We start from the raw sequence: 115,343 nt of genomic DNA, 5'->3' as shown, positions 1-115,343 counted from the left end.
GGGTAAAGGTGCTGGTACGGTTAAACACTTTGGCTTACAAGATAAAATTGATTTCCAAATTGGTACATTATCTAAAGCAATTGGTGTTGTTGGAGGTTATGTTGCAGGAACTAAAGAATTAATTGACTGGTTAAAAGCACAATCTCGTCCATTCTTATTCTCTACATCATTAGCGCCTGGAGATACAAAAGCTATTACAGAAGCAGTTAAAAAATTAATGGCTTCAACTGAATTGCATGATCAATTATGGGAAAATGCTCAATATCTTAAAGATGGTTTAGCAAAACTAGGATTTGATACAGGTGAATCAGAAACACCAATTACACCAGTTATTATTGGTGATGAAAAAGATACGCAAGCATTCAGTAAACGATTAAAAGAAGAAGGTATATATGTTAAGTCAATCGTATTCCCTACAGTGCCAAAAGGTACAGGTAGAGTAAGAAATATGCCTACAGCAGCACATACTAAAGAAATGTTGGATAAAGCTTTAGCTGCTTACGAAAAAGTAGGAAAAGAACTTAACATTATTTAATATAAGAATAATAAATAAAGCACTCATTAACTGTGAGTGCTTTTTTAATATCTTGAGGTGAACATTATGGATGTTGTAGATGAATTACGCCAACTTGATTATAAAGATGAACAATTATTCCTACAATATATTAATGAGTGGTACGAACATAATGAGAAGATTGTACCTGGTAATACAGATTTAAAGAAGTATACTAGTTTCAAAGACATGGTGGATTATATTAATCAACCTAAACCTAGGGAAGATTGGGTTGAAACCAGTACATTTTTTTATTTTAAAAATGGAAAAATTGTAGGAGCAGTTAATATTAGATATCAACTTAACGAACAATTAACTCGTATTGGCGGTCATGTAGGGTATGGTGTAGCAAAATCACAACGTGGTAAAGGCTATGCGACTGTTATGTTAGGAAAAGCGATAGATATTTTAAAACCGTTTCAAATAAAAAATGTGCTAATGACGTGTAATCCTAAAAATTTTGCATCACAAAAAGTTATAAAATCATATGGAGGATACGAAATAGAACCATATATCAAAAAGAATGGATTACCAGTTAAAAGATATCATATACCTATTAATAACTAAAAAAAGCCAAAAAAAAATCATTCTCCAGTGTAGGAGAATGAATGTCGTCAAAAGTTAAATTAAATAGTTTTGTTTAGTTAAACAAAATCGCAGAGATGGTTAAGACACAATAATGTCCAACTGTCTCTTTATTTATGTTCTTAAGAATAGCATGAATACAGTTTGAGAACAATATAAACTTTAATTTGCCAACATTTTTTTATAAAATATCGGGTATTAGGTATATAAATGAATAATTAAATTTTATGGAGGAAAAGGAATGCTATATTTAAATGAAAAAGATCAACAACAATTATTAAATATGCGTGAAGTAATAGATGAAGTAGGAGAATCCTTGAAAGCTTTTTCAGAAGGTAAGACTGAAACACCATTACGATATTCAATTCCTTTTAATGATGAAAATAGATATTTAGTTATGCCTGCGTTATCTGATGCCTTAAAAATTGTGGGATTAAAAACAGTTACATTTGCACCTAAAAATCCTGAAAAAGGTAAATCAACTATCAGTGGATCAGTAATTTTGAGTGATTATGAGACAGGTGAAACGTTATCAGTCCTAGATGGAGGCTATTTAACTAAAATTAGAACAGGTGCAATTTCTGGTGTAGCAACAAAATATTTAGCTAGGGAAGATGCACGTACTTTATGTGTAATTGGTGCAGGAGAACAAGCAGAAGGATTAATTGAAGCTGTTTTAGCTGTTAGAGATATTGATACTATTCATTTTGCAAGTAGAACGACGGAAAAAGCTGAGCGTTTAGCAAAACAGTCACAAACAACATATGATGTTAACGTAAAAATATTTGAAAATGCTGATGAAGCAATAGAAGGTGCAGATATTGTTGTGACAGCTACTAATTCTTCACATCCTGTGTTTAGTCGAACTTTAGAAGCGGGTGTACATCTCAATGCTGTAGGTTCTTTTAAACCAGATATGCAAGAATTACCTTCTGAATCAATGAAAGTAGCAGATAAAATTATTGTTGAATCTACAGAAGCTGCAATGGAAGAAACAGGAGATTTAAAAATTCCTGAACAAGAAGGCATATTATCTCAAGAATCACTTTATGCAGAACTTGGTGACATTGTTGCTGGGAATAAACAAGGACGTATTAATGATAACGAAATCACTTTATTTAAATCAGTAGGCTTAGCAATTGTAGACATTGTAGTTGCCAATTATTTTTATAAAAAAGCTCAACAATAAAAATAAAGTGAGGTGGAAAATGTACAATTTCTACCTCACTTCTTTATTTTTGTATGCGATAGTAAAATTTTTGCTTTATTGATAATCACTTGGATTAATGGAGATCACATTAGGAATTGTTTTTTTGTATTCTTGTAAATCTTCATGATTATCGGTAATCAACGTAGTAATTTTGTTAGTTGGACAAACTTGATAAAATGCTACTTTATTTAACTTTGAACTATCTGTTAACATGTAAACCTCTTTAGACTGATAAACCATTTGGCGTTTAGCATCTACGAATTCTTCGCTGTAGTGCGTCACGCCTTTTAATGCATCCATAGCAGGTGTAGCTAAAAATGCTTTCATAGAATTAAATGATTGCAAGGTTTGAGTAGTAATTAATCCATTTAATACATAATTGTTGTGATAAAGTGTACCACCAGTGACAATCACTTTATGGTTAGAAGAGCGAAGAATAGAAGCAATATGAATGTCATTAGTGATAATAGTTAAATTTTGCTTTTGTAAAATAGCTTTTGCAAATAATAGAGTGGTAGAACCTGAATCAATAATTAATGTATCTCCATCATCTACAAATTCAGCAGCTTTGTATCCTATACCTAATTTTTCATAATAGTAAGAAGTTTGTCTATCATCGAAATTTAATTCACTATAAACATTTTCATTATTTAGTACGACACCACCATGGGTACGTCTGATTTGGTTGTATTGTTCAAGTTTTACTAAGTCACGACGAATCGTTGCATCGTGTACGTTAAATTCTGTTGCTAATGTATGAACAGTAGCAGTTTTATATTTAGTTAAATAAGCAATGATTTTTTGTTCTCTTTCAGCAGGTAACATATAAAACGTCTCCATTCAGTAATTTTGATAATAAAAATGATAAGATTAAGTCGATTTTAATTATAGTATATCAAATACATAATAAAGGCTGTAGATGAAAGTATGACAATGAAATGATCATCATATATTCAGTCTACAGCCTATAAATTATTTAACGTTATTCCGTTTCACCATATTGTTGACTCTTCGGCATTTTAATGAAGAATGTTAGGATTGTACTAATAAAGTATATAATTCCTAAAATCCAAATTACACCTAAATCTCCAAGTGGCTCTAAGAAAATTCTAACTATCATTGGTCCTATGAATACTGGTAAACCAGCACCTAAGTTTAAGATTGAAAGTGTTGCGCCTTTATCTTTTTTAACAAGTGAAGGAATTAATGCAGTTAATGGTACATAAGCTGCAATAAAGATTCCCCAAGCAACGCCAACAATTGTTAATAAAATAATGTTACCGTGTGACCATATTGGGACATAACCCATTAATAGACAAGAAACACCACTACCGATACCACCAAAGATCATTACAGTATTACGCCAACCAATTTTATCTCCAATAATACCCCAAATAAGGTTGAATACGATATTACCGAAGAAGATAGCAGACCAAACAGCTAACCATTTTGAAGTTGGTATTCCGTATGATTCTAGATATAAAGGTAAGAAAATAGGGAATGCAAATTGTGCAGTAGTGTTAATAACACGCACAATATCACCTAATAATACTTTTGGTTCTTCAACTACAATAGTGAAACCTTTCATCATTTCTTTTAATTTAGCTTTAGCATTACTTTTATCTGTAGGTAATTTATCTCTATTTAAGACAATAGCTAAAAAGCCACCTAAAATTACCCAGAATAATGAACTCCATAATGTTCCAATATGACCTAAGTATTTAATCGCATAGATAGAATAAAACGCACCTAATACGTTTAGTCCACCAGTAAATACTAGCCAAAACCAACCAACAGCTGCACCCAATGTGCGTTGTTCTGAACGGTATGAAATCCATACTAAGAATGAATATGCAAATAATGGATAACCTAAACCGCGTAGTGCATAAGCTGGATACATAATTGCTAAGTTTTCAGATGGTAATGCAATACCAACGAAACAAATAGTTCCTATAATGTATAAAATCAAGCCGATAAACATTGTACGTTTACCACCGAATGCTTCAGCAAATACGCCACTAAACCAACTTGCAATTGCGACTGTGATACCATAACAACCAAATAGCCAACTCACTTCATTAGAGCTGAAACCATTATGTTGTAAATAAGGACTTAACCAACCAATTTCTAGGCCGTCTCCCATCATAAATATTAAAATCCCTATGTAACCCCAAACAATTTGTTTGGGCATACCTAAAAATGTTGTCTTATTCATCATTTGTTATCTCCCCTTAGATACAATGGTTTATGACCAGTGATATCTTAAATAAGTTTTTTTCCAACCTTTGTGAGCAGCAGTATCATCCATTGCTTTTTTCAAATCCTCTGTACTATGGATATCATAGTAATCATCAGGGATTAATTTTTTAAGTGCTTGTTGATAGTCTTTATTTTCGAATGAAGCAATTAATTGTTCGAATTCATGTTTAGTACTTCTTGAACTACCTGAAAGTGTTAAACCTTTTTCTAATACGTCACGTGTATTAATACCTACTAAATCTTCTGTTACACCCATTAACACGATTTGACCTTGTCTATCGATTAAGTCAATTGCTTGGTTAATAGCAGATTCAGAGAATTTTCCACCGCAACATTCAAATACAGTATGAACACCTTTATGACTATTGAAATCATAATCATTAACTAGATGTGTAGTTGCAAAGTTTTCAAATGATTTTAATTTTTCTTCAATAGCACCGAAGACAATTAAGTTTTCTTGTTCAATACCATAGATATAATGTAAAGCTGTTGCAGCTAAATATCCAACTGGTCCGTCACCAAATACAGCTACTTGTGGAGAAGATTTAGTTGTGATTTCTTTTAATTGATTGATTGGGAATAATGATACTGAACAAAGTTCAGCTAATAACGCAACATCTTCATCTAATGTATCTGGAATTTTAACGATGTTGTCACCAGGTACTACCATTCTATCTTGGCAAATACCATCATAACCGCTACCCATAAATACGGCATTTTCATCATAGTTATCAAGTAAATCTGTTTCTTCAAAATCACCAGCTCTTAAACGAGAAGGAATATTAGGAACGATAACTACTTTATCTCCTTTTTGATAATCAGGATGTTTAGAATCTTCAATAGTACCGATACCTTCGTGGAATAATGCCATTGGTAATTTTTTATCTAGTGCTTCTTTACGTCTATTACCTGTGTAATATCTTAAGTCAGCGTGACAGACACTTGCTTTTTCTGGATTAACAATAACATCACCATCTCTAAACTCATGATTTATTGTTGTATATTCAAATTCGCCTGGTTGAATAAGACGATATGCTTTTGATTCAATGCTCATTTCTGTTCATCTACCTTTAATTTCTGTTCATTTTTATTTATGTAAATAATGGTAAACGCTTACAGTCATTTGTGTCAATGGTTTTTGCACAAAAATGTTTGTTTTGATGCTTTTTTATGTTTTTTTATTGATTTATTGTTCATTTGTGCGTATCATCTAAAGAAAACGCTTACTTAAACAGAGATGCAGACAAAGTATGGGGGTATTAGTAATGAGTTATAGTATTGGAGTAGATTATGGAACAGGCTCAGGTAGAGCTTTTTTAGTTGATACTACAAATGGAAAAATTATAGATAAATATATAAAGCCATATACACATGGCACAATCGAAAAAGATTTAAATGGGGTAAAATTGCCACATAGTTTTTCACTTCAAAATGGTAACGATTATATGGAAGTTTTAGAAGAAGGCGTACCTTATTTAATTCAATCTTCAGGTGTGAAACCAGAAGAAATAGTAGGAATAGGAATAGATTTTACTTCATCAACAGTTATGTTTACTGACGAAAATTTAGAACCTATTCATAATTTACCTGGTTTTGAAAATAATCCACATGCATACGTTAAGTTATGGAAACATCATGGTGCTCAAGCTGAAGCGGACCAATTATTCCAAACTGCTTTAGATAATAAGAGTAGATGGTTAGGTTATTATGGATTTAATGTAAGTAGTGAGTGGATGATTCCCAAGATTATGGAAGTTATGAACAAAGCACCAGAAGTGTTAGATAAAACAGCTAATATAATGGAAGCTGGTGACTGGATTGTTAATAAGTTAACAGGAGAAAATGTACGTTCTAACTGTGGTTTAGGATTTAAATCATTCTGGGAAGAAAATGAAGGATTCCATTATGATTTATTTGATAAAGTGAGTGATCAATTATCAGATGTTGTTCGTGATAAAGTGGATGCACCAATAGTTAAAATTGGCGAAACAGTAGGACAATTATCAGAAGAAATGGCTGAAAAACTTGGTCTTTCTACACAGACTAAAGTAAGTCCATTTATTATAGATGCACATTCAAGTCTATTAGGAATTGGTTCACAACAAGACAAACAAATGACTATGGTTATAGGAACGAGTACATGTCATTTAATGTTAAATGAACAGCAACATCAAGTACCAGGTATCTCTGGTTCTGTTAAAGGAGCTATTATTCCTGAATTATATGCTTATGAAGCGGGGCAATCTGCAGTCGGTGATTTATTTGAATATATTGCTAAACAATCACCAAAAGAGTACGTAGATGAAGCAAATGAAAGAGGTATTTCAATTTTTGAATTATTGAATGAAAAAGTAAAAGATCAAATGCCAGGTGAAAGTGGTCTTGTCGTTTTAGATTGGCATAATGGTAACCGAAGTGTATTAAGTGATAGTAATCTAAAAGGATGCGTATTCGGTATGTCACTACAAACAACACATGAAGAATTATATCGTGCATATTTAGAAGCTACTGCATTTGGTACTAAAATGATTATGCAACAATATCAAAGTTGGAATATGGATGTCGAAGATGTATTTGCTTGCGGCGGAATACCTAAGAAAAATCCTTTAATGATGGATATCTATGCAAACGTGCTTAATAAAAAAGTAACTATTATTGATAGTGAATATGCTCCAGCAATTGGTGCAGCAATTCTTGGTTCTGTTTGTGGTGGTGCTCACCAAAGTTTAAATGAAGCAATTGAATCAATGAAAGAACCTGTATTATATGAAGTGACACCTGATCCAGAAAAAGTAAAACGTTATAAAAAATTATTTAGTGCGTATAAAGAGTTACATGATCTTCATGGTTATAAAAAAGCAAGAATTATGCGCAATGTCGGTAAGTTAATGGAAGCATAAAATGATATATATTTAGCAATGGACACTTAGTGAATTGACAATAGTTAATTTACTAAGTGTTTATTTATGATAAAGAAACATCGAATATATTAAAATATATTGGAAAAGGGAGATGAATAAAATGAAGGTCATGTTAACAGGTGCAACAGGTAATTTGGGGACACATATTACTAATCAAGCTATAGAACATAAAATGAAAGAATTTTATATAGGTGTAAGAAATTTAGATAAGGTACCAACAGATTGGAAAGAACATGTTACAGTAAGACACTTAGATTATTTCAATAAAGAAAGTATGGTTAGTGCTTTTCATGATATTGATACAGTTATTTTTATTCCAAGTATTATACACCCCTCTATAAAACGTATTCCAGAAGTAGAGAATCTTGTTGATGCAGCTAAAGAAAGCAGAGTAAAGCATATTATATATATTGGATATTATGCAGATCAACACGACAATCCATTTCATATGAGTCCATACTTTGGATATGCAGAACGGTTATTAGCTACAAGTGGTATTGATTTTACGTACGTTAGAATGGCAATGTATATGGATCCTTTAAAACCCTATCTTCCAGAATTGATGAATATGCATAAATTGATTTATCCGGTGGGGGATGGTCGAATTAATTATATTTCAAGACATGATATTGCAAGAGGAATTATCGCTATATTAAATAATCCCAATTCATGGGGGAAACGCTACTTATTATCCGGATACAGTTATGATATGTACGAACTTGCAAATATACTTTCGGAAGTATCGGGAACTAAAATTGAATATGATCCGGTTTCTTTAGAGACATTTGCTAAAATGTATGATGAACCAAAAGGATTTGGTGATTTATTAGCATCAATGTATGAAGCTGGAGCAAGAGGACTTTTAGATCAACAGTCTAATGATTTTGAAATGCTAGTAAATGATAAACCGCAGACATTTAAATCATTTTTAATGAAGTAATTGATAGATAGTGATGATGTTAATATAAAAACATCGTCACTTATTTTTATATTAACCATTTTTGTGTGTTTAATATGTGTGTTTAATAAATGAATACTGGAAGTACTCAAAAATAAAAGTAATGTTATTCAAATTATTTTAAAATATTAACTTTGTACTCACTATATATACAAGAAAGCGCTTTTATATTACAATATAGATGTAAATAGAATGTTTGTACATACAAGAAAGACAATGAATTTTCTATAAACACAAGGGGAGATTTTATAATGAAGAAAATTATGATTACAGGCGCTTTAGGCCAAATAGGTACTGAATTAGTTGTAAAATGTAGAAAAATTTATGGTACAGATAATGTACTTGCAACAGATATTAGAGAACCAGAAGCGGATTCTCCAGTTCAAGATGGTCCATTTGAAATTTTAGACGTGACTGATCGAGATAAAATGTTTGAATTAGTTGAGAATTTTGGAGCAGATACATTAATGCATATGGCTGCTTTATTATCAGCAACTGCTGAGAAGAACCCAATGTTCGCTTGGGATTTAAATATGGGTGGATTAATGAATGCTCTAGAAGCAGCACGAACATATGACTTACATTTCTTCACACCAAGTTCTATTGGTGTATTTGGTGATTCAACACCTAAAGTTAATACACCACAAGTAACCATTCAACAACCTACAACTATGTATGGTGTTAATAAAGTTGCTGGTGAATTGTTATGCCAATATTACTTCACAAAATTTGGCGTAGATACACGTAGCGTGAGATTTCCTGGCTTAATTTCACATGTTAAAGAACCAGGTGGCGGTACTACAGATTATGCTGTTGAAATCTATTTCAAAGCAGTGAGAGAAAATCATTACACAAGCTATATTGATAAAGGTACATTCATGGATATGATGTATATGGATGATGCAATCGATGCTATTATTCAGTTAATGGAAGCGGATGGAGCAAAATTAGAAACTAGAAATGGCTATAACTTAAGTGCGATGAGTATTGATCCAGAAATGGTTAAAGAAGCCATTCAACAATATTATCCAGATTTCACATTAGACTATGATGTAGATCCTGTCAGAGAGAATATCGCTAAGAGTTGGCCTGATAGCATTGATACGAGTTGTTCACGTGGTGAATGGGGATTCGATCCTAAATATGATTTAGAAAGCATGACTAAATTAATGTTAGAAGCTATTGAAAAGAAAGAAAAAGCTACAAAATAACCCGTTCAATATATATAACGATATAAATACTATTTTTACTCCTTCTAATTATTTTTACATTAGAAGGAGTGTTTTTTATGCTTAATCAGTAAGATAACTTGTAAGATGTAGATGATAGTGTTTAACTTAAGATATATTGTATACATAAGTATTTATTTTGAATTTTCGGAAAACTTATTGAATAGTATTATTTCGATTGCTATAATCTAGTATACATATTTATATTGGTAGCAATATTAGGAGGCCGTTATCATGACAGAACAAGTCAATTTTGAAAAAAGAGAAACATTAAAAGAAAAACCAGATAGTTCTAACTTAGGATTTGGTCAATACTTTACAGATTATATGTTGAGTTATGATTATGATGCTGATAAAGGTTGGCATGATTTGAAAATAGTACCATACGCACCTTTTGAAATTTCACCAGCAGCTCAAGGTTTACATTATGGGCAAGCTGTTTTCGAAGGATTAAAAGCATATAAATATAATGGAGAAGTAGTTTTATTCCGTCCAGACCAAAACTTTAAACGTATTAACAATTCTTTAGCTCGTTTAGAAATGCCTGAAGTAGATGAAGATGTATTATTGGAAGGTTTAAAACAATTAGTAGATGTAGAACGTGATTGGATTCCTGAAGGAGAAGGTCAATCATTATACATTCGTCCATTTGTATTTGCGACAGAAGGTATCTTAGGAGTGAGAGCGTCACAAGCATATAAATTATTAATTATTTTATCACCTTCAGGCGCTTATTATGGTGGAGATACATTAAAATCAACTAAAATTTACGTTGAAGATGAATATGTTCGTGCAGTAAGAGGCGGAGTTGGTTTTGCTAAAGTAGCAGGTAACTATGCAGCAAGTCTATTAGCACAAACGAACGCTAATAAATTAGGTTATGACCAAGTGCTTTGGTTAGATGGTGTTGAACAAAAATATGTAGAAGAAGTAGGAAGTATGAATATCTTCTTCGTTGAAAATGGTAAAGTTGTTACACCAGCATTAAATGGTAGTATTTTACCAGGTATTACACGTAAATCAATTATTGAATTAGCTCAAGATTTAGGATATGAAGTAGAAGAACGTCGTGTATCAATTGATGAGTTATTTGAATCATACGATAAAGGTGAATTAACTGAAGTATTCGGTACAGGTACAGCAGCAGTTATCTCACCAGTTGGTACTTTACGTTATGAAGACCGTGAAATCGTGATTAACAATAATGAACCAGGTGAAGTTACTCAAAAACTATATAATGAATATACTGGTATTCAAAACGGAACACTTGAAGATCGCCATGGTTGGAGATTTGTAGTTCCAAGATATTAAAATATATAGAGTATGAGCTAGAAGCCTTATAATTTAAAGGTTTCTAGCTTTTTTACATGTGAGAAAGTAATATAAATTTTTATATTCTTCAAATTCATATGAAGTAGAAAAAAGTATATATACGCATGTGTTGTATATAAGTGACTTTTCTATTTTTTTAAGTAAGGTTGTACTACAATGGTATATGTTGAAAGAAAATATAAACATGGAGTGTAGAGATATCAATGGAATGGATACTATTCGATAAAGATGGCACGTTAATAGAATTTGATAAAAGTTGGGAAAAGATTGGTATACGTCTTGTCGATAAATTACTAGATACATTTCCTGTACATGATAAAGAAGTTGCACATCGTCAACTTGGTATAATGGATGACAAAATTGTACCTGATTCAGTTATGGGTTCGGGTTCATTAGGCGAAATGATTAAATCATTTGATAATATTACTGGACAAGATACTTCTGAATGGGCAAGAAATACAAGTCAAGAATTAGTAGATTCAAGGGAACCAGAAAATAATTGGATTGAAGGCGTGTATGACACAATTGTAGAATTACGAGAAAAAGGTTATAAAATAGGAATCGTTACAAGTGATACAAATAAAGGAGCAACTCAATTTTTAGAAGCAACACAATCTACTAGTTTATTTGACTTAGTTATTTCTACAGAAACACATGCTGAAGAAAAGCCTAATCCTAAAGTATTGGATCCATTATTTGACGCTTATAATGTTAAACCTGAACAAGTTGCTATCGTCGGCGATACAGCAAATGATATGAAGACTGCGATAAATGCCCACCTAGGATTAAGTATTGGTGTTTTAACAGGTATTGCTAAAGAAGAAGAACTCCATGAGGCAGATGTTATAGTAGAAAGTGCTAAAGAAGTTAAAAATGTCATTGATCAATTTTCACAAAAATAATTAAAAAGCGCCAATATAGACGTCTTTATCAAAAAGATATCTATATTGGCGTTAAATTTTATATTCCTTTTTTATCTAGGGTCAGTTTCTCTATATGTTTTAATAACATGAGCAATTTTTTCAATAATAGGGTTTAATGAATCTGGGTCATTATGCACATCATAGTCGTTAATGTTAACGCGGACAACAGGACAAGCGTTAAAACTATTGATCCAATTATCATAACGTTTAAATAGTTTTTGCCAGTATTCAGGGTCAGTATTAATTTCAATATCACGACCACGTTCTTTAATTCTCTCTATGACTTCATCATAGTTACATTCCAAATAAATAAGCACATCAGGCTTTGGAAAATAAGGTGTCATAACCATAGCGTTAAATAGTTCAGAGTATGTTTGAAAATCAGCTTCACTCATTGTACCTTGTTCTTCATGCATTTTCGCAAATATATCAACATCTTCATATATTGAACGATCTTGTACAAAACCGCCTCCATATTCAAACATTCGTTTTTGTTCTTTAAAACGTTCTGCTAAAAAATAAATTTGTAGATGAAAACTCCAGCGCTCAAAGTCATTATAGAATTTATCCAAGTAAGGATTGTGTTCTACGTTCTCAAATGAAGTTTTAAAATTTAATTTATCTGCCAAAGCTTGAGTGAGTGTTGATTTACCTACTCCAACTGTACCTGCAATTGTAATAATAGCATTTTGTGGTATGTCAAACGAATTCATTTTATATATCTCCAATCATTGATTTTACTTGTTTTAAAATACCTTGGTAATCATCTTCATTATTAACAAAGTCTAGTTTAGTCGTATCAATGAATAATGTATTTACGTTTGTATTTTGTAAAGACTCATAAAAATTATGATAGTCATGTTTCAAAGCTAATAAGTAATCATCTTCAATTTGGTGCTCAAAACTACGATTACGTTTAGCTATTCTCGCCTTAAGCGTTTCTAATTCTGCATCTAAAAATATAACAGTATCAGGCATCGACAAATCTTCGGTGAGTATGTCATATATACGTGTGAATTTATTAAATTCTTCAGGTTGTAGTGTATTTTTCGCAAAAATTTTATTTTTATAAATATGTGCGTCACTAACAATACCTTTATGTTTAAAGTTGATATCTTGAAATTGTTTATATCTATTACATAAAAAGAACATTTCAGTTTGGAAACTCCATTTTGAAATATCTTCATAAAAATCTGATAAAAAAGGATTTTCATCAACAATTTCTTTTTCTTCATAAAAATCTAATGATTGACTTAATTTGTGTGCAAGGGAAGATTTACCAACACCTATTGGACCTTCAATTGCGATAAATGGTTTATTCATATTCACTTCTCCAAATGTTAAGATAGACAGTGAGTATTGTAACACAAGTGAGGTGTCTGGACACGAATGGAAACTGATGAATATTATATGAAAATTGCAATAGAAGAAGCCCAAAAAGCTGAACAGTTAGGTGAAGTGCCTATCGGTGCTGTTATAGTTAAAAATCATCAAATTATAGCTCGTGCACATAATCTAAGAGAAACTATGCAACAACCCACTGCACACGCTGAACATTTAGCCATTGAGCGTGCCGCTGAAGTTTTAGGAAGTTGGCGTCTTGAAGATTGTACTTTATTTGTAACACTTGAACCATGTGTTATGTGTGCGGGCACTATAGTAATGAGTCGCATTCCTTCTATTAAATATGGTGCTGCAGATCCTAAAGGTGGTTGTTCGGGTAGTTTAATGAATTTATTGAATCAACCGAATTTTAATCACAGAGCACAAGTAGAAAGCGGATTGTTAGAAGCAGAGTGTGGTAATCTACTGAGAAAATTTTTTAAAAATTTAAGAGAAAAGAAAAAATCAGACAAACGGGCTATTCAATAGATACAAAAGAATTTGTTAAAATAGAATAGTAAAGCAAGTGTTTGATTGTAAATAAATTATCTAGATAATAAATAATAGAATGGAACGAGGTTAACGAATGATTAAGTTAATAGCAACAGATATGGATGGTACGTTATTAAATGCATCTCATGAAATTTCTCCAGAGAATCAACAAGCAATTCGATATGCTCAAGAACAAGGTATTACTGTAGTCATCGCAACTGGTAGAGCTTTTTATGAAGCAAATACACCAGTAGCTGATACAGACTTGAAAGTGCCGTATATTTGTTTGAACGGGGCGGAAGTTCGCGATGAAACATTTAATATTATGAGTACCTCTCATCTCAATCATGAATTAGTTAATAAAGTGACTTCAAAATTAAAAGATGAAGGTATATACTACCAAATTTACACTAATAGAGGTATTTATACTGAAAATCCTCAAAAAGACTTAGATATTTATATAGATATTGCTGAACGTGCTGGTCAACAAGCAGATGTTGAAAAGATAAAAGCAGGAATTCAAAAACGTATTGATAATGGAACTTTAAAAGTCGTCGAAAGTTATGATGATATAGAGGATATTCCAGGTGAATTAATCATGAAAGTATTAGCTTTTAATCCAGATTTAGAAAAGATGGACCGTATTGGACAAGAACTTGCGGCATCACCAAACCTTGCTATTTCATCTTCTTCAAGAGGAAATTTAGAAATTACTCATTCAGATGCACAAAAAGGTATTGCATTAGAAACAATTGCTGAACGATTAGGAGTCAAAATGGAAAACGTAATGGCAATTGGCGATAACTTAAACGACGTTTCTATGTTAGAACGAGTGGGATATCCTGTTGCTATGGACAATGCAGCACCAGAAGTAAAAGCTATCGCAAAGTATACAACTGACACTAATGAAAATAGTGGTGTAGGGAAAGCAATCATGAAACTGATTAATGACAATCAATAATATAGCTAAAAAGGAGTTAACAAGATAATGAAAGGACTAGCAATAATAGGAAGTGCACAATTGGGGTCTCATACAAGTGCCTTAGCCCAATATTTACAAGGACAATTTGAAGAACATGATGTCGAATTGGAAATTTTTGATTTAGTTAAAAATCCAATCCATCAATTGGACTTTGCAGGTACAACACAAGCAACTGATGAAATTAAACGAAACGTGGATATGTTACAAAGCAAAGCTATGGAATCAGATTTCTTTATACTAGGAACACCTAATTATCATGGCTCATTTTCAGGTATTTTAAAAAATGCATTAGATCATTTAAATATGGATTATTTTAAAATGAAACCTGTTGGTCTAATTGGTAATAGTGGAGGAATAGTAAGCTCAGAACCACTTTCACAATTACGGATTATCGTTAGAAGCTTATTAGGAATAGCAGTTCCAACACAAATTGCTACACATGATAGCGATTATGCTAAATTGGATGATGGTACTTTATACTTAGAAGATGACGAATTTCAATTACGTGCAAGATTATTTGTCGACCAAATTGTTTCATTCGCTAATAATAGCCCATATGATCATTTGAAATAAACAATTATATAAATTACTAACTTAACTCAAACAAATATTTGATAAGGGTTTGAATTATTCAGAACTCTATCATTATTGTTTGAGTTTTATTATGTTTAAAAAGTAATTTGTTTGTAAATTCTATACATTTTTAGAATTAAGTTATTTAATTTTATAGAATTTTTATGATTGATATTCTTTTAAAAAGATTATACAATAATGTTGTTAAATCATTGGAAGTCATTTCTTGGCTTGCAATATCTAATGAAACGCTACAATTAAATATTAAAAGTACAATTGTAATTAAGCATATAGTATACATATAACGATAATCCTTTTAATTGTTAAATTTTGTGTCCAATTTTTTAGAGAGAAACGATTGAACTTGTAATCACTAACTCTAACTAGACATTGAACAATTGAGAGGATAATTTTTTTTGTAATTATTTTGTAAATTAAGTTTACTAAAATTTGAAGTGTTTTTAAATTTTAGTAAATAAAAATAAGAACAATTAAACATAACGAATATATTTGTTTATATACAAAAATAAATAAGCGTTGAAAAACAATATTGTTTATATTATATTTGAGATGACAACGATATGTATAAATATATGGTTGTTACATATAATTTTTAAAAGTAGCTAGGAGGAAAATATGAAAAAAAGACTAGATTTTTTACCTAACAAATTGAACAAATATTCTATCAGAAAATTCACAGTAGGAACCGCATCAATATTAGTAGGAGCTACATTAGTATTTGGTGTTGGAAACCAAGAAGCTAAAGCAGCTGAAAATACTACTGAAGAGTCGTCAGCACAAACAAGTGAAGATACGTCCTCACAAGATGATGCTGTGAAACAAAAAGATGTTGTTCAAACAAACGAACAAACTACAAATAACAATGATCGTCCCGAACAAACAGATCTAACTAAAGAAAATAACGTAACAGAAGAACAATCTACACAAGAAGATTCAAAAGCAAATTCTTCTGAAGAACAAGTAACAAAAGAAGATGCTGCTAAAGAATCTACAACACAAGCAAACACTAAAGAAGAATCAACAACAGAAAGACCAAAAGTAGAAACAACTAAAGAGGAATCAACGACAGAAGACACAAAAGCAGATGCTATTAAAGAAGAACCGACAAAAGAGGCAACAAAAGCAGAAACAACTAAAGAAGAATCAACAACAGAAGACACACAATCAAACACTACTAAAGAACAACCAACACAAGAAGCGCCAAAAGCTGAGACTACTACAGAACAAACCCCAGAATCAAATCAAACTGATTCAAAAGAAACTACTTCAGAAGAAACATCTCAAACAAAAACTCAATCTCAAAATTCACAAAAAACAAATAATTCACAAGATGTTGACACTGTAGTTAACGATGTTCAAAATGCTACAACAACACAAGATAAACAAGATGCTTTAACTAATTATATTGCTGATGCAAATAACACAAGTAAAGCAGATGCTAAAGCACAAGTTGAAAACTTAGATTTAGACTTTAATAATATTGATAAAAATACATTATTAAATGCATTAGCTAAAGATTATTCAAATAAGAAAGAATCAGAAACAACTTATGCTACTGAACGCTCTATAACTTCTACACCAAAAACTGTAAGTCGTTTAGCTGTAAGAAAATTAGCTGCTGCAAAACAAGGTACGAATGTAAATAATAAAGTACATTTTTCTAATATTGATATAGCTATTGATAAAGGTCATACAAATACTCAAACAGGCAATAAAGAATTTTGGGCAACATCAAGTGATGTATTAAAAGTAAAAGCTGATTACACAATAGATGATGATGTACATGAAGGCTATCAAATGACCTTTAAATACGGTCAATATATCCGTCCAGGTTCAGTGACTTTACCTACTACAGAACAAAATTTATATGATGAAAATGGAAGATTAGTTGCTAAGGGAGTTTATGATAGCGCGTCTAATTTGACAACGTATACGTTTACTAACTATGTAGATCAATATAATAATATTAAAGGTAGTTTTGAAAAAGTTGCTTTTGCCAAAAAAGAAAGTGCAACTACAGATAAAACATCTTATCCTATGCAAGTGACATTAGGAAGTGACTCATATTCAAAAATGTAATTGTAGACTATGGTAATAAAAATGTTCCGATTATTTCTAGTACTAATTATAAAGAAAATGATACATTAGCACGTCATATGACTGCATATATTAACCAACCTAAAAGTACATTTACTACTGAGAAATTCACAACTAATTTAACTGGATTTAAGTTTGATCCTAGTAAAAATAATTTCAAAATTTATGAAGTAACTAATCAAAATCAGTTTGTTGATAGTTTTGCACCTAATACTGCAAACCTTAAAGATGTAACTAGTAATTTTAAAATAAATTATAGTAATAATAATCAAACTGCGACGATTGACTTATTAAATGGAGCTAAAAGTAGTAATAAGCAATATATTATTCAACAAGTAGCTTACCCTCAAGATAGTTCTACAGACACTAATGGTAAAATTGATTATAAATTAGAAACAAATGAAAAATCTTATGGATGGTCAAATTCATATGCTGCTGTAGCAGGTTCTTCTACTGCAACTGGAGATGCCAAAAAATATTCACTAGGCGACTATGTATGGGAAGATACAAATAAAGATGGTAAACAAGATGATACAGAAAAAGGTATTGAAGGTGTATATGTAATTCTTAAAGATAGTAAAGGTCAGGAAATTGACCGTACTACTACAGATGCTTCTGGTAAATATCAATTTGATAACTTACAAAATGGCACATATACAGTTGAGTTTACAACTCCAGATGGTTATACGCCAACAACTGCAAACGCTGGTAACGATGATACCGTGGATTCAGATGGATTAACTGTTACAGGCGTTATTAAAGATGCTAATAACTGGACATTAGATAGTGGTTTCTATAAAACACCTAAATATAGTTTAGGTGATTATGTATGGAAAGATACAAATAAAGATGGCAAACAAGATGATACAGAAAAAGGTATTCCAGGCGTAACTGTAACATTAAAAGATAAAGACGGTAATGTACTTAAAACAACAACTACAGATGAAAATGGTAAATATCGTTTTGATGATTTAGATAGTGGAGATTATATTGTTCATTTTGATAAACCTGAAGGACTTACTCAAACAACTACTAATTCTGGTGAAGACGATAAAGACGCTGATGGTGAAGATGTCCATGTAACTATTACTGATCATGATGATATGACTATAGATAATGGTTACTATGATGATGACTCAGATTCAGACTCCGATGCAGACAGTGATGCGGACTCAGACTCAGATGCGGACAGCGATGCAGACTCAGACTCCGACGCGGATAGCGATGCAGACTCAGATGCAGATAGCGATGCGGACTCCGACTCCGATGCAGATAGCGACGCAGATTCAGATTCAGACGCAGACAGCGATGCAGATTCAGACTCCGACGCAGATAGTGATGCGGACTCAGACTCCGATGCAGACAGTGATGCGGACTCAGACTCAGATGCGGACAGCGATGCAGACTCAGACTCCGACGCGGATAGCGATGCAGACTCAGATGCAGATAGCGATGCCGATTCAGATTCAGATGCCGACAGTGATGCGGACTCAGATTCAGATGCCGACAGCGATGCCGATTCAGATGCAGATAGCGATGCGGACTCCGACTCCGATGCAGATAGCGACGCAGATTCAGATTCCGACGCAGACAGCGATGCTGATTCAGATTCCGATGCCGACAGCGATGCAGACTCAGATTCAGATGCCGACAGCGATGCAGACTCAGACTCAGATGCCGACAGTGATGCGGACTCAGATTCAGATGCCGACAGTGATGCGGATTCAGACTCAGATGCAGATAGCGACGCAGACTCAGACTCAGATGCAGATAGCGATGCAGACTCAGATTCAGATGCAGATAGCGATGCAGACTCAGATTCAGATGCGGATAGCGACGCTGATTCAGACTCAGATGCCGACAGTGATGCAGACTCGGACGGTTTTATAGAATACGAAGGAGATAGTGATGCCGATGGTGATGCAGATTATGAGTCAGATTCAGATGCAGACTCAGACAATGATAAAGCATTACCAGAAACTGGTGAAGAATCAAATTCAAATAATGCAACATTATTCGGATCTTTATTTGCTGGTTTAGGCTCGCTATTCTTATTCGGTAGACGCCGTAAAAAAGATGCAGAAAACAAGTAATAATTAAATATTATTCAAATATTAAGTATGATAAGGAGCCAGGTCAATGAGACCTGGCTTTATTTAAAATAAAAAACAAAATTACATAAAATTAACTAATATTGTTATAATTAAAAGCATAAAGAGTTTAAAGTACGGAGGGTAATATGAATATAGAAAGTAAAATTAAGTATTTAGTAGAATTTATAAAAAATAAAGAAATTATTAAAAAGTATGTTTTTTTGAGTTTGGGGAAACCAAATGTTAAAGCTCAAGTGAAAATTATAAAAAGAACTAATTATTTAGAAAGAGAAATAATTAAAATATGTCAAAAATATAAGAAACAAGCAGGCGAGTTTCCAACTTGGATTAAACTAGATATTGTTACTAATTATGAAACTGTTCTTTTTAAAGACTTAAAAAAAGAAATGATTAATACGAGACGAAATTATATCGATTTTGGAATATCATTAGATAAAAATTGGAATGTTACATTCTTACCTGAAGAAATTAATGTCAATGCATTTGTTAGACCGTCTAAAAAGACAAAGGAGTTTTATTTGTCAGAAGATAATATTAATAACTATATTAGAAAATACACTAATTATAAACGACCATATTCACATGAATTGTATGAATCTAAAGAAGTTATTAAATTTTATACAAAGTCTTATTTTTTGGATGATGATCAAGTATATGAGCTAGAATCAAAGGGTTATAAGAAAGGTCTAAGAAAGATTGATAATTTAAACGATGAAATCGATCAATTAATAAATAGTAGTGCTCATTTTTTAGAAAATATGTTAGAAGATAATGGTAAATTTAAATATGGATATTTTCCACATTTCGATAAAGAGATAGGATTTTATAATATTTTACGACATTCATCATCAACTTATGCATTAATTGAAGGTTTAAATTATATGAATGAATCTCTTGAATCAACAGAAAAAGCTATAGAGTATATTATTGAAAATCATATTTATGAAGTTAATGGAAATGCTTATGTATTTGATAATACTAAAAACGCAAATGAAATTAAACTAGGTCAAAATGCGTCGTTTATTTTTGCTGTTTGTGAATACTTAAAAAAACAACAAAATCCATATTATCTAGAAGCTGCTCAAAAAGTAGCTAAAGGAATTCTGTCTATGATTGATGAAAATACTTGGGATACTACCCATGTTTTAAACTATCCAGATTTATCAGTTAAAGAAAAATTTAGGATCGTTTATTATGATGGAGAAGCAGCATTGGCTTTAATGCGTTTATATCAACAAGATCATAATGAAAAATGGTTGAATACTGTTAAGAGTTTAGTGGATCAATTTATTTCTAAAGATTACTGGAAATATCATGACCATTGGTTAGGTTATTGTACGAATGAACTTGTCCAAATCAGTCCAGAACAAAAATATTTTGAATTTGGTATTAAGAATGTAAGTACACATTTAGATTATATTAAAAATAGAGAGACAACTTTTCCAACATTTCTAGAAATGCTAATGGCTACATATAAATTAGTTCAAAAAGCTAAGGCAGAGGGATATGAAGATTTAGTTAATTCACTCATTGATGAACAAAAATTGATAGATATTATCCACGTAAGAGCTAATTATCAAAGAACTGGATTCTTTTATCCAGAATTAGCAATGTATTTTAAAAATCCTTCAAGAATATTGGGTAGTTTCTTTATCAAACACCATGGTTATAGAGTGAGGATCGATGACATTGAACACTATCTTTCAGGATATGTTCAGTATCAAAATGTTTTTAAATAAAGACCAAGGAGTATAAGTTATGGATAATAAAGAGAACGAAAAAAATATTAATAATGATGATGAAAAATCTGAATTAGATAAAGAAATTGAAGCTGAATTAATTGAATATATGAATAGTGATAAAAAAGAAGAAAAAGAAGAAAAAAAGAAATATAAAACAGCTGGATTTATTGTTGCATTAGTCATTGCAATCTTATATATGGTTAAATTCGCTAAGCATTTTATGTATATTGATTTGCATTCACTAATACATTAAAATGGCTTAGTTATTAAATATATGATTGTACTTATAGTGTTACAAAGAATTAACAAAAATGAGCACTAAGACGGTTTTTTATAAAAACCATCTTAGTGCTTTTTGATTGTTATTATTAATTATATTTGGTTTGGAAATATTTAACTATTGGTACTTGTCATATTTTCCCAAAAATAAATTTTCAATGAATGTAATAGACTTTTCTGAAATGAATGGATTACGTAATAATTTAATTAATGTTTTTTTTGTATGTTTAAATAATCTCATTGGAGCATATTGACCTCGTTGAATCATGTCAACATAACGGTTTAAAAATATAGTAAGCAAATCTTGCTTTCTTTGTTGAGAAATATTATTTTGGTTCACTATAAAATCATACACAGCAGAATATATTTTCACTGCATCTCGAGGAGGCGTAGATGAATTTGACAATGCAACATCATCTTGAGCTTCATAAAAATAATAATCTTTTTCATAGCCTAAAATGGTTATATAATTAACTACACTGTATACTTGCATTAAAAACCAATTATCTTCACGTACTTTTATATCTTTTGGAAAGCGAATATTATAATCCTCGATAATAGATCTTTTAATAAATTTACCTATAACATTTAAACTATTATAAAGTTTAGTATTTTCAAATATTAAATCAGATTTTGTATATTTGCATGAAAAGGCGGATCGACTTATAGGTCTATTGCTATTTATTGCTCTGAAATAAGGCATGCATATCATATCATTATTAGTTGTATTTGCAATTTCCATTGCATCGCTTATAGAATAAGGTGTAATGTAATCATCTGAATCAATAAATAATACCCATTCTCCGTTAGCGTTATCCAGTGCTTTATTACGAGGAACTGAAGCGCCACCTGAGTTCATATTACTTTCTAAAATAATTAGATTAGGTATTAATGATTTAAATTGTTCAACTACTTTTAAAGAGTTATCTGTAGATTTATCATCAGAAATAATAACTTCAATTTTATCTAAATTATAATCTTGTTCAGCAATTTTAGTTAACAGTCTGGCGATTGTGCTTTCTCTATTATATAAAGGAACAATTATGGAAACATCTATTTTATTATTCATTTTACATCTCCTGTATAGTGAAATAATATTTCTTTCGCTTCATTTTCATTTGCAAATGATGTGAAAATGATTGTTTTATTATCTCCACGAATAAATCCACTTTTATATTTTAAACCTATTAAGAAGTAATTGTTGAATTTAAATAAACTATATTTATAATTTTTGTAAATATTGAATAAGTCTCCAACAGTAAAGCTTTGTCTCTCTTTAACTCTGAATCTACCTGTTAAATTGATAGCGATAGAATTACTTAAATTAAATTTATTAATTGCAAAATTTGTATATTTCTTTCTATTTGCAAAATTTTCAAATAAATAATCTACAAGTTCATATGTTTCTGACGGATGTGGCCCTTTAGTCATTGAAGATAGCAAACTAAATACATTTACTTTTTTTCCTTTGAAAAATGTTGAGTTATTAGTTACCCATTCTTGTAACTCTAATTCTTCGTTTTGAGCATTTTCATCAATTGCATTCATGTAATAAAGCAGTGGACCCATGCCTTCAACTGTCATAGAATTTTCTGTATTATATTCGTGTTCGATTTTACTAGTTACATTATCGACAATAATATAACTTTTTCCTGCTTTACTTATTGAAGAAAATAACTCTTCTTCATTTTGTAAATTCATTCTTTTTAATATATGTGGAAGAGTTTTAGCGATTTCAGGAAACTCAGTACCACCACTTGAAGATTTTAATAATGTAATTGAATCTGAATTACATAAATATTTTAAATCATTAATCATTAATTCTTTGTTTGGGTACCATGTAATATTTTTATTATTAATTTTATTAACTACAGGTCTTAAATCATCATCTAAACAAAGAATATGATCAGCATTTGAATTAGTTAAATATGGTATTAATTCCTAATGGATTTCTTTAGACTTATGCCCTAAATCATTAATTTTCCCTATTGCAATAATTTTATTGCCACTAAAGAATTGAGTCTGACTATCAAAAGCTTTTATTGCATTTATCATGGCAGGAAGTGAAGCATTATGAGTATCATCAATTAATGTTAACTGATGAGATTTTGTTATAACTTTTTTCATTTTTAATATTTTAGAGAATGGTTTAAAATCATAAAGATGTTTAGGTTTAATAGGCACATTTAAATTTTTCATGATGAGTAATGCACCTAATGTATTTGAAATCATACCATCACTTATTGTATTGATTTGATACTCATTAATATCATGATTATTTTCAATACCAATTTGAATAGCACCTTTTAAATAATTTATATATGATGGTGCTAGATCAGAAGGTTTAGTATTATCTATTGAATAAGTCTGTACATTTTCTGTGAATTGTGAAGCTTGTTGCTTTAAATAATCTAAGAACATTGTGTCGCCATTAATAATAGCTATGCCGTTTTTATTGAGACCTGCAAAAATTCGAGCTTTTAGCTCAGCGATTTCATGAATACTTTTGAATGTTGAATAATGTGCAGCACCAATTCCAGTAATAACGGCAATATCTGGTTTGAGATATAATGCTGTGTTTTCCCTATGATTGATAGCATTAAGAGAAGTTTCAATTACGGCAAAGTCAGGATTTTTAATCAATTTTAGCATATTAGCATAAATAGCGGCTCTAATATTATTATTCCCTCTATTTTCAAGAACATTATAATCTTGCAGTAAAGAAGAAGTTAGCATTCTAGTTGAACTTTTCCCCATCGATCCTGTAATAGCTATAACTGGATTTTTATATTGGTTTCTTATGTAAGTTGCAAGTTTTTTAATGGCTTTAACAGAATCATGAACGATAAGTTGAGGAATTTTATGTTCCATATTTTCAACGTATTTTTCAGTAATTATTAAGCCAATATTTTCGTTAGATTTATCAATTAAATCATTTCCATCTGGAGCGTTTTTACTTCTCCCAAGTTCTTTCCACCAAGTTTCTTTGTTTGGAGAAAAGTAAGCAGTATTTTTAGATTTGACAAAGCTATAAATAGTTTCAAAATCGTTAATTTCTTTATTTAATTCATTTGGTTCAACATCATACAAAGAGCCTTCTATAATAGTTGATATATCTTTAATTGTTAACATAATAATCCCCTTAAACTCCCTACACTTTTTAATAGCATTTTTATTTAAAAATATTAATAAAAATAGGATAACTTAAATTTTAAAATAAATCTTCAATAATTATATCATGATATTGTGTGTGATTTAAGTGATTTATATAATTTAAGGATAATTGTTTTAAAATTCTAACTATTTGTGGTAGCGCTTACAAATAAATGTGTGATAAACTACATACAAGTGTAAATGTTCATGAAGGGGTGGGGCTTAATGAAACGTTATCGTTATTTTATTATTACTATGATTGTGCTTATGACAATGATTAATTACATTGACAGGGGAGCCATTTCATACGCGCAAGAAGATATTATTAAAGAATTTGGATTTGACACGATTGCTTGGGGAACTATTCTTGGCTATTTCGGTTATGGTTATATGTTTGGTTCCCTATTAGGTGGAATTACAGCGGATAAAAAAGGGCCAAAATTTGTTTGGATTGTAGCAGGAACAGCTTGGTCATTAGTTGAAATTGGAATGGCATTTGCTGGGGAACTAGGTATAGCAGTGTTTGGTGGTTCAGCTTTAGCTGGTTTTGGTATGCTACGCGTTATGTTTGGTATAGCTGAAGGTCCAATATTTTCAACAATCAGTAAAACAAATGCGAACTGGGCAGCACCAAAAGAAAGAGGCTTACTTTCTGCCTTAGGATTAATTGGAGTCCCTCTAGGCGCAGTAATTACAGCTCCAATAGTTTCAGGCTTTTTAACTATTTCAAATTGGCGTCTATTATTTATTTTACTAGGTTTATTAGGTCTTGTTTGGGTAGTTATTTGGGCGAAGGTATTTACAGATTACCCTGAAGATAATAAAAGAATTTCTGAAGAAGAACTTAAATCAATACGTTCTACAGAGGATAGTTTAAATGTTGAAAAGACAGTTGATACTGAAAAATCTAAAGAAAAATGGTATCACTTTTTCACAAGTACAACACTTATTTGTAATATGTTAGGTTATTTTGGTTTCCAATATGTGAACTTCTTGATATTAACTTGGACTCCTAAATACTTACAAGATGAATATCACTTTGAAATACACTCTTTATGGTATTTAGGTATGATTCCTTGGATAGGTGCGGTGTTCACAGCATACTTTGGTGGTCAACTTTCAGATTGGCTTAGAAAGAAAACGGGAAGTTTAAGAATTGCACGATCAGGTTTATCAATAGCTGGTATGATTTGTGCTGGAACATGTTTCGTGATTATTCCATTTACGCATAGTATTGTCGCAGTGATGATATTGATGATGATAGGAAATGCATTTATTTTCTTACCAAACGCAGTTTATTGGGCAGTTATCATTGATACTACACCAAATAATACTGGTACATTTGGTGGTATCACACATTTCTTTGTTAATACAGCGACAGTTATTGCACCAACATTAACAGGTTACTTAGTAGCATCATATGGTTATTCTTCAATGTTCGTTTCCGCAGTAGTAGCATCATTGATTAGTATTGTTGCAATGTGCTTTGTTAAACCAGGTGAAAAGAAAATGCATATTTCAAAATAAAAATAACCTGAGACTTACTTATAAGTCTCAGGTTAACAAATAAATGATATATTGGCAGTCCATCCGTTATAGAAATATCGGATGGACTGTTTTTTTATTTTCTATATTTTAAACGAGCAAATGCATCATGTTGGTGTATCGATTCTTCATTTCTGCATTCAATGTCAAATCCCTCAATCCAATCGAATTCAACTAAATCTGCAGCAATCAAACGAATTAAGTCTTCAACAAAACGTGGATTTTCATAAGCACGTTCAGTAACACTTTTTTCGTCTGGGCGTTTCAATATAGGGTATAATATTGAGCTAGCGTTAGCTTCCATAGCATCTAAAATTTTATCTTTGTAATCATCTATAACTATGTCATCTTTGTTTAGATATGCTTTAACTGTAACAATCCCACGTTGGTTATGCGCAGAGTATTCGCTGATTTCTTTAGAGCAAGGACATAAAGTAGTAACAGCTGCTTGAATAGTTACTTCTTTACGCGTAACTTTAGTACCTTCAATTGCAATACCATAAGTGACATCAGCATTTCCAATCGCTTTGATATTAGTTACAGGGCTAAAACGATCAAAGAACCATTTACCACTAACATCAACACCGGCAGCATTTTGGTTCATTTTTTCTTGCAATGTTCGTAAAACATGGTATAACGTATTAAATTCCAATTCAATACCCTTATTGTAATGTTTTTCAACACTTTCTAAAATGCGGCTCATATTTATGCCTTTTTCATCTTTATTTAAACTTGTTGAAAAACTAAATGTACCTGCTGTTTGAAATTGATCAATTAATACAGGATAAGTTAAGTTTTTAATACCAACTTCTTCGATTTCAAATAAGAAGTTTTTGTGCGTACTTTGCAAATCAGTCATTTCATTTTTAGTTGTGGGTTTCGTACCTTCGATAGGGTCAACAGAACCAAAATGTTTCCATCGGCCTTCACGTGTAGATAAATCAAATTCTGTCATTGTTAACCTCCATTAAGATTCGAAATGATAAGTCCAGAATGGTTCAATTTCTAAAAAGCTATGAACTTCTCCACCAACTTGTGGACTTGCTAATTCTTTTAAAAATGGTCCAGTTTGTGAAGCATGTGCTTCAAAGGCTTTAATTTTAATATCCTTATATTTAGAAATATCATTTTGGATGTCAGGTTCACCTAATATATCGGGTGCATCATTACTAAACGCAACTAATGTTAATCTTGGACGTTCATTCTCTGGCATACGACCAACAGTTCTTACTACTGCTTCACCAGTTGCTTCGTGGTCTGGATGAACTGCAAATTTCGGATAAAAAGAAATAATTAATGAAGGATTAGTTTCATCAATCAAATTTTTAACCATATCATCCATTTGATCATGTGGTTCGAATTCAACAGTTTTATCTCTGAGTCCCATTTTTCTTAAATCAGTAATGCCAATCGCTTTAGCGGCATTTTCCAATTCTTTTTCACGAATATCTGGTAATGATTCTCTAGTAGCAAATGGAGGATTACCCAAATTCCTGCCCATTTGGCCTAAAGTTAAACAAGCGTATGTTACCGGAACACCTGCCTCGATATAACTTGCGATTGTTCCCGCAGATGAGAAGGTTTCATCATCTGGATGAGGGAATATAACGAGTACATGTCTTTCATCTGTCATGAATCTTACCTCCTCTATATTGTAAATGGCTTATCGCTAATTTCTAATGTAGCAGCCAATTGTCCTTCATAATTAAATCCAGCTATGAGACATTCATTATTTTGGTTAACTTCATAATGTGTTAGTCCCTGAACATAAATCCAACCTCCGTCGCGAAGTTTTAATCCGATACGGTATGGATCTTTATCTCCACCTTTAAGTTGTGCATGTTCAAATGTTACTTGAATATTTCTCAAAAAAGTACCAGCATTAAATACACGTTCATCAAAATGGTTAGCATAAGCACCATTTGTTGTTTCAACATGTAGGTAAACGGGTTTGTTTTCATAAGAAGTTAATAAATCCATCACTTCTTCATATTTAATAGGTTCCAACACGTTCACTCCTTACACCATTCAATGTGTTTATCAGTCTATTTTACTAAAAACAACTCAATAAATGTACATCTCTGCTCAATTTATTTAATTAATTTTGTAATTATTTCCATATATTAACATTTTCATGAAGGGATATCACTTTATTACGGAAAAATATTGTGTCGTGTTATAATCCAAAATGTAATTAAGGGGTTGGTTATTATATTGTTTGGTAGTAATTATTTGAGGTGATTTATTATGAAAATTATTAATTTAGGCACTAAAGAATTAGCATCATTTTATGTTGCTTGCGAATTATTTAAACAAATGGATGAATATCCAAATAGTAATTTAGGTTTAGCGACTGGTGGAACTATGACAAATGTTTATGAACATTTAGTTTCGTTATTAAAGAAAAATCAATTAGATGTATCAAACATAACAACATTTAATTTAGATGAATATGTTGGTTTAGAGCCTGAACACAATCAAAGTTATCATTATTATATGAATCAAATTTTATTTAATCAGTATCCGTATTTCAATCGTCAAAATATTCATATACCAAATGGAGATGTCTCCAACTTAGATGAAGAAGTGAAACGATATAATCAAATCATTGAATCAGAGGGGCCTATCGACGTTCAATTGCTAGGTATTGGAGAAAATGGGCATATAGGATTTAACGAGCCTGGAACAGATTTTGATAGTGAAACTCACGTAGTTGATTTAACTGAAAGTACGATTAAAGCGAATAGTAGATACTTTAATCATGAGTCTGAAGTGCCTAAACAGGCAGTATCTATGGGACTTCAATCCATCATTAAAGCTGAAAGAATTATATTATTGGCATTTGGCGAGAAAAAAAGACAAGCCATAAAGAATTTATTAACTCAACCTATATCAGAAGATATTCCATCTACCATTTTAAAAACACATGCTAATGTAGAAATATATGTAGATGATGCAGCTGCACCGGATGTCGATTAGCTTATAAATATACGCTTCGTTTAAAGTAAAAGTTTAAAGGGTAATTCATTCAATGTGAGAGAAAAAACAGTTTAAACTGAAAGGATGAATTATAATGGAATTACAATTAGCAATTGACTTATTAAATAAAGAAGAAGCAGCAGAATTAGCGAAAAAAGTAGAAGAATATGTTGATATTGTTGAAATTGGTACTCCAATCGTTATTAATGAAGGTTTACCTGCAGTACAACATTTAAATGAAAATATTAACAATGCAAAAGTTTTAGCTGACTTAAAAATCATGGACGCAGCGGACTATGAAGTTAGCCAAGCAGTTAAATTTGGTGCAGATGTTGTAACAATTTTAGGTGTAGCTGAAGATGCTTCAATTAAAGCGGCAGTAGAAGAAGCACACAAAAATGATAAACAATTATTAGTAGATATGATTGCAGTGCAAGATTTAGAAAAACGCGCAAAAGAATTAGACGAAATGGGTGCTGACTACATTGCAGTCCATACTGGTTATGATTTACAAGCAGAAGGACAATCTCCATTAGATAGCTTACGTAAAGTTAAATCAGTAATTAAAAATTCTAAAGTAGCTGTAGCTGGCGGTATTAAACCAGATACTATTAAAGATATTGTTGCAGAAGATCCTGACTTAGTTATTGTTGGTGGCGGTATTGCTAACGCTGACGATCCTGTAGAAGCTGCTAAACAATGTCGTGACGCTATTGAAGGTAAGTAATTATGACTAAATTTAATAATTATCAACTCATTTTAGATGAGTTAAAAGGAACTTTATCTCACGTAAAGGATGAAGAATTCGACGGATTTGCTTCTGAAGTAACAGAAGCTTCACGAATCTTCGTTGCAGGTAAGGGTCGTTCTGGATTTGTTGCAAATAGCTTTGCAATGAGATTGAATCAATTAGGCAAGCAAGCATTTGTCATTGGTGAGTCAACGACGCCATCTATACAAAAAGGCGATTTATTCATTGTCATTTCTGGTTCAGGTTCTACAGAACATTTACGCTTATTAGCTGATAAAGCAAAATCAGTGGAAGCAGAAGTTGTACTATTAACTACTAAACTTGATTCTGCAATTGGTGAAATTGCAGACACGGTTGTTGAATTGCCAGCAGGTACTAAACATGATGCTGAAGGTTCAAATCAACCATTAGGTAGTTTATTCGAACAATCGTCTCAAATCTTTTTAGATAGTATTGTGATTGGTTTAATGAACCAACTTAATGTTGACGAAACGACAATGCAAAATAATCATGCAAACTTAGAATAAATAATCAATTTAGGCTGGGACATAGAAAGATGTCTCAGCTTTTATTATGGCATAATATATGTTAATTTTGTTATATAATAAAAAGATAAACCTTAATTTGATATTTTAGAGGTGAATAATTTGAATTTTGATAATTATATTTTTGATTTTGACGGGACATTAGCAGACTCGAAGCAATGCTCAATTGAGGCAACTAAAGAAGCTTTTGCACAATTTGGATTAACAGAACCAAGTGATTCAGAAATTATTCATTATATGGGAATACCAATTGAAAAGTCATTTATGGAGATGAGTGATCGTTTTTTATCTGAAGAAGCGTTAGATCAACTGATACAACTTTTTAGAGAACATTACCAACAATTCGAGGCGAGGTATTTATGTTCATACTCAGGAATAGCAGAAACACTAGATCAATTAAGTAGACAAAATAAGCAAATGTTTGTTGTATCTAGTAAAAAAACGAATGTATTACAAAGGAATTTAGAACATTTAGGTTTGAGTCGATTTATTAAAGAAGCTATTGGTTCTGATAAAGTGAAAAATTATAAACCCGACCCAGACGGATTACAGTACATTCTTCAAAATCATAACCTTAATCCAGCGAATAGTATATATATCGGGGATGCTATATTTGATATTCAAATGGCTAAAGCAGCTGGAATTAAATCTTGTGCAGTAACTTGGGGTTCACATTCATCAAAAGATTTAATCAGTGAAAATCCAGATTATGTATTAAGTGAAGTGGACGAGATAATTAGAGTTTTATAACTTACAAACATGATAAATAAATAATATATCAATTAAAGTTAGAGTATTAAGTCATTAAAATGACAGTTAAAAATGCTCTAACTTTTTTATTTATCAATGAAACAAATTAAATGTTAATATAATATACAAATAAGTTAACATTTGTAGGTGGGAATATGTCAGAATTACTTCGACAATTACAACAATATGCTATAACAAAATCAGATCAACCAGCTGTGATTATTGATGATGAAACAGTTACGTACCATGAAATATGTTTATTGATAAACCAAAACAAAAAAACAATGACTTCTATCCCAAAAGGCGTCAGGGTAGCATTATGCCATCATAATGCATTAAAAAATATTATCGACTATTTGACTTTATTGTCTTTAGATTGTGTACCGTGTTTATTGGATAGCAAATGGAGTTTGAAAATGATTAGAGAGCTTATGAATACTTATCATATACCATTTCATAATATGGAAAATGAAATATCGAAAGTCTCAGCAGTTAAACTGACATCAATAAAAGATAATCCAACTAATATCTTACATATTGGTTTTACTTCAGGTACAACTGGTTTACCTAAAGCTTACTATCGTAACGAACCGTCATGGATTGTTTCGTTCGAACAAAATGAAATGCTTATGCAAAGACAAGAAAAAATATTTGTAGCACCTGGCCCTTTATCACACTCATTGTCACTATATGCTTGTATATACGCTCTTTATACTGGTCGCACGTTTATTGGACAAAATCATTTTAATTCGATACAACTCATTGACAAATTGAACACCATTCAACTTCCTACTGCGATGTTTTTAGTGCCAACCATGTTACATCAACTATTGTCCAATCATGATATGCCAACATGTTTGTCTAGTATTTTTAGTAGTGGTGCTAAATTAAATAAGCATATGTTCTATAAATTAAAAGAACAGTTATCTCATGTAAATTTAATAGAATTTTTTGGGACATCGGAAGCTAGTTTTATAAGTTATAACTTAAACCAAAGCGCACCCGAATCATCAGTTGGTAAATTATTTTCAAATGTTGATTACCAAATAAAGAACAAAGATGAAGAAGGTATAGGTCGATTATATGTCAGAAGTAATATGACGTTTAGTGGTTATGTGAATGATGAGAACGAATTACATGATTATCAATGGATTAGTACAGGTGATTATGCACATATTGATGAGAAGCAATGTTTGTATTTAAGAGGAAGAGTTGGGTCAAGATTGATTATAGGCGGTAAAAACGTTTATCCAGCTAAAATAGAAAGCGAAGTTACTAAAATCCATGGAATTAATGAAGCTATTGTTATAGGACAGCAACATGATAAATTTGGGGAAATTGCTGTTTTACTATATACAGGCGATATTGAATTAGATTATAGAAAATTGAAAACGTATTTAATGAATAAAATAGATAGGTACGAAATTCCTTCTAAGATAAAGAAGGTAACTAAAATGTCGTATACACGAAGCGGCAAAATATCTCGATTTGAAATGGAAAAAAGATGGAATACAGGAGAACTAAAATAATGAAACAACCCGTTATTGTTGCAGCTAAAAGGACAGCATTTGGCAAATATGGAGGTAAATTAAAACATCTAGAACCAGAGGAATTATTAAAATCATTATTTAACTATTATCAAGATAATTATTCAGAAGTGATTGCTAATTTAGATGAAGTTATTTTAGGAAATACAGTAGGAAATGGTGGCAATATTGCACGGAAATCTTTATTAGAGGCTGGCATTGATGATGCGATACCAGGATTAACGATAGATAGACAATGTGGTTCGGGGTTAGAAAGTATCATTTATGCTTGTCGAATGATACAAAGTGAAGCTGGAAAAATTTATCTTGCTGGAGGAGTAGAAAGTACAAGTCGAGCACCATGGAAAATACTACGACCTCAATCTGTATATGAACAACATTTCCCTCAATTTTATGAGAAAACTTCATTTGCACCAAAGGGACAGGATCCAACTATGATTGAAGCAGCTGAAAACGTTGCTAGAAAATACAACGTATCACGGGAAGACCAAGATCAATTTGCATATCAAAGTCATCAGCGCACAAGATTGAATTATGAAAATGGAAATATAAACCAAGAAATAGTCCCTTTAATAGTAAAAGGTGAAAAATTTGAAGACGATGAAAGTATAAAACCTAATTTAAATTTAAAAACATTATCGCGATTTAAGCCACAATTACCTAATGGTACAGTGACAGTAGGAAATAGTTGTATGAAGAATGATGGAGCTGTATTGGTTTTAATTATGGAACTTGAAACAGCGAAATATTATGGATTTAACAATGGTCTATATTTTAAGGGTGCCATGACAAAAGGTGTAGACCCTAACATACTGGGGATTGGTCCGGTACCTGCTGTACAGAATTTACTTAATTGTTATGAATTAACCATTCATGATATTGATGCAATAGAACTGAATGAGGCATTTAGCGCACAAGTTTTAGCCTCACAAAAATTATTAAATATACCAGATTATAAATTAAATCAATGGGGTGGTGCTTTAGCGTCTGGACATCCATATGGAGCAAGTGGTGCAGCCTTAGTGACACGATTGTTTTATATGAAAGATAATTTTAGAACAATAGCTACTATGGGTATAGGAGGTGGCCTCGGTAATGCAGCTTTATTCGAACGATGGGACACAAAGTGAAATAAGAGAAATTCGATTTAATGAAGAGGAGGTAATGAGATATTGTCAAATTATTGGTGTGGAATATAAGGGTTATGTTCCTGAATTATTTTGTGCCAAGTTATGGCCAGAATTCACATTGTTCCAGGAATTTATAAATGAAAAAATCTATTTGAAAGAAACAAAAGTATACCAAACCAATAAATTAGTTACATGTACAAATTATAAAGCAGAATTACGCAAAAAAGAGGTACTTAAAATCAAAAATTTCATCAAATACACCTACACTTTGAAAATTAATAAAGATAATAATAATTGTATTTATATAGAACAAATATTTATAAAGGTAAATCAAATATGAAGATAAATGAGCAACTAATAAAACACTATTTGGCACGTGTAAACGATAAAAATGAAATCCATGATGATATTGTTCCAGGACAATTAGTTTGTGATATTGTGATGAATAAACTCGATATAACATGGTCTTCTTATAAAATAAAATACTTTAGAACCATTGGTATTAATGAAGATATTGATTATTCAATGAAAAATAAGGATACGATAACGGTTTGGAATAAAGAAGATGGGGTAAAGTTAATTGTTGTAAAAATTAGATAAAATAGAATTTGTTTTAAATAATTTTTCTTAATGGATGATTTGATTGAATAGATTTTTTTATTTTAACTAATTTTCTGTAAAATGAATAAATTTGTATTTTTGAATTTAAATAAAATTGAATCAATTTGACAACATTAACTATCATAGTATAATTATGTAACATACAAAGGAGTGTTAAATTACATGGATTTCGAAAAAGAAAATATTAACATGGTCGACGCTCAAAAAGCGAAAAAAACCGTTGTCGCAACCGGTATTGGTAATGCCATGGAATGGTTTGACTTTGGTGTTTATGCTTATACGACAGCTTACATAGGAGCGAACTTTTTCTCTCCAGTCGACAATCCTCAAATTCAGCAAATATTTACATTTGCTGCATTAGCGATTGCATTCTTACTTAGACCTATAGGTGGTATCGTATTTGGTATTGTGGGAGACAAATACGGTCGTAAAGTTGTATTAACTACAACAATTATATTAATGGCACTGTCTACATTAACAATTGGTTTACTACCAAATTATGACACGATTGGTATATGGGCACCTATTCTCTTGTTATTAGCGCGTATTTTACAAGGTTTCTCTACTGGTGGGGAATATGCAGGTGCAATGACATATGTTGCAGAGTCTTCACCAGATAAAAAGCGTAATAGCTTAGGTAGTGGATTAGAAATTGGTACATTATCTGGTTATATTGCAGCTTCAATTATGATTGCATTATTAAGTTTCTTCTTAACTCATGATCAAATGCAAGCATGGGGTTGGAGAATTCCATTTATTTTAGGTTTATTCTTAGGTTTATTTGGATTATACTTACGTAGAAAATTGGAAGAATCACCTGTATTTGAAAATGATGTTGCAGAAACTCCGAAAAGAGATACGATTAATTTCTTTGGTATCATTCGTTATTACTACAAAGATATCATCGTTTGTTTCGTAGCAGTAGTATTCTTTAACGTTACGAACTATATGGTGACAGCATACTTACCTACATATTTAGGTCAAGTTGCAAAAGTAGATCAAACGACAACTAGTGTCATCATTACTTGTATCATGGCAATTATGATTCCATTAGCTTTAGGATTCGGTAAATTGGCAGATAAAATAGGTGAAAAGAAAGTATTCTTAATCGGTACTGGTGGATTAACGTTATTAAGTATTGTTGCATTTTCATTATTAGCAACAAAATCATTACCGTTCATTATCATTGGTGTCTTAATTCTAGGATTCTTCTTATCAACTTATGAAGCAACAATGCCAGGATCACTTCCAACGATATTCTATACACATATTAGATATCGTACATTATCAGTAACATTTAACGTATCTGTATCATTATTTGGTGGTACAACACCATTAATTGCTTCATGGTTAGTTGAAGCTACAGGTAATGTATTAGCACCAGCTTATTACTTAACAGCAATTAGTGTTATTGGATTCTTAGTTATTACATTATTACATGCAGCTACAGCAGGTAAGTCACTTAAAGGTTCTTACCCTAACGTAGATAATGAAAAAGATAAAGCTTATTATGAAGCTCACCCTGAAAAAGCATTATGGTGGGTAAAAGAACGACAAGAAAAAGAAGACTTTTAATTAATATGTGAGTCTTGTGGTAATTGTTAAATACAATTGTCATAAGACTCTTTTTTTAATAGAAAAGTGCTAATGTTAAGAAGGTTCAAAGTTTCTCTCTGAACCACCAAAGGGGACAACTTTGGTTAACATTAGCACTTTTTATCGTTATTAAGATGAGTATTTTAGGGATGATGGCATTTAAAGTGTCTGTAGTTAGGGGACAAGAAACTTTAAAACCATTGTTTGAACGTTTGAAACATGGATCTTTTACCTTTTAAACTTTAAATCTGTAGATTCTTGATGCTGAAAATAACAATCATGCGTGACTGAAATGCATTCTGTCGACGTCATTTTCAAGTAGAGAGAGTAATCGATAGATATCATTTTTATTAAAGGTTTCATCAAACTTAACAGTGATTGATTTGAATTTTTTAGTAATGATTTCGTATTTAGGAATACCGTCTTGGATATCTTGTTTATGAATAATCATGTTGTTATACCTCCTTTATCTCTCTACACTTTATATCATACACGTTCATCAACCATTAGACATGAGGCTTTGGTATCAACTTTAACTCAGTCTATCATTGGATAATCAACTACGACTATATATGTAGGTAGAAGTTAGGTGATTAATAGAATGAAAAAGGCTTACACTATACAAAACATGCGATAGTGTAAGCCTAGTCTATTTAATAAAATCTATGATTATATTTAAACTTCAGATACTTGAACGTCAATTTGTTCTATACGACGGTTAGCACCATGGTCAACAGGGCCAACAAAGTCGTTCATTTTCCAACCATTTTTAATAGCTGAAGCAACGAATGCTTTTGCTGCAATGACTGCTTCTTTAGGTGATTTACCATTTGCAAGATAAGCTGTTGTCGCAGCCGCAAATGTGCATCCAGCACCATGATTGTAGCTTTGTTGGAACATATCTGTAGTTAATTGATAGAATGTTTTACCATCAAAGTACAAGTCATATGATTTATCTTGATCTAAAGCTTTACCGCCTTTAATAATAACGTGTTGAGCACCTTTGTCATAAATGATTTGAGCTGCTTTTTTCATTTCATCAATAGAAGTTAGTTTACCTAATCCTGATAATTGACCAGCTTCGAATAAATTAGGGGTAACTACTGTTGCTTTAGGTAATAAATATTGAATCATTGCATCAGTATTTCCCGGGTTAAGTACTTCATCTTCACCTTTACAAACCATAACAGGATCGACAACGAAATAGTTAGCGCCAGATTGTTCATAAACTTCACCAGCACGTTTAATGATTTCTTCTGTACCTAGCATACCAGTTTTAATAGCATCTGGACCAATAGAAATAGCAGTTTCAAGTTGTTTTTCAAATACATCCATAGGTAATGGTGTTACATCATGAGACCATGTTTCTTTATCCATAGTTACGATAGAAGTTAAAGCTACCATACCGTATACGTCTAATTCTTGAAAAGTTTTTAAATCAGCTTGCATACCAGCACCTGCACTAGTATCTGAACCAGCAATTGTTAATACTTTTTTTAATGCCATTTGAATTCACTCCCAATGTTTTCTAATACTGTTACCATCATATCACGATTCACATAGTAGCAAAATAAAATAGTGTCATATTATAAAGTTTATTTGTCATGTTATCTAATTATTTAAGATGAGTTATTTTTAACTGATGATCAATATCGATAAATGTCATATCATTTTTTGATAGTAAGTCTTCATTTAATTGAATTTTAAATATTTGGTTTGTGAAATAAGGTTTTAAAAAATAAGTACTATTTTTACTATCCATTACTAATTGATATTGCGTGTAGTGTGTTTCCCCAGCATCAATGACGGCGCCTTGAGGAATGCTTACAGAATCTAATATTTTAAAACAATTAATCAAATTTTGTTCTTCATCGTTTGATTGTGGTAGTTGATGTCTTAAATAACTTGCCCTTACGAAACGTTCAGGAGAAGTATATCCACCTGGTAATCCATTTGTACCTGCTTCAGCACCCATAGATTTTACTAATAATTTGCCTACTAAATGATTAGTAGACTTTTCAGGCGATAAAAAAGCATAATTTCTTAAATTTTGTATGTGCCATTCTAAATTGGGTGAATTAGTAAGCACATTTATATGATTGTCTTTAACAATAAGCAAACCATTATGTGGTTCTACTGACACAGTATGACCTTCACGGTCAGTTATAATGAAGTGAAGCGGTGGTACAATGTTCAACGTTTCATTCTTCTCATGCATAATATTGACCTTTTTGACTTTTTGCTTTAAGTCTTGAATATTTTTAGTGAAGCCAAGCACCCATATGATAAATTCTTCAGGAGCTAAATTAAAATAACCATAACGTTTATGTTTGCTATAAGATGCTTCGCCAGTAAAATAATGATTTGAAATAGCGATGCCGCATTCATTAACACCATCTCCAAAACGATATCGACCTACCTTTAAATTAGTGCCGACAAAACCGTAAGTGAGTTTCATAGATGGTTCTAAATCAAATTGATAATCAAAATTTCTAGGTACTACAGTTGGTATGCCGTTAAATTCAAAAGCAAAGTCCATAGTTCTAGCTAAATAATGATGTTGCTGTTTTGTGTAAAATGAAAATCCTGTACACATATACGTCTCTCCAAACTTTTAATTCATCTTATTATGAACTATATATAATTCAAGATAATTTGTAAACTTATTTTAAATAAAAGTTTACATTAAACCTAATTATAATTTGAAGGTAGAGATATGTTAAAATATCTTTGAGGTGAAAAAGGATGGAATGGTCTGAAGTTTTTCATAATATTACGTCTAAACATGATTTCAAGGCAATGCATGACTTTCTTGAAAAAGAATATACAACACAAATTGTTTATCCAGAAAGAGAAAATATTTATCAAGCCTTTGATTTAACACCGTTTGAAGACATTAAAGTTGTCATATTAGGGCAAGATCCTTATCATGGCCCTAATCAAGCGCACGGTTTAGCTTTTTCAGTTCAACCTAATGCTAAGTTTCCACCTTCATTAAGAAATATGTACCAAGAATTAGAAGAAGACATAGGTTGTAGACGTCAGTCACCACATTTACAGGATTGGGCAAGAGAAGGCGTATTACTTCTTAATACAGTATTAACTGTAAGACAAGGTGAGGCCCACTCACATAAAGATATCGGCTGGGAAATATTTACAGATGAAGTGATTCGTACCATTTCAGAAGAAAGAGAAGATGTTGTGTTTATTTTATGGGGAAAACCCGCCCAACAAAAAATAAAATTAATCGATACATCTAAGCATCATATAATAAAGTCACCACATCCAAGTCCATTATCGGCGTATAGAGGGTTCTTCGGCTCTAAACCTTATTCCAAAGCAAATTCATTTTTAGAATCAAAAGGTAAAACGCCTATTCATTGGTGTGAAAGAGAGGATAATAGTCATGGATAAAGACAAAGTGATTCAATTAATAGAACGAGAACTCGTTCAAGCTGACGAATCAACTTCACAACAAGATTTTGAGAAACATATGTATGCGATACATACCATTACAGCACTTTATACATCTTCGGCTACAGACAAAGTGAGTATGGGAAAATCTAAAGGTAATGATTTTACGCATACAGAGGTAAGTACAGCGAATAAACCAATGAGTGATAATTATAGTAAATCTGGCTATGATAATGTGACAGTTGAAGAAATTAGAGCAATGGGTGGAAAAGTTTCTAATACGGAAAGTGCAAAATCTCAACCAACCAATACGAATTCAATCTCTAATTCTAATTTAATGACGACTGATGATGAAATAGGCAACGGTGAGTCTATATTTGATTTTTAAACATAAAGGAGAACATAAATTATGATGAAATTATTTATTATATTAGGAGCCTTAAATACAATGATGGCTGTTGGAACTGGTGCATTCGGTGCACATGGTTTAGAAGGTAAGCTATCAGAAAAGTACATGTCTGTTTGGGAAAAAGCGACAATGTATCAAATGTACCATGGACTAGCATTATTAATTATTGGTGTGATTGGCGGAACAACATCAATCAACATTAATTGGGCTGGATGGTTAATATTCTTTGGTATTGTATTCTTTAGTGGTTCATTATATGTATTAGCTTTAACACAAGTTCGCATATTAGGTGCTATTACACCAATTGGTGGCGTATTATTTATTGTCGGCTGGTTAATGTTAATTATTGCAACGTTTAAGTTTTCAGGTTAATAAAACCGTTAGTTCAGCTTTTGAAATAAAATTAATAATAATTCGATATTTAAGTTACATGACTCACCTTTTCGGGTATACACATACATCGAGGTGAGTTTTTAATTATGGAAAATAACGAAAATAAAAAGGTAGATAGAGGCGACCTCAAAAAGAACTTATCAGAAAAGTTTGTTTGGGCGATTGCATATGGTTCATGTATTGGTTGGGGCGCATTTATACTACCAGGGGATTGGATTGGGCAAGCAGGTCCTGTAGCTGCGTCCATTGGTATTGTCATTGGCGCTATACTTATGATTTTAATCGCAGTAAGTTATGGTGCTTTAGTAGAAAAATTCCCCGTTTCTGGTGGGGCATTTGCATTTAGTTTCTTAAGTTTTGGTAGATATGTAAGTTTCTTCTCTTCATGGTTCTTAACCTTTGGTTATGTCTGTGTTGTAGCATTGAATGCCACCGCTTTTAGTTTATTGATTAAATTTTTATTACCAAGTGTACTCAATAACGGAAAAATGTATTCAGTTGCAGGTTGGGATGTCTACATAACTGAAATTATTATTGCAACAGTATTATTACTTGTCTTTATGTTTATAGCTATTAGAGGCGCAAGTGTATCTGGGTCATTACAATATTATTTCTGTGTAGCTATGGTTATTGTAGTATTATTAATGTTCTTTGGTTCATTCTTTGGTAATAACTTTGCCTTAGATAACTTAAAACCATTATCAAATCCACATGAAGGTTGGTTCATGTCTATTATCACTATAGTAGCAATTGCGCCATGGGCTTATGTAGGATTCGATAATATACCACAAACAGCCGAAGAATTTAACTTTGCACCAAACAAAACATTTAAATTAATTGTGTATAGTTTACTTGCAGCATCTATGACATATGTTGTAATGATTTTATATACAGGATGGTTAAGTACAGATCAAAAAAGTTTAAATGGCCAGTTATGGTTAACAGGTGCAGAAACACAAACAGCATTTGGTTATATTGGTTTAGCTGTATTAGCTATTGCTATTATGATGGGTATCTTTACTGGATTAAATGGATTCTTGATGAGTGCCAGCAGACTACTATTCTCTATGGGACGTTCAGGAATTATGCCAAGAGTATTTAGCCGCATTCATAGTAAATACAAGACACCTTATGTAGCAATTATTTTCTTAGTTGCGGTATCTTTAATAGCACCATGGTTAGGACGTACTGCGTTAACATGGATTGTTGATATGTCTTCAACAGGTGTTTCTGTAGCATACTTTGTGACTTGTTTATCTGCTACTAAGTTATTCAGTTACAATAAACAAAGTAATACGTATGCACCAATTTATAAAACATTCGGTATTATTGGTTCAGTCGTATCATTCATTTTCTTATGTTTATTATTAATTCCTGGTACACCAGCATCACTTTCATTACCATCTTATATTGCATTAGGTGTATGGTTAGTATTAGGATTGATTTTCTTTGTCATTCGCTATCCTAAATTGAAAAAAATTGATAACGATGAATTAAGTAGATTAATTTTAAATAGAAGTGAAGATGAAGTAGAAAACATGGTTGATGAACCAGTCAAAAATAAATAATAATTAAAAAGTCATGATGAGAAAAGAGATAACCTCTTAAATACTCATCATGACTTTTTTATATTTATAGTTTTTTTCTAGTTATAGCGAACCCAGAAATAATGATTTTTGAAATTTGATCTGCAAACAGTAAACCTAAAGCAATAGCGCCTGCAATTAATGTCACTTCAAGCATGGTGTTGATTGCTTTATTAAAGTGTAATAAAACTAAGCTTTTAGTAGCATCGTAAGCAAGACCGCCAGGAACTAAAGGTATAATTCCAGTTACCATAAAAATAATAGCGGGTTCTTTTTTATATCTAGCCATATAGTGACTTAATAGACCTAATGCAAGACTACCGAAGAAGCTGGAATATATTGTATGAGCTTCTAATCCATTATAGAACAGTGTGTAAACCATCCAACCACAAGCCCCAACAAATCCACAAGATAGATATAATTTTCTAGGAGCATCGAATATGACACAAAAGAACAGAGATGCTAAAAAACTAAATATAAAATTTAATATCCAAAACATATAACAACTCTCCTAGATTAATATTAATATTGAACTTACACCTGCACCTATACCAAATGAAGTGACAAGTGCTTCTAAAGATTTCGTTGTAAACATAAGCATATGGCCACCAAATAAATCTTGAATCGCATTTGTTATCAATACACCAGGAACAATAGGCATGACTGAAGCGATAATAATGGTCGCAAGATTACCTTGAGGTACTAAAGTATGACCAGTTACAGCAATCAAAGCTATAACAACAGAGCCTATAAATTCAGGTATGAACTGAGCATGTAACTTTCTATCTAGTATTTCAACAACCAGATAACCTAAACTACCTGCAAGTAGAGCAGTAATAATATCTACTAGGGAACCACCTTGTAAATATAAAAAACTAACTGCAATGATTGCTGCGGCAAATCCTTTAAAAGGAAGGCTGCTATCTCTTTTAGCGACATAAATTTTTTCTAATTTTTCTTTAGCTTCTTCAAGACCCATCGTCCCTTTAGTAATTAAACGAGAAATTTCATTTGCTTGTGAAATCTTAATTAAATTAGTGTCTCTTGTTTTTATTCTAAACATACGTGGGGTTGCTTCATTATGTAAATGAAATTGAATAACGGTATTTGTAACGAAGCTATTACTTTCTTGATAACCTAATTTTTTAGCGATGCGATTCATTGTATCTTCTACCCGTGTACCTTCAGCACCAGATTCAAGTAAAACACGTGCGGCTAACATAACCACATCTTTGATGAGACGTTCATGCTCGTTTTCATTTACTACTTTTGTCATTTAATCACCAGTTTTTAAAATTTTTAAATTTAGATATATTAATTATAGAGTATGAAAAGAGAAAAAACCATTATATAGCGATAAAGAAAGGCTGTAAAACATTTCAGTTTTAATAACTATATAGAAAAAAGAAGTGAATGACAAAATTGATAAGCAATTTAATTCATGATTTTTCGATAAAATTTAGAAAAATAAAAGGAAAATGTATAAATTGATACTTATATAAACTTATTGCATTTTATATATAACTCAACACTAAAATAATGTTTCAAATATTTCAAAAAGGTTAAATTAATATTAGTTAACTATTACAAAATATATTGGGTAGCGACAATATATTTAATTTAGTTAACTTATACGTAGTAGTGATTAAAGTTCTCCCAAGGATACTACACGTCAGAAGTACACTTTGCTTGCAAAGTGTACTTTTTTAATTGGTTTATAGATATGAAAAGAGAATCCCTATTCATATAAAAATAGGAATTCTCTGATAATCAACTGTTAAATTTTGAAAAATTGATTGAAGTTTTCAGGTTTTAAAATATGACCTATATAGAAACTTCCGAAGTCTCCATAACGTGCAGTAGTTTCATCAAAACGCATTTCATAAACAATTTTTTTGAATTGTAAGACGTCATCTGAGAATAAAGTAACACCCCATTCAAAGTCATCAAAGCCGACAGAACCAGTGATAAATTGTTTGATTTTACCAGCATATTTACGTCCAATCATTCCGTGGTTATACATTAATGATTTTCTTTCTTCCATTGGTAACATATACCAGTTATATGTTTCATTTCTACGTTTATCCATAGGATAGAAACAAATATAATCAGAATGTGGTAGTTCAGGATATAATCTAGCTTTTACATGAGGGTTTTCATATGGATCCTCATCAGATTTACCTGCTAAGTAATTACTTAATTCAATGACTGACACATAAGAGTATGTCGGAATAAAGAAATCAGCTATACGTAATTTGTTAAGTTCATTTTCAATTAAATTAAGGTCTTTCATTTCAGGACGTAAGAACCATAATAATAAATCGGCTTTTTGTCCTGTAATATTATAAATAGCTTGGTCTCCTGTATGAGAGCTTCTAGCTTCAGATTTATCGTTCACGAAACTTTCGAATTCAGCAATCATTGATTCGCGTTCTTCTTGAGGGACTAATCTAAAAGTAGCCCAATCAACTGCATAAAATAAATGTAAACTATACCAACCATCTAATGTTTCGGCTGCTTCACTCATGTTTATCGCTCCTTTAATTCTATAATATCAATTCACATTAAATTTTATCATAAATAAATAGTCAGCTCCTAAGTAAATGATTACAAAAAAGTGAAATGGAATTCTATTTTAAAATAACGTATAATTAGTTTTGTAAACGTTATTATGAAAAAGAAATTCAAGGAGGACATTATGGCTAATCTATTAAATGTATTAGAAAACAAATTATCAGGAAAAAATGTAAATATTGTGTTACCTGAAGGGGAAGACGAACGTGTGTTAACTGCGGCTACACAATTACAAACTACAGATTATGTAACACCAATCGTTTTAGGTAATAAAGAAAAAATTCAATCCTTAGCAGAAGACAAAGGTTTGGATATTGCTAATATAGAAGTCATCGATCCTTCAACAAGTGAATTGAAATCAGAATTAGTAGACGCATTTGTTGAACGCCGTAAAGGCAAAGCAACACAAGAACAAGCTGAAGAATTATTAGAAAACGTTAATTACTTTGGAACAATGCTTGTAAACACTGGTAAAGCAGCAGGCTTAGTAAGTGGAGCAGCGCATTCAACTGGTGATACTGTTCGTCCAGCATTACAAGTTATCAAGACTAAACCTGGCGTATCTAAAACATCTGGTATCTTCTTTATGATGAAAGGCGAAGAACAATATATCTTTGGCGATTGTGCAATTAACCCTGAATTAGATGCACAAGGTCTTGCTGAAATTGCTGTTGAAAGTGCTAAATCTGCACAAAGTTTTGGTATGGAACCTAAAGTGGCTATGTTAAGCTTTTCAACTAAAGGATCTGCTAAATCAGATGACGTGACTAAAGTTCAAGATGCATTGAAATTAGCACAAGATAAAGTAGCAGAAGAACAATTAGACAATGTTGTTATTGATGGCGAATTCCAATTTGATGCAGCAATCGTACCAAGTGTAGCTGAGAAAAAAGCGCCAGGTGCTAAAATTCAAGGAGATGCAAATGTTTTCATTTTCCCTAGTTTAGAAGCAGGTAATATTGGTTACAAAATAGCTCAAAGATTAGGTGGATATGATGCAGTTGGTCCAGTTTTACAAGGCTTGAATTCTCCTGTAAATGACTTATCTCGTGGATGTTCAATTGAAGATGTCTATAACTTATCAATTATTACTGCTGCACAATCATTACAATAATGGACTTAGCAAATAAATATTTTAATGACATAGAATGGCGATACATTGACCATTCCAGTGGTTTGGAACCTATGCAATCATTTGCTTTTGATGACACGTTTAGCGAAAGTGTAGGTAAAGATTTATCACCTAACGTAGTGAGAACTTGGATTCATCAACATACTGTTATTCTTGGTATTCATGACTCTCGATTACCATTCTTAAAGGATGGTATTGCCTATCTAACAGATGAAATGGGCTATAACGCGATTGTACGTAATTCGGGAGGTCTTGGGGTTGTCTTAGATCAAGGAATATTAAATATTTCATTAATGTTCAAAGGGCAGTCAGAAACGACAATTGATGAAGCATTTACTGTTATGTATTTGCTTGTTGCCAAAATGTTCGAAGACGAAGATGTAGAGATAGATACTCTTGAAATTACACATTCTTATTGCCCGGGAAAATTCGATTTAAGTATTAATGGTAAGAAGTTTGCAGGCATTTCACAAAGACGTGTAAGAGGCGGTATTGCAGTTCAAGTCTATCTATGTGTTGAAGGTTCGGGTTCAGAACGTGCATTAATGATGAAACATTTTTATGACCGTGCTTTAAAAGGTGAAACAACTAAGTTTATTTATCCTGATATTGAACCACAATGCATGGCATCCCTTGAAACGCTTTTAAATAAAAAGATTACTGTACAAGATACCATGTTTTTATTACTATATGCCATCAAAGATTTAGGTGGACGCTTAAATATGGACCCAATCACTGACGATGAGTGGCAACGCTATGAAGGTTATTTTGATAAAATGATAGACCGTAATGCAAAAATGATAACTAAAATGAACGAAAAGTAGTATAAATTAGATAATAATGACAATTTAAAATAATTAGCCGTCTTATTTAATATGACTTAGTACCACAATATAATCGATATTGAGGTTTAATGTCTTTAAAATAAGACGGTTTTTTATAGTTTTTGCAGTGATAACGTAGTTTAATAAACTATAAAAATGATGTATTGAGTACATTAAATTTCTTATATTATATATAAATCTGTGTATTCCAAGAATTATTTGTAGTATTATAGTTTAGGTGGAAAAATTTATATAAAAATAGCAGACTTAAGTTTATAAAATGTAAAAATGTTTACAAAACCTTAGTTAAAGGTAAATATATTCAAGATTTTGTATATAGGTATAAAATATATAGTTTGTTATTTAAAATCGTAATAATATCATTACAAATGATACTCGTTAAAATATTAGTCTGTAAAAAACTATATATACAAACATAAACACGTAAAGACAATGAAGAATCAGATTAGTGAAGGTATAATAAAAGGTGATAATAACATGACAAAAAAAGGATACGGGGAGTCTACCGGTAAAATTATTTTGATAGGCGAGCACGCAGTAACTTTTGGCCAACCTGCTATAGCTATTCCATTTAACGCCGGTAAAATTAAAGTGTTAATAGAAAGCCTTGAAAAGGGAAATTATTCAGCCATCGAAAGTGATGTTTATGATGGTCTTCTTTATGATGCGCCAGAGCATTTAAAATCAATCGTGACACGTTTTATCGACAAAACGGGTGTAGAAGAGCCATTATTAATTAAAATTCAAACTAATTTACCACCTTCAAGAGGGTTAGGATCAAGTGCAGCAATAGCTGTTGCTTTTACTAGAGCAAGTTATGATTTTCTAGGAGAAACTTTAAGTGATAAAGAACTAATTGAAGAGGCTAACTGGGCAGAAAAAATTGCTCACGGTAAACCAAGTGGTATTGATACACAAACGATAGTTTCTAATAAACCAGTATGGTTTCAAAATGGTCATGCTGAAACTTTAAAAACACTTCAATTAAACGGCTATATGGTTGTTATTGACACTGGCGTAAAAGGTTCAACAAAACAAGCAGTTGAAGATGTTCACAATTTATGTGAATCACAAGAATACATGAAACATATTGAAAATATTGGGGACTTAGTATACCAAGCAAGTCAGGCAATCGAATATCATAATTTCAAACAATTAGCCAATATTTTTAATGAATGTCAGCAAGATTTAAGAAATTTAACAGTAAGTCATGATAAAATAGAAGGGTTGTTAGAAATAGGAAAATCCCATGGTGCAATTGCAGGTAAATTGACTGGTGGTGGACGTGGCGGAAGCATGTTGTTACTAGCTGAAGATTTACATACTGCAGAAAAAATTGTAGCGGCAGTTGAAAAAGCAGGAGCTGCACATACATGGATTGAGTATTTAGGAGGTTAACCCATTGGCAAAAAGTGGCAAAGCGCGTGCACATACAAATATTGCATTGATTAAATATTGGGGAAAAGCTGACGAAAAGTTAATTATCCCTATGAATAATAGTCTATCTGTATCATTGGAAAAGTTTTATACCGAAACTGAAGTAACGTTTGACAGTGACTATCAAAATGATCAATTTATTTTAAATGGTGAAGAAGCCAATGAAAAAGAAACTAAAAAAATTCAATCTTATATGGATATTGTTAGAGAAGTAGCAGGTACAAATTTACATGCTCGTATTGATAGTCATAATTTTGTGCCGACAGCTGCTGGTTTAGCATCATCTGCAAGTGCATACGCAGCGCTCGCAGCAGCTTGTAATGAAGCTTTACAACTTCGATTAACAGATAAAGATTTATCTCGTTTAGCACGTCGTGGGTCTGGTTCGGCATCTCGAAGCATTTTCGGTGGTTTTGCTGAATGGGAAAAGGGTCATGATGACCAAACATCATATGCTCATCCAGTCGATGCAAATCATTGGGAAGATGATTTGTCTATGATATTTGTCGTTATCAATAATCAATCTAAAAAAGTATCCAGTCGTTCAGGTATGTCATTGACACGTGATACATCTCGCTTTTATCAATATTGGTTAGATCACGTAGATGAGGATATAGCTGAAGTTAAGCGCGCGATGTCATCTAAAGACTTTAAACATCTTGGAGAAGTGATTGAGGCAAATGGTTTACGTATGCATGCTACAAACCTTGGTGCTCAACCGCCATTTACATATTTAGTACAAGAAAGCTATGATGCAATGGCTATTGTTCACAAATGTAGGGAAATGGGATTACCTTGTTATTTCACAATGGATGCTGGTCCAAATGTGAAAGTCCTTGTTGAAAAGAAAAATAAACAAGCAGTGATTGAACAATTTAAAAAACAATTTGATGATTCAAAAATAATTGCAAGTGATATTATCGCTACAGGCGTTGAAATAATTAAGTAAGGAATTGATAGAATGATTCAGGTCAAAGCACCCGGTAAACTTTATATAGCTGGTGAATATGCAGTTACAGAACCAGGATATAAATCTGTGTTAATTGCATTAAATCGCTTTGTTACAGCAACAATCGAACCTTCAAATCAAGTTGAAGGTACAATTCATTCAAAGACATTACATCACGAACCTGTAACATTTTATAGAGATGAAGATAGCATCGTCATTTCTGATCCACAGGCAGCTAAACAATTAAATTATGTTGTTACAGCCATAGAAGTGTTTGAACAGTATGCTAAGAGTTGTGATATCCCTCTAAAACATTTTCATTTAACAATTGATAGTAACTTAGATGATGCTAATGGTAATAAGTATGGTCTTGGTTCAAGTGCCGCTGTGTTAGTCTCAGTTGTTAAAGTACTTAACGAATTTTATGAATTAGAATTATCTAATCTTTATATTTATAAATTAGCAGTTATTTCGAATATGAAATTACAAAGTTTAAGTTCTTGTGGCGACATTGCCGTAAGTGTTTATAGTGGCTGGTTAGCATATAGTACATTCGATCATGACTGGGTTAAGCAGCAAATCGAAACGACTTCAGTAAATACGGTATTAGACAAGAATTGGCCTGGTCTTCATATCGAACCATTACAAGCGCCAGAAAATATGGAAGTATTAATAGGATGGACTGGTTCACCAGCATCTTCACCACACCTAGTTAGCGAAGTTAAAAGACTTAAATCTGATCCCGCTTTTTATGGCGAATTTTTAGATAGTTCACATCAATGTGTTGAAAATTTAATCCATGCATTTAAAACTAACAATATTAAAGGTGTACAAAAGATGATTCGTCAAAATCGTCTTATCATTCGTCAAATGGATAATCAAGCATCAGTAGATATTGAAACAGAGAAATTAAAACATTTGTGTGACATCGCTGAGCAACATGGCGGTGCTGCTAAAACTTCAGGAGCTGGCGGTGGAGATTGTGGTATTGCCATCATTCACCAAAATGCTGACAAACAAAAGATATATGAAGAATGGACGTCTAATGGTATTAAACCTTTACTATTTAAAATATATCATGGGCAATAATGATATGAACCTTTTAAAATGATTGATTTTATCGTCGTTATAACAAATAACTTGATGATAAATATCTAATCTATTTTAGAAGGCTTTTTTATGAACAAAACGTTACATAGTTAAAAAGTAACTTGAATTTTTTGGTAAAAAGAGTAAAATAATTAAAGTTATATATAGATTAGGAAGCACAATTATAAAAATAGATAACTATTAAAAAGTAATAATACAAAAATATAGAAAGGTGGGCGATGACAATATGAAAAATAAATTTTTAATATGCGATGAATGTCAGGCAGTTAACGTTAAAACTTTGCAAAAGAAATTAGAAAAGTTAGACCCTGAAGCTGAAATAGAAATAGGTTGTCAGTCATATTGTGGTCCGGGTAGACGTAAGACTTTTGCATTCGTAAATAATCGTCCACTAGCTGCTTTAACTGAAGAGGAATTAATTGAAAAGGTTACTAAACAACTGAAAAAACCTCGAGATCCTGAAGAAGAAGAACGTTTAAGAAAACGTAATGAAGAACGTAAAAGACGTAAAGAAGAACAAGATAGAAAATTAAAAGAAAAACTTGAAAAGAAAAAAGCATTGAAATAATAGTAGAGAAGCCATCATATTAACGAATGATGGCTTCTTTCTTTATATGTTAAACAAATCGTTGAATGATTCTGTCATTGTTGGATGTGTGTAGATATTATCTCTTAAAACTTGATATGGAATGTTTTGATCCATTGCTAACTTAATTAGGTTAATCATTTCTTCTGATTCTTTACCATATAATGATGCACCTAAAATTTGATGATTTTCTTTATTAATGACTACTTTAAATAATCCTCGACTGTCATTATTAATTTTATGTCTAGGAATTTGATTGACGGGAAGTAGCTTGTCTATATAATTATAATTTGCTAATTTAGCTTGATCGCTAGTCATTCCAACTCGAGATAATGGTGGATCTATAAACATAGTATAAGGTATGAAACCTCTATTTTCTGTTGTACGATTTCCACCTCCATAAAGATGAGATTGTATAATACGATAATCATCTAATGATATATAAGTAAATTGCATGCCACCTTTAATATCACCAGCTGCATAAATATGTGCTACTGATGTTTGTAGATGTTCGTTCACTGCTATTGAACCATCTTTAGTTAATTGGATATCAGTATTTTCCAATCCTAAATCGACATTTGGTCTACGTCCTGTCGCAAGTAATACAGCATCAGATTCAAAGTCTCCTTGAGTGGTTTTAATAATGGTTTTGTCGACATCATCAATCAATTCAGTCGTATTAACATTAGTTAAAATAGTAACATCCTTATTCTCTAAGTCATTAATAATTGCATTAACGATGTCACTGTCTTCTCTAGGCATTAATTTTGAACCATGTTCTAAGATGGTTACTTTAGTATTTAAATTAGCGAACATAGAGGCAAATTCTAAAGCGATATAACCCCCACCAATGATTACTAAATGTTTAGGTTGATAAGATATATTTAATAAACCAGTGGAATCAAATAGATGTTTAGCATTATTGATACCTTTAATATTAGGAATATTTGCTTTAGCTCCAGTATTAATAATGATACGTGGGGCTGTAATAGTGTTAATGATGTCGTTGTTTTTATCTAATAAATGAACTTCAGTATTTGATTTAAATTGCGCTTTATAATTCAATACGCTTATATTTTCGTCGTTTGCTAAAAGTTGATAGTTTTTTTGATTTAATGCTTGTACAACTTCTTGTTTTCTTGAAAATGCATCATCAAATTTTGTACCTGCAATCCCGTCATGAACAAGTACTTTTGATGGGATACACCCTATATTGATACAGGTGCCACCATACATAGATTTTGATTGCTCTATCATTGCGACTTGTTGTCCTTGTGCTGCTGCGAATTTTGCTAATGTCTTCCCGGCTTTACCAAATCCAATAATAATTAGATCATATTTGTTCATTGATGTTGTCCTCCTGTTGTATTTGATGAACTATATCTTGGATAGTTATAGAACTATAGTAGTTTAATATATGATTTGCTTCTTGGTTTTGATGGTATGTCATTGTATCGGCAATATGTCTTGCTATGGTGCAATGACTTGATTGCTTCCCTGTAAAAATACGTTTTTGATTAGGTTGTTTATCTAACACAAAGTATTGATATAAGTCAGACAGTTTAACATGTTTTGTCATATCATTAGCCTGGTAGCCACCACTTTTTCCACGAATGGTGACAATATAATCGTGATAGGTAAGAAGCGTTGCAACTCGTCGTAATTGAACAGGGTTAATGCAAGTAAGTTCTGCTAATGCTGTACTGTGATATCTTTGATGATTATGTTTTGTTAAGAAAGCGAGCACATGAATCGCAATATTAAACTCTAAGTTCATAACATCCTCCAAAATGTAACTGTTATAGTTACATTAAATAAAAAAATTAATTAATAGTCAATGGGTATAAATTTGAAGAGATTAAAAGTACGATTTTTAATTAATCTTATGATTGCGTTATGAAATCTAATAATTTAAACATGACTTCTTTATTTTCCTCAGGTACATCATAGTTAATAATCTCTTGAGGCGTTTGATTTAATACAGAATCAACTGCATAAGTATAGTCATTAATAACGATTTCTTTAACGTCGTAAGGCCCTGGTTCAAAATGGAATTGTAATCCAATTACATTTTGATTTAGTAGAAAGCCTTGATTGTTTAAATGCTCACTTGAAAATAATAGCTCGGCATTTTTAGGTATTTGAAACATTTCTTCATGCCAATGTAAAGCCATTAATTCTTTTGGTAAGTATGGAATAGTATCAGTTTCTAGGTAAACTTTATCCCAACCAACTTCTTTCACTGGTGATTTACTTACTGTGTAGCCAATCGCTTTTGTAATTTGTTGTGCACCATAACAAGCTCCAAACATTGGCTTATTCACTTTTAATAAGTCTCTTATAAGTTCTCTTTCTTTATAAATCCATTCATCTGTATCATTAGGACTCATAGGCCCACCTAAGATAATAAGTAAATCTGTTTCGTCTGCAGTTGGTAATACACCGTTATAAAAATAGGGATGATAGATATATAAGTCATGGTTATTTTCTTTTGCCCAATCACCAATAGCTCCTACACCTTCATTTGGTGTATGTTGTAAAACATTAATTCTCATTTAATCAACTCCTTCTCATAGTTACTTTATAATATCAAATATTACTATATGAATGATACGTTTAATTTTAGGGTAAACATAAAGCATTAAAATACAATTCGCGGAAGGAGAGATGAATAGAATGGCTCAAGAAGTAACATTAGGTAAATCAGATGTTAAAGTATTTCCAATTGCACTAGGTACTAATGCAGTAGGTGGACATAATCTTTATCCAAATTTAGATGAAGAACAAGGTAAAGAAGTTGTTAGACAAGCGATTAATAATGGAATTACCTTACTAGATACAGCATTTATTTATGGTCCTGAACGTTCTGAAGAATTAGTTGGAGAAGTTGTGAAAGAATATCCAAGAGAACAAATCAAAATTGCTACGAAAGGTTCTCATTACTTCGATGAAAACAATGATGTACATCAAAATAATGATCCAGAGTTTATTAAACAACAAGTTGAAAACAGTTTAAAACGTCTTCAAACAGATTATATTGATTTATTTTATATTCATTTTCCAGATGATAATACGCCAAAAGATAAAGCAGTTGCAGCATTACAAGAATTAAAAGAAGAAGGAAAAATTAAAGCAATCGGTGTATCTAACTTCACATTAGATCAATTAAAAGAAGCAAATAAAGATGGTTTAGTAGATGTTGTTCAATTAGAATATAATTTATTGCATAGAGAAAATGAAGAAGTGATGGCATACGCTGCTGATAATCAAATTACATTCGTGCCATATTTCCCATTAGCGTCTGGAATTCTAGCGGGTAAATATGATGAAGATACAACATTTGAAGATCATCGTGCGACAAGAAGAGACTTTAAACCTGAGGTATTTAAAGATAATGTACGTCGAGTAAAACAGCTTACAGATATTGCTGAAGCTCATGATACAACTATAGCTAATGTAGTGTTAGCATTTTATCTTACTCGTCCAGCGTTAGATGTTGTTATTCCAGGTGCGAAACGTGCTGAACAAGTGGTAGAAAATATTGAAGCGGCTAACGTAAAATTATCACAAGACGAAATTGATAAAATCGATTCTTTATTTCCAATTAACAAATAAATAAACCAACCTTTTTTAAAATTAATCCCGTAAATAAGCTAAATATTGGCGATTTACGGGATATTTTAAATTTATATAATTCCAATTGATTAGATATAATAGTTAAAATTTTTTCATTCTCTGATACATATTTTTAACTTTAACGGGTAAAAAAACATATTGAATAGTTGAGCAACTTACTTAAAGAATAATAGATAAGGAGGAAAGGGTAATGATTACAGTTTTATTCGGTGGCAGTCGTCCAGAAGGAAACACAGCGCAATTAACGCAATACGCATTAGAAAATGTTGAACACCAATGGATAGACGTTACACAATATCAATTAAATCCAGTAAGAGATGTACGTCATAATGATAAGAAGATAGATTCATATCCAGATGATTATGAACAATTAATTAAAACTGTGCTAGAAAGTGATGTTGTCATTTTTGCGTCGCCAATTTATTGGTATAGTTTATCAGCATCATTAAAAGCGTTTATTGATCATTGGTCAGAAACAATGGTAGATGAAAGATATTCAGATTTTAAAGAAATAATGTCTAAAAAAGACTTTAGATTAATATTAGTAGGTGGAGACTGTCCAAAAGTGAAGTCTAAACCTTGTGTTGATCAAATGAAATATACATTAGAATTTATTGGCGGAGAACTCGCTGGTTACATTATTGGTACAGCTGAAAGACCTGGCGATATCATGAAAGACAATTACGCATTAGAAAGAGCGAGAGAATGGAATCATTTATTCAAACAATAGAATTAATGTAAATAACTTGTAGTACAATATAAGACCCTTCGCTTATGTATTAGTGAAGGGCTTTGTTATGTTTATAGTACTTCTTACAATACGAAGAATACAAAATATGAATTTTTATGAGTTGTTTTCATAGATAATTTTAAAAAATATATAAGTATATAAAATTAAATACGCTGCGTTAAATGAATACGATACATATATGATATAATGCATTTATTAATAACTTGTAATTGTTAGGGGAGACAAAAATGCATAGAGTCAGAGAAGCAACAAGTACAGATGCGATAGCGATTAGAGATGTAGCAACAAAAGCTTGGTATAATACGTATTTAAATATTTATGCTGCTAGCACAATCAATGAATTATTAGCAGCGTCATATAACGAAGAACATTTAAAGAAAAGAATGCAAGAGCAATTATTTTTAGTTGCAGAAGAAGATGAAGAAATTGTAGGTTTTGCCAATTTTATTTATGGTGAAGAATTATATTTATCAGCGCATTATGTACATCCTGAGTCTCAACATAAAGGCTATGGTACGTTGTTATTAGAAAAAGGTTTAGAGTCATTTAAAGGGAAGTATGACACGGTTTTCTTAGAAGTTGATAATCAAAATGATGAAGGTATTCATTTCTATAAAGAACAAGGGTTTGAAATTATAAGATCTTATCAACCAGAAATGTATGGGGAAGTCATGAATTTAGCATTAATGAAGAAAGTCTTTTAGTTCACAATTATTTTTATTTTAAAGAAAATTACAATGAATGTATGCTATCAATGATTATGACTACTTACTAAATTGAATAGAGTCTATAGAGTAAATGTTAGGGGACAAAAAAATATATGTCTCCCTTTAAAAGGAGGTATTTCATGACACAATCATCGTATGCAACGACGAAACTTGCAGAGGAAAAGGTATTCAAAGATCCTATACATAGGTATATACATGTTAAAGATCAATTGATTTGGGATTTAGTGAAGACAAAGGAATTTCAAAGATTACGTAGAATTAAGCAACTTGGCACATTATATCTTTCCTTTCATACAGCTGAACATAGTCGATTCGGACATTCTCTAGGTGTTTATGAAATAGTGCGTCGTATGATAGATGAAACATTTGAAGGTCGCGATGCATGGGATAACGAAGACCGTCCTCTTGCCTTGTGTGCTGCGTTGTTACATGATTTAGGTCATGGACCGTTTTCACATAGCTTTGAAAAGATTTTTAATACAGATCATGAAGCGTTTACTCAGGAAATTATTACCGGAAATACAGAAGTAAATGAAGTATTGAGTCGTGTTTCAGCTACATTTCCACAACAAGTAGCTGATGTAATTAATAAGACTCACGATAATAAGTTAGTCATATCTATGATTTCATCACAAATTGATGCAGACCGAATGGATTATCTACAACGTGACGCTTACTTTACTGGAGTATCATATGGTGCTTTTGATATGGAACGTATTTTACGTTTGATGAGACCTTCTAAAGATGAAGTTTTAATTAAAGAAAGTGGTATGCATGCAGTTGAAAATTTCATCATGAGTCGTTATCAAATGTATTGGCAAATATATTTCCATCCTGTCAGCAGAGGTGGAGAGGTATTATTAAATAACTGTCTGAAAAGAGCTAAACAACTATATAATGAAGGGTATCAATTTAAGAAATCACCTGAAGATTTTATACCATTTTTCGAAGGGACAATGACAATTCAACAATATGTTGATTTAGACGAAGCAGTTGTTATCTATTATTTGAAAAAATGGGTCGAGGAAGATGACATGATTTTGAGTGATTTATCACGTCGTTTTATTAATCGTGATTTATTTAAATATATTCCGTTTGACGGCTCAATAATAACAATTTCAGAACTTCAAGAGTTATTTGAAGCGGGAGGAATTAATCCTAATTATTACTTTGTGAGCGAGTCGTTTTCAGATTTACCTTACGATTATGATCGACCAGGTTCTAATCGTAAACCCATTCACTTACTAAGAAGAGATGGTTCAATTAGAGAGATTAGTAATCAATCATTAGTCATTAATAGTATTACAGGAATTAATAGAGAAGATTATAAATTATATTATCCAAAAGAATTGATTTTAAATATTAAGGATGAAGAGATAAAAGGTTCTATTATTAATCTTTTAAATGAATTAAATTAATCAATCGATTGATAGAAATTGTTTGCTCATTTAATATAGAATTCAGTTGGAAATTGTCAGAGGAGGTGGCCTACGTGTCAGAAAAGAAAGGTTTTAATTTTAATATTATTAAAAATGATCCCTTAGATGGACATAAAGGTACCAATATTGGTTCAATTACTTTAGATAATATTGCGCCAGTATTTATAGATGTTGCAAATCAAGAAGCTTTTATTGATATTGGTGGCATGCATGCACGTGCTAAAGTTGAAAAAGGTGTTAAATGGATTACCGACAAATCAGAAGTAGAAGGCGAAGAAGCAAAAGAATACTGGCTTTGTTGGGTTACTACTGAAAGAGGAGAACATGGCCCATATTACGCTGGTGTAACGGGATGCTATTTATTAGTAAATAAAAGCATTCGTCGTGGGTATAAAAGTATGCCTGAACATGTGAACATGATGGATAAATCTATGAAACATCAAATTATTATCGATCATATTGGTAAAGAGAATAAAAAAGTACTTAAAGACTTTTTACAAAATCATAATGAAGATATGTGGAATAACTCAAGCAAAGAATTATTTGACGCATTTGAATAAATAATTAATAAACCAACAACTTTCAAAATCATCCTTTGATGATGTGTAGTTGTTGGTTTATTTTTATATTATAAATTGAGTTGTTCAACCATACATTTAGTTATTTGTTGGTAAATAGTTTGAATATTTTGATTATACTTTTTGGCGATTTCTTTGATTTGATCAAATTCTGGTTTGGCTTTGATTAATTCATCATTTTTATAAGCTAATTTAACTGACACATTGCCATAAGGTGTTTCAATATCATGATATTGACGACTTAGAATACGACGGTTAACTGTATAGCTTCTAACACCTAATGTTGATGTATGTGTAAGTATGAAATCTTCAATAGTTGATTTATAATCTGGTTTACAAATAACTGTAAGTTGAGTAGCAGGGCGTTGTTTTTTCATAATAATTGGTGTGTAGAATATGTCCAATACCTTTTGATTTACAGTATTTTCCATTATATCACCTAACATTTCAGCGGTCATATCATCAATTTGACATTCTATGACCTGTACCTGGTCAGCTTCATTTTGTTGATCTAGCACTTCAAATTGAATGACTCTTAACACATTTGGAAAGTCGAATTCTTTGGTTCCGGCTCCATAACCAATGTTCTTCATTGTATTTGCAGGAAATGTACCAAACGAATTTACAAGGCTTTTAGCAAAAGCTGCCCCAGTAGGTGTAGTTAATTCACTAGATACATTAAACTGTGCTAAAGGTATTCCTTTTAATATTTCTGCAGTAGCTGGTGCTGGAATTGGATAAACACCATGTGCGATTTTTATTCGACCATTTCCTGTTGGAATAGGTGAGCAATAAAGAATATCTATGTCTAAAAGTTCTAGAGCAATACAGCCTCCAATAATATCAATGATTGAATCCATAGCGCCTACTTCATGAAAATGAACTTCGTCTACTGACATACCATGTATTTTAGCTTCAGCATGTGCAATAACATTGAAAATAGCTTTGCTACGCGTTTTAACTCTATCATTTAAAGTACTATTATCTATAATGTTATATATATCAGAAGCTTTACGATGATGGTGTGATTCTTCAAAATCAATTTTCAGTGACGTGGCTTGTATGCCTTGCTTCATTACTTTATTAAAATGTAATGAAAACGTATCGATGGGTAATTTTTTTAATTCATTTTCAATTTCCTGAGGGTTAGCACCTATATCTACAAGTGCGGATAATAGCATGTCACCAGCAATACCAGCATGACAATCTAAATACAATGCATTACTCATATTAGTGTCTCCATTTCTATTTATTTTCCAACATGTTTATAATCATCGAAGCATTATAACCAGCACCAAAACCATTATCTATATTAAGTACACTTGTTCCAGGCGCACATGAATTAATCATTGATAATAATGTTGTTATACCATTTAAATTAGCACCGTAACCTACACTAGTAGGAACTGCATAAACAGGATGATCCACTAATCCTCCGACAACGCTAGCTAATGCACCCTCCATACCTGCTATAACAATTGAAACGTGACCTTTACGTATATCTTGGATATGTTCAAAAAGGCGGTGAATACCTGAAACACCTACATCATAAAATCTTTGAACATTTGTACCCATGACTTCTGCTGTTAAGGCTGCTTCTTCAGCGATAGGTAAGTCCGAAGTGCCAGCACATAATACTGAAATGTACGCGTTTGATTTAGGTATAGCATCAATTGGGCTAGATATGATTTGTGCTAAATCATGATATTGTAATTGTGGATGCTTATTGATAATATATTGCGCTTTGTCATTATTCACTCGAGTTACGAGAATAGTTTGATTGGTATTAAGTAAACTTTCGATAATTTGATCAATTTGTTCTTTAGTTTTAACTTGTCCAAAGATGACTTCAGGGAAACCTTGTCTTTGTGCACGATGTAAATCGATTTTAGCAAAGCCCAATTCGTCGTAATGACGGAGTTGGGCTTTCGCTTCTTCTACAGATATTTGATTGTTGTGAACTTTATTTAGAATTTGTTCTAGTTGTTCGTTGTTATCTTTCATATTTTGACATCCTTATAATTATTAGAATTAATACTTAAAATTCAGATGACTTAGTGTTTATAACTTCGTTCATACTACCTGTACGATAACCTTCTAAATCGATAGTTACGTAGTCAAATCCTAGCTCTTTAAGTCTTAATGTAATATTTGTTTTATTTTGAATAACTGTAGATAACGCATCATCTTCTACTTCAATACGTGCTATATTTTGATGATAACGTACACGAACATTATTAACGCCTAGACTTAGAATATATTTTTCTGCTTCATTAACTTTATTTACTTTTGAAAAGCTTAAAGGTTCACCATATGGAATTCTTGAAGCTAAACTACATAATGCTGGTTTATTCCAAACTGGTAAATGATGTTGTTGACTTAAATCACGTACTTCAGATTTGTATAGCTCAGCTTCTTGAAGTACACTTCGAACATTAAATTCTTCTCTAGCTTTTAATCCAGGACGGAAATCTTCTAAGTCATCCATAATCATTCCGTCGATAACATAGTTAAATCCGACTTGTTTTCTGATATCTTCTAAATTGCTATACATCAAACGTTTGCTATAATACCAGCTTTCTGGTGTGTTTTTAATAATATTTTCATCATTCAATTCAGACATTTCAGCTTCTACTACATGAATACCTAAGCTATTACCAAGTTCGATAGCTTGGTCAAATTCTTCATTACGGAAAAGTTCAGATTTGACTACAACAGGCATTATATTTTCAGTTCCTAAATTGTCGATTGCTTTTTTAAGAACGAGACTACTATCTACACCACCAGAAAAGGCGATAACTACACTTCCCATATTGTTTAATAATTGATCTAATTTTTCTTCTTTATTGTTTATATTAGTCATGTTGAATTCCTCCTATAAGTAATTTAAATTATTCATTTTCTACGTATGGAATTGTTAATGGACCTTGAGGCATGACACCAATCGTTAATGGACGACCATACGATTCTTCTAATTCTTGTAACGTTTTTTCCATATCTGATGTAGGATTAAGCATTGAGTCTTTAAGTTGTTGGTCAGTTAACTCTGAATATACATATACATTGGCAAATGTTTGAATACTTGCTTGTTTTTGTACTTGCCATTGGTCAACTTCAGAAAAGTTAGGATCATGTATTAAATCTAAAATACCTTGAGGCGTATCTGCCATTTTGAAAATTTCAGCGAATTTACCATGATCTGGGAAACCATCTGCACATTCAGAAACCATAATAATATTACCGCCTTCTTTAACCACTTTACTTGCAGCACTCATACCTTTAACAGTTTGATAAAGGTTTTGGTCAAGTGGATAACCTGAGTTAGAGGCAATAACGACATCGAATCTTTGATCACATTTAAACATGGCATGTTCTTTAACATAGGCACAACCTTGTTTGTGTGCTTCAAAAACTTCTCCGGCAAATGCTGCAGTAATCTCTTTATCTTTGTTTAATGCAACGTTTAGCATAAAGTGTGGCTTACACATTTTATTTACTTCACGAGCCATATTTTGGACAGGATTATCATCTAAATTTCCCCATGTTGAACGAGGGTCGCCAATCATTTGGGCATTATGGAAAGTTTGAATGGTTTCAATTCCAGCAATACCTGGCATAATACCTTTAGGACCACCAGAAAAACCTGCAAAAAAGTGAGGCTCAATAAAACCAGTCACAATTTTAAAATCAGATTCTACATAATCTTTATTTAAATAAACATCACAACCATATTGACTATGGCCAACTTTTGTTAAGCTTTCTTCTTCATTACAATGATTGTGAACAATTTTAACAGTGTCAACAATGTCTTCGCCTAACATACTTATTAATTCTTCTCGTGTTTGATCTCTATGTGTGCCAGTGCCATTGATAATCACAAAGTTTTCTCGAGGTACATGACTTAACTCTTCCATTAATAACGGTACCAATATATGGTTAGGTGTAGGTCGTGTAATATCACTAATGACAATAGAAACTGTATCACTACTTTTAACCATGTCTTTTAAAGGTTTCGAGTTGGTAGGATGTTGTAATACATCTTTAATCGTTCCCTCTACATTTTCCACTGGATCAATATTTAAGGGTTCTATGACTGTGCTATCGTCAGGAACTTCAACATCTATTTCGGATTTCCCATATAATACTTTTGTTATCAAAATATTCCCCTCCGTTGTAGAAGCATTGAAATCTCTTCTTGTTTTTGTTCTGAATTGTTTGATTATTATAGTTAAATTATATCATAGGTATTGCAAAATTTTAATTTATGAAAGTATATAACTATTACCACCATTGAATTGTTCTTTTATATGTAAATGTAAATTTATGAATTAATATTTTGTTTTCTATATTTATATTGTAAAAAAAGATTAAATAGTATTAACAAATTCATCAAAAAAATGTATATTTAATGTAGATAAACATAAGGAGGCTAAAATATGCCTGAACAACAAAAAGATAATAATGCATTAGTTTTTATAATCCTTGGATGGGTATTTTCTGCGTTATCATTAATTGTATTACCAATTATTTTTGGTCCAGCAGGAATTGTGTTTGGTGCTTTAACAATTAGTAAAGGTAAAAAGACACACGGTATTATCATTATCGTCGCTGCAATAGTATTCACTATTTTAGGGTTCACTTTAGGATATATTATTGCATCAAATGCAGGTGCATAATTTTACCAATTGCTTTTAAGATAAATCATATGAAGTAGAATTGTTAAATTTAGTAAGAAAATAAAATACAGCTATAAATTCAGCCATTCATTTTGAAAAAGAATGAATGGCTATTATTATAGGAAAGTTTAATGATTTTTAATGAATTAAAAATTGATATAGGGGATGAGACCATGCAATTTAAATTAAAAGAAGATGAACTAATCGATTATTTAGAACTAAAATATCCTGAGTTAAATTTTGTTAAAGGTAGATTTTTAGTAGGACAACATAAGCAAGAAGACTTACATGTGTATTATTTAGGAGAAGATACGTTTGCATGTGTCACTATTGCATTTAAAACTTTTGAAATTAAAGATGCTGATATTTTAGATTATGCACCTGTTATAGAGATAAGACTTAAAGATGGTATGTTATTTAGAAAAATGCGAATTGTAACTGAAGCGGGCGTTTTAAAATATGGTACATCTAAAGTGTTGTTAAGTGACTTTCAAAAAGAAAACTATGACAAGTTTATAGATGGAAATAAAGAAAAAGTGATTTATAAAGAAGGAGCGTTCCAATAGTTATCATTTCAGTAGTGGGGTATATTTACACATACATATAAAAATGATAATATAAAAAATAAATAATTAATATTATAGAGTATGAGGTATAGATATGAATAAATTAATATTCATTACAACATTGAGTTTCGGCATCGTATATTTCTATAAATATCAAATGGAAAAATATAAGTATCAAAGTGATATTGTTGATATTGAATCAGTAGAAGATTTGATTTAAGTATACTTGTTTTACTTTAAGTGGGTGAACTAATTATAGTTTGCTCATTTTTTGTTTTTTAAATATTTTAAATAGGCCAATACTACAAGCAATAGGGCAATTATGCTATAATATCATGTATTATTGTGTAGAATAAGGGAGTAGTAAATTGGAAAATAATGTAAAAATTCAAACGAAACAAATAATTAAACAGAACGGCGATAAAGAGAAGTTTGATTTTACTACTGAGGGATCATGGCACAAGCGTCAGTCTCACATCATTAGATATAACGAAAATATAGATGATGCCAAAGTGAATGTAACGATTAAGATAGAGGACGACGGCGTAAAATTGATCCGTAAAGGCGACATTAATATGAACTTTCATTTTGTAGAAGGTGCGGAAACAACGACCCTTTACGATATACCAGCTGGACGTATTCCATTAAATGTTAAAACGTTAAGTATTCTACATTTTGTAACACCAGATGGTGGTAAACTGAAAGTACATTACGAACTATATCAAAATGAAGAAAAAATGGGTTCATACCAATATGAAATAAATTATAAGGAGTTAGGCTAATGAATATTATCGATAAAGTAAAGCAGACGCTTATTCAAGAAATAGAAGCAAGTATTAAAAAAGCTGAATTAGCAGAAGATATTCCAGAAATTAAAATTGAAATACCTAAAGATGTAAAGAATGGAGATTATTCAACAAATATCGCAATGGTATTAACTAAAATTGCTAAACGTAACCCAAGAGACATTGCTCAAGCGATTGTCGACAACTTAGATGCTAGTAAAGCACATGTTAAACAAATTGATATTGCAGGACCTGGATTTATTAATTTCTATCTAGACAATCAATACTTAACTGACATCATTCCAGAAGCAATCCAAAAAGGACATCAATTTGGGAATGCAGAAACATCTAAAAACAAAAATATTTTACTTGAATATGTATCAGCCAACCCAACTGGTGATTTACATATCGGTCATGCACGAAATGCGGCTGTTGGTGACACGCTAGCTAATATTTTAATTGCAGCTGGATATAATGTCACACGTGAATATTATATTAATGATGCTGGTAATCAAATTTCTAATCTTGCGCGCTCTATCGAAACACGTTTCTTTGAGGCGTTAGGTGATAACAGTCATGAAATGCCTGAAGATGGATATAACGGCAAAGATATTATTGAAATTGGTAAAGATTTAGCTGATAAACAACCAGAAATTAAAGATTATAGCGATGAAGAACGTTTGAAGACATTTAGACAGCTAGGTGTCGATTATGAAATGTCTAAATTGAAAAAAGATTTATCAGATTTCCATACTCATTTTGATAGTTGGTTTAGCGAAACATCTCTTTATGAAAAAGGAGAAATTAAAGAAGTATTAGCTAAAATGAATGAATTAGGCTATACCTATGAAGCAGATGGTGCGACTTGGTTACGTACATCTGACTTTAAAGATGACAAAGATAGAGTTTTAATTAAAAAAGATGGCAATTACACTTATTTCTTACCTGACATTGCCTATCATTTTGATAAAGTTCAACGTGGAAATGATATTTTAATCGATTTAATGGGTGCTGACCATCACGGTTATATTAATCGTTTGAAAGCGTCACTTGAAACTTTTGGTGTAGACAGTGACCGATTAGAAATTCAAATCATGCAAATGGTACGTTTAATGCAAAATGGTGAAGAAGTTAAAATGAGTAAACGTACAGGCAACGCGATTACTTTACGCGAAATTATGGATGAAGTTGGTGTGGATGCTGCGCGTTACTTCTTAACTATGCGTAGCCCAGATACACACTTTGATTTTGATATGGAATTAGCAAAAGAACAATCTCAAGACAATCCAGTGTATTATGCACAATATGCGCATGCTCGTATTTGTTCTATCTTGAAACAAGCTAAAGATCAAAGTATTGAGGTTAGTACTGATGTTGATTTTTCAAAAATTACTAATGACAAAGCAATTGAATTATTGAAAAAAGTAGCTGAATTTGAAACTACGATTGAAAGTGCTGCAGAATCAAGAGCACCACATCGTATGACTAATTACATTCAAGATTTAGCTTCTCATTTCCATAAATTCTATAATGCTGAAAAAGTACTTACAGATGACATTGAAAAAACAAAAGCACATGTTGCATTAATAGAAGCGGTAAGAATAACATTAAATAATGCTTTAGCATTAGTTGGTGTGTCAGCTCCAGAAACAATGTAGTAAATAGTATAAAACAAATTGTCTCAAATACCCTTATAGCTGCGGTTATAGGGGTATTTTTAATATAAAGAACTAGAAAGTGGTGAAAAATTGTTACACACACAAGAGTTATATGACATTCTATATCAAAATATGGGGCCTCAACATTGGTGGCCTGCCGCCAGTGAAATAGAAATGATGTTAGGAGCAATACTCGTCCAAAATACAAATTGGAAAAATGCAGACTTAGCCTTAACATCTTTAAAACATGAGACAAATTTTAATCCACAACACATTTTAGATATACCACTAGAAGACTTACAACAAATCATTAAATCGAGTGGATTCTATAAAAATAAAGGGAAGGCTATACATGCTTTATTATCATGGTTAAATGATTATCAATTTAATTATGAGGCTATTGTTTCAAAATTTGGAGACGATTTGAGAAAGGAATTATTAAAAATTAGAGGCGTCGGCAGTGAAACGGCTGACGTATTAATAGTTTACATTTTTGGTGGAATAGAATTTATTCCAGATAGTTATACGAGACGTTTGTATGCCAAATTAGGATATTCTAATACTGATAGTTATGATAAGTTTAAAAAAGAAATTCAATTACCAAGTACTTTTACGAATCAAGATGCTAATGAATTTCATGCTTTGTTAGATAACTTTGGAAAGAACTACTTCAATATTAAAAATGGCACACATTATACCTTTTTAGATCCGTATTTTGAATAAAATATTGTATATAAAGAATTATGATAAGTATTGGTATTCTTTGATTTTGTGAACTTTAATCATATAATAATCATTTTAAAATTAATCATAACTATAAATTACTATTATTTTGAAAACGTTTGAAAAACAATATATAAATTATATAATAGGAGATAAGAAAAAATAGGAGAAATGATTATGATTAATGCATATAAAAAGTTTTGGCAATATGCTTTTACGTGTGAAGGACGGACACGACGCAAAGATTTTTGGTTAGGTGCTTTATTAAATATTATTTGTTTAATAATCATGGCGATTATTGCTGCATTAGTTTTTGCACATATGGAAAATGGTAAAGTTTTATACGATATTGTGTTTTATATATTTTATGTTGTGCTGGCAATACCTATGTTTTCGATATCAGTGAGACGATTTCATGATATAGGTAAAGGAAAAACAATACCAATCATCTATTTGGTTTTAACATTACTATCCCCTATATATCAGATTAGTGAGGATTATAAATGGATTTCTCAAATTTCTGATTCAAATGTAGCATTATTAATAATTATAGCTATTGTCTCAATAATTCTTGCAATAGCATCTATTGTCATTTCAATTATGGCTCTAGTTTACTGTGTTAAGGATAGTGAAGAAGGAACGAATCAGTATGGTCCCAACCCTAAAAAAGTTAAAAATAAAGGAGATTAATTATGATTAATGCATTCAAAAAATCTTGGCAAAACGCCTTGATATTAGAAGGACGAACTCGAAGAAAAGATTTCTGGTGGGCCTTGTTACTTAATACTATTTTAATGGCTATTTTAACATTATTATTTGATTTTTTATCAAATATAACAGGAAGTTTTGGTATTGTTTTCGACATTATAGATTATATAGTGGCTATCATCTTTTATATAGTAATTTTCACATTATCAGTAAGACGATTTCATGATATTGGCAGAGGCATGACGATACCAGTTATTATGTTAGTTATATCAATAATTTCTTTAAGTAACGAAATTATAAAAGAATATCACCTAGATAGTCAGTTAGATATAAATAATCATATTTTAATAGGGATAATTAGCATAATTGCATTAATATATTTCATATTTTTAATTGCTATCTCACTTATTTGTTTAGCTTATTGCATACAAGACAGTGAAAAAGGAACAAACCAATATGGACCTAATCCTAAAGGTGAGACAACTCAATCTTAAATAAATACTAATTTTTTAAAACTGTGTTACGAGCTTTGTAGCTTATAATACAGTTTTATTTTGTATAAACTCATCAGCAACTATAAATTAATTCTTAAAAAAGGGGACTTATATTTACAAATTGACATTATCCTAGTGAATAAGTAAGATAAAAAAGTTATAATCAAATGATAATACGAGTCGCTTGTTTAATTACTATGAATGAGGGTGGTTTCATGCCAAGTAATCAACGAGATTTTACACATGGTAATATATTTAAATCTTTATTCTTTTTCTCAGGACCAATCATGATTACAAACCTTCTTCAATCTTCGTTTCAGATTATTGCGAGTTTATGGGTGGGTAATTTATTAGGTGCACATGCTTTAGGTGCAGTTGCAATTTCAACGACGATTTTACTTACAATGCTTTCTTTTATTATTGGTCTCAATAACGCAGTATTAACGATATTGTCTCAATTTTTCGGTAAAAAAGATTATCAAGGTTTAAAACAATATTTGAATGCCTTTGTTGTTGTTATGACAACGATGGCAATTATTTTTGGTGCCCTTGGATTTATCTTTTCAAAGCAATTATTATTATTGATGGGAACACCGGAGTCTTTATTAGGACAAGCTAATACCTATTTACAAATAAGCTTTTTAGGTATTTTATTCTTATTCGGATATAATTTTGTAAATACAGTGTCACGTGCGCTTGGAGATAGTAAAACACCGATGCGTATCGTTTTTCTAGCTGTTGTACTCAATGCTTTTTTAGCGCCATTATTTATAGGTGGATTTCAGTTAGGCATAGCGGGTGCGGCACTTTCAACAGTTGTATCTCAAGGTCTAGCGTTTATTTATAGTTTATATCATTCAATGAAACACGAATTAGTTCCTTTCACCATTCCTAAAGTACCTTCTATAGAACAAGTGTTATTAATATTAAAATTAGGGATACCAGCCGGTCTACAAATGGCTGTTATTCAAGGCGGTAATGCAGCTATTTTAAGTGTAGTGACTCAATTTGGTGGAGATACTGTAGCTGGTTTTAGTGCATCTCAAAGATTAGATAGTTTAATCATGTTACCGGCAATGGCACTTGGAACGGCGGTAAATAGTATGGCAGGTCAAAATATTGGTGTTGGTGATTGGAAAAGAGTTAGACAAATTGCCAAAGTATCTGCATTATATAATTTCATGATTATGACTACGATTGCATTAATTGTTATTTTAGTTGCAGATGTTGCAATTAGATTCTTTATTCAAGATCCTGAAGCCGTTAATTTTGGGAGTCATTACTTGAGAATTGTAGCGCTTTGTTATCCATTCTTAGGCTTAAATTTTGTGTTTAATGGTATTGTGAGAGCATCAGGAGCCATGTATCAAGTGTTGATTTTAAATATCATCTCATTCTGGATACTAAGATTTCCATTAACTGAGCTTTTTTCAAAAATGTTTGGTCAAAATGGTATTGCTATAGGTATGGGAATTGGTTTTATTATAAGTAGTATCTTTGCAGTCTCATATTATCAATTTGGAAAATGGGATCAAAAAGTCATTACTGAAGAAAATAAGTAATAGATTAAAACAAAGAGGTCGGGACAAAAGCGCTTAGGATTTGAGCAGAACCGAACGATGAGCAAAATTGTTTCTCAAATTTTGTCGAATCGTGAGAGCTTCTGCCGAAAATCCTGCTTTTGGGACGCCGTTAATCGGTTTCCCAGAGCACAAAAACTTTATGTCTCAACCTCATTTTTGTTTAAAATCGATGTAAAAATAAATTATATTTTGAAAAAATGAAAAACCTAATGAAATTTGTATAGAATTTGATATGATTAAAAGAAAGATTATACATATAAAAATTAAACTGAATGGAATGAGAATATATGAAACGTCATTTGTGGATAGTCATGATAGCTACAATTTTAATTCTAGCAGGTTGCAGTCAAGGTAATGATTCTAAATCATCTAATAATAAAGATAAACAAGCTTCTGATGGAAAATCACCATATCATCGAATCGTTTCGCTAATGCCAAGCAACACAGAAATACTATATGAACTTGGTTTAGGAGACAATGTAGTAGGTGTATCTACAGTGGATGATTACCCTAAAAATGTTAAAAAAGGGAAAAAGCAATTTGATTCAATGAACTTAAATAAAGAAGCGTTATTAAAAGCAAAACCTGATTTAATACTTGCGCACGAATCACAAAAATCATCATCTGGAAAAGTATTAGATTCACTAAAAAAAGACGGGATTAAGGTCGTCTATGTGAAAGATGCTCAATCAATTGATGAAACATACGATACATTTAAATCTATAGGAAAGTTAACGCATAAAGAAAAACAAGCGAATCAATTAGTCAAAGAAACGAAAGACAATGTAAATAAAGTAGTGCAATCTATTCCAAAGCATCATAAAAAACAAAATGTATTTATTGAAGTATCATCAAAACCAGATATTTACACAGCAGGTCAGCATACTTTCTTTAATGATATGTTAAACAAACTTCAAGCTAAAAACAGCTTTAATGATATTGAAGGTTGGAAATCTGTAAGCAAAGAAAGCATTATAAAGCACAATCCAGATATATTTATTTCAACTGAAGGAATGTCACAATCTGATTATAAAAAAATCATAGAAAAACGTGGTGGATTCGATAAAACGAATGGGGTAAAACACAATCGCATTGAAACAGTAAATGGTGACGAAATATCACGACCAGGACCTAGAATTGATGATGGATTAAAAGAATTAAGAGACGCTATTTATAAAAAATAATATAAATTTAAAAGTACTAGCAGAAACATGTCAGGCCTATAAGTAAAGTTTTTAGATAGGTAGGTAACTTGAATGGCTAGTACTTTTTTTATTTAAAATTTGTTATGATGAGCACGATATCTATATTGTAAATAGGAAAGAGAATAAAATGAAAAAGTTGAAAACAATTTTAATATGGACATTATTATTAATAGTGATTACTTTAATAAGTTTGGTATGGCAAATTGGTGATTTATCAGATCCATTTAATCAAACTATTTTATTGAAAGTTAGATTACCAAGAGGGATGGAAGCTGTACTTACGGGAGCAACTTTAACTTTAGCAGGTCAAATGTTTCAGACTGTACTTAATAATCCATTAGCTGATAGTTTTACGTTGGGGTTAGCAAGTGGAGCAACATTTGGTTCAGGTTTAGCACTTTTTCTTGGTTTAAGTTTCTTGTGGATTCCTTTTTTCTCTATTGGCTTTAGTCTTATTACACTTGTAATAGTGTTAGGACTAACTATGGCATTATCTCACGGGTATCCTGTGCGAGTTTTAGTACTCATTGGTTTGATGATAGGTGCCTTATTTAATGCTTTATTATATATTTTGATTTTAATTAAGCCACAAAAATTAAATTCAGTAGCCAACTATTTATTTGGAGGATTTGCCTCTGCTGAAATTGAAAATAATATAGTGATAGCTATCGTATTAATTGTAGCTATTGTATGTTTATCCTTATTAATCCGTTCTATTAAATTATTGCAACTGGGTGAATTGAAGGGGCAGTCTTTAGGTTTAAATGTTCAACGTATTACATTTATAGTACTTACTATAGCTTCAATTATAACGGCAGTTGTCGTAGCCTATGTGGGCATTATCGGCTTCATAGGTATGATTGTGCCTCAATTAGTCCGTCGTTATTATTGGCGTTTTGAGTTAGGAATACAGATGATTTTGAATACAATCATTGGGGCTACTGTTATGATAATGGCAGATTTCATAGGAAGTACGGTTATTCATCCAATACAAATACCAGCCAGTATAGTCATGGCATTACTAGGTATACCAGTATTATGTTATATATTATTATCTCAATATAAAGTATTACGCTAATCCTATTCATTTGCTAAAATAGGAATTAATAAACTATGAAGAGGTTACTAAGATGGATTTGAGTCATATAAAAGCAATTGTCTTTGATTTAGAGGGGACATTGCTAGATCGAGTAAAATCACGTGAGAAATTTATAGAAGAACAATATGAAAGATTTCATGATTATTTTGTCCATGTACAGCTCGCTGATTTTAAAAATAAATTTATCGAGTTAGATGATGATGAAGATAATGATAAACCGGATTTGTATAAAGAAATTATAAAGCAATTTCATATTGATAGATTAACTTGGAAAGATTTATTTAATGACTTTGAGATGCATTTCTATCGTTATGTCTTTCCTTATTATGACACGTTATACACTTTGGAGAGATTGTCTAATGCTGACTATCTTATTGGTGTTATAGCTAATGGGAAATCAAAAATAAAGCAATTCAGATTACATTCTTTAGGTATTATGCATGTGATTAATTACTTATCTACTTCTGAAACAGTAGGTTATCGAAAACCCCATCCAAAAATATTTGAAGATATGATTGATCAACTAGATGTTAAAGCAGAGGAGATTATGTATGTCGGAGACGATGCTTTAAATGATGTCGCACCTGCACGTGCCATGGGAATGGTAAGTGTATGGTATAAACAAGAATATGCTGAAATAGAGCCTCTTAAAGAAGAAGTAGATTTTACAATTACAACAATCGAAGAATTATTAGATATATTACCGAAAAACTTTAACTTAGAAGGAGAACAATCTAATGGATTTATTTACTAGAAATGATGGAACAACATTACACTACAATACGTTAGGCGAGGGTTATCCTGTAGTGCTTGTTCATACAGCATACGATAATTATTCTGTTTTTAATAATTTGGCTAAAAAGCTTGCTAAATCATTTCAAGTGGTGTTGATCGATTTAAGAGGGCATGGATACTCTGATAAGCCTAGAAACATAATATTTAAAGAGTTTTCAGATGACATTATCGCATTATTAGATTACATATACATAGACCAAGCTGCATTTATTGGCCATGAACTAGCTACTATGATTATATCTGATTTGGCTGTAAGATATCCTGACTATGTTTCTTCATTAACTTTAGTTAATCCTACATCTGTTGAGGGAGAATTACCTGAAGAACGATTATTTAGAAAATATGCTCATAAAATACGTAATTGGAATGATGAGGAACAGTCTAAATTTTTAAATAATAAAAAATATTACAAACCACGTAAAATGAATAAATTTTTAAAACATGTAGAAGATACGAATGCTATTTCAACAAAAGAGGAAATACAAGCTATCGAAGAGGTATTTAAATCTAAGGGTATTGCTGAGGTATTTTCAGAAGTAGAGGCACCGACGCTAATTATTGCTGGAGAATATGGAGAAAGAACAACTACATTAGAAGCGAAAGAAGTATTAGATTTAATAGTACACGGAGAATTTTTAGTGTATAGTGCTTCTAGTTTATATCCATTTGTAGAAGAAGAACATAAGTTTATTGATGATGTATCCACATTTATCAAGCAACACATACGTTGATAAACAATATAAACATTGGATTAATGAAGGGTTTGTGTAAGACTTTAGAATGAAATCTGTAATGTTTTTGTAATATTATTGTCATTTTAGTAATATTTATAGTATACTAACAATAAGCACAAGAAAGAGATATTGATAAAAAGGAGCGTGTGCTTATGAAAAAGCTAATGGCATCATTACTTGTTTCAGGTCTAGTTGTCACAGGAGTAAACGTTAATCACGTTGAAGCAGCAACTGGAAATTCACTTCAAACCGTTCAACAAATCACTCAAGGCGATCAATCATTAGAAAATGTTAAAATAGGCGAGTCTATTCAAAGTGTTTTAAATAAATATAGTCATCCAATTTATTCTTATAATGAAAATGGATCAGAACACTATTATGAATTTAGAACACATAAAGGCGTTCTATTAGTTACAGCAGATGGCAAAAAAGATAAAGGTCACGTGACACGTGTATCTATGACTTATAATAAAGCTGACGGACCAACATATAAATCAGTTAAACAAAATGTAAGCCCTAGTGCTGTAAGCCGTGTACATTATAATAAAGTAACTGGTAACTTTGGTTATATCCAAGATAAAAATGCAAGCTATCAATTTAGCTCAAATTCACCTAAAGATAAAAATGTAAAACTTTATAGAGTGGATTTAGGTAAATAAAATAGCGTTTAAAATAGCTAATAACCGATAAACATATTCATAAATGATATACATGTCATAAAGTTAGGAACTTAGTTCAACTTTAAAGGTGTACATCAATATTTTGAATATATGTTTGTCGGTTATTTTGTGTTTTGAATAAATAAAATTAGTTTATTTTATCTAGGATAAACTTAACCATTAGTATAAAATTAAATTTAAGTGTAAAGAAATCACGAAAATATTATGTTACAATGCTATATTGATAGTAATTAAAGCGTGTTTAATATTTTAAAATTTATGTATAGAGTGAAAATAGTATGCTTAAGTTTTCTTCTTAAGTAGTTTATCGAATAAAATGAACATCAAGAAAGTGTTATTAAAGGAGCTTAATATGAGGGTAAATGATAAAGTTTTACTTGAAAATATCAATGACTATTTCAGTCATAAAGGTATGTCGCCTAATCTAATTGATGATATAAAAGAAAAGTTTCGTGTAGATATCCAAAAGTCAGAAGCCAAAGACCAAGATTATATAGAATATAGAGGTAAATCTCCAGCACAAATTATATTGATTATTCAACGTAATTTATTTGCTCTTGAACTTAATCCTATTATCTTTTTTATCATTAATTTTATTCTGATTTCTTATTTATATGATAAACAGTATGTTCAATTTCAGGCGATTACTGGTATCAGTCTATTTTATTGTTTAGTTATTTTTCCAATATCAATTTGGATTTATGTCAGAATTAATAAAAAGAACTATCTCTACAGTAACCGGTTTGAAATGATATTTGGATTTATTATAGCAGCAATTGCGATTATACTCATTACGATGCAAGGTTTCCATTTTAATTGGTCGATTATTCCAATATCAATATATGGTCATCAATTTGTTTTCTTTGTCGGAATTGTTTTAGCTATAATCGGAATTTATTTTAGAAAATTAGAATTTACTGGTTTGGGATTGCTAGTTTGTCAAAAAACGATTGATGCTATGGTTTCAAATCCAGATGTTGCACAAATATTTTCATTAGTCATTTGGATTTTATTAGTGATATTAATTATTTACTGCACTATTAAATTATCAGAACGTACAAAAAGTTAATAAATCTATATTAAAGCCTTCATTAAGAAAAAGTCTTATGAAGGCTTTTCTTTATTTTATTTGAACACTAAATGTAGCCTGAGACATTGTTTTATGTCCCAGGCTCGTACATTTAAATGAAAAAATGTAACAAGAAATTTATAAGGTTAAAGTAAGTTGAATACTATCTAATCATCATTGCGGGGGCAACACTAAGAAATCAGAGATTTCAGAGTTGCGCCCTAAGAAGTTCTAAGTAATAAAATTACTAAGTTGCAGAGGAACGCCTGAGCTAAAGCTCATGCATAAGAAGTTCTAAACAATAAATTGTTAAGAACTTCTAAATATTGGCGTAAAGATATTTTCAAATGGGTATAGTAATTACTAAAGGGAGGTGCCACTATGGATAAAGTTCAATTAAGCAATGAAATTGAAATTGCTTATCGTGATGTAGGGCAAGGCATTCCCATCGTATTAATTCATGGATTAGATGGCAACTTAGCAGCATTTAAACAATTATCTGAACAATTAAGTGACCGCTATAGAGTCATAACTTATGATGTACGTGGTCATGGGAAATCGTCACGATGTGAAGTGTATGATTTAGAAGATCACATTGAAGACTTATATATGTTAATGGATCAATTAGACATAAGCTCGGCACATATTTTAGGACATGATATGGGCGGATTAATTGGAAAACGTTTCACCGAAAAATATCCTTTTAAAACCATTTCGTTAACTGCGATTTCTTCTAAAAGGGAGGATATTGCTCATGGTTTCACACAATTGATGGTGGATCATCAAGATTTAGTTGCTGGTTTTAATAAATCCGAAGCGTTGTTATTATTATTTCCATTTCTATTTAAAGAACAAGATAATACAATGAAATGGTTTCAAGATCAAAGAATGTATAGCAGACCTTCAGCAGAAGAAAGTGCTATAGCGATTAGAGCTCTGATATCTTCTAATGCAGAAGAACAAGAAGCTACACAGTTGGTTAACGTACCAACATTAATTATAAATGGTTTCTATGATCCGTTAATTAAAGATAAAATCAATTATTGTGTTGATGATCATTTTGAAAATATTACTAAAATGATATTCAATGAGTCAGGACATGCACCACATATTGAAGAGCCAGAAAAATTTATAAATGTATACTTAGATTTTATAAGTTCAATTGAACATTGGATATCAAAATAGTTTATTTATATAAGCAAAAAAGGTTACTTATCATGCTAAATCATGATAAGTAACCTTTTTAATGTCAGACACATTTTAATCATCTTCCAAACAATTCATCATTAAAAAATACCTATCTTTATCAAGATAGGTAAACAAAGTAGATACGTACATTAAAGTATATTAAGTTGGTAGCTAAAATATGCGTATCTTTTAATAAAGCTATACTTCAATACGAGACTTATACTTCGTTGTCGTCGTTTGCTTCTGTAATACGATCATTAACGCGTTTTAATAATTCATCAATTTTTTTACGTTGTTTAGTATTAACTAAGATTAATACAGTTCTTTCATCATGTTCGTTACGTTTTTTATCGAAATAATCTTCTTGTGATAAGTTTTTAACCGCTTTAACAACTTGTGGTTGTTTATAGTTTAAATGGTTAATAATATCTTTAAGGTAATATTCCTCTTCTTTGTGTTCGCTAATATAAGTTAAAACTGCGAATTCTTCAAAGCTAATTGAAAATTCTTTTTTGATAATACTTTTTAATTTGTCAGCATAAGTGACCATTGCTAGTAACTCGAAGCAATCATTTATTTTTGAAATAGCCATTACTGAAACCTCCCTATTTATATACACTTACATATACCTTTATAAGTGTCTTTACCCGATTTTATATATTTATATCTCTTTTTTGAAAAATATGAAGTGTCTGCCATAATTTAGTATTAAATTTATTTAAAGAAATATATTTAATGCTATATTATTTAGTTAATTATAACTAAATAAATTTAAGAAGTAAACAAATAAGTGTTTATAAAACTAATTATTGATTATGGTATAACATTTTTTCATATATATACCATTTTTCAATTACAAATTTATCATAACAAATTCAAATTTTCTGTAATTTAATAAAAAAACAACTGAAAAGTAAAGTTTTTGCAATAATTATTACAAATAAATTATTTATAAGAACTTTGTAGTGACTTTGAAGGTGCTTCAACGACCTTTTCATTTAACATTAACCCTTGTGTAACATTAATCATATTTTTTTGGTCTGTTAATTGATATGTAACTTGTCGTTTAACTAAACGATGACCTAATTGTACAAGTACATATTTATTATCAATTAATGCTGTTTTAGGGACGAGAATATCATTTGAGAAAAGTTTGATTTTAAAGTGTGTACCAATAGCGAAATGTTGTTGAGTTGATATTTCAATTTGGTACGTGGATTGGTTACTTTTAATTTGTTGTGGAATATCTGAGATATATTTTATTTTTCCTATAAAACTTTTTTTATCATTAGAATAGATTGAAATATCTTGATTAATTCTTAATTTATCTTTTTCGGATTCTGATATATTAGCACGGATGATGCGTTCATGGCTATTAATTTGCATTATTTTGTTGTTACTTTTTGAAGGTGATTGAGTAAATAAGTGTACCTTTCCAGAAGTTGGAGAATAAATGGTTGTACGGGTTTCAGATTTATCTTTAACAAATTGTGATGTCATTAAAGTTCTTTCAAGTAATTGTTGTTGTTGTTGAATCGATAACTTGGGAAATGCTTTTTGAATTTGGGAAAGGGTTAAATGTTGTTGTTGCTCAAGTTGTTTTTGTTTAGAGGGGTTAAAATATTCGAATAGGAGTGTATCTTTTTTGATACTTGATTGATGTTTAACTAAGAATTGGTTGATGTAACCAAGTTGATCATTATAGTAAATGTTAAAACTTTTGACTGCTTCTTGAGTGCCTATTGTAGATAATAAAAGCTTATGTTTAACCTTTATAGTTTTGAATTGATTGGATTGAGATTGTTGTTGAGAAGAATGATAGAAGTAAAATCCAAAGTAGAGAGAAATAATTAACAATAGAATGGATAAAATAAAAATAGTTAGTTTTTTTAAATTCAATAAGTTCACCTCGTGGAAATAGATGGATATATTATACAATGCAATATTATATTGAGGTATATTGAAATTAAATTAGATTTTAATTTTGTATAAATTTATTGTTAATATGAATGAAATAAATAAAAATCGAGTTCATAAATAGAACTCGATTAGAATAAACGTAATAGTATAATGCCAATTGCGATACAGACTAATCCTATGCATTTACGAAGAGTGATCTTATTTTTAGGCGTACCTAGTAAACCAAAGTGGTCGATAATGACACCCATTAACATTTGACCTAGCATACCTACAATAGTTGTCAGAGCGGCACCTAGAAAAGGCATTAATACGATGTTTGAAGTGACAAATGCCATACCTAATACACCACCGACAAAATAAACAGGTTTAATTTGACCTAATTTTTCATGTGAACGATGTACTTTTAAACTTTTATGGAATATAAGAGTCAAAATCAATAAAGCGATAGTACCTATAGTGAACGAGACGAGGGAAGCAAAGAAAGAAGAATCAACTTCTTTAGCTAACGCACTATTAATTGTAGTTTGTATAGGAGGTGCGCAACCAAAAATAAATCCTACAATTAACCATATATATAAACGAGAATTAGATTTCCCCATTAATTTGTCTTTAGGTATTTGATTCATTAATAATATACCGATGAGTAATAATATAATTCCAACGGCTTTAAAAAGGGTGAATGATTGTTCATTTGCACCAAACAAACCTAACGTATCAATTGTGACACCCATGATAATCTGACCAGCCACAGTAATGACTACTGTAAGCGCAGCACCAAGTCTAGGTAATAATAATAAATTTCCTGTTAAGAAACATACACCTAATAAACCACCGATAAACCAATGATAATTGATGTCTTGATGAGTAAGGAAGCTTGGCGCCAACATTTGAGGATTAATGATTAAATTAAGAATAATTAAACATACTGTGCCAACACCGAAAGAAATTGTTGAAGCATAAAAAGAAGACTTCGTATATTGACTAAGTCTTGAATTCACTGAAGTCTGTATTGGGATTAACATACCTACAAAAATACCTAAAAAGTATAGAAAAGCCATATTGTGTGTCACTCATTTCTTATATAGTGAATTAATTATAACGGAAATAAGGGTTATATAAAATAGATGGCGTTAAATCATATAGAGAAATATGAGGTCATAATATTCATATTCTATGATAATAAAAAAACGCTTCTTACTGAATCATTGTTCAGTGAGAAGCGGTTTAAATATCAAATTGGCACTATCTATTTGTTTTCAAAAAGAATTTGAGTATTTTTAGTTACGATATACGCTGCATAGATTTTATTAATTGGGCCTTCAGTTGATTTTAAAATATCTAACTTTAATAACTGTTTCATACATTCTTTTGCAATTTGTTCAGTTATAGAGCTGTCATTTTCGGGTATTTGTAACTTAACAGGTTTGTCTAATTGATTTTTGAATACAAGATCTAATGTAGTCTTCATGTTAGTCCTCCTATACTAATGCTTGAGTTCTAATTGCTTCAACTTTATCGAATGATTCTCCAGTTAATCGTTCAATAATAGAAGAAAACGTTTTGATTTGTTCATCTGTAGCAGTGGGCTTTAAATTTGAAAAACGACGTTTGTGTTGAGTTGCTTTACCTTCTGAATCATAAGTGACACGTGTTAAAACAACTACAAGTTGGTTAACTTCATTCATTGTAATGACCTCCTTTCACTTTATATATCGAAAGTAAATTTTAAAAGGGACACTATTTATTAATTTATTTTTAAGCAAACTGCTTTAATGTTACATAAATATGATTTATCATTGAATAAGAAACTTTTTTCAGGAGGACGTATGAATCAAGTAGAACCTATTAGAAATACAGAAGACATACAAAAAATGTACACTATATTGCGATCTCGTTCACAAAGAGATTATTTATTATTTAAATTTGCGATACATACAGGTGTTAAGTTATGTGAATTATTAAATATGAAAGTCCATAGACTAAAGTCAGTTGAAAGTGGAAATATCAAATCAACTTGGATTGACAATGTTGACCCCTCTATACAAATTTTATTGCCCCCAGATTTAAGAAATGAGTTACAAGATTATATTAATCATTATCAAATTCAGGAAGATAAACTTATATTCCAATCATTAAGAACCGGTAAGGGATTATCTAGGCAACAAGCATATCGCATTATTCATAAGGCAGCTGAAGAATCTAATATACCGCATGTTGGGTTAACTACACTTAGAAAGACATTTGCCTATCACGCTTATCAATCAGGTATTTCCATTTCTATTATTCAAAAATATTTAGGACACCAAACAACGCATGAAACGATGAAGTTTATTGGTATTAAAGATAAAACTCATAATAATACTGTTATTGCGTTGAATTTATAAATTAAAAAGGAGGCTTTTGATGGGCTTGTTAAACCTAATGGTGATATTAGTAGCCATTATGGGTCTAGTGCTATTGTCCATGTCACATCGTAAAATGAGTGCGTTGGCGGGTTATATAGCACTATGTGCCCCTATTATTTCATCAATCTATTTTATTGCGAAGATACCACAGATTGTTCAACAACATATGATTACGTTGCATATTCCATGGATGACTTCGCTAGATATTAACTTTGACTTGAGGCTAGATGGACTCAGTTTAATGTTTGCTTTAATTATTTCACTTATAGGTGTAGCGGTATTTTTCTATGCTACTCAATATTTATCGCCTCATACGGATAACCTACCTAGATTCTTCTTTTATTTATTATTATTTATGTTTAGTATGTTAGGAATTGTGCTTTCAAATAATACCATTTTGATGTATATCTTTTGGGAGTTAACAAGTGTTTCATCATTTTTACTTATATCCTATTGGTATGATAATGGTAATAGTCAGTTGGGAGCTATACAATCCTTCATGATAACTGTATTTGGCGGATTAGCATTATTGACAGGATTTATTATGTTGTATTTGATGACCGGAACAAATACGATTACAGAGATTATTGAACAACGTCATCATATTATTAATCATCCTTTATTTATGCCAATGATGTTAATGATATTATTAGGTGCCTTTACCAAATCTGCACAATTTCCATTTCATGTATGGCTACCTAAAGCAATGGCTGCACCAACCCCAGTTAGTGCCTATCTTCATTCAGCTACTATGGTAAAAGCGGGTATTTTCTTATTATTCCGTTTTACTCCGGTATTAGGATTAAGTGATGTCTATATTTATATTGTGACATTTGTAGGTTTAATAACTATGTTATTTGGTTCTATTACAGCTTTAAGACAATACGATTTAAAAGGGATTTTAGCGTATTCAACTATTAGTCAATTAGGCATGATGATGTCAATGGTAGGAATTGGCGGCGGTTATGCACAACATCCTTCAGATTCATTATCAGAGTATTATGTTTTAGTATTATTTGCCGGATTATTTCATTTAATGAATCACGCTATTTTTAAATGTGCGTTATTCATGGGTGTAGGCATAATCGATCATGAAGCTGGAACGAGAGACATACGTTATTTAAATGGAATGCGTAAACTGTTCCCTAAAATGCATATTACAATGTTGCTAGCAGCATTATCTATGGCAGGAGTGCCATTTTTAAACGGATTTTTAAGTAAAGAAATGTTTTTTGATTCATTAGTAAAGGCTATACATTTAGACCAATTTGATATTACATTAACGATCATTGTTGTTGCTATAGGTGTAATAGCTAGTATCTTTACCTTTACCTATGCACTTTACATGATTAAAGAAACATTTTGGGGCAAATTTAATAAAGATTATTTTACTAAGAAAAATATTCATGAGCCTGTAGCGTTTAGTTTGCCCGCATTAGTATTAATGATATTAATACCAATTATATTCGTTATTCCAAATCTTTTTGGTCAGCACATCATTTTACCAGCCTTAAGATCAGTTACAGCTAAAGGTACACAAGTGGATAACATCGCACCACATATTTCACAATGGCACGGCATTAATTTACCACTTATTTTAAGTATTATTGTCATCGTTGTAGGTATAGCTTTAGCTTTAATGGTAGATTGGAAATCTTTAACACATAAATTAATCAAACATGCTTCTATAACAGATACTTACATGGCTATTTATAGAAAGTTTGAAGCTTATTCTGGATATAGTATAAGAATGTTGATGAAAAACAAACTTAACCACTACATTATCATTACATTGCTTATCTTTGTTGCCATTATTATGTATGGCTATATTCGTGTAGGCTTTCCACATGTACATGAGTTGCATGTATCTACTTTTGGACCATTAGAAGTGATTTTATCAATTGTTACATTGATTATTGGAATTGTACTTATATTTATTAGACAACGTCTGACAATGGTTGTGTTGAATGGTGTTATAGGATTTGCTGTTACATTATTCTTCATTGCGATGAAAGCACCTGATTTAGCACTGACACAACTAGTAGTTGAAACAATAACGACTATACTATTTATCGTTAGTTTTTCTAGATTACCTAACGTTCCGAGAGCAAAAGCGAATATTAAAAAAGAAACAATCAAAATCATTGTGTCATTGATTACTGCGGTTACTGTTGTTTCACTCATATTCATTACTCAGCAAACTGACGGTATGCCAACAATATCTAAATTCTATGAAAATGCAGATAAATTAACTGGTGGTAAAAATATAGTTAACGCTATCCTAGGAGATTTCAGAGCACTAGATACTTTATTTGAAGGTCTAGTATTGATTATCGCAGGACTTGGGATTTATACATTATTAACTTATAAAGATCGGAGGGGACAAGATGAAAGAGAATGATGTAGTGCTACGAACGGTAACTAAGATTGTTGTGTTTATCTTATTAACATTTGGATTCTATGTGTTCTTTGCGGGACACAATAATCCAGGTGGTGGATTTATTGGTGGCTTGATTTTCAGTTCGGCATTTATTCTTATGTTCCTTGCGTTTGATGTTAAACAGGTACTGATTAGTTTGCCAATTGATTTTAAAAAGTTAATGATTATAGGTTCTTTAGTATCAGTAATGACTGCTATTGTACCAACATTTTTCGGGAAGCCATTTTTATACCAAACTGAAGCGGATATTGCTTTACCTCTAATAGGTCACGTTCATGCGACTACTGTGACTTTATTTGAACTAGGCATATTACTAACCGTTGTTGGTGTTATTGTAACGGTGATGCTATCAATAAGTGGGGGTAAATCATGAATCTCATTTTATTATTAGTAATAGGATTTTTAGTATTTATTGGTACGTATATGATTCTATCGGTTAATTTAATTAGAATTGTTATTGGTATTTCCATATATACGCATGCCGGTAATCTGATTATTATGAGTATGGGTCAATATGGTCCTGGAATGTCTGAAGCACTTATTAAGGGCGGTCATCAACATTTTGTGGATCCACTACTACAAGCAATTGTATTAACAGCGATTGTTATTGGATTTGGTATGACGGCATTTTTACTTGTATTAATTTATAGAACATATCGTGTAACAAAAGAAGATGAAATCAATGTATTAAGGGGTGAAGAAGATAATGAGTAATTTATTAATATTGCCAATGTTACTCCCATTTCTTTGCGCTTTAATACTAGTATTTATCAAAGATAAAAATAAAGTATCGAAATTTCTTTGTATCAATACAATGATAGTGAATACGATTATCTCATTATTATTACTAATTTATGTAATGAATCATCATCCCATCACATTAGACTTTGGGGGTTGGAAAGCGCCATTTGGAATACAGTTTTTAGGTGATTCATTAAGTTTATTAATGGTAACCATAACATCTTTTGTCGTTACTTTAATCATGGCATATGGATTTGGTCGTGGTGAACAACGTGTCAATCGATTTCATTTACCATCATTTATTCTGTTTTTAACTGTAGGTGTCATAGGTGCATTCTTAACTTCTGATTTATTTAATTTATATGTGATGTTTGAAATTATGTTACTTGCATCTTTTGTACTTGTTACGCTAGGTCAATCTGTAGAACAATTACGTGCTGCCATTATTTATGTCGTATTAAATATTATTGGATCATGGTTCTTACTTTTCGCAATTGGCTTATTATATAAGACAGTAGGGACACTTAATTTTTCACATGTTGCATTAAGATTGAGTCATATGCAAGATAATCAAACTGTGACAATGATTTCACTCATATTTCTTGTTGCATTCAGTTCTAAAGCAGCACTTGTCATATTCATGTGGTTACCTAAAGCATATGCAGTATTAAATACAGAACTAGCAGCACTATTTGCAGCATTAATGACTAAAGTAGGTGCCTATGCATTAATACGTTTCTTTACATTAATCTTCCATCATCATGAAAATGTGACGCATCCATTACTTATTTTTATGTCATGTTTAACGATGATTATAGGCGCTTTTGGTGTATTAGCTTATAAAGATATTAAGAAAATCGCTGCCTACCAAGTTATTTTATCAATTGGATTTGTCATTCTTGGTTTAGGTTCAAACACTTTTTCAGGTGTGAATGGCGCTATTTTCTATCTAGCAAATGATATTATCGTTAAAACGTTATTATTTTTCATTGTAGGTAGCCTAGTTTACATTTCAGGCTATCGTCAATATCACTACTTGAGTGGACTTGCCAAACGTGAGCCATTTTTTGGAATAGCATTTGTCGTTATGATTTTAGCTATTGGCGGTGTACCTCCATTTAGTGGATTCCCAGGGAAAGTACTTATTTTTAAAGGTGCAATTGAAAATGGTAACTACATTGGACTAGGTTTAATGATCGTGACAAGTTTAATCGCTATGTATAGCTTGTTTAGAATATTATTTGTGATGTATTTTGGCGATCAAGATGGTGAAGAAGTAGACTTCAAGAAGATACCTAAACATCGTACAGGTATTCTAGGTATACTCGTTGCAGTCGTTTTATTAATGGGTATTGCGGCACCGCTTGTATTACAAGTGACTGAAAATGCTACATCACTAAATATGGATGAACATAAATTCCATCAAAACGTTAATACACATTTGAAGGAGGGAAGTAACTAGATGAATCAAGTCGTACTAAATATTGTTATTGCATTTTTGTGGGTATTATTCCAAGACGAGGATGAATTCAAGTTTACAACCTTCTTCTCAGGCTATCTCATTGGTATTATCGTGATTTATATTTTACATCGTTTTTTCGGACAAGAATTTTATTTAAGAAAAATATGGGTTGCTTTTAAATTTTTAATGGTTTATTTATATCAATTGATTACAGCTAGTATTAGTACAATTAATTATATTTTATTTAAAACTAAAGATATGAACCCAGGTTTATTAACGTACGAAACGAATTTGAAAAACGACTGGGCAATTACATTTTTAACTATATTGATTATTATCACGCCAGGTTCGACAGTGATACGTATATCGAAAGGCACAAATAAGTTTTTAATTCATAGTATTGATGTGACAGATAAAGATAAGAAGAATTTATTACGTAATATTAAACAATATGAAGATTTAATCTTGGAGGTGACACGATGATACAGGCTTTGACTCAATTTTTTATTATTTCAGCTCTGGTTATATTTGGTATTGCATTATTAATATGTCTGCTTAGGTTAATTAAAGGACCAACCACTGCTGATAGAGTTGTTTCATTCGATGCGACAAGTGCAGTTGTGATGTCGATCGTTGGTGTCATGAGTGTCATTATGGATACTGTATCGTTTCTAGATTCAATTATGTTAATAGCGATTATTTCATTTGTTAGTTCAGTATCCATTTCTAGATTTATTGGAGGAGGTCGCGTTTTCAATGGAAACAATAAAAGAAATCGTTAGCCTCATCTCTGCTATTTTAATTTTTCTAGGTAGTATTATCGCATTGATTAGTGCGATAGGTATTGTGAAATTCCAAGATGTCTTCTTACGTAGTCATGCATCAACGAAAAGTTCTACTTTATCTGTATTATTGACTATCATTGGTGTATTAATCTACTTTACTATGAACGCTGGATTTTTCAGTGTTAGATTATTATTATCACTTGTTTTTATTAATTTAACATCTCCAGTTGGAATGCATTTGGTAGCGCGTGCTGCTTATCGAAATGGTGCCTATATGTATAGAAAAGATGATGTGCCAAGACAGTCTTCGATTTTACTCAGCCAAAATGAATTCAATTCGCCTGAAGAATTAAAAACACGAGCAAAATTGAGAGAAGAAAGAAGAGAAAAATTATATTATAAAGATAAGAAGAAGCTCTATAAATAATTTGTGGAAAAGAAATAAAGCAATTGGACACTTTAAAAAATAAGTGTTTAATTGCTTTTATATTTGTCAGAAAAATATGAGAAATAAAGGTGCGATTTATTTAAGTATTATGTAAAATAATGATAAAATATTGAACAAGGAAAATTGTGAATTAAAGTAGTTATTTATTGGAAAGTGATAAAAATGTTTTATGAGTTTGGAACTTTAAAGTGTGACGTTTGGGCTTTTGATATTGGACGTTATTGTTAACCAGTGCAGTACTTTAACATTCCAAAATCATAAAATTCGTTTAGACTCTATGTGTTTACTTTTCAATTAATATTTATATTATTGATGTATTGATAAAACCAATTTGTGATAACTTAATTGAATTCTTACTGCTTAATTATCAAATGGATTCAATTATGCCGTTATATACGTTTTGCTTTTTATTTAATAATCGCTTCTACTTTATTTAACCCCTGAAGTACATCAATTCCATTATTTTTTACTTAATTTTCATCCCAAAAATAATTTATTAAAGAGGTGAAAGTTTGGAAATATTTGAAACATTACTTATATTTGTCGGCGTTGTTATTATTAGTTCATTTGTTCATACGTTTATGCCGAAAGTACCATTAGCATTCATTCAAATTGCTTTAGGTATGCTATTATTTATCACTCCAATTCCTGTTGAGTTTAATTTTGATTCGGAATTATTTATGGTCGCACTTATCGCACCGCTACTATTTGTAGAAGGCGTTAATGTCTCAAGGGTCCATTTAAGAAAATATATAAAACCAGTTATGATGATGGCGTTAGGTCTTGTTATTACTACTGTAGTGGGCGTAGGATTTTTCATTCATTGGATATGGCCAGAATTACCAACGGGTGCAGCTTTTGCCATAGCAGCAATTTTATGTCCTACTGATGCAGTTGCCGTGCAAGCAATTACAAATGGGAAAGTGTTACCTAAAGGTGCAATGACGATATTAGAAGGTGAATCATTATTAAATGATGCTGCCGGTATCATTTCATTTAAAATTGCAGTTGGAGTACTTGTAACTGGAACGTTCTCAATAATGGAATCTATTGAGCAATTTCTAGTTGCTTCTATAGGCGGTGCAATTGTAGGATTGCTTATTGGAATGGCATTAGTTCGTTTTAGATTGACGTTAATGCGCCGTGGAATAGAAAACATTAATATGTTTACGTTTATTCAATTATTAACACCATTCGTTACATATTTAGTGGCAGAATTATTCCATGCTTCTGGTATTATCGCCGCAGTGTTAGCAGGCTTAGTTCACGGCTTTGAACGTGATAGAATTGCACAAACGCGTACAAGATTACAAATGAGTTATAACCATACATGGAATATTTTGGGATATGTCTTAAACGGTTTTGTATTTTCAATATTAGGATTTTTAGTTCCTGAAGTTGTGATTAATATTATTAAAACAGAACCACACAATTTGATCTTTTTAATTGTCATAACTGTTCTCGTAGCATTGGCTGTTTATCTGTTTAGATTTTTATGGGTTTATGTATTATATCCTTATTTTTATTTATCAGTCAGTCCATTCCAAAAAATGATTAGTCAAGACGATGATGGCAATAACACAACAGAAAAGCCACCTAAGCGAAGTTTATATGCTTTGATTATGACTTTATGTGGTGTTCACGGAACAATTTCACTGGCCATTGCGTTGACACTACCGTATTATTTAGCTAATCATCAAGATTTTTCTTATCGCAACGATTTGTTGTTTATTGCTTCAGGAATGGTTATTATAAGTTTAGTTGCTGCTCAACTATTATTACCATTTGTAACTGCTAATGCGCCTGAAGTAAAAGTAGGTAGTATGAATTTCAAAGAGGCAAGAATTTACATTTTAGAACACGTTATAGACTACCTAAATCAAAGATCAACTTTTGAAACAAGTTATCGATATGGTAACGTGATTAAGGAATATCATGATAAATTAACATTCTTAAAATCAGTAGAGAAAGATGATGAAAACTCTAAAGAACTTGAAAGGCTTCAAAAAATTGCATTTAATGTAGAAACGAAAACATTGGAACAATTAGTTGATGACGGAGATATCACTAATAGTATTTTGGAAAACTATATGCGTTATGCTGAACGTACACAAGTATATCGACAAGCTTCATTAATACGTCGACTCATTGTATTATTTAGAGGTATGCTTTTGAAACGTCGTGTGAAAACAACAATCAATTCAGCATCTTCATTAAGCGTTACAGATAACTTATTAGAACTTGTTAAAATTAACAAGATGGTTCACTATAATGTGGTTAAACGATTAGGACAAGAAGCTACTAATGATAACAAATTAGAAGTAGGTATGATTTGTGATGGTTATTTAATGCGTATAGATAACTTAACACCAAACAATTTCTTTAATTCTGCAAGCGAAAATACGTTAACACGTATAAAACTCAATGCATTGCGTGAACAAAGACGTATACTTAGAGAATTAATAGAAGACGAAGAAGTTACTGAAGGCACTGCATTAAAACTTAGAGAATCTATTAATTACGATGAAATGGTTATCGTTGATAGTATGTCATAGAATCATTATAAAAATAGGGAAGCTCGTGAGGATGATCCTCACGAGCTTTTTTCCTATGTGTACTAGGGATGACTTTATAACATTGACAGTCAGTATACTAGGATTGAAAATTTTCGAGAAAAAAACGAACCTATTTTACATAAACTGTCTTATTAAAACTACTGGTAAAGGGGGATGAAATATTACCTTTACCGCATGGGAGATTAAATAATGTATAAGCCCACTACATAAATGAGATGAGATAGACTAACACCACCATATCGTGCGTGAGAGAACTATTTTATATTTTAGGAGGATAATATAAAATTCACGCACGATATGAGACTATTAGTTATCAAGATATGACTTAATAGGGTGGCTGGGTATTTAAATCACATAGTCATTCTATCCCAGCCATCTACTATATTAAGTCGTTGTATATATTGAACAAGTGAATTTAAAATATTATTTCATACTACCATGAATCGTATCTATATTTGATTTCATCATTTTGTAATATGAATCACCTTTTGAACCTTTTTTACCGATAGAATCAGTAAATACGTCGCCATAAATATCTTTATGTGTTTCTTCAGACAAGCTTTGCATTGCTTTTTTATCTACACTAGTTTCTATTAAAAGGTGTTTAATATGGTTATCTTTAACAAATTGAATAGCTTGTTTCATTTGTGATGGTGTACCTTGTTTTTCAGTATTAATTTCCCAAATATATCCTGGTTTAATATCATATTGTTTTGCGAAATATTTGAAAGCACCTTCACTAGTAATCATGGCACGTCGCTCTTTAGGGATGTCATTAAACTTATCTTTACTGTCTTTGTTTAATTTTTCTAGTTTAGAAAGATATTGATGACCTTGATCTTTGTAATATTGTTGATTAGTGTTATCATGCTTGATTAAACTATTTTGAATTGTTTTAACATATTTAATACCATTTTCAATACTTAACCAAGCGTGTGGATCTAATTTATCTTTATTGCCTTCTTCACCGTTGAGGTAAATCGGTTTAACATCTTTAGATACAGCAATGACTTTTTTGTCGTCGATAGATTTTCCAGCTTGATTTAATGCTTTTTTAAACCAACCATTTCCAGATTCTAAATTTAATCCATTATAAAATATAACGTCTGCATCGGTTAGCTTTTTAATATCTTTAGGTTTGACTTCATATTCATGAGGATCTTGTCCTACAGGTACGATACTATGGACGTCAACATGTTTTCCGCCAACATTTTTAACCATGTCATATAAAATTGAATTTGTTGTAACTACTTTTAATTTATGATTATCGCCATCCTGTTTGTCATCTTGCGACTGGCCACATCCAGCTAAGATAATAAAGAATGCTAGTAATAAAGGTATTAATTTTTTCATTTAAACAACGCCTCTTTTCTGTTTATTTTTAAGTGTTGTAATACCTAAGGTGATGACATAAATAGCAAAAGTACAAAGAACGATAGCGGCACCACTAGGTACGTTGTATATGTAACTGAAATAAAGTCCAATAATTGAACTAATAACACCTATAAAACTTGCTACTGCCATCATGCTATATAAATGTTTACATATTAAGAATGCAGTAGAAGCGGGTGTTACTAATAACGCAACTACTAAAATAATGCCTACTGTTTGTATACTCGCAACAGTTACTAGAGCAAGTAACAACATGACAAAATAATGTATAGCTGTCGTATTTAAGCCATTCATTCTACTAAAGGTATTATCGAAAGTAGAAATCATTAAAGGTCGATAAAATATTACAATAAGACATAAAACAAATAGACCAATGATAATCGTTGTCCAGAATGTTGTATGTGTTATTGCTAGTAAATTACCAAATAAAATATGATACAAATCTGTTGTACTGTTAATTAAACTAATTAATATAACACCTAATGCGAGAAATGCGGTGAAACTTATACCAATTGCTGCATCAGGTTTGGTCTTACTTTTAGAAGTAATAAAACCAATTAAAATACTGGCAACCATTCCTGTCACTAATGCGCCAATAAACATAGGTATTCCAAAAAGGAAAGATAATGCCACCCCAGGTAATACTGCATGGCTCATTGCATCACCCATTAATGACAAACCTCTTAAAACAATAAGGCTCCCGACAGTGCCACATACTACGCCAACAATCATCGATGTAATTAAAGCCCTATTTAAAAATTGATAATTTAATATATGAGCTAAAAAGTCATTCACGACTGGGTCACTTCCTTTCGTTCTAAACTTTGACGAGGTGATTGTGACAAAAATGTATCATTTAAAAGGGTGTCATTATTGAGTGCATCCTCAGTACTACCAAAGTATTTTAATGTTTGGTTAAGTAACATGATTCGATCAAAATAATGTGATGCTTTAGATAAATCATGGTGTACGATAAGAATTAATTTACCTTGAGCTTTAAGTTGTCTAATTTTATTTATAATTAAACGTTCACTTTTAAAATCTATTCCAATAAAAGGCTCATCGAATAAATAAAGCATACTTTTAGACATAAGTGCTCTTGCGACTATTACTCGCTGAAGTTGTCCACCACTTAATGCTGAAATTTGTTTATGTCTTAATGACGTTAAATCTAAATCCTCTAATAAATGTTTGAGTTGAACTTTAGTATCATGTCTCGGTCGATTAAACCAACCTATCTCTCCATAGCATCCGGATAAGATAACTTTTTCAACATTAATGGGGAAATCTAAGTCGATATTTGATTTTTGAGGTATGTAAGTCATACGTTTCAATTGGTTATGTATTGGACGTTCATATAATAACTGAGTACCAGATGCATGAAAATCTCCTGTTAATGATTTGAGCATAGAAGATTTACCTGCGCCATTAGGTCCCATAATTCCTATAATTTCTCCGATGATAGGAATTTTAAAATTGATGTCTTTTAAAACATGTTTATTACCTAGAAATAGATTTAAATTCTTAACTTCTAGCAAATATTAACACCTCCTAATTAAAAGTTTAGGTTAACCTAATTTATTTTATAATAAACTGAGAAGTTTTAACATGTCAAGTAGATTCGTGATACAATAAAGTGAATATATGTGAGGTGAAATGATGTTAACTGAAGAAAAAGAGGATTATCTCAAATCTATATTGACGAATGACGGCGATGTATCTTTCGTATCAAATAAAAAATTATCTCAATTTTTAAATATAAAGCCACCTTCAGTAAGTGAAATGGTAAGTAGACTAGAAAAATCTGGTTATGTAGAAACGAAACCATATAAGGGTGTTAAATTAACAGAAGAAGGGTTAAATCTCACTTTAGATATTATTAAAAGACATCGATTACTCGAGTTATTTTTGATAGAGATTTTAAAATACAATTGGGAAGAAGTGCATCAAGAAGCAGAAATTCTTGAACATAGAATCTCAGATTTATTCGTAGAACGTTTAGACAAAATTTTAGACTACCCTGAGACTTGCCCGCATGGTGGTGTTATACCTAGAGATCACCATTATAAAGAGAAATACACGAAGACAATACTCGAATTTCAGCCAGGTGATATGTTAACTATTAAGCGTGTCAGAGATAAAACTGAATTGTTGGTATACCTTTCAAGTAAAGATATTTCTATTGGAAATGAAGTTGAAGTCGTTTCGAAAGATGATACGAATAAAGTGATTATTATTAAACGAAATGAAGTTATAACTATTTTAAGTTACGAAAATGCAATGAATATTTTTGCTGAAAAATAATATAAAAAACTTGAGTCTAGTACATTATTTTGGTGTTATACACTGAAAATTAGATGTAAAAGTAAGACTCAAGTTTTTTTATATAGTGATGTTGCTAATATTTGTATTTTATTTTTAGAAAAATGATAATTTGATTAATAAATAAACGGCATATAAATTAATAAAAATCCAAACTAGACTATAAAATACTGTTGGGATTTTACTGATTTGTGTTAGTGTACTGCCATCCCAACTAGGTTTAGGTTTTTGGAATGTTAATTTAAAAATAGTCCACGATGATTGTAGTACTTCACCTAACAGTACTCCTAAAATAAAGTGATAACTATAAACCACTATTTGGTGAGTAATCATTAAATCATCGTATTGGAAAAGTATATATAATAATAGTGACATGACTATAATAATAAGAATAGGTGACAGCTTACGAGAAGTTAGAATTAGGAAATAAATAAATATAGCTAAATAAAACATAATAAAAAAGCTAGGATGATTATAATATGCAGTTAAAACACCTAACCATAACATTAACGGGGGCATAATATAACCGCCTAAAGTGGTAATCCATTGTCCTAAATAACCTTTCGATTGCGTAATAGCGTATCCTTGTTGTAATGTCGTTTCTCTTTCAGAAGGAAGCGTAACGATAACTAAATCTTTAGCACGACCACCAGAGAGTTTATTGAAGAGTACATGACCAAATTCGTGTGTGAGTACAGGAACATAATTAAGTACAATAGCGAAATAACGATAGTAGTGTTTGTAACGATTTTGGTGGACGACGATATAGATAATACTAATAAAAAAAATGATAAATATATTTAATTGAATGTGTGTAGTTAAAAATGATTCGATTTTTGACATATTAACGCTCCATTTATAGATAATAACTTGTTTGAGTAAATCTATAAGTATTTGATACTTTAATATTCATTATAATCTATTGTTTAGAAATTGGCTTTTAGACTTAAGACTTAAATTAGAAGAATATATAGGTGTTTAAATAAAATTTTCTAGAATGTTGAGTGATGTGTTAAAATAATCGTACATTTTAGTTAGAATTAAAACAATTTTGATATATAGGATAATACTTGGCAACATTATATAGAGTTATTGACCAAGTAGGATAGGAGATTTCTTTTATGACATTTAAGGGTCAGCAGAATAGTAAAAAGGTTAATATCTTAGGTGTATATTTTGACCATGTAACAATGTCAGAAATGGTTGAAAATATTAAAACATTTTTCACAACACCAACATCTCATAATTTGTTTATAGTTACTGCAAATCCTGAAATTGTAGACTATGCATCAGAACACCAAGATTATCAACAGCTTATTAATAGTTCGGACTATGTTATAGCTGATGGTACAGGTATAGTAAAAGCATCTCATCGATTAAAGCAACCATTACCGCACAGAATTCCAGGAATAGAGTTATTAGAAGAATGTTTAAAAATAGCCAATGCAAATCAACAAAAAGTATTTATCTTAGGTTCGAAAAATGAAATTATTGAAAAAGCAGAACAACAATTAAAGGCTAAATATCCAAGAGTAACTTTTGCGCATCATCATGGTTATATTAATTTAAAAGATGAAACAGTTATTAAAAGGATAGATACTTTTGATCCTGATTATATTTTTGTGGGTATGGGGTATCCAAAACAAGAAAAATGGATTGCCCGACATAGCAAACAATTCCAACACACTGTTATGATGGGAGTAGGCGGTTCTTTTGAAGTATTTAGTGGAGCTAAAAAGCGTGCGCCTAAATTCTTTAGAAAATTCAATATTGAATGGATATATCGTTTATTAATTGATTGGAAACGTCTTGGCAGATTAAAAAGTATTCCCAAATTCATGATAAAAATTGCTAAACAAAAGAGAAAACATTAAAAATTACTTGATATATGAAATACAATAAAGGCAACCAATGTGTTAGTTCGAACACTCATTGGTTGCCTTTAAAAATAGCGATATAAATCTAATGGGTAAATTATTTTACGACAAATCGAGAAGCGTCTAAGTCTCTTCTAAATGCTTTTTGATCATCTTTTGATTTTTTCTTGAATTCTTTTAGGAATTTTTCATATTGTGGTAAAACATCATCTAATTCACCAAATTCTTTAAGTTTGCCGCCTTCAATCCACGCGATTTTTGTACAAAATTCTTTAACTTGGCGTATGTTGTGACTAACAAAGAATATAGTTTTATTAGCTTCTTTAAATTCATAAATTTTATCTAAACATTTCTGTGTGAAAGTCTGATCACCTACAGATAATGCTTCGTCGATTACTAAAATATCAGGATTTACAGTGATGTTGATTGAAAACCCGAGTTTAGCGCGCATACCACTAGAATATTTTTTAACAGGTTGATAAATAAACTCACCTAATTCACTAAAATCAATAACTTGTGGCATTAATTCTTTAATTTCTTTACGTCTGAACCCCATACATAACATTTTGAATTCAATATTTTCTACACCAGTTAATTGACCATTTAAACCAGCGTTGATAGCTATAACGCTAACATCACCTTTACGATCAATATTACCAGAAGTAGGAGATAACGAACCACCAATCATGTTACTTAATGTGGATTTTCCTGAACCATTTATACCAACAAGACCAATGACATCACCTTCATGTGCTTGAAGAGAAACATCATCTAGTGCGAAAAATGTTTTGTTTTTATTTTTCGGTATTAGTGAATCTTTAATACGGTCTTTATTATTTCTATATATACGATATTCTTTAGTTACATGTTCTATATTTACCGATACGCTCATAATTAGTCCTTCCTTAATTGCATTTATATAGATTATAATATACAACACATCAGTTGTTAAATTTATTAACCTAGTGTAAAGTGAACAGAAGATTTTGTTTAATATTTTGTAAATGTCTATAGGAGTTATGTCTTATAATAAAATGACTTAATATACATCAAACAATAATCTTGTAAAATGCTTAATTGTGTTTTATAACTTAAATGATTGTATAATAAGATGAAGATATAATAAACTAATTTCTTACACTGAAATAAATTTGTTTATAATGCTTCATTCGAATAAAACAAAATTCCATATTAAAAACAATGAGTTTGAGATATAACATCATTAATTCTTAAGCGCGTACTTTACATATTTTATGTTAATTAGTATAAGCATTCTTTTAATTTGAGATTACTTTAAGAATTGTCTGATTCATTTTATCTCATTTATCAATTGTATATAAATATATTAAATGTTTGAAAGTGTGGTTTAATTCAATGTCAGCAGTTGTAACTGTATTTAAAGAACACATCAAAAACTTTTATTTAATCCAAAGACTTGCTCAATTCCAAATTAAAATATCTAACCATAGTAACTATTTAGGGATTGCTTGGGAACTTTTAAACCCAGCCTTACAAATAATGGTGTATTGGTTAGTTTTCGGATTGGGAATTAGAAGTAATTCACCTGTACATGGTATACCATTTGTATTTTGGTTACTTGTAGGTATTAGTATGTGGTTCTTTATTAACCAAGGTGTACTCGAGGGTACCAAATCTATATCACAAAAATTTAATCAAGTCGCTAAGATGAATTTTCCTATGTCTATCATTCCTACTTATATAGTAACGAGTAGATTCTATGGACATATTGGCTTGCTTTTAATCATTATTATAGCGTGTATGTTTAGAGGTATTTACCCATCTATTCATATTATTCAGTTATTCCTTTATGTACCATTTGCGTTTTTATTAACTGCTTCTGTTGCATTATTTACATCAACGTTAGGTATTTTAGTTAGAGATACTCAAATGGCTATGCAAGCATTAATGAGAATACTATTTTATATGTCTCCAATTTTATGGATACCTAAAGATCACGGTGTGAGTGGTATTGTTCATAAAATTATGATGTTCAATCCAGTGTATTTTATCGCTGAATCATATCGTGCAGCTATTTTATTCCACCAATGGTACTTCATTGATCATTGGAAAATGGCACTATATAACGTCGTGGTTATTTTGGTATTCTTTGTTTTAGGTTCTATCCTTCATAAGAAATATAGAGATCATTTTGCAGATTTCTTATAAGGGAATATCGTAATTTGAAGAGTAAAGCAGACTGACTTTAAAGGTTGGTCTGTTTTTTTATGTTAAATGTAAAGAAAGGATAATTATTTTCTATCAAAGTAGGAATCGTTTATAATTTATAAATAACAATAAATCAGTATAAAGACGGTGAAAAGATGAGAGTTTTAATTAAAAAAATATATATGTGCGTTATTGCTATATTTAATTTGCTGTTTAGAGGATTCAAGGTTAAACAGAAAAGCATAGTTGTAATGATGACTTTTCCTAATGATATGTTGCCGATTATAGAGAGATTATGTGCTAAAGGTTATCGTTTAACAGTGATTACTACTGATAAGCACCGTCACCATATTCAAGATTTACCTAATGTCACATATATCAAGGCAGGTAATAAGAATGTTATTGCACACATTAAGGCTTTAAGTACAGCAAAAGTGATTCTAATTGATACGTATTATTTAATGATGGGCGCATACCATAAAAAGCAAAATCAAACAGTGATTCAGACTTGGCATGCTTCTGGAGCATTAAAAGATTTTGGATTAACCGATCATCAAGTTGATTTAAATAATCCTAGTGTAGTAAACCAATATAAACGTGTGTATAATGCAACAGATTATTATTTGATTGGTGCCGATGAAATGGGGCATTGTTTTAATGAATCATTTGATGCGCAACCTTCTCAGATGTTACGTTTTGGTCTTCCAAGATTATATAAATATTTAAAAACAGATATAAACAAAGCTCAAAAAAGATTGAAAGATCAGTATGGTATTCAAGGTAAATTAGCAGTATACTTGCCGACTTATAGAGAAAATCATCAAGAAAATCGCCAAATTAATAAGGAACATTTCAATAGTCAATTGCCTGAATATACATTAATAAGTCATTTACATCCATCAATTTCTAACCATGGAACAACACAAGACATTGATACTACATCATTGCTTATTATGGCTGATATCATTATTAGTGATTATAGCTCTATTCCGATAGAAGCAAGTTTACTTAATAAACCAACACTATTTTACGTCTATGACGAAACAGAATATGAACATGTTAGAGGGCTTAATCAATTTTATTATGATATTCCTAATGAATATAAAGTGGCAACAGAGGAAGAATTAATTACTAAAATTCAACAACAAGATAATCAATTAAAGCCGTTATTTAAAAATTGGCATAAATATAATACTAAAGAAACATTGAATCAAGTTATAAATTATATAGATAAGTTGGTGAAAGAATGAAATTAGCTATTATTATACCTGTATATAATGGACAGGATACAATTAGAAGGGCTATTACCTCTATTGATACAGAAGCTGAATTTGAAATTATTTGTGTCAATGATGGCTCTACAGATAACACAAAACAAGTATTAACTGAATTGCAAAAGGAATATCCAAATATTAAGGTAATACATCAAGATAATCAAGGCGCTGCTAGAAGTCGTAACGTAGGCTTAGCAGCGATGGACGATGATACAGAGGCATTTATGTTTTTAGATGCGGATGATGAGTATTTACCGAGTCGTATTGATGCCATGACAAAAACATTTGAGAATCACAGTGAAACGGATATTGTAATTGGTCAAATTGGACGAGATGTTCATGGTGAATGGAAAGTATTTCCAACACATGAGGAAATTAAAAGAGATGAAGTGGTTACATTAGAACGTAATCCTGAAATTCTACAATCGATTGGACCAGGCGGGAAACTATTCAGTGCTCGCTTTGCTTCACTAAGATTTGATGAAGATGTTGTATTTTGCGAAGAACATACTTTTATGGTGAGAGCATATTCAAAAGCACGTGATATTAATCTCATGTCTATTATTGCATATGGTTATAATGAGCGAGAAGGTTCAGTTACAGATCGTCGTGCAGATACATTTTTACCTTATATGGAAGATGCAATGAAAGTACGTCAACGTGTAATGGAATTGTTATTACTAATGAATGAGAAAACATACTATAGTTATCGAATGGATAATTTAATCGTAAGTTATTTAATTCAAGCGCATTTATTAAAAAATAGCGCTATTACATCATCATTTATCGAAAGTGTGACGCAGTATATTAAATTGATGCAAGAGACACATTATTCTGGAGATGCCATGTTTAGAATAGTAGAAGCGGTAGAACAAGGTGCGACACATTGGACTAAGCCTCTATATCATCAATGGAGACGTGCTCTATTAGAGGTGGGAATTGGTAGACCCGGATATATTCGATTTTTGGCTCAAATATTTCCAAAAAAATCAGCATTTTCAAGTAAACAAAAATTAAAACAAATACTAAATAAATCATAAGAAAAGATTATTTAATTTTTAAATAAAGAATTACTTTTTGTTTAATTAATGGTAAGCGTTAATAATTTATGCTACATTAAGAATATAAATTTTCATTAAATATTTAGTTAAGGAGAATCACGTATCATGAAACGAGTAATTACTTATGGTACATATGATTTATTACATTATGGACACATTGAATTATTAAGAAGAGCACGTGAAATGGGAGATTATCTTATCGTGGCTTTATCTACTGATGAATTCAACCAAGTGAAAAATAAAAAATCATATTATGACTATAACCAACGTAAAATGATGTTAGAATCAATCCGTTATGTAGACCTAGTTATACCAGAAGATGGTTGGGGTCAAAAAGAAATTGATGTTGAACGTTTCGATGTCGATGTTTTCGTTATGGGACACGACTGGGAAGGTGAATTTGATTTCTTAAAAGATAAATGTGAAGTGATTTATCTTAACCGTACAGAAGGTATTTCTACAACAAAAATCAAACAAGAATTATATGGAAAAGACGCTAAATAATTTCCTATATAATAAAAAGGACGATTGTCATGGCATTTAGCCAAGACGTCGTCCTTCTTTTTATTTTTTACGAATAGCTTGAAGAATAAGGTGAATTACGATGGCTAGGACAATAACTATACCTAAACCAAAAAGTATTGCAATGATAGGGTGTGTCTTCCATGTACTTTTAGCAACTGTTGTCGCTTCGTGTACAATCGGTTTATGCACTGATACTGAAGGTGGACCATCTTGTTTTGTTATGAATTGACGGTCATAGTCAGCATGTACTTTTCCATTTTTGATTACTAATTTATAATCTTTTTTAGAAAAGTCTTTTGGTAATACATCATAAAGATCTTTTTCTACATAATATGTTTTACCGTTAATTTTTTGTTTTCCTTTTGATAATATTTTTTCATATTTGTATTGATTATATGAACGCTCCATAAGTGCGTTACCCATCATATTTCGTTGTTTTTCTCCGCCTACATGTTTATAGTCCCCAGCACCTAAAATGACTTGATTAATTCTAAAACCATGGCGATTGGTAGTAATTGTATGGTTGTAATCTGCTGTATCACTTGAACCCGTTTTTAAACCATCTGTTCCTGGTAAGCTCATATCAGCACCATCTAATGAATGATTAAATGTATAGTACGTCACACCGTGTGTCGTTGGTGATAGTTGTTTTGTGAAATGTAATATTTTAGGTGTATCTTTAATAACATGTTGATCTAAAATAGCATAATCACGAGCAGTTGTTGTATTATTCTCAGTATCTTTATATTTGGAAGGTGCAAAACTTTTTAAACGTGAATTCTCAGCTCCTGTTGGATTAACATAATGGGTGTCATTCATTCCAAGTTCTTTGGCTTTTTTATTCATTAAATCAGTAAAATCATTTACATTTCCTGATACTTGTTCACCTAAAATTAAAGCAGCCGCATTACTTGAATTGGATACAGTAATTTGAAGTAAATCTGCAATAGTCCATTTCTGACCTGGATAAAGTTTGGTATTACTTAATTCTGGAAGTGTAGACATTTGATATTCGCGATTAGTCATTTTTACTTCATCATTTAGTGATAGTTTTTTATCTTTTACCGCTTCTAAAGTGAGATACATCGTCATCAATTTAGTCATAGAAGCGGGATACCATTTTTTGTCTTTATTATATTCATATAAAATTTGTCCATTTTGACTAACATTAATAGCACTTTCAGGTTGATATACTTCGGTTACATTGTATCCACCTTCGTTTGCAGCTTGAACTGGAGTAATATCATTATTCTCTGCATTAGCAAAAGGTGTTATAATGTGTATTGCGAAGAACATAGTTATAATGAGTATAAAGATTTTTTTCATGATTTCTTTCCTTTATCTGTTATTTTCGACTAACATATTTTATCATACACATTATTTAAGAGGTATATGTATGATTTAAAATTTTTGATATTTGATTATAATTGATAAAGACTGATTATTTGGGATGTCAGAATGTTTTAGTAAGATTGAGCAGAATTTGAAATATGAATTTTAATAGAAGAGGTATTATTATGAAACAAACTAACCCTTTATTCTTTTTATTTAAACGGCTCACTTGGCCAATTGGGTTAATCATAGCGGCAGTTATTATTACTTCATTAGGAAGTTTGAGTGGATTATTAGTTCCTCTATTTACTGGGAGATTAGTAGATAAATTCTCAGTAAGCACTATGAACTGGAATCTCGTAGCCATTTTTGGTGGTATTTTCTTACTTAACGCTATTTTAAGTGGTGTAGGATTATATTTACTAAGTAAAATTGGTGAAAAGATGATTTATGATATCCGTTCATTATTATGGGAACATATCATTCAATTAAAAATGCCATTTTTTGATAAGAACGAAAGTGGTCAACTGATGAGTCGTTTAACAGACGACACAAAGGTGATAAATGAATTTATATCTCAAAAGCTACCTAATTTATTACCTTCTGTATTAACTTTATTAGGATCATTAGTTATGTTATTTATCATGGATTGGAAAATGACGTTATTAACATTTATTACAATTCCGATTTTTGTACTTATTATGATTCCTTTAGGTAAAGTAATGCAGAGAATTTCAACTAATACACAAACTGAAATTGCTAACTTTAGTGGTTTACTTGGTCGTGTATTAACTGAAATGAGATTAGTTAAAGTGTCTAATACGGAAAGACTAGAATTAGATAACGCTCATACTAATTTAAATGAAATTTATCGATTAGGTTTAAAACAAGCTAAAATTTCTGCTGTTGTACAACCTATTTCTGGTGTAGTGATGTTGTTAACAATCGCTATTATTCTTGGTTTTGGTGCATTAGAAATAGCGACAGGCGCTATTACTGCCGGAACTTTAATTGCGATGATTTTTTACGTAATACAATTATCTATGCCTTTAATCAATCTATCAACATTAATTACAGATTATAAAAAAGCTGTCGGAGCAAGTCATCGTATTTATGAAATTATGCAAGAACCTATCGAACCAACTGAAGCTCTAGAAGAATCAAAAGATATTGAAATCCATGATGGCGAAATTTCGTTTGATAATGTCAATTTCAAATATGATGTAAAACCTATCTTAGACAACGTTTCATTTAATATTCCTCAAGGGCAGGTAAGTGCATTTGTAGGGCCTTCAGGTTCTGGTAAGAGTACCATTTTTAATTTAATTGAACGCATGTATGACATAGAAAGTGGTGACATTACTTATAATGGAACTAGTATTTTTGATATTCCATTATCTAAATGGCGTACAAAAATTGGTTATGTTATGCAATCTAATTCTATGATGAGTGGTACGATAAGAGACAATATTTTATATGGTGTGAATCGTACTGTAACTGATGAGGAACTTACAAAATATGCTAAATTAGCAAACTGTCATGAATTTATTATGCAGTTTGATGAAGGATATGATACGTTAGTTGGTGAACGAGGACTTAAGCTATCTGGTGGCCAAAGACAACGTATTGATATTGCACGTAGTTTTGTTAAAAATCCAGATATTCTCTTGCTTGATGAGGCTACAGCTAATTTAGATAGCGAGAGCGAGTTGAAAATTCAAGAAGCTTTAGAAACATTGATGGAAGGTCGTACAACAATTGTTATTGCACACAGACTTTCTACAATTAAAAAAGCGGGTCAAATTATCTTTATTGATAAAGGTCAAGTGACAGGTAAAGGTACTCATAGTGAATTAATGACATCACATGAAAAATATAAACACTTTGTCACATCTCAAAAGCTTGCTGATTAAGATCAATGAGGCTGGGACATAAATCCTAGAAAAATAGCCAGTAAATGAGTTTATCCAAAAAAACTCATTTACTGGCTTCTTTATTTATAATACTTCGTATTATCGGCTCGCTTTCTTAGGGGACAGCTTCAGCCTGTAGTCTTCAGCTTGTCCTGTTCCCTCAAGAGTCTCGCCATAAATACTACGTATTTATACATTGGAAAACACCATGAAAAAATAAGGACCTTTCGTGTAATTTAATAAACATCACTAAACTAAATTAAAGAAATTCCTTATGTATAAAAATTTTTATATGACTCAACTTACACTACTATTGGAAACTTCAGTTCTTATTCCTACAAATAATATGTCATGATGTGTTAATGAAATTCAAGTTGATAATGAAAATATTTATTTTAAGTCAATTTTACAAATGGTATAATAAATTCAATAATCTATACTCTGTTTTGGGAGTGACAATTCACTTTGTCATAGAGTTATACATATTTAATAAGTTGTTACTTTAGCAAAAAACGTTTTTTGGAAAATTAAATAAATAGGTGGGTGTTAGATGTTTTTATTGATTAATATCATTGGGTTAATTGTTTTCCTTGGTATAGCAGTATTATTTTCAAGATCACGAAAAAATATACAATGGAAATCAATTATTATTTTAGTCGTATTGAACTTATTCCTAGCTTGGTTCTTTATATACTTTCCATGGGGGAAAACTGGAATTAAAGCAGCAGCAAATGGAATTTCCTGGGTTATACAATCAGCAAATGAAGGTACAGGATTTGCATTTAATAGTTTTGTTTCTAATAAACAAATGGATATGGCAGTAAGTGCTTTATTCCCGATTCTTTTAATTGTACCGCTGTTCGATATATTAATGTATTTTAATATCCTTCCAAAATTAATCGGTGCAATTGGTTGGTTACTCGCTAAAATTACACGTCAACCTAAATTCGAATCATTCTTTGGAATTGAGATGATGTTTTTAGGTAATACTGAAGCATTAGCTGTGTCTAATGAACAATTGAAACGTATGAATGAAGTGCGCGTCTTAACTGTAGCTATGATGTCAATGAGTTCAATCTCAGGTGCGATTGTTGGTGCATATGTTCAAATGATTCCTGGTGAATTAGTATTGACTGCTATTCCTTTAAACATTGTGAATGCAATTATCGTTGCATCAATTCTTAATCCAGTTACTGTGGATGAAAAAGAAGATATTATTTACAGTATTAAAAATGATGAAATTGAAAAACAACCTTTCTTTTCTTTCCTAGGTGATTCTGTATTAGCAGCAGGAAAGTTAGTATTAATTATCATTGCTTTTGTCATTAGTTTCGTAGCATTAGCTGATTTAGCCGATCGTCTTATTAATTTAATTACTGGTGGTATTGGTCATTTAATGGGATTAAAAGGTAGCTTTGGTTTAAACCAAATTCTAGGTGTATTTATGTATCCATTTGCATTATTACTTGGACTTCCTTTTGATGAAGCTTGGTTAGTTGCACAACAAATGGCGAAAAAAATCGTTACAAACGAATTTGTAGTTATGGGTGAAGTGTCTAAAACGATTAACACACTTTCACCACATCATAAAGCAGTCATTTCAACATTTTTAGTTTCATTTGCTAACTTCTCCACAATTGGTATGATTATCGGTACGTTAAAAGGTATCGTAGACAAGAAAACATCAGATTTTGTATCAAAATATGTTCCTATGATGTTATTAGCAGGTATTTTAGTTTCATTATTAACAGCTGCATTTGTAGGTTTATTTGCTTGGTAAGATAAATTGATAACACCTCCTATTTTGGGATGACTTTCCAAAATGGGAGGTGTATTTTATATCAAATAAAATAAGGAATCATGATAAAAGCCAAGTATAGTAAGTGAGGACACACTTCTTATACTTGGCTTTTATGGGAAATGAATATTAATGTACTTGTAACGGTAAGGACTAGGTACTGTTACAGTACTTCGAGCAAAATTTGTTTTGTTACTATAAACAACATAAAGGAGATAACTTCTTTACTAAAGAAGTTAATGTAAGTATAACAAAGAAATAGTGAAAAGTAAATTAAAAATTCTGAAAATTTAAAATTTAGTTAACACACTCATCTCAGTAATTAAAATGAAGTTTCTTACTTATAAAAATTATGGTTTTAAACATAAAATACTCAAAATACGAATTATTTATAGAAGCGGTGTTGTAGGAGGATATGTGCGTGTGCTAACATTTTGTTAATCATAAAAAAAAATAATAATAGGGATGTGGTTGCTTGAAGAGATTAGTAAGAGATTTAATCTTAGTTATAATTGGATCATTTATTTTTTCAGCAGGCGTCAATGCATTTATCATTTCTGGTAATTTAGGTGAAGGTGGCGTTACTGGTTTAGCTATTGTTTTATATTATGCTTTCCATTTATCTCCAGCCATAGTTAACTTTGTAGTTAATGCAGTTTTAATTGTTGTAGGATATAAGTTTTTAAGTAAACGTAGTATGTATTTGACCATTGTAGCAACTGTCCTAATTTCTGTATTCCTAAGTTTAACTGATTCTTGGCATATTGAAACAGGCAATGTCATTGTCAATGCAGTTTTTGGTGGCTCATGTGTTGGTTTAGGTATTGGAGTAATTGTTTTAGCTGGAGGAACTACGGCTGGAACAACAATTTTAGCTAGAATTGCACATAAATATTTAGATGTGAGTACACCTTATGCTTTATTATTTTTCGATTTAATTGTAGTAGTGATTTCTTTAACTGTTATTTCAATAGATCGTGCACTAGTTACAGTTATTTCACTTTATATAGGTACTAAGGTCATGGAATATGTAATAGAAGGTTTAAATACTAAGAAAGCGATGACGATTATTTCAAGTAAACCAGAAGAAGTGGCTAAAGCGATTGACGAACAAGTTGGTCGTGGATTAACTATTTTAAATGGACATGGATATTATACTCGAGAAGAGAAAGATGTACTTTATGTAGTTATTACTAAGACACAAGTATCACGTGCTAAAAAAATCATTAGAAATATTGATCATCAAGCATTCCTTGTTATTCATGATGTGAGAGATGTATATGGAAATGGATTCTTGATAGACGAATAAAAAAGTATTTATAAGACCGCTTTAAGTCATTCTAGTTAACTTAAAGTGGTTTTTTTAATTGACAATTTATAATAAATCATGAATTTATTAGTCAAAAAATAGTGGAAATGTTATAATAACCATTATGATAATGATTATCAATTACATTGATATTAAAAATATAAAAGTACAGTTATCTTTTCTGAATATAAAGTAATTTTTTAGAAAGTAGGGGAATTATGAGTCGTTTAAATGGTGAACAAGTAACAATTGGTTATGGCGATACGACTATTATAAATAATCTAGATGTTGAGATTCCTGATGGTAAAGTGACATCAATTATAGGACCAAATGGTTGTGGAAAGTCTACTTTATTAAAAGCACTCTCTCGTTTACTATCCGTAAAAGATGGATCAATTAATTTAGATGGAGAAAGTATTCATTCCCAATCTACGAAAGAAATCGCTAAAAAAATAGCGATTTTACCACAATCACCAGAAGTTGCTGATGGTTTAACAGTAGGCGAATTGGTTTCATATGGCCGATTTCCACATCAAAAAGGCTTTGGTCGTTTATCTGAAGAAGATAAAAAAGAAATTAATTGGGCATTGGATGTTACTGGAACATCAGAATTTAGACATCGTTCAATCAATGACTTAAGTGGTGGTCAAAGACAGCGTGTGTGGATTGCAATGGCTTTAGCACAACGTACTGATATTATCTTCTTAGATGAGCCAACAACTTATTTAGATATCTCTCATCAATTAGAAATATTAGAATTGGTTCAAAAATTAAATGAAGAACAAGGTTGTACCATTATTATGGTGTTACATGATATTAACCAAGCTATCCGTTTCTCAGACCATCTTATTGCTATGAAAAAAGGAGAAATTATAGCTAATGGAGAAACTAATGAAATACTAACTAAAGACATTTTAGAGCAAGTGTTTAACATTGATGTTGTATTAAGTGAAGATCCTAGAACAGGTAAACCACTATTAGTTACTTATGACTTATGTAATAAATCATACTCATCATAAAAAGTAATAGATAAATATAAATCATATAGAAAAGGTATGAATATAATGTTAAATCCAAGCAAAAAGGGCAATGTTAAATTTATCTCTTATTTAATAGGTGGAATAATAGTGCTAGCAATAGCGCTATTTTTATCTATTTTATATGGTGATGCCAAAATTAATATTCCAACTATAATAGATGCAATTTTCAACTATAATCCAAAAAACCAACAACACAATGTAATAAGTGAAATTAGAATACCTAGAGATTTAGGTGCTATATTAGTAGGTATGGCTTTATCCGTTGCAGGTGCAGTTATTCAAGGCGTAACGAAAAATAGTTTGGCAGATCCAAGTTTAATTGGATTAAACTCTGGCGCTTCATTCGGATTAGCACTGACATATGCCTTTTATCCAGAAGCGCCTTTTACATTACTAATGATTGCAGGATTTCTTGGTGCATTATTAGGTGGAACAATTGTATTAATGATTGGCCGCTCAAGAAAAGACGGATTTAATCCTATGCGTATTATTTTAGCTGGTGCAGCTGTAAGTGCTATGTTAACAGCATTAAGTCAAGGTGTAGCACTCATATTTAGATTAAACCAATCTCTTACATTTTGGAGTGCCGGTGGTGTATCAGGTACAACATGGTCTCAAATTATATGGACTGCGCCTATCATTATAATTGCATTACTTATTATTCTTACGATGAGTAAACAATTAACGATATTAAACTTGGGAGAATCTTTAGCTAAAGGTTTAGGACAAAATGTAACAGTAATTCGTGTTGTGATATTAGTTTTATCAATGATACTTGCTGGTGTCGCTGTTTCAATGGTAGGACAAATTGCATTTGTAGGTTTAATGGTGCCACATATTGTTAGATTTTTAATTGGAACTGATTATGCTAAAGTGTTACCTCTGACTGCTTTATTAGGTGGTATTTTAATGTTAGTAGCTGATATGTTAGCAAGATATTTAGGTGGCGCGCCTGTAGGTGCAATTATTTCATTTATTGGCGTTCCTTACTTCTTATATTTAGTTAAAAGAGGGGGACGTTCTATATGATAGACAGTAAGTTAAGACGCAAACAAATCATCACGTTTATTACGTTTGTAATATTAGTCTTTTTAGCTTGTACGTGGAGCGTGGCCTCCGGTGAATATAATATACCAGTAAGTAAATTCTTTAAAATATTGACTGGTCAGGGTGACTATACAGATACACTCATTTTGGTGGATTTTAGACTGCCTCGAATGTTGATTACTATTTTAGCAGGAGCTGCTTTAAGTATGAGTGGCGCAATTGTTCAAAGTGTCACGAAAAATCCGATAGCTGAACCAGGTATCTTAGGTATTAATGCTGGTGGTGGTTTTGCTATTGCCTTATTTATTACGATAGGACAAATAAAACCTGACAATTTTGTCTATGTATTACCAATTATTAGTGTCATAGGTGGTGTAGCAACTGCGTTAGTTATATTTATGTTTAGTATTAATCAGCGAAATGGTGTCACACCTTCAAGTATGGTATTAATTGGTGTAGGTATGCAAACTGCATTATATGGCGGTTCAATCACTTTAATGTCAAAATTTGATGAAGATCAATCTGAATTTATTGCTACATGGTTTGCAGGTAATATATGGGGAGATGAATGGATATTCGTCGCTGCCTTTTTACCATGGATTATTGTGATATTACCTTATTTATTTTATAAATCTAATGAACTTAATATTATTAATACACACGAACATGTAGCTAAAGGATTAGGCGTTAAAGTGGGCAAAGAACGTATGGTGTTATTCTTTGTTGCAGTCGTACTTTCCTCAGTAGCTGTTGCAGTGGCTGGTTCTATATCATTTATTGGATTAATGGGACCACACATAGCTAAACGAATCGTTGGTCCACGTCATCAATTATTTTTACCAATAGCAGTACTAGTTGGCGCATTCCTATTAGTATTCTCAGATACTTTTGGTAAAGTTATTTTAGAACCAACTGGCGTACCAGCGGGTATTATAGTCGCTATTATTGGAGCACCTTATTTCTTATATCTTATGTATAAAACTAAAAGTGTATAAATTGTGTGAAAAAGAGTGAAGTCTTTAGGAGGCTTCGCTCTTTTGTTATGTATATTGTTAACGTTTTCTAAAAGGGTTGATTTATAATAGACATGAATGACAAAGGAGGGCTAACAATGAAGAAACTAATTAAAGATAAACAAGACTTTTTAAGTGATATGCTTGATGGATTTTTAATTGCACATCCTGAGCTAGATATTATTGAAGATACAATCATTGTTAAAAAAGATAAAAAGACATCAGGTGTAGCACTCGTTTCAGGTGGAGGGAGCGGTCATGAACCTGCACATGCTGGATATGTTGCACAAGGTATGCTTGATGCTGCGGTATGTGGTGAGGTATTTACTTCTCCAACGCCAGATAAAATTTTAGAAGCTATTAAATATGTTGATACTGGTGATGGCGTATTATTAATTGTTAAAAATTATGCTGGAGATGTAATGAATTTTGAAATGGCTCAAGAAATGGCCGAAATGGAAGATATTAATGTAGATATGGTTGTTGTTAAGGATGATATTGCTGTATCTGATGTAGAACAGCGTCGTGGAGTTGCTGGTACAGTCTTCATTCATAAATATGCGGGTTATTTATCAGAGAATGGCGAGTCGTTAGCGGATATTAAATCTAAAGTTGAAAATATATTACCTACTATTAAAAGTATTGGAATGGCATTAACACCCCCAATGGTACCAACAACTGGTAAATATGGATTTGATATAAATGAAAATGATATTGAAATTGGTATTGGTATTCATGGTGAAAAAGGACTACATCGTCAAAAAATGGAGTCTATTGATGACATTGTGAAGCATTTAGGTGATGCATTGTTAAAAGAAGTTGAGACTGAGAATGTTATCGTAATGGTCAATGGTATGGGTGGCACACCATTGTCTGAACTGAACATTACAACGTCATATATCAAAAAATACTTTGAGGCTCAAAATGTAAATGTGAAACATTGGTATGTGGGAGATTATATGACATCATTAGATATGCAAGGATTTTCAATCACAATCGTACCTTATTCTGAAAAACTCCTAGAAGCATTACTTGCACCAACGACTAGTCGATATTTTAACGCTTAATCAATAAAAAATAACAAGGAGGACTAATAATGGATATTAATACAACGAAACAACACTTATTAGAATTAAAAAATACGTTTAAAGAACAAGAAGATACATTAACAGAACTTGATAGAGCTATTGGTGATGGAGACCATGGTGTAAATATGTTAAGAGGATTCGAAAATTTAAAAGATAAAGTAGACGACAGTTCAATGAAAAATTTATTTAAATCTACTGGCATGACACTAATGCCCAATATTGGCGGTGCCTCAGGGCCCTTATACGGGTTTAGTTTTGTTAAAATGGCAGAAGTCGTTAGTGATGATATTGACCACGATAACTTAGTAACTTTACTTGAAACATTTACCGAAGCTATCGCTAAACGTGGCAAGGTTGAACTAAACGAAAAGACAATGTATGATGTTGTAGCACGAACATTCGAAGCGGTTAAAGCAGACGAAAAAGTTAATTTAGAGCGACTACAAAGTTTTGCAGACGAGACTATTGATATGGTTGCAACAAAGGGACGTGCTTCATATTATAAAGAGGCTTCTAAAGGATATATGGATCCGGGCGCACAAAGTATGGTTTATGTTTTAAATGCATTAATAGGAGATGAAAGATAATGACGACAATTGTAATCATTAGTCATAGTGAAGCTATAGCTAATGGCACTAAAGCATTATTACAACAAATGGCATCAGATGTTAATGTAGTAGCTAATGGTGGTGTAAATGGAGATATTGGTACATCTTTTGATACAGTACAGCAATTAATTAATGGACTAGAAGAAGATGCATTATGCTTTTATGATATTGGATCATCAGAAATGAATATTGATATGGCTATAGATATGTATGATGGGCCATATAAAATTGTTAAAGTAGACGCGCCAATAGTAGAAGGAAGTTTTACAGCAGCAGTTAAATTATCAATAGGTGGAAGTATGTCTGATGCTCTTGATGAAGTAAAACAAACATCATTTTAAATGAAATTATCATTTATTAAGTTGAATTTTATTTTTTGAAATGAAAGTTAAGATTATATGTGATATGATTAATATTAAATGTACGATAAAATCTGGCTAATAGGAGGACATTGCTATGCAACATCTTATAAAAAAACATGTATTGAATGGCGAGTTTGATTTAGTAAGACAATTAATGTCCGAAACAGATTTTATGGAATTTGAAGAAGCATATATTTCAAGTGCACATGAAGTAGAAAGTATGATGTTCTATACTTGTATTTTAGATATGATGAAAGTGGAAGAAACACCTGAAATGCACGATTTAGCATTTTTACTTCTTGTTTATCCACTTAGTGACTATGAAGGTGCTTTACACTCTGCTTATTATCATGCAGATTCATCCATAAAACTTACTGACGGAAATGAAGTTAAAAGCTTATTACAAATGCTGTTACTACATGCAATTCCAGAGCCTGTTATTTCTGATAAAAAGGCTTTTGATATAGCTAAACGAATTCTTAAATTAGATCCAAACAATAATGTGGCTCGTAATGTATTAAAAGATACAGCGAAACGCATGGACAACGTAGTAGTTGATATTAATGAGTTAAATCAACACCGCGATGCTCGTTAAAAATCTAATATTTAGACTTATTTTTGTAAATACCATTGAATTGTGTAAAATCAATTCAGTGGTTTTTTTAATAGTAAATAAATTGTTTGAATGTTTAGAAAATTTAAAATTTGAATTTAGGGAATATCCGAAAATGCTTGATATCAAAGTCTAAATTGGGAATTTAAGCTATTTTTAGCTACATGGATTGGGTTGCAATTAAAAAGCAGTACGTTATAATTCAACGTGTGTAAAATGAAGGAGGTTATTTTTTCATGGGGCTGAATAAAGAAGCTGTCAAAATTGGTTTCGCCTATGTCGGCATAGTAGTCGGCGCAGGATTTTCAACCGGTCAAGAAGTAATGCAATTCTTCACACCGTATGGCTTATGGTCATATATTGGTGTATTATTATCAGGTTTAATTTTAGGTTTTATAGGTAGACAAGTAGCTAAAATAGGTACGGCTTTTGAAGCTACAAACCATGAATCAACGCTACAATATGTATTCGGTGAAAAATTCAGTAAAATATTTGATTACATTCTTGTGTTCTTTTTATTTGGAATTGCCGTTACAATGATTGCTGGTTCAGGTTCAACATTCCAGGAAAGCTTTCATATTCCTGTTTGGCTAGGTGCTTTGATAATGACAGTTGTCATTTACGGCACACTATTACTTGATTTCGATAAAATTGTAAGAGCTCTAGGAATTGTTACTCCATTTTTAATTATAATAGTAGTATTAGTAGCAGTGTATTATTTATTTAATGGTTCAGTGCCATTAAGTGATGTTAATCAAACAGTAGATAAACCAAGTGTTATATTTGGTATTTTAAAAGGTATCCAATATGGAGGACTCGCCTTCGCGGTAGGATTTAGTACAGTTGTTGCTATTGGCGGTGATGCATCTAAACGAAAAGTATCAGGTGCTGGAGCATTATTCGGTGGTATTGTATACACAATCTTACTTGCATTGATTAATTTTGCATTACAAGCAGAATATCCAAAAATTAAAGATGCTGCGATACCTACATTAAACTTAGCGAATGCAATTAATCCTTGGATTGGTTTAGTATTAACTATTATTATGCTAGCTGTAATGTACAATACAATCTTAGGTTTATGTTATTCATTTGCTGCACGATTCACAGAACCATATAGTAAGAAATATCATCTATTTATTATTATCATGATGATTGCTGCTTATATTTTAAGTTTCGTAGGATTTGCAGACTTAATTAATTATTTATACAACATCATGGGAATTGTTGGTTTATTTATAGTTGTTGCAGTGCTTGTAAAATATTATAAACGTAAAAGTGATGATAAAGATCATATTGCTTAATTATAAAAAAGTAAATGCACTTTACAATTGAATATGATTGATTTAACCTTAAAAGCAATTCATCTTATTCAATTAAAGATGAATTGCTTTTTTTAAATAAAGTTAAGATTTTAATTTATAATATAAGTAAAGTTTTATGAGGGGACAATCAATCATGAAGGCAAAACATAAATGGTTGTTTATTACGATATGTGTTATTTTAATCGTTAGTGTTTGTATAGGACTACTATTAAAAAAACATTATGATCAAGAACATAATCACCAAAATAAAGAAAAAGTCCAAATAAATAATAAAAATGTTAAATTATTGCAAAATATTTCATACGGCCAAGGTGTTCCAAATAGTAAATTGGATATTATTATGCCATCAGACATGAGTAAAGATAGTAAATTACCTGTTATTTTTTGGATGCACGGTGGTGGCTTTATTGCAGGAGATAAACAATATAAAAATCCTTTATTATCTAAAATTGCTGAACAAGGTTATATTGTTGTCAACGTCAATTACGCTTTAGCACCACAATATAAATATCCAACACCAATTGAACAAATGAATAAGGCTGTTAAATTTATCAAAACTAATGAACATGATTTACCAATTGATTTTGATCAAGTGATTATTGGCGGTGATTCAGCTGGTGCACAATTAACTAGTCAATATGTTGCAATGCAAACAAACAAATCATTAAGAGATGAAATGAAATTTGAACCAGAATTCAAACCTTCACAAATTAAAGCAGCGATATTCTTTGGTGGTTTCTATGATATGAAAACTGTAAAAGCGACAGAATTTCCGAGAATACAATTATTTATGAGAAGTTATACTGGTATGACAAATTGGGAAAGTAATTTTAAAAATTTATCTCAAATGTCCACAATAAATCAAGTGACTAATAAATATCCACCAACTTTCTTATCTGTAGGAGATGCAGATCCTTTTTATAGTCAAAATATTGATTTTTATAAAAAACTTAAAGAAAAAGATGTACCAGTAGATACATTATTTTATAATGGGTCTCACCATTTACATCATCAATACCAATTTCATTTAGAAAAACCTGAGTCAAAAGAAAATATTAAGCGCGTCTTATTATTTTTAAGTAGAAATACTTCTTCTTCAGGTGTTGAACGTAACAATGAATCAAACACAAATGGAAACAATAATATAAACCAAGATGTTCAATTAGATCCATTTAGTGAATAGTTATTATAATGAAAATACCGTTAAAACACTTAAAATATGTGTTTTAACGGTATTTTCTATACATGATGGAATTTTACTTTACGTTGTTTAAATATGTTTTATGATAATATTTAATATACGAAGATTAGAATTAATTTAAAATTTTGGCCATCACATATTCATTGTAATATTTATTATTAATAAATAACTTATCCTTTAATTCGCCTTCAATTTGGAACCCAGTACTTTTAAACAAATTGACTGCACTATCGTTTTCTGTCACAACAGTAGCTTCGATACGGCGGATATTGTGGTTGAGTGACCAAGCTTCAATTGCATTAATTAAAGCTTGTCCAACACCATGTTGTTGATAAAGTTTTTTAACACCTAAATAGATGATAGCTTCATGGCGTGTTCGTTCATATGTTTCTGTTCCTACAAATGCATAGCCAACAAGTTGTTCATCACTTTCAGCAACATAAATGGCTTTAGATGAAGAAGTAATATAATCTTCTAATCTTTTAATAACTTCAGAAGTAGTAGGTGCGTATTCACCAGGGTTGTAGAAAGTAAATTCAGATTCATCATAAATTTTGGTAAGTAATTCAATAAAATTGTCTACGTCTTTTATACTAATTTCACGAATAGCGTGAGGCATGAAAACACTCCTATATTCATTTAAGTTTCGATTACTTCTATATTATAATATAAATAAGTTAAGATTGCTTTAAATCGTGCAATAATACAGTTGGAGTGTAGATTATACACAAGGGAGTTAAAATATGAAACCAAAAGTACTTTTAGCAGGCGGAACAGGATATATTGGGAAACATTTAAGTTCAGTTATTGAAGAAGATGCTGAATTATATGTATTGTCCAAGTATCCTAAACCAGAACATGAAGCTACGACAAATATGACTTGGCTACAAAGTGATATTTTTAATTATCAAGATGTGGTTGAATCTATGAAAAATATTGATATAGCTATTTTTTATTTAGATCCAACTAAAAACTCTGCAAAATTGACACAAGCGACGGCGCGAGATTTGAATTTAATTGCTGCTGACAATTTTGGAAGGGCAGCTGCAGTAAATCAAGTTAAAAAGCTAGTATATATACCAGGAAGTCGTAATGATAATCAAACGATTGAACGTTTGGGTGCATATGGTGTGCCTGTTGAACGTACACAATTAGAAATAAAACGTCCACATATTAATGTTGAGTTACAAGTTTCAAAGTATGATGATGTCAGAACTGCGACGAAAATAGTGCTTCCTAAAAAATGGACGCTCAATCAAGTTGTAGAATACTTTTTTAATTGGCTTGATAAAACGAGAGGTACAATTGTAAAGACTTATAAAAGTAATGATTATTATTATATTTATGTTAAAAATAAAAATAAGCCTTTAGCTATATTAAAAAGAATGATTACTGAAAAAGATTTAATTACATTGCAATTAGTTGGTGGAAGATTAGTTAAATCGAATGCGAAGAAACAAGGGAAATTAGAGTTCCGTC

Annotated in this window: 118 protein-coding genes and 2 pseudogenes (2 of these 120 cut by a window edge); 84 read left to right on the top strand and 36 right to left on the bottom strand. The window is 31.2% G+C overall.

Annotated elements, in window-relative coordinates:
- The 3 genes from LFT63_RS11140 to LFT63_RS11130 form a co-directional block, all read left to right on the top strand.
- A protein-coding gene (locus tag LFT63_RS11140; protein WP_017637543.1) for a glycine C-acetyltransferase crosses the window boundary here: on the top strand, positions 1–535 show its final stretch. The gene continues 653 nt to the left of window position 1, outside the view; the window shows 535 of its 1,188 coding nt (coding positions 654–1,188); its start codon lies off the left edge, out of view; the stop codon is at positions 533–535.
- A 66-nt stretch (positions 536–601) separates the two neighbouring features.
- The gene (locus LFT63_RS11135) at positions 602–1,120 is read left to right on the top strand and encodes a GNAT family N-acetyltransferase (protein ID WP_046466377.1); all 519 of its coding nucleotides are present in this window, start codon (positions 602–604) and stop codon (positions 1,118–1,120) included.
- 259 nt (positions 1,121–1,379) lie between these two features.
- Entirely contained in the window at positions 1,380–2,327 is a 948-nt protein-coding gene (locus tag LFT63_RS11130; protein WP_340769215.1) for an ornithine cyclodeaminase family protein, read from the top strand.
- 75 nt (positions 2,328–2,402) lie between these two features.
- Here LFT63_RS11130 and LFT63_RS11125 read toward each other — a convergent pair whose 3' ends face one another.
- From LFT63_RS11125 to LFT63_RS11115, 3 genes are all read right to left on the bottom strand, one after another.
- A complete protein-coding gene (locus LFT63_RS11125; RefSeq protein WP_340769213.1) occupies positions 2,403–3,173 on the bottom strand; it encodes a DeoR/GlpR family DNA-binding transcription regulator in 771 nt (256 codons plus the stop codon).
- Between the two features lie 157 nt (positions 3,174–3,330).
- Positions 3,331–4,566, bottom strand: coding sequence for an MFS transporter (locus LFT63_RS11120; RefSeq protein WP_340769211.1), 1,236 nt, complete (start codon positions 4,564–4,566; stop codon positions 3,331–3,333).
- Between the two features lie 27 nt (positions 4,567–4,593).
- Positions 4,594–5,661: a zinc-binding dehydrogenase gene (locus LFT63_RS11115; RefSeq protein WP_029056355.1), complete on the bottom strand. Its 1,068-nt coding sequence runs from the start codon at positions 5,659–5,661 to the stop codon at positions 4,594–4,596.
- A 211-nt stretch (positions 5,662–5,872) separates the two neighbouring features.
- Here LFT63_RS11115 and LFT63_RS11110 point away from each other — a divergent pair, with 211 nt between their 5' ends.
- The 5 genes from LFT63_RS11110 (at position 5,873) to LFT63_RS11090 (ending at position 11,949) form a co-directional block, all read left to right on the top strand.
- Entirely contained in the window at positions 5,873–7,507 is a 1,635-nt protein-coding gene (locus LFT63_RS11110) for a ribulokinase (RefSeq protein WP_108017003.1), read from the top strand.
- Positions 7,508–7,628: 121 nt separating this feature from the next.
- Positions 7,629–8,468, top strand: a complete 840-nt coding sequence (locus LFT63_RS11105; protein WP_340769208.1) for an SDR family oxidoreductase — start codon at positions 7,629–7,631, stop codon at positions 8,466–8,468.
- Positions 8,469–8,737: 269 nt separating this feature from the next.
- A complete protein-coding gene (locus LFT63_RS11100; protein WP_340769206.1) occupies positions 8,738–9,697 on the top strand; it encodes an NAD-dependent epimerase/dehydratase family protein in 960 nt (319 codons plus the stop codon).
- 252 nt (positions 9,698–9,949) lie between these two features.
- On the top strand, positions 9,950–11,026 hold the full coding sequence (locus LFT63_RS11095; RefSeq protein WP_017637552.1) for a branched-chain amino acid aminotransferase: 1,077 nt from the start codon (positions 9,950–9,952) through the stop codon (positions 11,024–11,026).
- Positions 11,027–11,250: 224 nt separating this feature from the next.
- Complete coding sequence (locus tag LFT63_RS11090; RefSeq protein ID WP_017637553.1) at positions 11,251–11,949, top strand: HAD family hydrolase; 699 nt, start codon at positions 11,251–11,253, stop codon at positions 11,947–11,949.
- Between the two features lie 71 nt (positions 11,950–12,020).
- On the opposite strand, the gene LFT63_RS11085 is transcribed toward LFT63_RS11090, so the two are convergent.
- Both LFT63_RS11085 and LFT63_RS11080 read right to left on the bottom strand, forming a co-directional pair.
- Positions 12,021–12,683 (bottom strand): deoxynucleoside kinase, encoded by a 663-nt coding sequence (locus LFT63_RS11085; RefSeq protein ID WP_017637554.1) that lies wholly within the window; start codon positions 12,681–12,683, stop codon positions 12,021–12,023.
- Between the two features lies 1 nt (position 12,684).
- Complete coding sequence (locus tag LFT63_RS11080; protein ID WP_017637555.1) at positions 12,685–13,293, bottom strand: deoxynucleoside kinase; 609 nt, start codon at positions 13,291–13,293, stop codon at positions 12,685–12,687.
- Positions 13,294–13,359: 66 nt separating this feature from the next.
- Here LFT63_RS11080 and tadA point away from each other — a divergent pair, with 66 nt between their 5' ends.
- The 7 genes and pseudogenes from tadA to LFT63_RS11050 all read left to right on the top strand — a co-directional run bounded on the left by tadA (position 13,360) and on the right by LFT63_RS11050 (position 21,627).
- Positions 13,360–13,842, top strand: coding sequence for a tRNA adenosine(34) deaminase TadA (tadA, locus tag LFT63_RS11075; RefSeq protein WP_017637556.1), 483 nt, complete (start codon positions 13,360–13,362; stop codon positions 13,840–13,842).
- Between the two features lie 97 nt (positions 13,843–13,939).
- A complete protein-coding gene (locus LFT63_RS11070; RefSeq protein ID WP_017637557.1) occupies positions 13,940–14,806 on the top strand; it encodes a Cof-type HAD-IIB family hydrolase in 867 nt (288 codons plus the stop codon).
- A gap of 27 nt (positions 14,807–14,833) precedes the next feature.
- Complete coding sequence (locus tag LFT63_RS11065; protein WP_340769200.1) at positions 14,834–15,400, top strand: NADPH-dependent FMN reductase; 567 nt, start codon at positions 14,834–14,836, stop codon at positions 15,398–15,400.
- A gap of 636 nt (positions 15,401–16,036) precedes the next feature.
- Positions 16,037–16,120: pseudogene (locus LFT63_RS12665) on the top strand (YSIRK-type signal peptide-containing protein); the annotation flags it as partial.
- 705 nt (positions 16,121–16,825) lie between these two features.
- A pseudogene (locus LFT63_RS11060) lies at positions 16,826–19,611 on the top strand (SdrD B-like domain-containing protein).
- Between the two features lie 146 nt (positions 19,612–19,757).
- Complete coding sequence (locus LFT63_RS11055; RefSeq protein ID WP_108017248.1) at positions 19,758–21,371, top strand: poly(glycerol-phosphate) alpha-glucosyltransferase; 1,614 nt, start codon at positions 19,758–19,760, stop codon at positions 21,369–21,371.
- A 19-nt stretch (positions 21,372–21,390) separates the two neighbouring features.
- On the top strand, positions 21,391–21,627 hold the full coding sequence (locus LFT63_RS11050; RefSeq protein ID WP_029056365.1) for a hypothetical protein: 237 nt from the start codon (positions 21,391–21,393) through the stop codon (positions 21,625–21,627).
- Between the two features lie 144 nt (positions 21,628–21,771).
- Here LFT63_RS11050 and LFT63_RS11045 read toward each other — a convergent pair whose 3' ends face one another.
- The 3 genes from LFT63_RS11045 to LFT63_RS11035 form a co-directional block, all read right to left on the bottom strand.
- A complete protein-coding gene (locus tag LFT63_RS11045) occupies positions 21,772–22,722 on the bottom strand; it encodes a glycosyltransferase family 2 protein (RefSeq protein ID WP_029056366.1) in 951 nt (316 codons plus the stop codon).
- Complete coding sequence (locus LFT63_RS11040) at positions 22,719–23,471, bottom strand: hypothetical protein (protein ID WP_340769196.1); 753 nt, start codon at positions 23,469–23,471, stop codon at positions 22,719–22,721. The genes LFT63_RS11045 and LFT63_RS11040 overlap by 4 nt, the downstream gene beginning before the upstream one ends.
- 123 nt (positions 23,472–23,594) lie before the next feature.
- Entirely contained in the window at positions 23,595–24,785 is a 1,191-nt protein-coding gene (locus LFT63_RS11035; RefSeq protein WP_340769193.1) for a Mur ligase family protein, read from the bottom strand.
- Positions 24,786–25,031: 246 nt separating this feature from the next.
- Between LFT63_RS11035 and LFT63_RS11030 the strand changes: the two genes are divergently transcribed.
- Positions 25,032–26,333 (top strand): MFS transporter, encoded by a 1,302-nt coding sequence (locus LFT63_RS11030; RefSeq protein ID WP_017636403.1) that lies wholly within the window; start codon positions 25,032–25,034, stop codon positions 26,331–26,333.
- Between the two features lie 94 nt (positions 26,334–26,427).
- On the opposite strand, the gene folE2 is transcribed toward LFT63_RS11030, so the two are convergent.
- From folE2 to LFT63_RS11015, 3 genes are read right to left on the bottom strand one after another with little or no spacing between them, the layout of a single operon-like run.
- Positions 26,428–27,306 (bottom strand): GTP cyclohydrolase FolE2, encoded by an 879-nt coding sequence (gene folE2, locus LFT63_RS11025; RefSeq protein ID WP_340769189.1) that lies wholly within the window; start codon positions 27,304–27,306, stop codon positions 26,428–26,430.
- Between the two features lie 12 nt (positions 27,307–27,318).
- Complete coding sequence (bshB2, locus tag LFT63_RS11020) at positions 27,319–27,984, bottom strand: bacillithiol biosynthesis deacetylase BshB2 (RefSeq protein WP_340769187.1); 666 nt, start codon at positions 27,982–27,984, stop codon at positions 27,319–27,321.
- Positions 27,985–27,998: 14 nt separating this feature from the next.
- On the bottom strand, positions 27,999–28,361 hold the full coding sequence (locus tag LFT63_RS11015; protein ID WP_340769186.1) for a YojF family protein: 363 nt from the start codon (positions 28,359–28,361) through the stop codon (positions 27,999–28,001).
- 237 nt (positions 28,362–28,598) lie between these two features.
- Between LFT63_RS11015 and nagB the strand changes: the two genes are divergently transcribed.
- From nagB to LFT63_RS10970, 9 genes are all read left to right on the top strand, one after another.
- Positions 28,599–29,330, top strand: a complete 732-nt coding sequence (gene nagB, locus LFT63_RS11010) for a glucosamine-6-phosphate deaminase (protein ID WP_340769184.1) — start codon at positions 28,599–28,601, stop codon at positions 29,328–29,330.
- A 94-nt stretch (positions 29,331–29,424) separates the two neighbouring features.
- A complete protein-coding gene (hxlA, locus tag LFT63_RS11005) occupies positions 29,425–30,057 on the top strand; it encodes a 3-hexulose-6-phosphate synthase (RefSeq protein WP_029056369.1) in 633 nt (210 codons plus the stop codon).
- 2 nt (positions 30,058–30,059) lie between these two features.
- A complete protein-coding gene (hxlB, locus tag LFT63_RS11000; RefSeq protein WP_037555767.1) occupies positions 30,060–30,608 on the top strand; it encodes a 6-phospho-3-hexuloisomerase in 549 nt (182 codons plus the stop codon).
- Positions 30,609–30,728: 120 nt separating this feature from the next.
- A complete protein-coding gene (locus LFT63_RS10995) occupies positions 30,729–31,376 on the top strand; it encodes an HAD family hydrolase (protein ID WP_340769182.1) in 648 nt (215 codons plus the stop codon).
- Positions 31,377–31,531: 155 nt separating this feature from the next.
- Complete coding sequence (locus LFT63_RS10990) at positions 31,532–32,905, top strand: AMP-binding protein (RefSeq protein ID WP_340769179.1); 1,374 nt, start codon at positions 31,532–31,534, stop codon at positions 32,903–32,905.
- A complete protein-coding gene (locus tag LFT63_RS10985) occupies positions 32,905–34,053 on the top strand; it encodes a thiolase family protein (protein ID WP_340769176.1) in 1,149 nt (382 codons plus the stop codon). The genes LFT63_RS10990 and LFT63_RS10985 overlap by 1 nt, the downstream gene beginning before the upstream one ends.
- Entirely contained in the window at positions 34,019–34,393 is a 375-nt protein-coding gene (locus LFT63_RS10980; RefSeq protein ID WP_029056372.1) for a hypothetical protein, read from the top strand. The genes LFT63_RS10985 and LFT63_RS10980 overlap by 35 nt, the downstream gene beginning before the upstream one ends.
- 29 nt (positions 34,394–34,422) lie before the next feature.
- Positions 34,423–34,653, top strand: a complete 231-nt coding sequence (locus tag LFT63_RS10975) for a hypothetical protein (RefSeq protein ID WP_326002660.1) — start codon at positions 34,423–34,425, stop codon at positions 34,651–34,653.
- Between the two features lie 183 nt (positions 34,654–34,836).
- On the top strand, positions 34,837–36,249 hold the full coding sequence (locus LFT63_RS10970; protein WP_017636391.1) for an MFS transporter: 1,413 nt from the start codon (positions 34,837–34,839) through the stop codon (positions 36,247–36,249).
- Positions 36,250–36,547: 298 nt separating this feature from the next.
- Here the strand turns inward: LFT63_RS10970 and vraX are convergent, their stop codons facing one another.
- From vraX to LFT63_RS10955, 3 genes are all read right to left on the bottom strand, one after another.
- Positions 36,548–36,721, bottom strand: a complete 174-nt coding sequence (gene vraX, locus LFT63_RS10965) for a C1q-binding complement inhibitor VraX (RefSeq protein ID WP_017636390.1) — start codon at positions 36,719–36,721, stop codon at positions 36,548–36,550.
- 224 nt (positions 36,722–36,945) lie between these two features.
- Positions 36,946–37,776, bottom strand: a complete 831-nt coding sequence (thiD, locus tag LFT63_RS10960; RefSeq protein WP_108000405.1) for a bifunctional hydroxymethylpyrimidine kinase/phosphomethylpyrimidine kinase — start codon at positions 37,774–37,776, stop codon at positions 36,946–36,948.
- Positions 37,777–37,885: 109 nt separating this feature from the next.
- Positions 37,886–38,866 (bottom strand): choloylglycine hydrolase family protein, encoded by a 981-nt coding sequence (locus tag LFT63_RS10955; protein WP_340769172.1) that lies wholly within the window; start codon positions 38,864–38,866, stop codon positions 37,886–37,888.
- Between the two features lie 149 nt (positions 38,867–39,015).
- On the opposite strand from LFT63_RS10955, the gene LFT63_RS10950 reads away from it, so the two are divergent.
- The 4 genes from LFT63_RS10950 to LFT63_RS10935 all read left to right on the top strand — a co-directional run bounded on the left by LFT63_RS10950 (position 39,016) and on the right by LFT63_RS10935 (position 42,054).
- A complete protein-coding gene (locus LFT63_RS10950; protein WP_340769168.1) occupies positions 39,016–39,684 on the top strand; it encodes a uracil-DNA glycosylase in 669 nt (222 codons plus the stop codon).
- The gene (locus tag LFT63_RS10945; RefSeq protein WP_340769166.1) at positions 39,677–40,072 is read left to right on the top strand and encodes a DUF5327 family protein; all 396 of its coding nucleotides are present in this window, start codon (positions 39,677–39,679) and stop codon (positions 40,070–40,072) included. Before LFT63_RS10950 ends, LFT63_RS10945 begins: the two co-directional genes overlap by 8 nt.
- A 24-nt stretch (positions 40,073–40,096) precedes the next feature.
- Positions 40,097–40,465, top strand: a complete 369-nt coding sequence (locus LFT63_RS10940; RefSeq protein ID WP_096807881.1) for a DUF423 domain-containing protein — start codon at positions 40,097–40,099, stop codon at positions 40,463–40,465.
- Positions 40,466–40,572: 107 nt separating this feature from the next.
- Entirely contained in the window at positions 40,573–42,054 is a 1,482-nt protein-coding gene (locus LFT63_RS10935) for an APC family permease (protein ID WP_017636384.1), read from the top strand.
- A gap of 64 nt (positions 42,055–42,118) precedes the next feature.
- Here the strand turns inward: LFT63_RS10935 and LFT63_RS10930 are convergent, their stop codons facing one another.
- The 3 genes from LFT63_RS10930 to hemQ all read right to left on the bottom strand — a co-directional run bounded on the left by LFT63_RS10930 (position 42,119) and on the right by hemQ (position 44,599).
- Positions 42,119–42,571 (bottom strand): threonine/serine exporter family protein, encoded by a 453-nt coding sequence (locus LFT63_RS10930; protein ID WP_017636383.1) that lies wholly within the window; start codon positions 42,569–42,571, stop codon positions 42,119–42,121.
- A gap of 12 nt (positions 42,572–42,583) precedes the next feature.
- On the bottom strand, positions 42,584–43,348 hold the full coding sequence (locus LFT63_RS10925; RefSeq protein WP_017636382.1) for a threonine/serine exporter family protein: 765 nt from the start codon (positions 43,346–43,348) through the stop codon (positions 42,584–42,586).
- Positions 43,349–43,849: 501 nt separating this feature from the next.
- Positions 43,850–44,599 (bottom strand): hydrogen peroxide-dependent heme synthase, encoded by a 750-nt coding sequence (gene hemQ, locus LFT63_RS10920; RefSeq protein ID WP_340769162.1) that lies wholly within the window; start codon positions 44,597–44,599, stop codon positions 43,850–43,852.
- 171 nt (positions 44,600–44,770) lie between these two features.
- On the opposite strand from hemQ, the gene pta reads away from it, so the two are divergent.
- From pta to LFT63_RS10890, 6 genes are all read left to right on the top strand, one after another.
- Positions 44,771–45,760 (top strand): phosphate acetyltransferase, encoded by a 990-nt coding sequence (gene pta, locus LFT63_RS10915; RefSeq protein ID WP_340769160.1) that lies wholly within the window; start codon positions 44,771–44,773, stop codon positions 45,758–45,760.
- A complete protein-coding gene (locus tag LFT63_RS10910; RefSeq protein ID WP_026083429.1) occupies positions 45,760–46,602 on the top strand; it encodes a lipoate--protein ligase family protein in 843 nt (280 codons plus the stop codon). Before pta ends, LFT63_RS10910 begins: the two co-directional genes overlap by 1 nt.
- A gap of 498 nt (positions 46,603–47,100) precedes the next feature.
- A complete protein-coding gene (gene mvk, locus LFT63_RS10905) occupies positions 47,101–48,021 on the top strand; it encodes a mevalonate kinase (protein ID WP_340769158.1) in 921 nt (306 codons plus the stop codon).
- 4 nt (positions 48,022–48,025) lie between these two features.
- Positions 48,026–49,009, top strand: a complete 984-nt coding sequence (mvaD, locus tag LFT63_RS10900) for a diphosphomevalonate decarboxylase (protein WP_340769156.1) — start codon at positions 48,026–48,028, stop codon at positions 49,007–49,009.
- A 12-nt stretch (positions 49,010–49,021) separates the two neighbouring features.
- On the top strand, positions 49,022–50,098 hold the full coding sequence (locus tag LFT63_RS10895; RefSeq protein WP_017636376.1) for a phosphomevalonate kinase: 1,077 nt from the start codon (positions 49,022–49,024) through the stop codon (positions 50,096–50,098).
- A gap of 247 nt (positions 50,099–50,345) precedes the next feature.
- Positions 50,346–50,687, top strand: a complete 342-nt coding sequence (locus LFT63_RS10890) for a DUF1450 domain-containing protein (protein ID WP_017636375.1) — start codon at positions 50,346–50,348, stop codon at positions 50,685–50,687.
- A 42-nt stretch (positions 50,688–50,729) separates the two neighbouring features.
- Here the strand turns inward: LFT63_RS10890 and merA are convergent, their stop codons facing one another.
- From merA to LFT63_RS10875, 3 genes are all read right to left on the bottom strand, one after another.
- The gene (gene merA / locus LFT63_RS10885; RefSeq protein WP_340769153.1) at positions 50,730–52,052 is read right to left on the bottom strand and encodes a hypothiocyanous acid reductase MerA; all 1,323 of its coding nucleotides are present in this window, start codon (positions 52,050–52,052) and stop codon (positions 50,730–50,732) included.
- Positions 52,039–52,482 carry a redox-sensitive transcriptional regulator HypR gene (gene hypR / locus LFT63_RS10880; protein WP_232159415.1) on the bottom strand — a complete coding sequence of 148 codons (444 nt, stop codon included), beginning with the start codon at positions 52,480–52,482 and terminating at the stop codon, positions 52,039–52,041. The genes merA and hypR overlap by 14 nt, the downstream gene beginning before the upstream one ends.
- 106 nt (positions 52,483–52,588) lie before the next feature.
- Positions 52,589–53,260: a type 1 glutamine amidotransferase gene (locus LFT63_RS10875; RefSeq protein ID WP_029056385.1), complete on the bottom strand. Its 672-nt coding sequence runs from the start codon at positions 53,258–53,260 to the stop codon at positions 52,589–52,591.
- A 121-nt stretch (positions 53,261–53,381) separates the two neighbouring features.
- Between LFT63_RS10875 and LFT63_RS10870 the strand changes: the two genes are divergently transcribed.
- From LFT63_RS10870 to LFT63_RS10850, 5 genes are all read left to right on the top strand, one after another.
- Complete coding sequence (locus LFT63_RS10870) at positions 53,382–54,320, top strand: aldo/keto reductase (RefSeq protein ID WP_029056386.1); 939 nt, start codon at positions 53,382–53,384, stop codon at positions 54,318–54,320.
- Positions 54,321–54,531: 211 nt separating this feature from the next.
- Positions 54,532–55,071, top strand: a complete 540-nt coding sequence (locus tag LFT63_RS10865; protein WP_017636370.1) for a flavodoxin family protein — start codon at positions 54,532–54,534, stop codon at positions 55,069–55,071.
- A gap of 248 nt (positions 55,072–55,319) precedes the next feature.
- Complete coding sequence (locus LFT63_RS10860) at positions 55,320–55,796, top strand: GNAT family N-acetyltransferase (protein WP_017636369.1); 477 nt, start codon at positions 55,320–55,322, stop codon at positions 55,794–55,796.
- A 143-nt stretch (positions 55,797–55,939) separates the two neighbouring features.
- A complete protein-coding gene (locus LFT63_RS10855) occupies positions 55,940–57,238 on the top strand; it encodes an HD domain-containing protein (protein ID WP_070452652.1) in 1,299 nt (432 codons plus the stop codon).
- 74 nt (positions 57,239–57,312) lie between these two features.
- Positions 57,313–57,819, top strand: coding sequence for a YwhD family protein (locus LFT63_RS10850; RefSeq protein WP_017636367.1), 507 nt, complete (start codon positions 57,313–57,315; stop codon positions 57,817–57,819).
- A gap of 68 nt (positions 57,820–57,887) precedes the next feature.
- On the opposite strand, the gene larC is transcribed toward LFT63_RS10850, so the two are convergent.
- Genes larC through larA form a run of 4 tightly spaced genes read right to left on the bottom strand, consistent with a single transcriptional unit; the run spans position 57,888 to position 61,994 of the window.
- Entirely contained in the window at positions 57,888–59,066 is a 1,179-nt protein-coding gene (gene larC, locus LFT63_RS10845; RefSeq protein ID WP_070452650.1) for a nickel pincer cofactor biosynthesis protein LarC, read from the bottom strand.
- 16 nt (positions 59,067–59,082) lie between these two features.
- Positions 59,083–59,841, bottom strand: coding sequence for a nickel pincer cofactor biosynthesis protein LarB (gene larB / locus LFT63_RS10840; protein ID WP_340769147.1), 759 nt, complete (start codon positions 59,839–59,841; stop codon positions 59,083–59,085).
- A 34-nt stretch (positions 59,842–59,875) separates the two neighbouring features.
- The gene (larE, locus tag LFT63_RS10835) at positions 59,876–60,700 is read right to left on the bottom strand and encodes an ATP-dependent sacrificial sulfur transferase LarE (protein WP_340769145.1); all 825 of its coding nucleotides are present in this window, start codon (positions 60,698–60,700) and stop codon (positions 59,876–59,878) included.
- Between the two features lie 28 nt (positions 60,701–60,728).
- Positions 60,729–61,994 carry a nickel-dependent lactate racemase gene (gene larA / locus LFT63_RS10830; RefSeq protein ID WP_340769141.1) on the bottom strand — a complete coding sequence of 422 codons (1,266 nt, stop codon included), beginning with the start codon at positions 61,992–61,994 and terminating at the stop codon, positions 60,729–60,731.
- A 279-nt stretch (positions 61,995–62,273) separates the two neighbouring features.
- On the opposite strand from larA, the gene LFT63_RS10825 reads away from it, so the two are divergent.
- The 16 genes from LFT63_RS10825 (at position 62,274) to LFT63_RS10750 (ending at position 75,797) form a co-directional block, all read left to right on the top strand.
- A complete protein-coding gene (locus LFT63_RS10825; protein ID WP_029056392.1) occupies positions 62,274–62,513 on the top strand; it encodes a hypothetical protein in 240 nt (79 codons plus the stop codon).
- Between the two features lie 173 nt (positions 62,514–62,686).
- On the top strand, positions 62,687–63,079 hold the full coding sequence (locus tag LFT63_RS10820; RefSeq protein ID WP_017636362.1) for a hypothetical protein: 393 nt from the start codon (positions 62,687–62,689) through the stop codon (positions 63,077–63,079).
- A 94-nt stretch (positions 63,080–63,173) separates the two neighbouring features.
- On the top strand, positions 63,174–63,299 hold the full coding sequence (locus LFT63_RS10815; protein WP_017636361.1) for a hypothetical protein: 126 nt from the start codon (positions 63,174–63,176) through the stop codon (positions 63,297–63,299).
- Positions 63,300–63,447: 148 nt separating this feature from the next.
- On the top strand, positions 63,448–63,861 hold the full coding sequence (locus LFT63_RS10810) for a DUF1934 domain-containing protein (protein WP_017636360.1): 414 nt from the start codon (positions 63,448–63,450) through the stop codon (positions 63,859–63,861).
- Entirely contained in the window at positions 63,861–65,522 is a 1,662-nt protein-coding gene (argS, locus tag LFT63_RS10805) for an arginine--tRNA ligase (protein ID WP_340769137.1), read from the top strand. Before LFT63_RS10810 ends, argS begins: the two co-directional genes overlap by 1 nt.
- A 90-nt stretch (positions 65,523–65,612) precedes the next feature.
- Complete coding sequence (locus LFT63_RS10800; RefSeq protein WP_017636358.1) at positions 65,613–66,245, top strand: endonuclease III domain-containing protein; 633 nt, start codon at positions 65,613–65,615, stop codon at positions 66,243–66,245.
- Positions 66,246–66,422: 177 nt separating this feature from the next.
- On the top strand, positions 66,423–66,935 hold the full coding sequence (locus LFT63_RS10795) for a DUF805 domain-containing protein (protein WP_017636357.1): 513 nt from the start codon (positions 66,423–66,425) through the stop codon (positions 66,933–66,935).
- Positions 66,936–66,937: 2 nt separating this feature from the next.
- Positions 66,938–67,447 (top strand): DUF805 domain-containing protein, encoded by a 510-nt coding sequence (locus LFT63_RS10790; RefSeq protein ID WP_154827479.1) that lies wholly within the window; start codon positions 66,938–66,940, stop codon positions 67,445–67,447.
- A gap of 215 nt (positions 67,448–67,662) precedes the next feature.
- On the top strand, positions 67,663–69,009 hold the full coding sequence (locus tag LFT63_RS10785) for an MATE family efflux transporter (RefSeq protein WP_340769132.1): 1,347 nt from the start codon (positions 67,663–67,665) through the stop codon (positions 69,007–69,009).
- Between the two features lie 308 nt (positions 69,010–69,317).
- Complete coding sequence (locus LFT63_RS10780) at positions 69,318–70,214, top strand: ABC transporter substrate-binding protein (protein WP_029056397.1); 897 nt, start codon at positions 69,318–69,320, stop codon at positions 70,212–70,214.
- A gap of 148 nt (positions 70,215–70,362) precedes the next feature.
- Positions 70,363–71,313: a FecCD family ABC transporter permease gene (locus LFT63_RS10775; RefSeq protein ID WP_340769128.1), complete on the top strand. Its 951-nt coding sequence runs from the start codon at positions 70,363–70,365 to the stop codon at positions 71,311–71,313.
- Positions 71,314–71,365: 52 nt separating this feature from the next.
- A complete protein-coding gene (locus LFT63_RS10770) occupies positions 71,366–72,088 on the top strand; it encodes an HAD family hydrolase (protein ID WP_029056399.1) in 723 nt (240 codons plus the stop codon).
- Positions 72,072–72,860: an alpha/beta fold hydrolase gene (locus tag LFT63_RS10765; RefSeq protein WP_072291860.1), complete on the top strand. Its 789-nt coding sequence runs from the start codon at positions 72,072–72,074 to the stop codon at positions 72,858–72,860. Before LFT63_RS10770 ends, LFT63_RS10765 begins: the two co-directional genes overlap by 17 nt.
- Before the next feature lie 155 nt (positions 72,861–73,015).
- Positions 73,016–73,522 (top strand): SA0570 family protein, encoded by a 507-nt coding sequence (locus LFT63_RS10760; protein ID WP_017636350.1) that lies wholly within the window; start codon positions 73,016–73,018, stop codon positions 73,520–73,522.
- Positions 73,523–73,895: 373 nt separating this feature from the next.
- Positions 73,896–74,612, top strand: coding sequence for a hypothetical protein (locus tag LFT63_RS10755; protein WP_070452627.1), 717 nt, complete (start codon positions 73,896–73,898; stop codon positions 74,610–74,612).
- A 381-nt stretch (positions 74,613–74,993) separates the two neighbouring features.
- Positions 74,994–75,797 carry an alpha/beta fold hydrolase gene (locus tag LFT63_RS10750; RefSeq protein WP_029056402.1) on the top strand — a complete coding sequence of 268 codons (804 nt, stop codon included), beginning with the start codon at positions 74,994–74,996 and terminating at the stop codon, positions 75,795–75,797.
- Positions 75,798–76,017: 220 nt separating this feature from the next.
- Here LFT63_RS10750 and sarA read toward each other — a convergent pair whose 3' ends face one another.
- The 5 genes from sarA to sroA all read right to left on the bottom strand — a co-directional run bounded on the left by sarA (position 76,018) and on the right by sroA (position 79,405).
- The gene (gene sarA, locus LFT63_RS10745) at positions 76,018–76,392 is read right to left on the bottom strand and encodes a global transcriptional regulator SarA (RefSeq protein ID WP_340769125.1); all 375 of its coding nucleotides are present in this window, start codon (positions 76,390–76,392) and stop codon (positions 76,018–76,020) included.
- A gap of 353 nt (positions 76,393–76,745) precedes the next feature.
- Positions 76,746–77,708 carry an efflux RND transporter periplasmic adaptor subunit gene (locus LFT63_RS10740; RefSeq protein ID WP_340769124.1) on the bottom strand — a complete coding sequence of 321 codons (963 nt, stop codon included), beginning with the start codon at positions 77,706–77,708 and terminating at the stop codon, positions 76,746–76,748.
- 140 nt (positions 77,709–77,848) lie between these two features.
- Positions 77,849–78,778 carry a DMT family transporter gene (locus tag LFT63_RS10735; protein ID WP_017637184.1) on the bottom strand — a complete coding sequence of 310 codons (930 nt, stop codon included), beginning with the start codon at positions 78,776–78,778 and terminating at the stop codon, positions 77,849–77,851.
- 188 nt (positions 78,779–78,966) lie between these two features.
- The gene (locus tag LFT63_RS10730) at positions 78,967–79,188 is read right to left on the bottom strand and encodes a DUF2922 domain-containing protein (RefSeq protein ID WP_017637185.1); all 222 of its coding nucleotides are present in this window, start codon (positions 79,186–79,188) and stop codon (positions 78,967–78,969) included.
- A 10-nt stretch (positions 79,189–79,198) separates the two neighbouring features.
- Positions 79,199–79,405 carry a sigS mRNA-stabilizing protein SroA gene (gene sroA / locus LFT63_RS10725; RefSeq protein ID WP_017637186.1) on the bottom strand — a complete coding sequence of 69 codons (207 nt, stop codon included), beginning with the start codon at positions 79,403–79,405 and terminating at the stop codon, positions 79,199–79,201.
- A 141-nt stretch (positions 79,406–79,546) separates the two neighbouring features.
- Between sroA and LFT63_RS10720 the strand changes: the two genes are divergently transcribed.
- The 9 genes from LFT63_RS10720 (at position 79,547) to LFT63_RS10680 (ending at position 88,556) form a co-directional block, all read left to right on the top strand.
- Positions 79,547–80,104, top strand: a complete 558-nt coding sequence (locus LFT63_RS10720) for a tyrosine-type recombinase/integrase (RefSeq protein WP_017637187.1) — start codon at positions 79,547–79,549, stop codon at positions 80,102–80,104.
- Between the two features lie 19 nt (positions 80,105–80,123).
- Positions 80,124–82,526: a Na+/H+ antiporter Mnh2 subunit A gene (mnhA2, locus tag LFT63_RS10715; RefSeq protein ID WP_340769118.1), complete on the top strand. Its 2,403-nt coding sequence runs from the start codon at positions 80,124–80,126 to the stop codon at positions 82,524–82,526.
- A complete protein-coding gene (gene mnhB2, locus LFT63_RS10710) occupies positions 82,513–82,938 on the top strand; it encodes a Na+/H+ antiporter Mnh2 subunit B (RefSeq protein ID WP_017637189.1) in 426 nt (141 codons plus the stop codon). The genes mnhA2 and mnhB2 overlap by 14 nt, the downstream gene beginning before the upstream one ends.
- Entirely contained in the window at positions 82,935–83,279 is a 345-nt protein-coding gene (mnhC2, locus tag LFT63_RS10705; protein WP_017637190.1) for a Na+/H+ antiporter Mnh2 subunit C, read from the top strand. Before mnhB2 ends, mnhC2 begins: the two co-directional genes overlap by 4 nt.
- The gene (mnhD2, locus tag LFT63_RS10700) at positions 83,269–84,768 is read left to right on the top strand and encodes a Na+/H+ antiporter Mnh2 subunit D (protein ID WP_096807880.1); all 1,500 of its coding nucleotides are present in this window, start codon (positions 83,269–83,271) and stop codon (positions 84,766–84,768) included. The genes mnhC2 and mnhD2 overlap by 11 nt, the downstream gene beginning before the upstream one ends.
- On the top strand, positions 84,769–85,251 hold the full coding sequence (gene mnhE2 / locus LFT63_RS10695; RefSeq protein WP_029056408.1) for a Na+/H+ antiporter Mnh2 subunit E: 483 nt from the start codon (positions 84,769–84,771) through the stop codon (positions 85,249–85,251). It begins immediately after the preceding gene.
- On the top strand, positions 85,248–85,550 hold the full coding sequence (gene mnhF2, locus LFT63_RS10690) for a Na+/H+ antiporter Mnh2 subunit F (protein WP_017637193.1): 303 nt from the start codon (positions 85,248–85,250) through the stop codon (positions 85,548–85,550). Before mnhE2 ends, mnhF2 begins: the two co-directional genes overlap by 4 nt.
- Positions 85,525–85,980 carry a Na+/H+ antiporter Mnh2 subunit G gene (gene mnhG2 / locus LFT63_RS10685; RefSeq protein WP_017637194.1) on the top strand — a complete coding sequence of 152 codons (456 nt, stop codon included), beginning with the start codon at positions 85,525–85,527 and terminating at the stop codon, positions 85,978–85,980. The genes mnhF2 and mnhG2 overlap by 26 nt, the downstream gene beginning before the upstream one ends.
- A 533-nt stretch (positions 85,981–86,513) precedes the next feature.
- Positions 86,514–88,556 (top strand): cation:proton antiporter, encoded by a 2,043-nt coding sequence (locus LFT63_RS10680; RefSeq protein WP_017637195.1) that lies wholly within the window; start codon positions 86,514–86,516, stop codon positions 88,554–88,556.
- A 444-nt stretch (positions 88,557–89,000) separates the two neighbouring features.
- Here LFT63_RS10680 and mntC read toward each other — a convergent pair whose 3' ends face one another.
- The 3 genes from mntC to LFT63_RS10665 are packed head-to-tail and all read right to left on the bottom strand — an operon-like array spanning position 89,001 to position 91,507.
- Entirely contained in the window at positions 89,001–89,930 is a 930-nt protein-coding gene (gene mntC / locus LFT63_RS10675; protein WP_340769116.1) for a manganese ABC transporter substrate-binding lipoprotein MntC, read from the bottom strand.
- Entirely contained in the window at positions 89,931–90,764 is an 834-nt protein-coding gene (locus tag LFT63_RS10670; protein ID WP_070452610.1) for a metal ABC transporter permease, read from the bottom strand.
- Positions 90,761–91,507, bottom strand: coding sequence for a metal ABC transporter ATP-binding protein (locus tag LFT63_RS10665; RefSeq protein ID WP_017637198.1), 747 nt, complete (start codon positions 91,505–91,507; stop codon positions 90,761–90,763). The genes LFT63_RS10670 and LFT63_RS10665 overlap by 4 nt, the downstream gene beginning before the upstream one ends.
- Before the next feature lie 121 nt (positions 91,508–91,628).
- Between LFT63_RS10665 and LFT63_RS10660 the strand changes: the two genes are divergently transcribed.
- Positions 91,629–92,273 (top strand): metal-dependent transcriptional regulator, encoded by a 645-nt coding sequence (locus LFT63_RS10660; protein WP_340769114.1) that lies wholly within the window; start codon positions 91,629–91,631, stop codon positions 92,271–92,273.
- 114 nt (positions 92,274–92,387) lie between these two features.
- Here the strand turns inward: LFT63_RS10660 and LFT63_RS10655 are convergent, their stop codons facing one another.
- Complete coding sequence (locus LFT63_RS10655; RefSeq protein ID WP_340769112.1) at positions 92,388–93,134, bottom strand: M50 family metallopeptidase; 747 nt, start codon at positions 93,132–93,134, stop codon at positions 92,388–92,390.
- Between the two features lie 278 nt (positions 93,135–93,412).
- Here LFT63_RS10655 and tarA point away from each other — a divergent pair, with 278 nt between their 5' ends.
- Positions 93,413–94,165: an N-acetylglucosaminyldiphosphoundecaprenol N-acetyl-beta-D-mannosaminyltransferase TarA gene (tarA, locus tag LFT63_RS10650; RefSeq protein WP_340769110.1), complete on the top strand. Its 753-nt coding sequence runs from the start codon at positions 93,413–93,415 to the stop codon at positions 94,163–94,165.
- A gap of 100 nt (positions 94,166–94,265) precedes the next feature.
- Here tarA and tagH read toward each other — a convergent pair whose 3' ends face one another.
- On the bottom strand, positions 94,266–95,060 hold the full coding sequence (gene tagH / locus LFT63_RS10645) for a teichoic acids export ABC transporter ATP-binding subunit TagH (RefSeq protein ID WP_017637202.1): 795 nt from the start codon (positions 95,058–95,060) through the stop codon (positions 94,266–94,268).
- A 482-nt stretch (positions 95,061–95,542) separates the two neighbouring features.
- Between tagH and LFT63_RS10640 the strand changes: the two genes are divergently transcribed.
- The 4 genes from LFT63_RS10640 (at position 95,543) to tagD (ending at position 99,194) form a co-directional block, all read left to right on the top strand.
- Entirely contained in the window at positions 95,543–96,355 is an 813-nt protein-coding gene (locus LFT63_RS10640) for an ABC transporter permease (RefSeq protein WP_029056417.1), read from the top strand.
- Positions 96,356–96,510: 155 nt separating this feature from the next.
- A complete protein-coding gene (tarB, locus tag LFT63_RS10635) occupies positions 96,511–97,605 on the top strand; it encodes a teichoic acid glycerol-phosphate primase TarB (protein WP_340769108.1) in 1,095 nt (364 codons plus the stop codon).
- Positions 97,602–98,669, top strand: a complete 1,068-nt coding sequence (locus LFT63_RS10630; protein WP_340769107.1) for a glycosyltransferase family 2 protein — start codon at positions 97,602–97,604, stop codon at positions 98,667–98,669. The genes tarB and LFT63_RS10630 overlap by 4 nt, the downstream gene beginning before the upstream one ends.
- A gap of 126 nt (positions 98,670–98,795) precedes the next feature.
- Positions 98,796–99,194 carry a glycerol-3-phosphate cytidylyltransferase gene (gene tagD, locus LFT63_RS10625; protein ID WP_002451030.1) on the top strand — a complete coding sequence of 133 codons (399 nt, stop codon included), beginning with the start codon at positions 98,796–98,798 and terminating at the stop codon, positions 99,192–99,194.
- Between the two features lie 60 nt (positions 99,195–99,254).
- On the opposite strand, the gene pbp4 is transcribed toward tagD, so the two are convergent.
- The gene (gene pbp4, locus LFT63_RS10620; RefSeq protein ID WP_017637206.1) at positions 99,255–100,541 is read right to left on the bottom strand and encodes a penicillin-binding protein PBP4; all 1,287 of its coding nucleotides are present in this window, start codon (positions 100,539–100,541) and stop codon (positions 99,255–99,257) included.
- Between the two features lie 191 nt (positions 100,542–100,732).
- On the opposite strand from pbp4, the gene LFT63_RS10615 reads away from it, so the two are divergent.
- The 12 genes from LFT63_RS10615 to LFT63_RS10560 all read left to right on the top strand — a co-directional run bounded on the left by LFT63_RS10615 (position 100,733) and on the right by LFT63_RS10560 (position 113,846).
- Positions 100,733–102,460: an ABC transporter ATP-binding protein gene (locus LFT63_RS10615; RefSeq protein WP_017637207.1), complete on the top strand. Its 1,728-nt coding sequence runs from the start codon at positions 100,733–100,735 to the stop codon at positions 102,458–102,460.
- A gap of 550 nt (positions 102,461–103,010) precedes the next feature.
- Positions 103,011–104,240 carry a NupC/NupG family nucleoside CNT transporter gene (locus LFT63_RS10610; protein ID WP_340769104.1) on the top strand — a complete coding sequence of 410 codons (1,230 nt, stop codon included), beginning with the start codon at positions 103,011–103,013 and terminating at the stop codon, positions 104,238–104,240.
- A gap of 493 nt (positions 104,241–104,733) precedes the next feature.
- On the top strand, positions 104,734–105,567 hold the full coding sequence (locus LFT63_RS10605) for a YitT family protein (protein ID WP_029056421.1): 834 nt from the start codon (positions 104,734–104,736) through the stop codon (positions 105,565–105,567).
- 218 nt (positions 105,568–105,785) lie between these two features.
- The gene (locus LFT63_RS10600) at positions 105,786–106,586 is read left to right on the top strand and encodes an ABC transporter ATP-binding protein (RefSeq protein ID WP_017637210.1); all 801 of its coding nucleotides are present in this window, start codon (positions 105,786–105,788) and stop codon (positions 106,584–106,586) included.
- Between the two features lie 45 nt (positions 106,587–106,631).
- On the top strand, positions 106,632–107,636 hold the full coding sequence (locus LFT63_RS10595; protein WP_340769226.1) for a FecCD family ABC transporter permease: 1,005 nt from the start codon (positions 106,632–106,634) through the stop codon (positions 107,634–107,636).
- Positions 107,633–108,649: a FecCD family ABC transporter permease gene (locus LFT63_RS10590; protein WP_017637212.1), complete on the top strand. Its 1,017-nt coding sequence runs from the start codon at positions 107,633–107,635 to the stop codon at positions 108,647–108,649. Before LFT63_RS10595 ends, LFT63_RS10590 begins: the two co-directional genes overlap by 4 nt.
- A gap of 116 nt (positions 108,650–108,765) precedes the next feature.
- A complete protein-coding gene (dhaK, locus tag LFT63_RS10585) occupies positions 108,766–109,734 on the top strand; it encodes a dihydroxyacetone kinase subunit DhaK (protein WP_017637213.1) in 969 nt (322 codons plus the stop codon).
- 29 nt (positions 109,735–109,763) lie between these two features.
- Positions 109,764–110,342, top strand: a complete 579-nt coding sequence (gene dhaL, locus LFT63_RS10580) for a dihydroxyacetone kinase subunit DhaL (protein ID WP_340769100.1) — start codon at positions 109,764–109,766, stop codon at positions 110,340–110,342.
- Entirely contained in the window at positions 110,342–110,704 is a 363-nt protein-coding gene (gene dhaM, locus LFT63_RS10575; RefSeq protein ID WP_017637215.1) for a dihydroxyacetone kinase phosphoryl donor subunit DhaM, read from the top strand. Before dhaL ends, dhaM begins: the two co-directional genes overlap by 1 nt.
- A 115-nt stretch (positions 110,705–110,819) precedes the next feature.
- Positions 110,820–111,320, top strand: coding sequence for a hypothetical protein (locus LFT63_RS10570; protein WP_017637216.1), 501 nt, complete (start codon positions 110,820–110,822; stop codon positions 111,318–111,320).
- Between the two features lie 254 nt (positions 111,321–111,574).
- Positions 111,575–112,642 carry a YkvI family membrane protein gene (locus LFT63_RS10565; protein ID WP_017637217.1) on the top strand — a complete coding sequence of 356 codons (1,068 nt, stop codon included), beginning with the start codon at positions 111,575–111,577 and terminating at the stop codon, positions 112,640–112,642.
- Between the two features lie 154 nt (positions 112,643–112,796).
- Positions 112,797–113,846 (top strand): alpha/beta hydrolase, encoded by a 1,050-nt coding sequence (locus LFT63_RS10560; protein WP_017637218.1) that lies wholly within the window; start codon positions 112,797–112,799, stop codon positions 113,844–113,846.
- 130 nt (positions 113,847–113,976) lie between these two features.
- On the opposite strand, the gene LFT63_RS10555 is transcribed toward LFT63_RS10560, so the two are convergent.
- Complete coding sequence (locus LFT63_RS10555; protein WP_046466422.1) at positions 113,977–114,483, bottom strand: GNAT family N-acetyltransferase; 507 nt, start codon at positions 114,481–114,483, stop codon at positions 113,977–113,979.
- 124 nt (positions 114,484–114,607) lie between these two features.
- Between LFT63_RS10555 and LFT63_RS10550 the strand changes: the two genes are divergently transcribed.
- Positions 114,608–115,343, top strand: partial view of an NAD(P)-dependent oxidoreductase gene (locus LFT63_RS10550; protein ID WP_340769096.1) — the 5' portion only. The gene runs 188 nt beyond the window's last position; only the first 736 of its 924 coding nucleotides appear in the window; its start codon is at positions 114,608–114,610; its stop codon lies off the right edge, out of view.

Origin of the sequence: Staphylococcus sp. FSL H8-0121 (genome assembly GCF_038008425.1) — a bacterium.
GTDB classification, from domain to species: domain Bacteria; phylum Bacillota; class Bacilli; order Staphylococcales; family Staphylococcaceae; genus Staphylococcus; species Staphylococcus pasteuri.
The sequence above is the reverse complement of the archived record's forward strand: the minus strand, read 5'-3'. Positions and strand labels throughout refer to the sequence as shown.

Excerpts from the sequence above, each read along its gene's own strand:
- LFT63_RS11135 (WP_046466377.1), top strand. The coding sequence starts at position 602 with ATGGATGTTGTAGATGAATTACGCCAACTTGATTATAAAGATGAACAA.
- LFT63_RS11130 (WP_340769215.1), top strand. The coding sequence starts at position 1,380 with ATGCTATATTTAAATGAAAAAGATCAACAACAATTATTAAATATGCGT.
- LFT63_RS11125 (WP_340769213.1), bottom strand. The coding sequence starts at position 3,173 with ATGTTACCTGCTGAAAGAGAACAAAAAATCATTGCTTATTTAACTAAA.
- LFT63_RS11120 (WP_340769211.1), bottom strand. The coding sequence starts at position 4,566 with ATGATGAATAAGACAACATTTTTAGGTATGCCCAAACAAATTGTTTGG.
- LFT63_RS11115 (WP_029056355.1), bottom strand. The coding sequence starts at position 5,661 with ATGAGCATTGAATCAAAAGCATATCGTCTTATTCAACCAGGCGAATTT.
- LFT63_RS11110 (WP_108017003.1), top strand. The coding sequence starts at position 5,873 with ATGAGTTATAGTATTGGAGTAGATTATGGAACAGGCTCAGGTAGAGCT.
- LFT63_RS11105 (WP_340769208.1), top strand. The coding sequence starts at position 7,629 with ATGAAGGTCATGTTAACAGGTGCAACAGGTAATTTGGGGACACATATT.
- LFT63_RS11100 (WP_340769206.1), top strand. The coding sequence starts at position 8,738 with ATGAAGAAAATTATGATTACAGGCGCTTTAGGCCAAATAGGTACTGAA.
- LFT63_RS11095 (WP_017637552.1), top strand. The coding sequence starts at position 9,950 with ATGACAGAACAAGTCAATTTTGAAAAAAGAGAAACATTAAAAGAAAAA.
- LFT63_RS11090 (WP_017637553.1), top strand. The coding sequence starts at position 11,251 with ATGGAATGGATACTATTCGATAAAGATGGCACGTTAATAGAATTTGAT.
- LFT63_RS11085 (WP_017637554.1), bottom strand. The coding sequence starts at position 12,683 with ATGAATTCGTTTGACATACCACAAAATGCTATTATTACAATTGCAGGT.
- LFT63_RS11080 (WP_017637555.1), bottom strand. The coding sequence starts at position 13,293 with ATGAATAAACCATTTATCGCAATTGAAGGTCCAATAGGTGTTGGTAAA.
- tadA (WP_017637556.1), top strand. The coding sequence starts at position 13,360 with ATGGAAACTGATGAATATTATATGAAAATTGCAATAGAAGAAGCCCAA.
- LFT63_RS11070 (WP_017637557.1), top strand. The coding sequence starts at position 13,940 with ATGATTAAGTTAATAGCAACAGATATGGATGGTACGTTATTAAATGCA.
- LFT63_RS11065 (WP_340769200.1), top strand. The coding sequence starts at position 14,834 with ATGAAAGGACTAGCAATAATAGGAAGTGCACAATTGGGGTCTCATACA.
- LFT63_RS11055 (WP_108017248.1), top strand. The coding sequence starts at position 19,758 with ATGAATATAGAAAGTAAAATTAAGTATTTAGTAGAATTTATAAAAAAT.
- LFT63_RS11050 (WP_029056365.1), top strand. The coding sequence starts at position 21,391 with ATGGATAATAAAGAGAACGAAAAAAATATTAATAATGATGATGAAAAA.
- LFT63_RS11045 (WP_029056366.1), bottom strand. The coding sequence starts at position 22,722 with ATGAATAATAAAATAGATGTTTCCATAATTGTTCCTTTATATAATAGA.
- LFT63_RS11040 (WP_340769196.1), bottom strand. The coding sequence starts at position 23,471 with ATGATTAATGATTTAAAATATTTATGTAATTCAGATTCAATTACATTA.
- LFT63_RS11035 (WP_340769193.1), bottom strand. The coding sequence starts at position 24,785 with ATGTTAACAATTAAAGATATATCAACTATTATAGAAGGCTCTTTGTAT.
- LFT63_RS11030 (WP_017636403.1), top strand. The coding sequence starts at position 25,032 with ATGAAACGTTATCGTTATTTTATTATTACTATGATTGTGCTTATGACA.
- folE2 (WP_340769189.1), bottom strand. The coding sequence starts at position 27,306 with ATGACAGAATTTGATTTATCTACACGTGAAGGCCGATGGAAACATTTT.
- bshB2 (WP_340769187.1), bottom strand. The coding sequence starts at position 27,984 with ATGACAGATGAAAGACATGTACTCGTTATATTCCCTCATCCAGATGAT.
- nagB (WP_340769184.1), top strand. The coding sequence starts at position 28,599 with ATGAAAATTATTAATTTAGGCACTAAAGAATTAGCATCATTTTATGTT.
- hxlA (WP_029056369.1), top strand. The coding sequence starts at position 29,425 with ATGGAATTACAATTAGCAATTGACTTATTAAATAAAGAAGAAGCAGCA.
- hxlB (WP_037555767.1), top strand. The coding sequence starts at position 30,060 with ATGACTAAATTTAATAATTATCAACTCATTTTAGATGAGTTAAAAGGA.
- LFT63_RS10990 (WP_340769179.1), top strand. The coding sequence starts at position 31,532 with ATGTCAGAATTACTTCGACAATTACAACAATATGCTATAACAAAATCA.
- LFT63_RS10985 (WP_340769176.1), top strand. The coding sequence starts at position 32,905 with ATGAAACAACCCGTTATTGTTGCAGCTAAAAGGACAGCATTTGGCAAA.
- LFT63_RS10980 (WP_029056372.1), top strand. The coding sequence starts at position 34,019 with ATGCAGCTTTATTCGAACGATGGGACACAAAGTGAAATAAGAGAAATT.
- LFT63_RS10970 (WP_017636391.1), top strand. The coding sequence starts at position 34,837 with ATGGATTTCGAAAAAGAAAATATTAACATGGTCGACGCTCAAAAAGCG.
- vraX (WP_017636390.1), bottom strand. The coding sequence starts at position 36,721 with ATGATTATTCATAAACAAGATATCCAAGACGGTATTCCTAAATACGAA.
- thiD (WP_108000405.1), bottom strand. The coding sequence starts at position 37,776 with ATGGCATTAAAAAAAGTATTAACAATTGCTGGTTCAGATACTAGTGCA.
- LFT63_RS10955 (WP_340769172.1), bottom strand. The coding sequence starts at position 38,866 with ATGTGTACAGGATTTTCATTTTACACAAAACAGCAACATCATTATTTA.
- LFT63_RS10950 (WP_340769168.1), top strand. The coding sequence starts at position 39,016 with ATGGAATGGTCTGAAGTTTTTCATAATATTACGTCTAAACATGATTTC.
- LFT63_RS10945 (WP_340769166.1), top strand. The coding sequence starts at position 39,677 with ATGGATAAAGACAAAGTGATTCAATTAATAGAACGAGAACTCGTTCAA.
- LFT63_RS10940 (WP_096807881.1), top strand. The coding sequence starts at position 40,097 with ATGAAATTATTTATTATATTAGGAGCCTTAAATACAATGATGGCTGTT.
- LFT63_RS10935 (WP_017636384.1), top strand. The coding sequence starts at position 40,573 with ATGGAAAATAACGAAAATAAAAAGGTAGATAGAGGCGACCTCAAAAAG.
- LFT63_RS10930 (WP_017636383.1), bottom strand. The coding sequence starts at position 42,571 with ATGTTTTGGATATTAAATTTTATATTTAGTTTTTTAGCATCTCTGTTC.
- LFT63_RS10925 (WP_017636382.1), bottom strand. The coding sequence starts at position 43,348 with ATGACAAAAGTAGTAAATGAAAACGAGCATGAACGTCTCATCAAAGAT.
- hemQ (WP_340769162.1), bottom strand. The coding sequence starts at position 44,599 with ATGAGTGAAGCAGCCGAAACATTAGATGGTTGGTATAGTTTACATTTA.
- pta (WP_340769160.1), top strand. The coding sequence starts at position 44,771 with ATGGCTAATCTATTAAATGTATTAGAAAACAAATTATCAGGAAAAAAT.
- LFT63_RS10910 (WP_026083429.1), top strand. The coding sequence starts at position 45,760 with ATGGACTTAGCAAATAAATATTTTAATGACATAGAATGGCGATACATT.
- mvk (WP_340769158.1), top strand. The coding sequence starts at position 47,101 with ATGACAAAAAAAGGATACGGGGAGTCTACCGGTAAAATTATTTTGATA.
- LFT63_RS10895 (WP_017636376.1), top strand. The coding sequence starts at position 49,022 with ATGATTCAGGTCAAAGCACCCGGTAAACTTTATATAGCTGGTGAATAT.
- LFT63_RS10890 (WP_017636375.1), top strand. The coding sequence starts at position 50,346 with ATGAAAAATAAATTTTTAATATGCGATGAATGTCAGGCAGTTAACGTT.
- merA (WP_340769153.1), bottom strand. The coding sequence starts at position 52,052 with ATGAACAAATATGATCTAATTATTATTGGATTTGGTAAAGCCGGGAAG.
- hypR (WP_232159415.1), bottom strand. The coding sequence starts at position 52,482 with ATGAACTTAGAGTTTAATATTGCGATTCATGTGCTCGCTTTCTTAACA.
- LFT63_RS10875 (WP_029056385.1), bottom strand. The coding sequence starts at position 53,260 with ATGAGAATTAATGTTTTACAACATACACCAAATGAAGGTGTAGGAGCT.
- LFT63_RS10870 (WP_029056386.1), top strand. The coding sequence starts at position 53,382 with ATGGCTCAAGAAGTAACATTAGGTAAATCAGATGTTAAAGTATTTCCA.
- LFT63_RS10865 (WP_017636370.1), top strand. The coding sequence starts at position 54,532 with ATGATTACAGTTTTATTCGGTGGCAGTCGTCCAGAAGGAAACACAGCG.
- LFT63_RS10860 (WP_017636369.1), top strand. The coding sequence starts at position 55,320 with ATGCATAGAGTCAGAGAAGCAACAAGTACAGATGCGATAGCGATTAGA.
- LFT63_RS10855 (WP_070452652.1), top strand. The coding sequence starts at position 55,940 with ATGACACAATCATCGTATGCAACGACGAAACTTGCAGAGGAAAAGGTA.
- larC (WP_070452650.1), bottom strand. The coding sequence starts at position 59,066 with ATGAGTAATGCATTGTATTTAGATTGTCATGCTGGTATTGCTGGTGAC.
- larB (WP_340769147.1), bottom strand. The coding sequence starts at position 59,841 with ATGAAAGATAACAACGAACAACTAGAACAAATTCTAAATAAAGTTCAC.
- larE (WP_340769145.1), bottom strand. The coding sequence starts at position 60,700 with ATGACTAATATAAACAATAAAGAAGAAAAATTAGATCAATTATTAAAC.
- LFT63_RS10825 (WP_029056392.1), top strand. The coding sequence starts at position 62,274 with ATGCCTGAACAACAAAAAGATAATAATGCATTAGTTTTTATAATCCTT.
- LFT63_RS10820 (WP_017636362.1), top strand. The coding sequence starts at position 62,687 with ATGCAATTTAAATTAAAAGAAGATGAACTAATCGATTATTTAGAACTA.
- LFT63_RS10815 (WP_017636361.1), top strand. The coding sequence starts at position 63,174 with ATGAATAAATTAATATTCATTACAACATTGAGTTTCGGCATCGTATAT.
- argS (WP_340769137.1), top strand. The coding sequence starts at position 63,861 with ATGAATATTATCGATAAAGTAAAGCAGACGCTTATTCAAGAAATAGAA.
- LFT63_RS10795 (WP_017636357.1), top strand. The coding sequence starts at position 66,423 with ATGATTAATGCATATAAAAAGTTTTGGCAATATGCTTTTACGTGTGAA.
- LFT63_RS10790 (WP_154827479.1), top strand. The coding sequence starts at position 66,938 with ATGATTAATGCATTCAAAAAATCTTGGCAAAACGCCTTGATATTAGAA.
- LFT63_RS10785 (WP_340769132.1), top strand. The coding sequence starts at position 67,663 with ATGCCAAGTAATCAACGAGATTTTACACATGGTAATATATTTAAATCT.
- LFT63_RS10780 (WP_029056397.1), top strand. The coding sequence starts at position 69,318 with ATGAAACGTCATTTGTGGATAGTCATGATAGCTACAATTTTAATTCTA.
- LFT63_RS10775 (WP_340769128.1), top strand. The coding sequence starts at position 70,363 with ATGAAAAAGTTGAAAACAATTTTAATATGGACATTATTATTAATAGTG.
- LFT63_RS10770 (WP_029056399.1), top strand. The coding sequence starts at position 71,366 with ATGGATTTGAGTCATATAAAAGCAATTGTCTTTGATTTAGAGGGGACA.
- LFT63_RS10765 (WP_072291860.1), top strand. The coding sequence starts at position 72,072 with ATGGATTTATTTACTAGAAATGATGGAACAACATTACACTACAATACG.
- LFT63_RS10760 (WP_017636350.1), top strand. The coding sequence starts at position 73,016 with ATGAAAAAGCTAATGGCATCATTACTTGTTTCAGGTCTAGTTGTCACA.
- LFT63_RS10755 (WP_070452627.1), top strand. The coding sequence starts at position 73,896 with ATGAGGGTAAATGATAAAGTTTTACTTGAAAATATCAATGACTATTTC.
- LFT63_RS10750 (WP_029056402.1), top strand. The coding sequence starts at position 74,994 with ATGGATAAAGTTCAATTAAGCAATGAAATTGAAATTGCTTATCGTGAT.
- sarA (WP_340769125.1), bottom strand. The coding sequence starts at position 76,392 with ATGGCTATTTCAAAAATAAATGATTGCTTCGAGTTACTAGCAATGGTC.
- LFT63_RS10735 (WP_017637184.1), bottom strand. The coding sequence starts at position 78,778 with ATGGCTTTTCTATACTTTTTAGGTATTTTTGTAGGTATGTTAATCCCA.
- LFT63_RS10730 (WP_017637185.1), bottom strand. The coding sequence starts at position 79,188 with ATGAAGACTACATTAGATCTTGTATTCAAAAATCAATTAGACAAACCT.
- sroA (WP_017637186.1), bottom strand. The coding sequence starts at position 79,405 with ATGAATGAAGTTAACCAACTTGTAGTTGTTTTAACACGTGTCACTTAT.
- LFT63_RS10720 (WP_017637187.1), top strand. The coding sequence starts at position 79,547 with ATGAATCAAGTAGAACCTATTAGAAATACAGAAGACATACAAAAAATG.
- mnhA2 (WP_340769118.1), top strand. The coding sequence starts at position 80,124 with ATGGGCTTGTTAAACCTAATGGTGATATTAGTAGCCATTATGGGTCTA.
- mnhB2 (WP_017637189.1), top strand. The coding sequence starts at position 82,513 with ATGAAAGAGAATGATGTAGTGCTACGAACGGTAACTAAGATTGTTGTG.
- mnhC2 (WP_017637190.1), top strand. The coding sequence starts at position 82,935 with ATGAATCTCATTTTATTATTAGTAATAGGATTTTTAGTATTTATTGGT.
- mnhE2 (WP_029056408.1), top strand. The coding sequence starts at position 84,769 with ATGAATCAAGTCGTACTAAATATTGTTATTGCATTTTTGTGGGTATTA.
- mnhF2 (WP_017637193.1), top strand. The coding sequence starts at position 85,248 with ATGATACAGGCTTTGACTCAATTTTTTATTATTTCAGCTCTGGTTATA.
- mnhG2 (WP_017637194.1), top strand. The coding sequence starts at position 85,525 with ATGGAAACAATAAAAGAAATCGTTAGCCTCATCTCTGCTATTTTAATT.
- mntC (WP_340769116.1), bottom strand. The coding sequence starts at position 89,930 with ATGAAAAAATTAATACCTTTATTACTAGCATTCTTTATTATCTTAGCT.
- LFT63_RS10660 (WP_340769114.1), top strand. The coding sequence starts at position 91,629 with ATGTTAACTGAAGAAAAAGAGGATTATCTCAAATCTATATTGACGAAT.
- LFT63_RS10655 (WP_340769112.1), bottom strand. The coding sequence starts at position 93,134 with ATGTCAAAAATCGAATCATTTTTAACTACACACATTCAATTAAATATA.
- tarA (WP_340769110.1), top strand. The coding sequence starts at position 93,413 with ATGACATTTAAGGGTCAGCAGAATAGTAAAAAGGTTAATATCTTAGGT.
- tagH (WP_017637202.1), bottom strand. The coding sequence starts at position 95,060 with ATGAGCGTATCGGTAAATATAGAACATGTAACTAAAGAATATCGTATA.
- LFT63_RS10640 (WP_029056417.1), top strand. The coding sequence starts at position 95,543 with ATGTCAGCAGTTGTAACTGTATTTAAAGAACACATCAAAAACTTTTAT.
- tarB (WP_340769108.1), top strand. The coding sequence starts at position 96,511 with ATGAGAGTTTTAATTAAAAAAATATATATGTGCGTTATTGCTATATTT.
- LFT63_RS10630 (WP_340769107.1), top strand. The coding sequence starts at position 97,602 with ATGAAATTAGCTATTATTATACCTGTATATAATGGACAGGATACAATT.
- tagD (WP_002451030.1), top strand. The coding sequence starts at position 98,796 with ATGAAACGAGTAATTACTTATGGTACATATGATTTATTACATTATGGA.
- pbp4 (WP_017637206.1), bottom strand. The coding sequence starts at position 100,541 with ATGAAAAAAATCTTTATACTCATTATAACTATGTTCTTCGCAATACAC.
- LFT63_RS10615 (WP_017637207.1), top strand. The coding sequence starts at position 100,733 with ATGAAACAAACTAACCCTTTATTCTTTTTATTTAAACGGCTCACTTGG.
- LFT63_RS10610 (WP_340769104.1), top strand. The coding sequence starts at position 103,011 with ATGTTTTTATTGATTAATATCATTGGGTTAATTGTTTTCCTTGGTATA.
- LFT63_RS10600 (WP_017637210.1), top strand. The coding sequence starts at position 105,786 with ATGAGTCGTTTAAATGGTGAACAAGTAACAATTGGTTATGGCGATACG.
- LFT63_RS10595 (WP_340769226.1), top strand. The coding sequence starts at position 106,632 with ATGTTAAATCCAAGCAAAAAGGGCAATGTTAAATTTATCTCTTATTTA.
- LFT63_RS10590 (WP_017637212.1), top strand. The coding sequence starts at position 107,633 with ATGATAGACAGTAAGTTAAGACGCAAACAAATCATCACGTTTATTACG.
- dhaK (WP_017637213.1), top strand. The coding sequence starts at position 108,766 with ATGAAGAAACTAATTAAAGATAAACAAGACTTTTTAAGTGATATGCTT.
- dhaL (WP_340769100.1), top strand. The coding sequence starts at position 109,764 with ATGGATATTAATACAACGAAACAACACTTATTAGAATTAAAAAATACG.
- dhaM (WP_017637215.1), top strand. The coding sequence starts at position 110,342 with ATGACGACAATTGTAATCATTAGTCATAGTGAAGCTATAGCTAATGGC.
- LFT63_RS10570 (WP_017637216.1), top strand. The coding sequence starts at position 110,820 with ATGCAACATCTTATAAAAAAACATGTATTGAATGGCGAGTTTGATTTA.
- LFT63_RS10565 (WP_017637217.1), top strand. The coding sequence starts at position 111,575 with ATGGGGCTGAATAAAGAAGCTGTCAAAATTGGTTTCGCCTATGTCGGC.
- LFT63_RS10560 (WP_017637218.1), top strand. The coding sequence starts at position 112,797 with ATGAAGGCAAAACATAAATGGTTGTTTATTACGATATGTGTTATTTTA.
- LFT63_RS10555 (WP_046466422.1), bottom strand. The coding sequence starts at position 114,483 with ATGCCTCACGCTATTCGTGAAATTAGTATAAAAGACGTAGACAATTTT.